Source organism: Streptomyces sp. RLB3-17 (assembly GCF_007113425.2).
Classification (GTDB): Bacteria; Actinomycetota; Actinomycetes; order Streptomycetales; family Streptomycetaceae; genus Streptomyces; species Streptomyces mirabilis_D.
Genome location: NZ_CP041610.2, coordinates 11031875 through 11144158, shown reverse-complemented (window position 1 = coordinate 11144158; position 112284 = coordinate 11031875). Strand labels below are relative to the sequence as shown.

Annotated in this window: 111 protein-coding genes and 6 pseudogenes (2 of these 117 only partly in view); 66 read left to right on the top strand and 51 right to left on the bottom strand. The window is 69.8% G+C overall.

Annotated elements, in window-relative coordinates; genetic code table 11:
- On the top strand, positions 1–464 hold the 3' end of the coding sequence (locus tag FNV62_RS50225) for a DUF4037 domain-containing protein (RefSeq protein WP_225900693.1). It extends 649 nt beyond the left edge of the window; the window shows 464 of its 1113 coding nt (coding positions 650–1113); its start codon lies beyond the left edge, outside the window; it ends in the stop codon at positions 462–464.
- A 325-nt stretch (positions 465–789) separates the two neighbouring features.
- Complete coding sequence (locus tag FNV62_RS50220) at positions 790–1050, top strand: hypothetical protein (RefSeq protein WP_097288299.1); 261 nt, start codon at positions 790–792, stop codon at positions 1048–1050.
- A 171-nt stretch (positions 1051–1221) separates the two neighbouring features.
- On the opposite strand, the gene FNV62_RS58250 is transcribed toward FNV62_RS50220, so the two are convergent.
- The 5 genes and pseudogenes from FNV62_RS58250 to map all read right to left on the bottom strand — a co-directional run bounded on the left by FNV62_RS58250 (position 1222) and on the right by map (position 5177).
- Positions 1222–1596: a zf-HC2 domain-containing protein gene (locus tag FNV62_RS58250; protein ID WP_143604615.1), complete on the bottom strand. Its 375-nt coding sequence runs from the start codon at positions 1594–1596 to the stop codon at positions 1222–1224.
- Positions 1597–1743: 147 nt separating this feature from the next.
- Positions 1744–2439, bottom strand: coding sequence for a response regulator transcription factor (locus FNV62_RS50210; protein ID WP_060896883.1), 696 nt, complete (start codon positions 2437–2439; stop codon positions 1744–1746).
- Entirely contained in the window at positions 2411–3640 is a 1230-nt protein-coding gene (locus tag FNV62_RS50205) for a sensor histidine kinase (protein ID WP_143630048.1), read from the bottom strand. Before FNV62_RS50205 ends, FNV62_RS50210 begins: the two co-directional genes overlap by 29 nt.
- A gap of 113 nt (positions 3641–3753) precedes the next feature.
- Positions 3754–3936: pseudogene (locus FNV62_RS56460) on the bottom strand (serine hydrolase); the annotation flags it as partial.
- Between the two features lie 473 nt (positions 3937–4409).
- Positions 4410–5177 carry a type I methionyl aminopeptidase gene (gene map / locus FNV62_RS50200; RefSeq protein WP_060896907.1) on the bottom strand — a complete coding sequence of 256 codons (768 nt, stop codon included), beginning with the start codon at positions 5175–5177 and terminating at the stop codon, positions 4410–4412.
- A 62-nt stretch (positions 5178–5239) separates the two neighbouring features.
- On the opposite strand from map, the gene FNV62_RS50195 reads away from it, so the two are divergent.
- The 5 genes from FNV62_RS50195 to FNV62_RS50180 all read left to right on the top strand — a co-directional run bounded on the left by FNV62_RS50195 (position 5240) and on the right by FNV62_RS50180 (position 9727).
- Complete coding sequence (locus tag FNV62_RS50195) at positions 5240–5515, top strand: helix-turn-helix domain-containing protein (RefSeq protein ID WP_054234905.1); 276 nt, start codon at positions 5240–5242, stop codon at positions 5513–5515.
- Between the two features lie 612 nt (positions 5516–6127).
- A complete protein-coding gene (locus FNV62_RS56455; protein WP_313905097.1) occupies positions 6128–6640 on the top strand; it encodes a DUF1259 domain-containing protein in 513 nt (170 codons plus the stop codon).
- A gap of 7 nt (positions 6641–6647) precedes the next feature.
- Positions 6648–6857 (top strand): DUF1259 domain-containing protein, encoded by a 210-nt coding sequence (locus FNV62_RS56450; RefSeq protein ID WP_060896910.1) that lies wholly within the window; start codon positions 6648–6650, stop codon positions 6855–6857.
- Positions 6857–8062 carry a cytochrome P450 gene (locus tag FNV62_RS50185; protein ID WP_097288296.1) on the top strand — a complete coding sequence of 402 codons (1206 nt, stop codon included), beginning with the start codon at positions 6857–6859 and terminating at the stop codon, positions 8060–8062. Before FNV62_RS56450 ends, FNV62_RS50185 begins: the two co-directional genes overlap by 1 nt.
- A 642-nt stretch (positions 8063–8704) precedes the next feature.
- Positions 8705–9727 carry a GNAT family N-acetyltransferase gene (locus FNV62_RS50180; RefSeq protein ID WP_143630046.1) on the top strand — a complete coding sequence of 341 codons (1023 nt, stop codon included), beginning with the start codon at positions 8705–8707 and terminating at the stop codon, positions 9725–9727.
- On the opposite strand, the pseudogene FNV62_RS50175 reads toward FNV62_RS50180, so the two are convergent.
- Positions 9696–9908, bottom strand: a pseudogene (locus FNV62_RS50175) (hypothetical protein); the annotation flags it as partial. The gene FNV62_RS50180 and the pseudogene FNV62_RS50175 sit on opposite strands and share 32 nt — an antisense overlap.
- On the opposite strand from FNV62_RS50175, the gene FNV62_RS56445 reads away from it, so the two are divergent.
- Positions 9840–10253: a hypothetical protein gene (locus FNV62_RS56445; protein ID WP_225900691.1), complete on the top strand. Its 414-nt coding sequence runs from the start codon at positions 9840–9842 to the stop codon at positions 10251–10253. The pseudogene FNV62_RS50175 and the gene FNV62_RS56445 sit on opposite strands and share 69 nt — an antisense overlap.
- 624 nt (positions 10254–10877) lie before the next feature.
- Here the strand turns inward: FNV62_RS56445 and FNV62_RS56440 are convergent.
- The 4 genes from FNV62_RS56440 to FNV62_RS50155 all read right to left on the bottom strand — a co-directional run bounded on the left by FNV62_RS56440 (position 10878) and on the right by FNV62_RS50155 (position 13259).
- Entirely contained in the window at positions 10878–11018 is a 141-nt protein-coding gene (locus FNV62_RS56440; RefSeq protein ID WP_225900690.1) for a hypothetical protein, read from the bottom strand.
- Positions 11003–11563, bottom strand: coding sequence for a transposase (locus tag FNV62_RS50165; protein ID WP_225900689.1), 561 nt, complete (start codon positions 11561–11563; stop codon positions 11003–11005). Before FNV62_RS50165 ends, FNV62_RS56440 begins: the two co-directional genes overlap by 16 nt.
- A 160-nt stretch (positions 11564–11723) precedes the next feature.
- The gene (locus FNV62_RS50160; protein ID WP_143604611.1) at positions 11724–12359 is read right to left on the bottom strand and encodes an NAD(P)-dependent oxidoreductase; all 636 of its coding nucleotides are present in this window, start codon (positions 12357–12359) and stop codon (positions 11724–11726) included.
- A 51-nt stretch (positions 12360–12410) separates the two neighbouring features.
- The gene (locus FNV62_RS50155; protein WP_143630045.1) at positions 12411–13259 is read right to left on the bottom strand and encodes an oxidoreductase; all 849 of its coding nucleotides are present in this window, start codon (positions 13257–13259) and stop codon (positions 12411–12413) included.
- Positions 13260–13482: 223 nt separating this feature from the next.
- Between FNV62_RS50155 and FNV62_RS50150 the strand changes: the two genes are divergently transcribed.
- Positions 13483–14064 (top strand): TetR/AcrR family transcriptional regulator, encoded by a 582-nt coding sequence (locus FNV62_RS50150; RefSeq protein WP_060896915.1) that lies wholly within the window; start codon positions 13483–13485, stop codon positions 14062–14064.
- A 365-nt stretch (positions 14065–14429) separates the two neighbouring features.
- Here the strand turns inward: FNV62_RS50150 and FNV62_RS50145 are convergent, their stop codons facing one another.
- Together FNV62_RS50145 and FNV62_RS50140 are read right to left on the bottom strand one after the other, a co-directional pair.
- Complete coding sequence (locus tag FNV62_RS50145) at positions 14430–15476, bottom strand: CU044_5270 family protein (protein ID WP_143630043.1); 1047 nt, start codon at positions 15474–15476, stop codon at positions 14430–14432.
- Positions 15473–16228: an RNA polymerase sigma factor gene (locus FNV62_RS50140; protein ID WP_143630041.1), complete on the bottom strand. Its 756-nt coding sequence runs from the start codon at positions 16226–16228 to the stop codon at positions 15473–15475. Before FNV62_RS50140 ends, FNV62_RS50145 begins: the two co-directional genes overlap by 4 nt.
- Before the next feature lie 286 nt (positions 16229–16514).
- Here FNV62_RS50140 and FNV62_RS50135 point away from each other — a divergent pair, with 286 nt between their 5' ends.
- The 4 genes from FNV62_RS50135 to FNV62_RS50120 all read left to right on the top strand — a co-directional run bounded on the left by FNV62_RS50135 (position 16515) and on the right by FNV62_RS50120 (position 19223).
- On the top strand, positions 16515–17234 hold the full coding sequence (locus tag FNV62_RS50135; protein WP_143630039.1) for a DinB family protein: 720 nt from the start codon (positions 16515–16517) through the stop codon (positions 17232–17234).
- 348 nt (positions 17235–17582) lie between these two features.
- Positions 17583–18062: a winged helix-turn-helix domain-containing protein gene (locus FNV62_RS50130; protein ID WP_313905096.1), complete on the top strand. Its 480-nt coding sequence runs from the start codon at positions 17583–17585 to the stop codon at positions 18060–18062.
- 58 nt (positions 18063–18120) lie between these two features.
- Positions 18121–18654, top strand: a complete 534-nt coding sequence (locus FNV62_RS50125; RefSeq protein ID WP_240361424.1) for a transposase — start codon at positions 18121–18123, stop codon at positions 18652–18654.
- A 98-nt stretch (positions 18655–18752) separates the two neighbouring features.
- A complete protein-coding gene (locus FNV62_RS50120; RefSeq protein ID WP_097288289.1) occupies positions 18753–19223 on the top strand; it encodes a DUF5959 family protein in 471 nt (156 codons plus the stop codon).
- Positions 19224–19703: 480 nt separating this feature from the next.
- On the opposite strand, the gene FNV62_RS50115 is transcribed toward FNV62_RS50120, so the two are convergent.
- Entirely contained in the window at positions 19704–20312 is a 609-nt protein-coding gene (locus FNV62_RS50115; protein WP_143610668.1) for a DJ-1/PfpI family protein, read from the bottom strand.
- 131 nt (positions 20313–20443) lie between these two features.
- Between FNV62_RS50115 and FNV62_RS50110 the strand changes: the two genes are divergently transcribed.
- The 4 genes and pseudogenes from FNV62_RS50110 to FNV62_RS57740 form a co-directional block, all read left to right on the top strand.
- The gene (locus FNV62_RS50110; RefSeq protein ID WP_143630037.1) at positions 20444–21034 is read left to right on the top strand and encodes a hypothetical protein; all 591 of its coding nucleotides are present in this window, start codon (positions 20444–20446) and stop codon (positions 21032–21034) included.
- Positions 21035–21293: 259 nt separating this feature from the next.
- The gene (locus FNV62_RS50105) at positions 21294–21701 is read left to right on the top strand and encodes a YciI family protein (RefSeq protein ID WP_097288287.1); all 408 of its coding nucleotides are present in this window, start codon (positions 21294–21296) and stop codon (positions 21699–21701) included.
- A gap of 8 nt (positions 21702–21709) precedes the next feature.
- Positions 21710–22855 carry an RNA polymerase sigma factor gene (locus FNV62_RS50100; protein WP_143652456.1) on the top strand — a complete coding sequence of 382 codons (1146 nt, stop codon included), beginning with the start codon at positions 21710–21712 and terminating at the stop codon, positions 22853–22855.
- Between the two features lie 128 nt (positions 22856–22983).
- Positions 22984–23472: pseudogene (locus FNV62_RS57740) on the top strand (SDR family NAD(P)-dependent oxidoreductase); the annotation flags it as partial.
- On the opposite strand, the gene FNV62_RS58245 reads toward FNV62_RS57740, so the two are convergent.
- Positions 23367–23957 carry a hypothetical protein gene (locus FNV62_RS58245; protein ID WP_399223762.1) on the bottom strand — a complete coding sequence of 197 codons (591 nt, stop codon included), beginning with the start codon at positions 23955–23957 and terminating at the stop codon, positions 23367–23369. The pseudogene FNV62_RS57740 and the gene FNV62_RS58245 sit on opposite strands and share 106 nt — an antisense overlap.
- A gap of 150 nt (positions 23958–24107) precedes the next feature.
- Positions 24108–25064: a helix-turn-helix domain-containing protein gene (locus tag FNV62_RS50085; RefSeq protein ID WP_143630035.1), complete on the bottom strand. Its 957-nt coding sequence runs from the start codon at positions 25062–25064 to the stop codon at positions 24108–24110.
- Positions 25065–25307: 243 nt separating this feature from the next.
- Between FNV62_RS50085 and FNV62_RS50080 the strand changes: the two genes are divergently transcribed.
- The 7 genes and pseudogenes from FNV62_RS50080 (at position 25308) to FNV62_RS50055 (ending at position 31042) form a co-directional block, all read left to right on the top strand.
- Entirely contained in the window at positions 25308–25895 is a 588-nt protein-coding gene (locus FNV62_RS50080) for an ester cyclase (protein ID WP_205522486.1), read from the top strand.
- Between the two features lie 212 nt (positions 25896–26107).
- Complete coding sequence (locus FNV62_RS50075) at positions 26108–26872, top strand: SDR family NAD(P)-dependent oxidoreductase (protein WP_143630033.1); 765 nt, start codon at positions 26108–26110, stop codon at positions 26870–26872.
- Between the two features lie 89 nt (positions 26873–26961).
- Positions 26962–27807 (top strand): SDR family oxidoreductase, encoded by an 846-nt coding sequence (locus FNV62_RS50070; protein WP_143630031.1) that lies wholly within the window; start codon positions 26962–26964, stop codon positions 27805–27807.
- Positions 27808–28102: 295 nt separating this feature from the next.
- On the top strand, positions 28103–28321 hold the full coding sequence (locus tag FNV62_RS58240) for an L-histidine N(alpha)-methyltransferase (RefSeq protein ID WP_143630029.1): 219 nt from the start codon (positions 28103–28105) through the stop codon (positions 28319–28321).
- A gap of 165 nt (positions 28322–28486) precedes the next feature.
- Positions 28487–30010 (top strand): APC family permease, encoded by a 1524-nt coding sequence (locus tag FNV62_RS50060; RefSeq protein ID WP_225900688.1) that lies wholly within the window; start codon positions 28487–28489, stop codon positions 30008–30010.
- Between the two features lie 151 nt (positions 30011–30161).
- Positions 30162–30484, top strand: a pseudogene (locus tag FNV62_RS56425) (IS5/IS1182 family transposase); the annotation flags it as partial.
- Between the two features lie 207 nt (positions 30485–30691).
- Positions 30692–31042 (top strand): VOC family protein, encoded by a 351-nt coding sequence (locus tag FNV62_RS50055; RefSeq protein ID WP_097288281.1) that lies wholly within the window; start codon positions 30692–30694, stop codon positions 31040–31042.
- Positions 31043–31295: 253 nt separating this feature from the next.
- Here the strand turns inward: FNV62_RS50055 and FNV62_RS50050 are convergent, their stop codons facing one another.
- Positions 31296–31886 carry a TetR/AcrR family transcriptional regulator gene (locus FNV62_RS50050; RefSeq protein WP_097288280.1) on the bottom strand — a complete coding sequence of 197 codons (591 nt, stop codon included), beginning with the start codon at positions 31884–31886 and terminating at the stop codon, positions 31296–31298.
- A 284-nt stretch (positions 31887–32170) separates the two neighbouring features.
- On the opposite strand from FNV62_RS50050, the gene FNV62_RS50045 reads away from it, so the two are divergent.
- The 3 genes from FNV62_RS50045 to FNV62_RS50035 all read left to right on the top strand — a co-directional run bounded on the left by FNV62_RS50045 (position 32171) and on the right by FNV62_RS50035 (position 35605).
- Positions 32171–33133, top strand: coding sequence for an alpha/beta fold hydrolase (locus tag FNV62_RS50045; protein WP_143630026.1), 963 nt, complete (start codon positions 32171–32173; stop codon positions 33131–33133).
- 139 nt (positions 33134–33272) lie between these two features.
- Positions 33273–34256, top strand: coding sequence for an aldo/keto reductase (locus tag FNV62_RS50040; protein WP_143630024.1), 984 nt, complete (start codon positions 33273–33275; stop codon positions 34254–34256).
- A 353-nt stretch (positions 34257–34609) separates the two neighbouring features.
- Positions 34610–35605 (top strand): quinone oxidoreductase family protein, encoded by a 996-nt coding sequence (locus FNV62_RS50035; RefSeq protein WP_143630023.1) that lies wholly within the window; start codon positions 34610–34612, stop codon positions 35603–35605.
- Positions 35606–35760: 155 nt separating this feature from the next.
- On the opposite strand, the gene FNV62_RS50025 is transcribed toward FNV62_RS50035, so the two are convergent.
- Entirely contained in the window at positions 35761–37296 is a 1536-nt protein-coding gene (locus FNV62_RS50025) for an AMP-binding protein (RefSeq protein ID WP_060896932.1), read from the bottom strand.
- 379 nt (positions 37297–37675) lie between these two features.
- Between FNV62_RS50025 and FNV62_RS50020 the strand changes: the two genes are divergently transcribed.
- A complete protein-coding gene (locus FNV62_RS50020) occupies positions 37676–38197 on the top strand; it encodes an HAD domain-containing protein (protein WP_143610660.1) in 522 nt (173 codons plus the stop codon).
- Positions 38198–38550: 353 nt separating this feature from the next.
- A complete protein-coding gene (locus tag FNV62_RS50015) occupies positions 38551–39057 on the top strand; it encodes a SigE family RNA polymerase sigma factor (RefSeq protein WP_054233906.1) in 507 nt (168 codons plus the stop codon).
- Between the two features lie 13 nt (positions 39058–39070).
- Here FNV62_RS50015 and FNV62_RS50010 read toward each other — a convergent pair whose 3' ends face one another.
- Positions 39071–39706, bottom strand: a complete 636-nt coding sequence (locus FNV62_RS50010) for a hypothetical protein (protein ID WP_143630019.1) — start codon at positions 39704–39706, stop codon at positions 39071–39073.
- A gap of 74 nt (positions 39707–39780) precedes the next feature.
- Here FNV62_RS50010 and FNV62_RS50005 point away from each other — a divergent pair, with 74 nt between their 5' ends.
- On the top strand, positions 39781–41007 hold the full coding sequence (locus FNV62_RS50005) for a bifunctional glycosyltransferase family 2/GtrA family protein (protein WP_143652453.1): 1227 nt from the start codon (positions 39781–39783) through the stop codon (positions 41005–41007).
- Positions 41004–42392, top strand: coding sequence for a hypothetical protein (locus FNV62_RS50000; protein WP_225900687.1), 1389 nt, complete (start codon positions 41004–41006; stop codon positions 42390–42392). The genes FNV62_RS50005 and FNV62_RS50000 overlap by 4 nt, the downstream gene beginning before the upstream one ends.
- 13 nt (positions 42393–42405) lie before the next feature.
- Here FNV62_RS50000 and FNV62_RS49995 read toward each other — a convergent pair whose 3' ends face one another.
- Both FNV62_RS49995 and FNV62_RS49990 read right to left on the bottom strand, forming a co-directional pair.
- Entirely contained in the window at positions 42406–42795 is a 390-nt protein-coding gene (locus FNV62_RS49995; protein WP_164331888.1) for an aldo/keto reductase, read from the bottom strand.
- Between the two features lie 146 nt (positions 42796–42941).
- A complete protein-coding gene (locus FNV62_RS49990) occupies positions 42942–43424 on the bottom strand; it encodes a carboxymuconolactone decarboxylase family protein (protein ID WP_054233903.1) in 483 nt (160 codons plus the stop codon).
- Positions 43425–43501: 77 nt separating this feature from the next.
- Between FNV62_RS49990 and FNV62_RS49985 the strand changes: the two genes are divergently transcribed.
- Complete coding sequence (locus FNV62_RS49985; RefSeq protein ID WP_225900686.1) at positions 43502–44782, top strand: bifunctional pirin family protein/GNAT family N-acetyltransferase; 1281 nt, start codon at positions 43502–43504, stop codon at positions 44780–44782.
- 586 nt (positions 44783–45368) lie between these two features.
- Here FNV62_RS49985 and FNV62_RS49980 read toward each other — a convergent pair.
- Positions 45369–46979, bottom strand: a complete 1611-nt coding sequence (locus FNV62_RS49980) for an FAD-dependent monooxygenase (protein WP_399223759.1) — start codon at positions 46977–46979, stop codon at positions 45369–45371.
- Positions 46980–47035: 56 nt separating this feature from the next.
- Between FNV62_RS49980 and FNV62_RS49975 the strand changes: the two genes are divergently transcribed.
- Entirely contained in the window at positions 47036–47758 is a 723-nt protein-coding gene (locus tag FNV62_RS49975) for a TetR/AcrR family transcriptional regulator (protein ID WP_097288270.1), read from the top strand.
- Positions 47759–47786: 28 nt separating this feature from the next.
- Here the strand turns inward: FNV62_RS49975 and FNV62_RS49970 are convergent, their stop codons facing one another.
- The 4 genes and pseudogenes from FNV62_RS49970 to FNV62_RS49955 form a co-directional block, all read right to left on the bottom strand.
- On the bottom strand, positions 47787–48992 hold the full coding sequence (locus FNV62_RS49970) for an NAD(P)/FAD-dependent oxidoreductase (protein ID WP_144316255.1): 1206 nt from the start codon (positions 48990–48992) through the stop codon (positions 47787–47789).
- A 71-nt stretch (positions 48993–49063) separates the two neighbouring features.
- A pseudogene (locus tag FNV62_RS49965) lies at positions 49064–49255 on the bottom strand (ferredoxin); the annotation flags it as partial.
- A gap of 35 nt (positions 49256–49290) precedes the next feature.
- Positions 49291–50529: a cytochrome P450 gene (locus tag FNV62_RS49960; RefSeq protein ID WP_143630013.1), complete on the bottom strand. Its 1239-nt coding sequence runs from the start codon at positions 50527–50529 to the stop codon at positions 49291–49293.
- A gap of 134 nt (positions 50530–50663) precedes the next feature.
- The gene (locus tag FNV62_RS49955) at positions 50664–51146 is read right to left on the bottom strand and encodes a MarR family winged helix-turn-helix transcriptional regulator (protein ID WP_054233898.1); all 483 of its coding nucleotides are present in this window, start codon (positions 51144–51146) and stop codon (positions 50664–50666) included.
- Positions 51147–51272: 126 nt separating this feature from the next.
- Here FNV62_RS49955 and FNV62_RS49950 point away from each other — a divergent pair, with 126 nt between their 5' ends.
- Together FNV62_RS49950 and FNV62_RS49945 are read left to right on the top strand one after the other, a co-directional pair.
- Positions 51273–51722, top strand: a complete 450-nt coding sequence (locus FNV62_RS49950; protein WP_225900684.1) for an ATP-binding protein — start codon at positions 51273–51275, stop codon at positions 51720–51722.
- Positions 51723–52185: 463 nt separating this feature from the next.
- Positions 52186–52335, top strand: coding sequence for a hypothetical protein (locus tag FNV62_RS49945; protein WP_164331887.1), 150 nt, complete (start codon positions 52186–52188; stop codon positions 52333–52335).
- Between the two features lie 75 nt (positions 52336–52410).
- On the opposite strand, the gene FNV62_RS49940 is transcribed toward FNV62_RS49945, so the two are convergent.
- Positions 52411–52863, bottom strand: a complete 453-nt coding sequence (locus FNV62_RS49940; protein WP_054233896.1) for an Lrp/AsnC family transcriptional regulator — start codon at positions 52861–52863, stop codon at positions 52411–52413.
- A 111-nt stretch (positions 52864–52974) separates the two neighbouring features.
- Here FNV62_RS49940 and FNV62_RS49935 point away from each other — a divergent pair, with 111 nt between their 5' ends.
- Genes FNV62_RS49935 through FNV62_RS49925 form a run of 3 tightly spaced genes read left to right on the top strand, consistent with a single transcriptional unit; the run spans position 52975 to position 55070 of the window.
- The gene (locus FNV62_RS49935) at positions 52975–53592 is read left to right on the top strand and encodes a LysE family translocator (RefSeq protein ID WP_143604585.1); all 618 of its coding nucleotides are present in this window, start codon (positions 52975–52977) and stop codon (positions 53590–53592) included.
- Between the two features lie 51 nt (positions 53593–53643).
- Complete coding sequence (locus tag FNV62_RS49930; RefSeq protein ID WP_143630011.1) at positions 53644–54099, top strand: PaaI family thioesterase; 456 nt, start codon at positions 53644–53646, stop codon at positions 54097–54099.
- A 23-nt stretch (positions 54100–54122) separates the two neighbouring features.
- The gene (locus FNV62_RS49925; protein ID WP_225900683.1) at positions 54123–55070 is read left to right on the top strand and encodes an MBL fold metallo-hydrolase; all 948 of its coding nucleotides are present in this window, start codon (positions 54123–54125) and stop codon (positions 55068–55070) included.
- 90 nt (positions 55071–55160) lie between these two features.
- Here FNV62_RS49925 and FNV62_RS49920 read toward each other — a convergent pair whose 3' ends face one another.
- Both FNV62_RS49920 and FNV62_RS49915 read right to left on the bottom strand, forming a co-directional pair.
- A complete protein-coding gene (locus FNV62_RS49920) occupies positions 55161–56057 on the bottom strand; it encodes a polysaccharide deacetylase family protein (RefSeq protein ID WP_143610653.1) in 897 nt (298 codons plus the stop codon).
- A gap of 636 nt (positions 56058–56693) precedes the next feature.
- Positions 56694–57614 (bottom strand): annotated as a pseudogene (locus FNV62_RS49915) (ADP-ribosylglycohydrolase family protein); the annotation flags it as partial.
- Positions 57615–57841: 227 nt separating this feature from the next.
- Between FNV62_RS49915 and FNV62_RS49910 the strand changes: the two are divergent.
- From FNV62_RS49910 to FNV62_RS49900, 3 genes are all read left to right on the top strand, one after another.
- Entirely contained in the window at positions 57842–58306 is a 465-nt protein-coding gene (locus tag FNV62_RS49910) for a DUF5709 domain-containing protein (protein ID WP_060899273.1), read from the top strand.
- A gap of 26 nt (positions 58307–58332) precedes the next feature.
- A complete protein-coding gene (locus FNV62_RS49905; protein WP_143610651.1) occupies positions 58333–58776 on the top strand; it encodes a hypothetical protein in 444 nt (147 codons plus the stop codon).
- Between the two features lie 80 nt (positions 58777–58856).
- On the top strand, positions 58857–60596 hold the full coding sequence (locus tag FNV62_RS49900; RefSeq protein WP_225900682.1) for a hypothetical protein: 1740 nt from the start codon (positions 58857–58859) through the stop codon (positions 60594–60596).
- 21 nt (positions 60597–60617) lie between these two features.
- Here the strand turns inward: FNV62_RS49900 and FNV62_RS49895 are convergent, their stop codons facing one another.
- The 3 genes from FNV62_RS49895 to FNV62_RS49885 all read right to left on the bottom strand — a co-directional run bounded on the left by FNV62_RS49895 (position 60618) and on the right by FNV62_RS49885 (position 63323).
- A complete protein-coding gene (locus tag FNV62_RS49895) occupies positions 60618–61382 on the bottom strand; it encodes an SDR family NAD(P)-dependent oxidoreductase (protein WP_143610650.1) in 765 nt (254 codons plus the stop codon).
- 51 nt (positions 61383–61433) lie between these two features.
- Positions 61434–62324, bottom strand: coding sequence for an SDR family oxidoreductase (locus tag FNV62_RS49890; RefSeq protein ID WP_313905094.1), 891 nt, complete (start codon positions 62322–62324; stop codon positions 61434–61436).
- A 99-nt stretch (positions 62325–62423) separates the two neighbouring features.
- Entirely contained in the window at positions 62424–63323 is a 900-nt protein-coding gene (locus FNV62_RS49885; protein ID WP_225900681.1) for a LysR family transcriptional regulator, read from the bottom strand.
- 166 nt (positions 63324–63489) lie between these two features.
- Between FNV62_RS49885 and FNV62_RS49880 the strand changes: the two genes are divergently transcribed.
- The 8 genes from FNV62_RS49880 to FNV62_RS49845 all read left to right on the top strand — a co-directional run bounded on the left by FNV62_RS49880 (position 63490) and on the right by FNV62_RS49845 (position 73731).
- The gene (locus FNV62_RS49880; protein WP_054233888.1) at positions 63490–64266 is read left to right on the top strand and encodes an enoyl-CoA hydratase/isomerase family protein; all 777 of its coding nucleotides are present in this window, start codon (positions 63490–63492) and stop codon (positions 64264–64266) included.
- The gene (locus FNV62_RS49875) at positions 64263–65045 is read left to right on the top strand and encodes a maleylpyruvate isomerase family mycothiol-dependent enzyme (protein WP_143630008.1); all 783 of its coding nucleotides are present in this window, start codon (positions 64263–64265) and stop codon (positions 65043–65045) included. The genes FNV62_RS49880 and FNV62_RS49875 overlap by 4 nt, the downstream gene beginning before the upstream one ends.
- A 111-nt stretch (positions 65046–65156) precedes the next feature.
- Positions 65157–66629 carry a dihydrolipoyl dehydrogenase family protein gene (locus FNV62_RS49870; protein ID WP_143630006.1) on the top strand — a complete coding sequence of 491 codons (1473 nt, stop codon included), beginning with the start codon at positions 65157–65159 and terminating at the stop codon, positions 66627–66629.
- A gap of 299 nt (positions 66630–66928) precedes the next feature.
- Entirely contained in the window at positions 66929–68230 is a 1302-nt protein-coding gene (locus tag FNV62_RS49865) for an extracellular solute-binding protein (RefSeq protein ID WP_164331886.1), read from the top strand.
- A 65-nt stretch (positions 68231–68295) separates the two neighbouring features.
- Positions 68296–69147, top strand: coding sequence for a carbohydrate ABC transporter permease (locus FNV62_RS49860; protein ID WP_143611694.1), 852 nt, complete (start codon positions 68296–68298; stop codon positions 69145–69147).
- Entirely contained in the window at positions 69144–70073 is a 930-nt protein-coding gene (locus tag FNV62_RS49855; RefSeq protein WP_225900680.1) for a carbohydrate ABC transporter permease, read from the top strand. The genes FNV62_RS49860 and FNV62_RS49855 overlap by 4 nt, the downstream gene beginning before the upstream one ends.
- Positions 70074–70188: 115 nt before the next feature.
- A complete protein-coding gene (locus FNV62_RS49850; protein WP_143604577.1) occupies positions 70189–72555 on the top strand; it encodes a glycoside hydrolase family 3 N-terminal domain-containing protein in 2367 nt (788 codons plus the stop codon).
- A gap of 132 nt (positions 72556–72687) precedes the next feature.
- Positions 72688–73731, top strand: a complete 1044-nt coding sequence (locus FNV62_RS49845) for a LacI family DNA-binding transcriptional regulator (RefSeq protein ID WP_097288250.1) — start codon at positions 72688–72690, stop codon at positions 73729–73731.
- Positions 73732–73774: 43 nt separating this feature from the next.
- Here the strand turns inward: FNV62_RS49845 and FNV62_RS49840 are convergent, their stop codons facing one another.
- Together FNV62_RS49840 and FNV62_RS49835 are read right to left on the bottom strand one after the other, a co-directional pair.
- Complete coding sequence (locus tag FNV62_RS49840) at positions 73775–75961, bottom strand: RICIN domain-containing protein (protein ID WP_143630004.1); 2187 nt, start codon at positions 75959–75961, stop codon at positions 73775–73777.
- A 263-nt stretch (positions 75962–76224) separates the two neighbouring features.
- The gene (locus tag FNV62_RS49835; RefSeq protein WP_143630001.1) at positions 76225–76938 is read right to left on the bottom strand and encodes an SDR family NAD(P)-dependent oxidoreductase; all 714 of its coding nucleotides are present in this window, start codon (positions 76936–76938) and stop codon (positions 76225–76227) included.
- Positions 76939–77316: 378 nt separating this feature from the next.
- On the opposite strand from FNV62_RS49835, the gene FNV62_RS49830 reads away from it, so the two are divergent.
- The 4 genes from FNV62_RS49830 to FNV62_RS49815 all read left to right on the top strand — a co-directional run bounded on the left by FNV62_RS49830 (position 77317) and on the right by FNV62_RS49815 (position 84268).
- Positions 77317–80154 carry a SpoIIE family protein phosphatase gene (locus tag FNV62_RS49830; RefSeq protein ID WP_186003184.1) on the top strand — a complete coding sequence of 946 codons (2838 nt, stop codon included), beginning with the start codon at positions 77317–77319 and terminating at the stop codon, positions 80152–80154.
- 199 nt (positions 80155–80353) lie between these two features.
- Entirely contained in the window at positions 80354–81901 is a 1548-nt protein-coding gene (locus tag FNV62_RS49825) for a sugar ABC transporter ATP-binding protein (RefSeq protein WP_143605827.1), read from the top strand.
- Positions 81898–83034, top strand: a complete 1137-nt coding sequence (locus tag FNV62_RS49820; RefSeq protein ID WP_143604574.1) for an ABC transporter permease — start codon at positions 81898–81900, stop codon at positions 83032–83034. Before FNV62_RS49825 ends, FNV62_RS49820 begins: the two co-directional genes overlap by 4 nt.
- A gap of 70 nt (positions 83035–83104) precedes the next feature.
- Positions 83105–84268 carry a substrate-binding domain-containing protein gene (locus tag FNV62_RS49815; RefSeq protein WP_225900679.1) on the top strand — a complete coding sequence of 388 codons (1164 nt, stop codon included), beginning with the start codon at positions 83105–83107 and terminating at the stop codon, positions 84266–84268.
- Between the two features lie 13 nt (positions 84269–84281).
- Here the strand turns inward: FNV62_RS49815 and FNV62_RS49810 are convergent, their stop codons facing one another.
- Both FNV62_RS49810 and FNV62_RS49805 read right to left on the bottom strand, forming a co-directional pair.
- Positions 84282–86372, bottom strand: coding sequence for a SpoIIE family protein phosphatase (locus tag FNV62_RS49810; protein ID WP_097288245.1), 2091 nt, complete (start codon positions 86370–86372; stop codon positions 84282–84284).
- Between the two features lie 177 nt (positions 86373–86549).
- Entirely contained in the window at positions 86550–87596 is a 1047-nt protein-coding gene (locus FNV62_RS49805) for an NAD(P)-dependent alcohol dehydrogenase (protein ID WP_143604573.1), read from the bottom strand.
- A 96-nt stretch (positions 87597–87692) separates the two neighbouring features.
- On the opposite strand from FNV62_RS49805, the gene FNV62_RS49800 reads away from it, so the two are divergent.
- On the top strand, positions 87693–88292 hold the full coding sequence (locus FNV62_RS49800) for a TetR family transcriptional regulator (protein WP_097288243.1): 600 nt from the start codon (positions 87693–87695) through the stop codon (positions 88290–88292).
- A gap of 33 nt (positions 88293–88325) precedes the next feature.
- Here FNV62_RS49800 and FNV62_RS49795 read toward each other — a convergent pair whose 3' ends face one another.
- Both FNV62_RS49795 and FNV62_RS49790 read right to left on the bottom strand, forming a co-directional pair.
- Positions 88326–89642 carry a hypothetical protein gene (locus FNV62_RS49795; protein WP_164331976.1) on the bottom strand — a complete coding sequence of 439 codons (1317 nt, stop codon included), beginning with the start codon at positions 89640–89642 and terminating at the stop codon, positions 88326–88328.
- Positions 89643–89755: 113 nt separating this feature from the next.
- Positions 89756–90334, bottom strand: coding sequence for a TetR/AcrR family transcriptional regulator (locus tag FNV62_RS49790; RefSeq protein WP_143629997.1), 579 nt, complete (start codon positions 90332–90334; stop codon positions 89756–89758).
- A 145-nt stretch (positions 90335–90479) separates the two neighbouring features.
- Between FNV62_RS49790 and FNV62_RS49785 the strand changes: the two genes are divergently transcribed.
- The gene (locus tag FNV62_RS49785; protein ID WP_143629994.1) at positions 90480–91691 is read left to right on the top strand and encodes an FAD-dependent oxidoreductase; all 1212 of its coding nucleotides are present in this window, start codon (positions 90480–90482) and stop codon (positions 91689–91691) included.
- A 101-nt stretch (positions 91692–91792) separates the two neighbouring features.
- On the opposite strand, the gene pgm is transcribed toward FNV62_RS49785, so the two are convergent.
- Positions 91793–93433: a phosphoglucomutase (alpha-D-glucose-1,6-bisphosphate-dependent) gene (gene pgm / locus FNV62_RS49780; protein WP_143610640.1), complete on the bottom strand. Its 1641-nt coding sequence runs from the start codon at positions 93431–93433 to the stop codon at positions 91793–91795.
- 232 nt (positions 93434–93665) lie between these two features.
- On the opposite strand from pgm, the gene FNV62_RS49775 reads away from it, so the two are divergent.
- Positions 93666–94484 carry an SAM-dependent methyltransferase gene (locus tag FNV62_RS49775; protein WP_097288239.1) on the top strand — a complete coding sequence of 273 codons (819 nt, stop codon included), beginning with the start codon at positions 93666–93668 and terminating at the stop codon, positions 94482–94484.
- Positions 94485–94565: 81 nt separating this feature from the next.
- Here FNV62_RS49775 and FNV62_RS49770 read toward each other — a convergent pair whose 3' ends face one another.
- Both FNV62_RS49770 and FNV62_RS49765 read right to left on the bottom strand, forming a co-directional pair.
- The gene (locus FNV62_RS49770; RefSeq protein WP_143610639.1) at positions 94566–95486 is read right to left on the bottom strand and encodes a helix-turn-helix domain-containing protein; all 921 of its coding nucleotides are present in this window, start codon (positions 95484–95486) and stop codon (positions 94566–94568) included.
- Between the two features lie 98 nt (positions 95487–95584).
- Positions 95585–95794, bottom strand: a complete 210-nt coding sequence (locus tag FNV62_RS49765) for a DUF397 domain-containing protein (RefSeq protein ID WP_054233872.1) — start codon at positions 95792–95794, stop codon at positions 95585–95587.
- A 309-nt stretch (positions 95795–96103) separates the two neighbouring features.
- On the opposite strand from FNV62_RS49765, the gene FNV62_RS49760 reads away from it, so the two are divergent.
- The 5 genes from FNV62_RS49760 to FNV62_RS49740 all read left to right on the top strand — a co-directional run bounded on the left by FNV62_RS49760 (position 96104) and on the right by FNV62_RS49740 (position 98652).
- Positions 96104–96607, top strand: coding sequence for an ATP-binding protein (locus FNV62_RS49760; RefSeq protein WP_097288237.1), 504 nt, complete (start codon positions 96104–96106; stop codon positions 96605–96607).
- The gene (locus tag FNV62_RS49755; protein ID WP_399223496.1) at positions 96604–97146 is read left to right on the top strand and encodes a hypothetical protein; all 543 of its coding nucleotides are present in this window, start codon (positions 96604–96606) and stop codon (positions 97144–97146) included. The genes FNV62_RS49760 and FNV62_RS49755 overlap by 4 nt, the downstream gene beginning before the upstream one ends.
- A gap of 120 nt (positions 97147–97266) precedes the next feature.
- On the top strand, positions 97267–97902 hold the full coding sequence (locus FNV62_RS49750) for a ParA family protein (RefSeq protein ID WP_225900935.1): 636 nt from the start codon (positions 97267–97269) through the stop codon (positions 97900–97902).
- Positions 97899–98123, top strand: coding sequence for a hypothetical protein (locus FNV62_RS49745; RefSeq protein WP_143629990.1), 225 nt, complete (start codon positions 97899–97901; stop codon positions 98121–98123). Before FNV62_RS49750 ends, FNV62_RS49745 begins: the two co-directional genes overlap by 4 nt.
- An 88-nt stretch (positions 98124–98211) precedes the next feature.
- Complete coding sequence (locus FNV62_RS49740) at positions 98212–98652, top strand: OsmC family protein (RefSeq protein WP_054233870.1); 441 nt, start codon at positions 98212–98214, stop codon at positions 98650–98652.
- Between the two features lie 30 nt (positions 98653–98682).
- On the opposite strand, the gene FNV62_RS49735 is transcribed toward FNV62_RS49740, so the two are convergent.
- From FNV62_RS49735 to FNV62_RS49710, 6 genes are all read right to left on the bottom strand, one after another.
- Positions 98683–99171 carry a (2Fe-2S)-binding protein gene (locus FNV62_RS49735; RefSeq protein WP_097288235.1) on the bottom strand — a complete coding sequence of 163 codons (489 nt, stop codon included), beginning with the start codon at positions 99169–99171 and terminating at the stop codon, positions 98683–98685.
- A gap of 21 nt (positions 99172–99192) precedes the next feature.
- Positions 99193–101298, bottom strand: coding sequence for a xanthine dehydrogenase family protein molybdopterin-binding subunit (locus tag FNV62_RS49730; protein WP_143652442.1), 2106 nt, complete (start codon positions 101296–101298; stop codon positions 99193–99195).
- A gap of 115 nt (positions 101299–101413) precedes the next feature.
- Positions 101414–102382, bottom strand: a complete 969-nt coding sequence (locus FNV62_RS49725) for a LysR family transcriptional regulator (protein ID WP_143629986.1) — start codon at positions 102380–102382, stop codon at positions 101414–101416.
- Positions 102375–103304: a DMT family transporter gene (locus tag FNV62_RS49720; RefSeq protein WP_143629985.1), complete on the bottom strand. Its 930-nt coding sequence runs from the start codon at positions 103302–103304 to the stop codon at positions 102375–102377. The genes FNV62_RS49725 and FNV62_RS49720 overlap by 8 nt, the downstream gene beginning before the upstream one ends.
- A gap of 139 nt (positions 103305–103443) precedes the next feature.
- Complete coding sequence (locus FNV62_RS49715; protein WP_097288232.1) at positions 103444–103929, bottom strand: hypothetical protein; 486 nt, start codon at positions 103927–103929, stop codon at positions 103444–103446.
- 62 nt (positions 103930–103991) lie between these two features.
- Entirely contained in the window at positions 103992–104780 is a 789-nt protein-coding gene (locus FNV62_RS49710) for an ArsR/SmtB family transcription factor (RefSeq protein ID WP_054233866.1), read from the bottom strand.
- A gap of 258 nt (positions 104781–105038) precedes the next feature.
- On the opposite strand from FNV62_RS49710, the gene FNV62_RS49705 reads away from it, so the two are divergent.
- Positions 105039–105524 (top strand): VOC family protein, encoded by a 486-nt coding sequence (locus FNV62_RS49705; RefSeq protein ID WP_240361423.1) that lies wholly within the window; start codon positions 105039–105041, stop codon positions 105522–105524.
- Positions 105525–105555: 31 nt separating this feature from the next.
- A complete protein-coding gene (locus FNV62_RS49700) occupies positions 105556–105744 on the top strand; it encodes a hypothetical protein (protein WP_060898602.1) in 189 nt (62 codons plus the stop codon).
- 54 nt (positions 105745–105798) lie between these two features.
- On the opposite strand, the gene FNV62_RS49695 is transcribed toward FNV62_RS49700, so the two are convergent.
- The 3 genes from FNV62_RS49695 to FNV62_RS49685 are packed head-to-tail and all read right to left on the bottom strand — an operon-like array spanning position 105799 to position 108577.
- Entirely contained in the window at positions 105799–106329 is a 531-nt protein-coding gene (locus tag FNV62_RS49695) for a hypothetical protein (RefSeq protein WP_097288231.1), read from the bottom strand.
- Positions 106326–107882 carry a sensor histidine kinase gene (locus tag FNV62_RS49690; RefSeq protein WP_144316254.1) on the bottom strand — a complete coding sequence of 519 codons (1557 nt, stop codon included), beginning with the start codon at positions 107880–107882 and terminating at the stop codon, positions 106326–106328. The genes FNV62_RS49695 and FNV62_RS49690 overlap by 4 nt, the downstream gene beginning before the upstream one ends.
- Complete coding sequence (locus FNV62_RS49685; protein ID WP_143629979.1) at positions 107879–108577, bottom strand: response regulator transcription factor; 699 nt, start codon at positions 108575–108577, stop codon at positions 107879–107881. The genes FNV62_RS49690 and FNV62_RS49685 overlap by 4 nt, the downstream gene beginning before the upstream one ends.
- Before the next feature lie 167 nt (positions 108578–108744).
- Between FNV62_RS49685 and FNV62_RS49680 the strand changes: the two genes are divergently transcribed.
- On the top strand, positions 108745–109701 hold the full coding sequence (locus FNV62_RS49680) for a DUF3152 domain-containing protein (protein ID WP_143652440.1): 957 nt from the start codon (positions 108745–108747) through the stop codon (positions 109699–109701).
- 10 nt (positions 109702–109711) lie between these two features.
- On the opposite strand, the gene FNV62_RS57310 is transcribed toward FNV62_RS49680, so the two are convergent.
- Positions 109712–109837, bottom strand: a complete 126-nt coding sequence (locus tag FNV62_RS57310; RefSeq protein ID WP_260691700.1) for a hypothetical protein — start codon at positions 109835–109837, stop codon at positions 109712–109714.
- A gap of 36 nt (positions 109838–109873) precedes the next feature.
- Complete coding sequence (locus FNV62_RS49675; protein WP_143629977.1) at positions 109874–110779, bottom strand: AraC family transcriptional regulator; 906 nt, start codon at positions 110777–110779, stop codon at positions 109874–109876.
- A gap of 197 nt (positions 110780–110976) precedes the next feature.
- Here FNV62_RS49675 and FNV62_RS49670 point away from each other — a divergent pair, with 197 nt between their 5' ends.
- On the top strand, positions 110977–111294 hold the full coding sequence (locus tag FNV62_RS49670; RefSeq protein WP_054233861.1) for a putative quinol monooxygenase: 318 nt from the start codon (positions 110977–110979) through the stop codon (positions 111292–111294).
- Between the two features lie 93 nt (positions 111295–111387).
- On the top strand, positions 111388–112284 hold the 5' portion of the coding sequence (locus FNV62_RS49665; RefSeq protein ID WP_143629975.1) for an alpha/beta hydrolase. It continues 72 nt past the right edge of the window; only the first 897 of its 969 coding nucleotides appear in the window; its start codon is at positions 111388–111390; its stop codon lies beyond the right edge, outside the window.

Genomic DNA, 112284 nt, shown 5'->3' with positions numbered 1-112284 from the left:
CCGCCGTGGTCGCCGCCCGCCTCGTGCGCGACCTGATGCGCCTGTGCCTCCTGATGGACCGCCGCTATCCGCCCTACAGCAAGTGGCTCGGCAGCGCGTTCGCTCGCACCCCCATGGGCCCTCGTCTCACCCCCGACCTCACCGCCGCCCTCGCCGCAACCGACTGGCGCGAGCGCGAGCAGCATCTGGCGCACGCCTACGAGACGGTCGCGGGCCTGCACAACCAACTGGGCCTGACCGACCGCGTCGACCCCGCCACTCGCCCCTACCACTCCCGCCCCTTCCAGGTCCTGCGCGCCGACCGTTTCTCCAAGGCCCTCACGGCCCGCATCACGGACCCGACGCTTCGCGATCTGCTGCCCGTGGGCTCCGTGGACCAGTTCCTCGACAGCACCGACGTCCTGAGCCGCCCGAAACTGACCCGCGCGGCAGGCCACGCCGTGCGCAAATCCAGGTCAGAGTGAACCTGCCCTGGGCTTCCGAGCCAGCGGCGTGCCACCGACCCGGGGAGTCGACGAGGAAGTTCTGGAGCATGATCCGGCCGGCGCTCAGACGGCCCAGCCGCGGCGTGCCGAAGAATTTCCCCGGACTTCGATGTGCTCGTGGGCACCGCGTCCATAGGGTGGAATCTCGTACTGTCGCTCTCGCCGCCTGCGCAAGGAGCGTCGAGCCCCGGACGATCGGCCGGCCGGGGGTCTGGTGTCCGTCTCCCGACTGTCGGTCCGACCATGACCAAACGAGTCGCTCCGCGGCTCGCAACGGTGGGAGTCCGGGCCGTTCGGCACCAAGGTGGAGCCGTTCGTCCTCGCCGCCGCTGTCCCCGAGGTCGACGACGCCTCGATGGCCGAGTCCACCGGGTGGGCCATCGACCACGTGAAAAGCTTCCGCAGCGGTCTGCCCGGCGCCCGCAACGCGACGATGATCCTGCCCGCCCTGGCCGGCGGCAGCGTCCAGCCGTGCGCGAGGAACTGGGCTGCCGAAGACGCACGGATCCTCGGGACGTCCCTGATCGCCCGATCCGTCACGGTGGAGACGTCGGCCTCGAGCTGAGGCGATCGTGAGGCCCAAGAATCAGACTGTCAGACCGACGGCGGTGGACCCCTCCGCCGTCCGTCTCTCCATCGACCGTACGAGTGCTCTTCGCCGGTCGCCGGTGAGACGCCGCAGAAGGGTCCCCTTCCCGTTCCGCCCCAGGCACCTCGTCGCATCCGCGAGATCTGCTCACCTGATGTGCGACGTGGTCCTGCTGACCCATTGGGGCAGCGTGAGCTGCATGGTCAGGCTCGCTCGGTGTGGCCTGTGGTGACGGGGCGACGAGTGGCCGCGATCGGGCCGGGTACCCGCGTGCGTCCGCGTACTTCGGCCTTTGCCACAGGCCAGAGCGTCGCGCAGAAGAGACAGATGTGCGGGCACGGCTGCGAGGCGGTCGTACTCGCCCCGGCATGTGTGGCAGGTCGCCAGGTGAGCCCGGACCGCGCCCGTCTCATCGGGGGCGAGGGCCTTGCGTTCGCTTCCGGCCAGAAGCTCACGGATCGTGCGGCATTCCTTGCGGGCCGTCTTCTCGTCGGACTTCGTCAGGCACTGGGTTGCGGTCATGGTGAAACCTCCGTTCAGGGTTTCACCTTGGCCCACGAGCGGCCCTCAGCGCGTCGTCCCCACGCAGCGACTTCCGGCTACCACGGCTGCAGTACGCGGTACGTCGGTCTGCGGCTGGGGCAGAAGGCGGACACACCGAGCCGGCGACTATGCGGGTTGCTGGGATTGATCTGGTTCCGTGGCCGGACTGACGAGCCCGCACTGGTAGGCGATGACGACGAGCTGGGCCCGGTCACGAGCCGCCAGCTTGGTCATGGCCCGGTTGATGTGGGTCTTGGCGGTCAGCGGGCTGACGAACAGGCGCTCGGCGATCTCGTCGTTGGACAGGCCCAGTGCCGCGAGGCTCGTGACGTCGCGTTCCCGCGGCGTCAAGCTCTCCAGCCGCTCGTGTACGGCGGCCGGGCATGGGTCCGGCTGGGCCAGAAACCGAGTGATCAATGCTCGCGTCGCTGACGGGGACAGCAGCGCCTCGCCGTCTGCGACCGTGCGGACGGCGTCGAGGAGTTCCTCGGGTCGCGCGCCCTTGCCGAGAAAGCCGCTCGCACCCGCACGCAGTGCGTCGGCGACGTGCTCGTCGTCTTCGAAGGTGGTCAGGATGAGCACCTTCACACTTGCGAGATCCTCGGACTCGGTGATGAGCCGTGTCGCCTCGAGGCCGTCCATCTCCGGCATGCGGATGTCCATCAGCACCACGTCCGGGCGCTGTGAGCCCGCCAGCTCGACCGCCTCACGGCCATTGGACGCCTCAGCGACGGTCTCCATGTCATCCGTGGCGTCGAACAGCATGCGGAAGGTGCCCCGCAGCAGGGCCTGGTCATCGGCAAGCAGTACGCGAATCGTCATGCTCATGTCTCCGATTCCCTGCCGGACCGGGGCGTAGCGGGAGTTCCGCGGTCACAGTGAAACCGCCTTCTGGGCGCGGTCCCGCATACAGCGTGCCCCCTATCGTGGTAGCCCGCTCACGCATCCCGATCAGCCCGTGACCGGCCCCCGGGTGAGCATGGTGCGCTCCGGCGCACCCGTCGTCCTCGACGGTGATCGTCAGCCGTTCACCGCGGTAATGCAGGAACAGTCGGGCATGGTCGGCACCGGCGTGCTTGCGCACATTGGTCAAGGACTCCTGCACGATGCGGTACGCGGCCAGGTCGACCGCCGGTTCCAGGGGTTCGGTGATGCCCAGCCACGTGTGGCTCACGGCCAGCCCGGCGCGTTCGAACGACGCCAGCAGTGCTGGCACTTGCGCAAGGCCCGGCATCGGGTCGCGGAGCGCCACCGGCTCGTCGGACTGCCGCAGCAGGCCTACGGTCACCCGTAATTCGTCCAGCGCGGAGCGGCTGGTGTCCCGGATGTTCTCCAGAGCCCTCAGGATTTGTTCCGGGCGCTGGTCCACCAGGTGGACGGCGACGCCTGCCTGAGCGTTGATCAAGGCGATGTGGTGCGCGACGATGTCGTGCAGTTCGCGTGCGATCCGAACGCGTTCGGCGGCCACTCGCTGTTGTGCTTCTTGCTCGCGGGTGCGCTCGGCGTGCTCCGCTCTCTCCTCCACGGCCGCCACGTAGGCGCGCCGTGAGCGGAGCCCATCCCCGACGGCGGCCGGTAGGGCCGTCCAGGCCACCATCGCGGCCTTGTCCGGGTCCAGCCACGAATTCGAGGTCCACACCGCGTCGGCGCCCACCAGGACGGCAGCCGAGACAGCTGCCGCGGTCCAGGCGGTACGCCGGTCGGTCCGCAGGGCCACGTTGTAGATGGACGCCAGAACCGGGCTTGTCACCAGCGGGCTCTCCCGAAAGCCGAGCATCTGAAAGATCACCCCGCAGCCGATGGTGACGGCCAGTACTCCGAACGGGTGACGGCGCCGCCAGAGCAACGCGGAGCAGCCGACGGCAGCCAGCACCACGGCGGGCCAGCGCAGCACGAACTCGTGCTCGTGCGGGTCGACCGAGGCAGCCACCACCGACAGCACGCACAGCACAGCCACGCCCAAGACGTCGAGCGTGCGGCTCGGGGCTCGCCCTCGCCGCCTCCAACCGTTGAGCACCGTCATGACATCACCGTAGGGTCGGTGGCCGGATCGGGCATCGTTTCACCACGGCCCGATGCGGAGTGACGTACTCACGAGTCACAGCCCGTAACGGGCACCGGCGGGAAAGGGGCCAACACCTTCGCTCCGGTGGCCAGGTCACCGACCCCTGCGATGTAGGTGCGCGTGCGGCCGCCACGGTCTTTGACGCTCGCCAGCGCAGGGGGCACGCCGTCGGTGTGCACCAGCGCGTTCGGGCCCCTTTGGACAGTGTGCTGCCTGGCAGCGGAAGACGCCGCGGGCGGGGCCAGGGCGCCCATCGTCGTGACGCCGACGGCCACCGCGACCGCGGCCGGCGCGGCTCTGCGCCGACCACTCCGTCACCCGGACGAACGAAACCTCTGCCATGCCTGCTCACACACGTGCCAACTCCCATGGAATCATTGGGTAACCACCGGCTTACGGCCCCAACATCTCGGAAGCGACCGCGTGGGACGATCGTGATACCCGCCCACCTCTGGGTAGGGCTAACCCCCGGCCGCTTGGTTGGCGGGGGACGTCCTGCACGCGCGGAGATCACGTACCCGTCCTCGCCCAGCGCGGTGCCGTCGAAATTACGGGTGTACGGGTCCAGCACCCACGCGGCCTTGGGCCGGAAGCGGGTCGCGTACGAAGATCCAGGACTGGTACTACCAGGACCTGAGCGCGTCCTGCTTGAGCCGGCGCCGCATGGTGGAAGGGGAGTTCGACCCCGGCCGATATGTCTGGCGGCCGGCTGGGAGCGGATTCGAGGTCAGGGCAGGGTGAGGATACGGGGGCCGTCCTCGGTGATGGCGATGGTGTGTTCGATGTGGGCGGCTCGGCTGCCGTCTATGGTGCGCAGGGTCCATCCGTCGGGGTCGGTGTGGTAGTCATTGCGTCCTCCGGCCATGAGCATGGGTTCGATGGCGAGGGCGAGGCCGTGGCGCAGGGGGAAGCCGCGGCCGGGTCGTCCGTGGTTGGGAACGTGGGGGTCTTCGTGCATCTGGCGGCCGATGCCGTGGCCGCCGAAGTCGGCCGGCATGCCGCAGTCGGCCTTGCGGGCGACGGTGCTGATGGCGTGGGAGATGTCGCCGATCCGGTGCCCGACGGTGGCGGCGGCGATGCCGGCGTCCAGGGCCTGCTGGGTGGCGGCGATGAGTTCGAGGTCGGCGGGGCGAGGAGTACCGACGGTGAAGCTGATCGCGGCGTCGCCGGTCCAGCCGTCGAGTTCGGCTCCGCAGTCGATGCTGACCAGGTCGCCGTCGCGCAGGCGGTAGTCGTCGGGGATGCCGTGCGAGACGGCGTCGTTGACGGAAGCGCAGATCACGGCGGGGAAGGGGGTTGGGGCGAAGGAGGGCTGGTAGCCCAGGAACGGAGAACGTGCTCCGGCCTTGGTGAGAACGGCGCGGGCGGCTTCGTCGAGCTCGCGCAGGCGAACTCGCACAGCTGCCGCCGCACGGGCGGCTGCGAGTGCATGGGCCACGACGCGTCCGGCTTCTCGCATCGCCTCCAGTGCCGTGTCGGTCTTGATCTCCACCATGTGCCGTGACTCCCTGCCATGCGATGCTGCCCAATACTTATACCGGTATTAGTATCACGGGTATGGTGAGAGTTCCTTTGAGTCCGCAAGAGCGGCAACGCGGAGAGCGCTTCGGGATCCTGCTCCGCCGGGCCCGCGGTGACCGCAGCATGGTCGACGTGGCAGCAGCCGCCGGAGTGTCCGCCGAAACGCTCCGCAAGATCGAGACCGGCCGGGCCCCGACCCCGGCCTTCTTCACCGTGGCAGCCCTGGCCCACGCCCTGCACCTGTCCCTGGACGACCTGGCCGCCGCCTGCGCGGAAGGCGCCGAAGGCGGCGAGCAGCCCATGTCGGCGTGACCGTCAGGCGCGCCATCCGGCTGAGGATCCGATGTTCCTGACGCAGCACGACGGCTGTGGCGGGTTGGACGGCCCGGCTGTGCCGCTTCCCGCTGAAGCGGCGCAGCGCGGCAGCGACAGGCCCGCACGTGTAGGCCAAATGGGTGACGCGTGTCGCCGAAGAAGGCCGACGACACCTGCACACCCGCCCGGGGCGACCTCGTCGTAGAAGTCGTGGCGGGCAGCACTCGGAGTGCGGTCGTCAGCGTGGCTCAGCGGCGCCCGGTCCACCCCTCGACGGGGCGACACAGCGACCACTGTGCCGGATTGGGCTGGCTGACACCTGCGGGCAGCACGGACAGCCTGGACGCGGGCAGACAGGCGTCTTCCGCCACGATCCTGGGCGGAGCCGCGCGGTCCGCGTCACCACACCACTAGGCGTCGCGTCACTTCCGCCGCCACGGCATCTCCGGCAGACGCTGAGCGGGATGGCCTCGATGGCTCGCGCGGCGAGCTGCTGTGCAGACGCGGGCCAAAGGCGGCAGCCGGTTAGCCCACCTGGCGGGGTGTGGCTGTGCCGATCAGCGTTCCACGAGGTCGACTGTGCTTCCATCGCGCCAGGAGGCACATGACATGGCTGACAAGCGACAGCAGGACACCCACGCTCGGCTCCCCCCGTCCCGGCGCCGTGTGCCGGCCCCGGCCGCCCCTGCGCCCGTACTCACCGGTGTGCCTGCCAGGGCCCGCGCCCTGCCCGCCGGACCGGAGGACCGCTCCCCGGCCGAGCCGGTAATGACCAAGCCGGCGGACTGGGCGGGCGTGGGCAACGCTCTCGGCCCGACCGGTGATCTGAGGCGGTTCACGTACCACTCGGGCTTGCCGCGCCGGGCTCTCACGGCCTTCTCTCGCGGCATCCGGATCAACCGCGCGCTCGTTCTGGGCACGCGCGTGTCCTACGTCCGTCACTCACACCACAGCACGCTTTTGCTGGGCGCCGCCGTGGTCACCGAGCGCGAACTGCAGATTTTCAGATGTTTGCCGCGAGACCGTCGCCGACGGCCCTGCGATCCTGCCCCCGAGACCGGTCGCCACCACCTCCGTCAGCTTCCAGCCGCACGGCGGCGGAAAGGCCGCCCTCCGCGGTGACCTGGTAGTGATCGCCAAGGAAGTCCAACCCGTCCTCGTGGCCCTGCCGCGCGGTGGCGTCAATCTCGTCGAGGCGCGCCACCACAACCTCACCGACGATCCACACCTGTTCTTCGTCCACTACTGGGCTGTCGGCGATGCCGTCAGCCTCGCCAAGGCCATTCGCCGGGCCGTGGACACCACCAACGTCGTACGCATGCCCGGAGGAGCCGCCTGATGACCGCGGACAACGAGACAAACATCTGCCCGTTCGACTTCAGCGAAGCCCTGGAGTTCGACCCTGAGCTCGCGGACCTGATGGACCGCGATTCCCCCACTCGCATCCGGCTTCCCTACGGTGATGCGGACGCCTGGCTGATCACCGGATTCGATGCCGTCAAGCAGGTGACCACCGATCACCGGCTCAGCCGGGCGGCCATCATCGGCCACGACTACCCCCGGCTGACCCCGGAGCCCATCGTCTCGCCCGAATCGATCAACGTGATGGACCCGCCGCACAGCAGCCGAGTCCGCCAGCTGGCCTCGCAGGCCTTCACCCAGCAGCAGGTCGACGGAATGCGGAGCCGGATCATCTGGCTCGCGGACGTCCTGCTGGACAGGATGGAGGAGGACGGCTCGCCGGCGGACCTGGTTCAGTACCTCTCCGACCCGCTTCCCCAGCACACCATCCTGGACCTCCTCGGCGTCGAACAGGAGGACTGGCCCCAGATGCAGGAGTCCGTGCGCCAGTTGCTCGTCGTCGGCGCGGGCAACAAGGAGGCCGCGGCGAGCGCCAAGGCCGATCTGACGGACTACTTCGCCAAACTCGTCGAGCAGCGCCGGAGCTCACCCGGCAAGGACCTCATCAGCGCGATGGCCGCAGCGCGAGACGGCGAGGATCAGCTTGACGACAGGGAACTGGCGGTCATGGCGCTGACGCTGACACTCAGCGGCCAGGACACGGCGACGTGCCAGATCAGCGACATCGCCTACTTGCTCCTGACGCGTCCCGAGCTGATGGAACACCTCAGGCGTCGGCCGGAGTCCCTGACTGACGTCCTGCAGGAGATGCTCCGCCACATCCCGTTCCGCAAGGGGGTCGGTATCCCCCGGGTGGCCCTTGAGGACGTGGAGCTGGACGGCGTACAAATCCGGGCGGGCGAATTCGTCCACGTGTCGTACCTGACGGCCAACCGGGACCCGAAGCGCTTCCCGGACTCGCACGTCCTCGACCCCGACCGGCCCTACCAGCCGCACATGACGTTCGGCTGGGGCGGTCACCGATGCATCGCGGTGCCCTTGGCCATGGCGGAGATGGAAGTGGCGATCGGGCGCCTCTTGAAGCGCTTCCCCGGGCTGCGGCTTGCGGTGCCACCGGAGGAAGTGCGGTGGGACACGGAGACGATCCGGCGCTTCCCGCTGGAGCTGCCGGTGGCTTGGTAGGAACGCCGGAATCGCGCCGGACCTGATGGGCTAGTGCATCGGCTCGCTCGGTCGATGCGAGCCCTTCAGGTGGGGGCACGGTGTACGGCGTGACCGGCAGGGACGCACCGTAGTCGCAGCAGCATCCTCGTCCACCCCTCGTACGAGCCCCGGCGCCGGGCCCAACGGTGGGTGGACGAGTAGTTGGGCGAGGAGTCCGGGCGGCCGCTGACGCTCGTTCAAAGTGCCCTGTCCAAGTGGGTCGCCCCGTACGGCAATTCGCGGAACGTGCGGGGCCCCATGATGCGCGATGGCTTCCTGTCCAGAGGACCCGCGCCGCATCACCGTGACACAAGACTCAGAGCAGCGACTGAAGCAACCGACCGGCAGATACGGTGCGGTCCGGCCGGCGCTGCACTCGCTGCTCTCCGTACCGAAACGACCTGAACGGCCTGTGGCGCCGCCCGTCGTGGGGCCTGGACGACGTCGGCGCAGCCTTCGCCTTCTTCGACGATGCCATGACCGGATGGGTTCACCGGTTGCCTCCCGATCGCTTCAAAGAGTCGCCGGATACGCTCCTTCAGTCCTTGGTCAGTCCTTGGTCGAGGGAGTTGCCGAGTGGTCCGGTCAAGTGGCCCCGTTCTGCGCACCCAGAGGCTTGTGATGGAGCCGATCCGCCGCGGGGACAGCGACGATCTCTTTGAGGCCGTGGTCGGTCAGGACAGCGTCATGCGATGGCTGGCGACCGGCCGGGCGGACAGTCGGTCTGCGGCCAGGGCCATGTGCGACGACCACGTCGCCCACTGGACCAGACACGGCTACGGCGACTTTGCGGTCAGGGATGCCGCAACGGACGCGTTTCTCGGCCGGGTGGGACTGCGTAATCGGGCCGAGTACGGAGTTGACCTCGGTTTCGCCGTGCACCCACGGGCCCAAGGTCGCGGGATTGCCGGGGAGGCGGGCCGTGCGTGCCTGGACCTGGCGTTTCGCCGCCTTTCGCTCCCTGCCGTCTTCGCCTTCGTCCTGCCCGGCAACACGGCCTCGATCTCGGTACTGCGCCGCCTGGGTGCCCAGGCGGACGGGACCGTCCAGTCCAGCGGACTGCATTGTCTGCGCTACCGGTTTGACCCCGCCGGCACGGCCACCTCGGAATATGTGGTGGACGACGGTGGTGCGGACCTTCGATTGATCCATGTGCTGGGTCCCGGTTCTCCGGGTGATGGAGCCGCACTCCGCGCTGGCCTGTCCGACCCTTTCGGGGTGAACGGGCTCGCTCTGGTGTGGGACGACAAGCAGCACACCTTCATCGCTGTCTCCGAAGGCCGGCCGGTGACTTCCGCGGGATGGCTGCTGCGGAACATGGCCTTCGACGGATCTCCGCGCCGGGCCGCGGGATTGGGCGATGTGCTGGTGCACCCCGCTCATCGAAGCCAGGGCATCGCCCGGACGGTGATCAGCGTGGCGGTCGAACACGCACGAGCGGCCGGCGCCGAGACGATGATCCTGCTCTGCCGCCCGGACCTGGTCCCGCTCTACACACAGCTGGGATGGAGCCGACTCTCCGTACCCGTCACCTTCCAGCAGCCCGACGGCGCTCGGACCTCGCCACTGACCACCATGATCTACGACCTGGCCGACCTACCTCATCCGACCATCAGCGTGGACTTGCGAGGCCTGCCCTTCTGATGCGCTGGGCAGGATTCGCACGGTCAAGCAGTTCGCCAACTCCCAGAAATGACAAACGCACCTCGCCACGGCCGGTGACCGCCCGAGCGCCTTCGCCGCGAGCCGTCGCCAAATGGATGGCATCGATCGTCCGGATGAGGACACCTCGGATCAGGGTTTCGCATGCCTCTGGTTCGGCGTCATCGAGAGCGTTGGCGAAGTCCGCAGCGGTGTCGTTGTCGAAAGGGCCGGTTCCCCAGCCCAGGTGCCCATCTCGATCTCGTTGCACAGCTTCGCCGGGATCCTCGCACCAGGCACCGACAAAGCGACTGCGGGGCGAGCAGAACTCGTTCGCGTAGCGTTTCCCACTGACGTTCGGCTGCTTGCTGACGAAGCCCTCGCCCGCATAGCCGGTAACGAGGCGGGATCGGTCTCAAATTGGGGCGACCAGGAGGACTCGAAGCAATGGCGGGCGATGCTCGGCCGCCTTCGCGCAGTACTCGCCCCGCCGCCACCTTCCTTCGCTCTCTTCGACGTCCAGCCTTGACGGAGCGTCACTCGGCACAGAAGTCGAGCCAGCACCCGGCCGCCGGCGCTGCTGTCGGGCAGGGGGCGGGAGCGGCACTACTTGGCTTGGCACCGCAAGGGTCGGGCCGTCGGGTTGTGTCACCGGTGGAGGTGCCGGGGTGGCGTCGATGGTGGGCCTGCTTGAGGCGCGGGAGCTGGCCGCGCGGGAGCCCGTGGAGAGGCTGACTGGGAGGGCTGGGTGATCGCCCGGCAGCGGGTCGGCGGGGTGCTTGCCGTGCCGTCGGTCCAAGAGACGGCATCGGCCGTTGCTGTTCCGGCTGCGGACGAGTCGGCCGAGCCCCGGGCGGGGTCGGTGCCGCCCCGGCATGCGGTGGCGTCCCCGGTGAAGGCGGCCCGTGTAGGTTCAATCGCTCCGGTGTAGCGGCCCGGTCTCGAGGCGGGGGAGCTGGCGGTGGGGTACCAGCGGATTCTCCAGGTGCTGACGGAGCGGCGGCCAGCCGGCGCGGGCGGGGCGATGGCCTGTCAGGAGATCGCGGCGGCACTCGGACTGGAGGAGACTGCGGCGAAGGTTGAGCGTGCGGTGCGTTCGCGGGCCAAGCGGCTGGCAGACAGGGGCGGGTCGGCGAGCTCACGCCGGGCAGGTTCACGCTCGCGGCCGGGCCAGCCGCCGGCTCATGAGCATGGTCATCGACCACGGCACCATCGCCTCGTGGACCTCGGGCAGGGTCTCGTAGTCGCGCACCAGCCGCCGCGAGCGCATCAGCCAGCTCAGCGTCCTCTCCACGATCCAACGTGTCTCAGAACCACGAACCCTGACGCATCGTCACTGCGTTTGACGATCTCAAGGGTGAGCTGCAGCTTCTCGGCGGCCCAGACCACCAGGCGGCCCGCGTAGCCGCCGTCGGCCCGCACCAGCTGGATCTTCCGGAAACAGGCACGGAGCCGTGCCGGCACAGGCCCTGCCGCATCCCGGTCCTGCACGCTCGCCGCAGTGACCATCACGACCAGCAGCAGTCCCAGGGAGTCCACCATGACGTGCCGCTTGCGCCCGCCCACCTCCTTCCCGCCGTCCCATCCGGACGTGGAGCGCGGGATGGTCGGCGCGGCCCGCAGTGACCGCGTGTCGATGGCTGCGGAGAGGGCGGCTCCGGATCCCCGGCCGGCGTCCTCACGGACCAAGCCGCGCAGCCGGTCGTGCAGGTCGGCGAGCAGAGCCGCCACCCGTCGGCGGCGGAAGAAGGCGTAGCCCTCGGGTTGCCCGCCGCGGCCCTTCAACCAGGGCGGGACCGGCACCGCGTCGCGTAAGCCTGACCACTCCACGTCCGTCATGTTGAAGGACTTCAGCAATCCCGAACTGAGCCGGAGGCCCCGCCTTCATACGCATCCCAGCCGCACACCACCGGAACGAGCTGTCCTCTGGAACCGATCCGCACCGTGATCCGTACGGCAGCGGCGTCTGAAAGATCGACCTGGAACGGGATGGAGGGCGTCAGTCGCTGATCACGGGGCTGCGGTGGATCCACTCGCTGCCGTGGACCGCCTTGTGCATGAATGCTGCCACGTCGGCACGACTGATCGTCGGGTTGCCCTTCATCGGCAGTCTGTCACCCATGCTGTATGTGCCCTTGGCGGGGTCATTGGTCAGCCGGGTCGGGAGGACGATGGTCCAGTCCAGCCCGCTGGAGCGGATACTCTCGTCGGCGGTCGCCTTGTTCGCATAGATGTTCCGCAGGAGCGTGCGGTAGATCATCTTCTGCGGGATGCTCGACCAGGCGAGGGTGTGGCCCACGCCGAACGACGACAGCCAGACCAGGCGGGAGACATCCGTTTCCTTGGCCGCGGCGACAAGGGCCGTGGAGGAGCGCGTGAAGAGGTCGTCGGCGCGTATCGAAGTCAAGGAGTTGCCTGCACCGAGGGCGGAGATGACTGCGTCATGACCAGGCAGGGTGGCGGAGAGATCCTGGAGTGATGTGGCGTCTCCGGTGGCGAGCGTGACCCGGTCGGCCAGATCAGCCAGTGCCGCCGGGTTGCGGACGAATGCCGTGACCGAGTCGCCGGACCGTAGGGCCGCGTCGACAACATGGCGACCGGTGAGCCCGGTCGCTCCAAGGACGAGCAGCTTCATAGCAGAGGGACCTTTCGTGCTGCGTGATCGGCACGCTGGGCGCCGTGATGGTCAGGCAAGGTCGGCGAGGTCCTCGTCCGAGAGCACGACCGATTCGGTGGCCATGTTCTCCTCCAGATGACGGACCGAGCCGGTGCCGGGGATGGCGAGAGTGACCGGCGAGGAGGCCAGCAGCCAGGCCAGTCCGATCTGGGCGACCGAGGCCCTGTGCCGGGCGGCGACCTTGGCCAGGCGGTCGTCGTCGAGCTCACGTCCGCCGCCGAGAGGGAAGAAGGGCGCGAAGGCGATGCCCGCCTCCTCGCAGGCTGCCAGCATCTCCACGTCGGCGCGGTGCGCGGCGTGGTACTGGTTCTGGACAGCCGTGACCGGGGCGATGGCGCGGGCCTCGTCGAGGTGTCCTGTGTCGACGTTGCTCAGCCCGAGGTGCCGGATGAGGCCCTCTTCGCGCAGTTCGGCGAGCGCCTCGAAACGGGCGGCGATGGACTCGCCGTGCGGGGGCTCCATGTGTCCCACGCGCAGGTACACCAGGTCGAGACGCTCCATGCCGAGACCGGTGAGGTTCTCTTCCACCAGGGCACGCATGTCGCTGGGCGCGCCGGCGGAATAGCCGTCGGGCCTGATGAGCGGGCCGACCTTGGTCGCGATGACCAGGCCGTCCGGGTAGGGGTGAAGGGCCTCGCGGATGAGCGTGTTGGCGTGAGCCGTATGGTCGCCGCTGCGGTAGAAGTCGGCGGTGTCGATGTGGTTGACGCCGAGTTCAAGGGCACGGCGGAGCACCGCGCGGCCGGTTTCGAGGTCGCGGGGCTTGCCGCCCATGCCGCTCTGGGACGGCAGGCGCATCGCACCGAACCCCAGACGGTTGATGGTGAGGTCGCCGCCGAGGCGGAATTCGCTGGTCATGTAACCCCTTCGATTCCATACAGGGGGATGGTTTCGGACGGCCGAGCCGCCGGCGCGGCCACCGGCGCATCAGGTGATCCGCATGCTCGCGGTTGGAGCCTGACAACGTGCGCCGCCGCAATGGCAGAGGTCGCCCCTCATTCACATAAGATGCACGTGTGCACTCTACGTGGAGAGAGTGCCTCGGTCAATTAGATGCAGCAGTGGATCGTATGGAGGGATCGTGACCGACCGGCAGACCCGTCGCCGCGGAGCAGCACTCGAAAGTGCGCTGCTCACGGCCGCGTGGGACGAGTTGATGGACAACGGCTACGAAAGGCTGACCATGGAAGCGGTGGCCGAACGCGCCCAGACCAGCCGCCCCGTGATCGCCCGGCGCTGGGGAAGCCGCCAGGAGCTGTTCACCGCGGCCGTCCTGCACTGGATCGACCACAACAGGCCGCCCGTCCCTGACACTGGCACGCTGCGGGGAGACCTCCTGGCCTCCCTGGCGAGCAAGTCCGACAGGCGAGCGGAGATCAGGGCCGTCTTCGGGGCGCGATTCGGCGGGCCGGCCGAGGAGAACCAGGACCTCGCGCAGCAGTTGCGACAGCGGATCTACCAGGCCCTGGGCACCGAGGAGATCTGGGACCGCGCCGCCGCACGGGGAGAAGTCGACCCGGCCGCCCTCACGCCGCGCATCCGGGACCTGCCGCTCGATCTCGTCAGCCTCGAACTCACGCAGACCCATGAGGCGCTGCCCCTCAGCGTGATCGAGGAGATCCTGGACACCATCGTCCTACCTCTCGTCGCCCCACGCGACTGAGGCGTCGTTGTCGTACCGAACTTCATCAGCGTGTTTTCGCGAACGAGCTGTCCACCTCGAACCGATGCTCACCGTCATCGGTACGACAACGGCGCTGTGGAGAAGACGTTCCGTCGGCACCCTGCATGTCTGCGCCCACCTGCCCCCACGGACGCCGGACCGCCCCCGGCTGCTCCGGTACCTCCTCTCATTGACCGTGTGCGTCAACGCCACAGAGACGTCAACGAATTGGCCGCCAAGGGGGCTGTCCCTCCGCGCCGCCAGCTGCCGCCTGCAATCGGACCGCAAGACGGTACGGCGCTGTCGACACAGCGACCTCCGCCGGAGCGGACGCCCTCTGGGCGCGCGACGGCGGTGAGGCTGCCTCAGGATGAGCTGACCGGAACCTCACCCGTTTTGTCCGCGACGCCAATTCCCAGGAGCGCGCTCTTGGTTGTGCCGAGGTAGACGAGGCTTGACGAGTCGAAGACCCAGGCGTAGCCCTTCGGGGCGCCGTCGAACGTGAGGCCGATACCTTCCCGTCCCGCGGCGTCCTTGATGTGGTCCACAACGCGCACACCCGGGAGCTTGGCGGTGGCACGGTAGAGCGCGGCACTGAGGTCGGGCAGCAGGGTGGCGTCGTCGAGTATCGCTCCGAGATTCTCGACGACCACTCCCGTGACGCGGCTCGCTTCCACATTCTTGGCGTCACCGGAGAGCTTCTTCAGCAGCGCGTCGGGATCGGTGGGCAGAGCCTGAAGCTGCCTGAAGGTCAGATATCCGGTGCCGACCATGTCCATGACCATCTTCTTGGAAGGGTCGGTGAGCGCGACGGCCTTCCTCAAACCGTCCCGCTTGCCTTTCACCGAATCCCATTGCTCTTGCCGGACGGTCCCCTTGTACTCCTCCACCTTGAAGGCCCCCTTGCGCTTCGCGAGCTCTTCGGGACTGCTGAAATCGACGCCCAACTCAACTGCTGATCCTTGGGACTTGGTGTAGATGAACTGGTCGTCGCGTACCTTGATCGTCGGGCGGTCGGTCGCCGCCAGGGCGATCCGGTCCAGCAGCTGCGTGGCCTTCCGGTGGTCGTCGGCCGTGACACCTGCGGCAGCTGTGTCGCGCTTGCCGTCCTGTGCACTGTCGACCGCAACCACGCCCAGGCCCACGACGGTGGCCAGTGCCAGTGGCGCCGCGACGAGAACCAGACGCCGGCCGGGGCTCCGACGAGCGGGGATCACAGGTGAGGCGTTCGGTGAGGTGGTCGTCGCACCCGACTGCTCACGGGTGGTCTCGTGGGTGATGTGCTCCATCAGGTGTTCCCTCAGTACGCGGTGGCGGTCCTGCGCGAGCACCGGACGGCCCGGCGCGGGCAGCAACTCGGCCAGATCCTGGTAGTCGACCGGCTGATCACGTCGTCGCGGGTTGGTGTTCATCGCTTCTTCTCCTGCGTGGACCGAGCCGCCTGATGGCGGCTACCCAGTGACTGTCCGACCGCGGCCGGGCGTTGCACTCCGCTCTGCCCGAGGCCGCCTTCCGTGCCGCGGCTGCCTCTCCTACCGTTCATCCTGTCGGTGCCGTCCGTGCTGTCCGTGCTGTCCGTGCTGTCCGTGCGGCTTGTACGGCCCACGCCGCCCGCGCCGCCGTCGAGTTCGAGCTCGGTGAGCTTGCGCAGGCGCTTTCTCGCGCGTGAGAGCCGGGCCCGTACGGTGCCGACGGCCACGCCCAGGGCCTCGGCCGCCGTGGCGGCGTCCAGGCCCTCCCACACGCAGAGCGTGAACACCTCGCGCTCCCCGCGGCGCATCTTGCTCAACGCCTTCTGCGCGGCGGCCAGTTCCTCGGTGTCGGCCAGGCGTTGCGTCACCTCGTCGGCGAAGTCCGGCACAGGGTCGGGGGGTGGGACTCTGGTGAGCGCGGCCTGGTGTCTTCGCGCCGCCCGCGCGGTGTTGCGCGTGACGTTCGTGGCGATCCCCAGCAGCCACGGGCGCAGGCTGTCGGCACCCGGAAACACCCGCTCACGCAGCCGCCACGCCTCCAGGAAAGTCAGCGACACGATGTCATCGGCCATCACCCAGTTGCCGGTCATCCGGACGGCATGCCGGTGGACCACCGCAGCGTGCTCGTCGAAGAGCTGCCTGAACGCATCCGGATCCCCGGCCCGCACGCGGGCCCGCAGTGAAATCTCCACACTCCTCCCTGTCCTCTGCGCGGACCACGCTGCGGTGATCCGCGTCACACCAGGGCCGGACCAACCCTGCACAGCACATCACCGGACCGCTGCAACCATTCCGGCTTCTCGGACCATTCGCCACCAACGCTGCGAACCTGTGTGGTGTGTGGTCACGGCATCAGACAGACGTCTCGGCTCACCGGAGATGCCTGGCCAGGAAATCGGTGGCGGCTCGTGTGGTGAGCCGTTAACTTCCGCCTGAGCGTGGTGAGGTACGAGACGCGACGGCGAAGGGAACCAATGCATGGAGACCGAAGGCGTGCGGACCGACCGTTTGGGCTTGCTGCTCAGCCAGTTCGACCAGGCCAGGGAGATGGCCCAGGTGCGGCTGACGGGGCTCGGCGACGAGGAGTACCTGTGGGAGCCGACGCCTGATTGCTGGTCGATCCGGCGTCGGGGCGAGGCGGCGACGCCCAGAGCGTTCGGGCCGGGCGAGTGGGTGCTCGACTTGGGCAAGGCGGACATCCCGGCGAGCGAGTACGCCGAGGTCGCCCGGCAGGCCGCCGGCGGCATGACCGTCGCCAAGATCGCCGACGACTGGAGTGTGAGCGTCGAGCGGGTCGAGCAGATCCTCGCCCACATCGGTACGCCGGAGCCCGACACGACGCCGATCACGACCATCGCGTGGCGGCTGGGGCACCTGCACTTCCACTTCGCGGGGGGATGGGAGTGGACCTTCGGTGAACGTCGGCAGGAGCCGAAAACGCTGGTCGACTTCACTCCCTCCGCCGCCGTGGCACTCGAGCGGTTCTGGGCGCTGATCGACCGCTGGCGCGACGACGTCGCCGCCCTCACCGACGAGCAACTCGACATGGTCGGCTTCTCGCAGTACCCATACGCCTCCGACCCCGACGACCCATACATTGCCGTGCTGTCGGGGACCAACCTCGAATTCATCCATCACATGGCCGAGATCGCGTTGCTCCGCGACCTGTGGCGGGCCCGCGTCACCACTCCCGGGTAGGCCCGGACGCGCCGCGAGGGTGTTCAATGGCCTTTCCGGCCCACGCGACGGCTTGCGGTTCGTAACCCCTCAAGCGTGAGTGGCCCGAGCAGTCTCTCGCCCAACACCATGGCGGCCCCCGGAGTCGTCATACCTAACTCGGCTGTCAGCGCATCGAGTTGTTCGATCACCGCGGTGCGGTGGGGCCCGGGGGCGCGAAGGCCACGACGACGAGCCGTTCGGCCCGCGCGGCGAGTGCTCGCCGGAACATGTTCTCGTCAGACCTGCACACGAGCTACTGAACTTGATCGGGCGATGTCGGGGCCGTTCGGCTGAGCGGTAAGCCTGGGGCGCTGCAATGCTTTCGCTGTGAGGTATGCGCAGGGCGGTGGATTGACCGACGCTGAAAGGGACGCCCGGGAGCGGGTGCGCCTGGATGCGGTGCCCCGGCTCGAGGCCGGGGCGACGGACCGCGCTGTCGCCACCGCGCTGCGCGTGTCAGAGCGATCGGTGGAGCGGTGGAGACGGCAGTGGCGCGAAGGCGGTGCGGCTGGTGTCGTCTCGGAGGGTTCACCCGGGCGCCCCAGGCTCTCTGACAAGCAGATCACCCGGCTGGAGCGGGAGTTGGAGCGCGGCCCGCTCGCACATGGCTGGGTTGACCAGCGATGGATTCTCGGGCGCGTCAAGAACTTGATCGGGCGGCTGTTCCACGTCTCCTACACGGTGGAGGGCACGTGGCGACAGTTGATGCGGCATGGGTGGTCCTGGCAGCAGCCCACTCACCGCGCGATCGAGCGTGACGACGACGCGGTAGAGCTCTGGAAAAAAGGGAGGTCTGGCCGCGGGTAAGAGCATCGCGGCGGCGTGCGGCGGCTGGATCGTCTTTGAGGACGAGGCCGGCCAGTCGATGACGCCGCCGCGCGCCAGGACCTGGGGCCGGATCGGACAGACCCCGGTAGTGCGGGTGCGGGGCCGGGGCTCGCGACGAATGTCGATGGCGGGCATGCCCTGCTACAAGCCGGGCGAGCGGTCCCGACTGATCTCCTCGGTCCGCGAGTACAACGGGCGCAAGGACCAACCGAAGGGCTTCGGCTCGCGGGACTTCCGCGACCTGCTGGTCCGTGCCCACATCCAGCTCGGCGGACCGATCGTGCAGGTCTGGGACAACGTCCGCATCCACCTGACCGCTCCGCTGCGCGAGTTCATCGCCGCGAGCGCCGACTGGCTCACCGTGTTCCAACTGCCCACCAACGCAACCGACCTGAACCCGCAAGAAGGCGTAGGGTCCCTGGTCAAGCGCGACATCGGCAACCTCGCCGCCGCCGACCTGAGCCAGATCACCCGCGCTGTGAAGCGCAAGCTCAAGATGCTGCAGTACCGACCCCGCGTGATCGACGGTTGTCTCACCGCCACCGGCACCGGCCTGGTCCTGGACCGCTGATCGCGTCGAACGTTTGTTGGGGGTCTCCTACGTCCGCACGCACCCCCTGAGAGAGGATGCACGCTACTCACACCAGCTAGGCCAAGCGGAGGCACACTGTGGGAGAGCCGGAACCAGTCGACCTGATTCACCTGGCGGACGCAGACGGCGACCGGTGCATCGTTCGCGTCACTGGGCGCTATCAGCCCGGCATTCTGACCGGCCATGACACCCTGCGCGCCGATGTCCTGGTGTCCACCAGCTTCCTCGACGCACGCCTCGAGCTCTACCTCTTGCAGCGGGATCTCTCCGCCTGGGAGCACGAGCTCGAAGGGCTGGTGCCCGGTGGCAACGCGGGAATCGGCGGCGGCCGGGGTCTGGAGCTTGGCCTTCGACTCAACGAGGATCAGTCCGTGTGCGTGACGATCAACGATCCCGACCGGCTCTCCACATTCTTCTGGATCCGGCCACAAGACGACTGGATCCAGGATCACCGGGTCCGACTGGACCGACTTCAGCAGGTCTGGCCAAGCGAAGTCATCGAGACCGCCCCCATGGTCTACGAGTGGAGTCCAGACCGTAGGCACTGAATACTTCAGGCACGGCCATCGGGGACCAAGCCGCTGCCTTCGTCGTCGAGGGCGGCCGCACACCCATAAGCCAGACAGACCAACTGGGCTGGCCGACATCTCGAGTTCAAGTTCAGTAGGTCATTCTCGTAAGACGGTGCAATCGCGGCTCAGGGTCTTGAGTGTTGCTGAGGTTGAGCTTGCAGTGTGTTTGCCCTGACGGCTTGGTTCCAAGCGTCAGTAGGCCGCCGGTCCGGCCAGGACGAGTCAGGCGCTGGGATCGGCCGCGGCTACTGTCGTAGCTGTCGGCGTACGCGAGCGGTCCTCCCACGTACGCAGCCGCAGACCGGCTCGTGTAGTGCAGCTCGGTCGGCACCTGATGCGGCAACTGGAAGCGCAGCACGACGAGTGTCACGACTGCTCGGTCAACGCCACGCCCTCAATGCGCTCAGGAGTCGTCGCCATGACCGCAGGCGGCCTCGCAGGACTGCTTGCGGGGCATCAGCCCAGTACGACCTCTCCCGCGTGGAAGGCACGCATGGCGCGCGCGACAGTCTCCTGGTTTTCGCCGACCGGAGCCACGTACCCGATGACGTCGCGCGCGGCGTCCTCCCCGAGCATCCGGGTGATCACCCACGTGGCGAGATACTGGGACGCCAGACAGCCTCCCGCTGTAGCGACGTTCCCCTCCGCGTGGAACGGCGCGTCCAGCACGGTGACGTCGCAGGCCTCGACAAAGGGCCGGCTCGTCATGTCCGTGCAAGCCGGCATGCCACCCAGCAGACCGAGCCGCGCAAGGACCAGTGCGCCGGAGCACTGTGAACCGATCAGTTGTCGAGAAGGGTCGAGCGGCAGCCTGGAGATCAGTCGGTCGTCGGCGACCACGTCTCGCGTCTTCACTCCGCTGCCGATCAGCACGGCGTCGGCTTCGGTCACGAACTCCATCGGGCGCTGCCCGGTCACCTCGACTCCGTTCATCGACGTGACCACCGGCGTCGGCGTCGTGATGAAGGCTTCCAAGCCGTCCTTACGGCACCGGTTGATCAGCGCGGAAGCGATGAAGCTGTCGAGCTCGTTGAACCCGTCGAAGGTGACCACGGCTACCTGCATCACAACTCCTTCAAGCACGGCAACAGATCTCAAGTTTCCCTGGCTCGCCGTTCCGGAGCACGGGCCAATCCTCGGACGGTGGCATGCCTACCGCCGCGCGGCACTTCAAGCTCCGAGCCTGAGCACCGTACGTGCTTGTCCCGCTGACCCGCCGGCCCGCCGACGTCCCGAGGCTCTCCAGACTCAGTTCATTCCAGCTCAGCGAGAGCACAACCGTGCTCGCCCTCCGTCAGTGGGCGCGCACGCGACTGTCCGTCGGCGTCTTTCCAGAAGTCGACGATTGCCTCCGCGAGGTTCTCGCGCAGTTCTGTCTGATCCAACACTTCGGCCGGTACCGGCACACCCGAGACCAGGTCCGGTGTAACACCGGCGTCGTCCGCGATCTCCTGAAGGGCTACCAGTGTCCTGAGCCGGAGATTCGTCGGCAGTCGATGAACAAGGGGTCCTCGACAGCTTCAACGTCTCGGCCCGGTGCGGCTGCAACGGCGAATGGCCGCCAGATCCGTGAGAGCGCCGACTGCGACATCCCGGTCGCCGCGGCCATCGACCTCGTCGACCAGCCAGTGACGTCCTTCGGGGTCTCCTCCAGCGTCTTCGCAATGACCGGTTCGACGTCGGCGTCGGTCATCCTTCGTGAGACACCGGGCCATGGCCGTCGCACAGGCCGTCGAACCGACGCCCCAGTAAGCGCCGACCCCAGACACGAACGGTGTCCGCGGTGATGCCCAGCCGCCGGACGACCTCCGCAAACGCCTGCCCGTCCGCACTCTCCGGGACGATCCTCGGCATCAGACAGCACCACCGGCGCAATCTTCGGCCCAGGACGACTCGCACCAGACCAACGACGAACGCATCTGGCCCCAGGCTCATCTACAAGAGCCAAAAAAGAATTCGTACGGCGATGTCGAGAACCCGTGGCCGGCTCCGTCCCCGTAATGAACGCGACCACAATGGGTCGGACCAGCATCGAGGAGAAACACGATGGCCAAGTACTTGCTGCTCAAGCACTACCGCGGCGCTCCGGCTGCGGTCAACGACGTGCCCATGGACCAGTGGGCGCCGGAGGAGATCTCGGCCCACGTGCAGTACATGAACGACTTCGCGGCCCGGCTCGAGAAGACCGGCGAGTTCGTCGACGGTCAGGCGCTCGCGCCCGAGGGGACGTGGGTCCGGTACGACGGCGAGGGGCGCCCGCCGGTCACCGACGGCCCGTTCGCCGAGACCAAGGACCTCATCGCCGGCTGGATGGTGATCGACGTCGACACCTACGAGCGCGCCGTCGAGCTGGCCGGGGAACTGTCGGCCGCTCCTGGGGCGGGCGGGAAGCCGATCCACGAGTGGCTGGAGCTGCGTCCGTTCCTGGGCGTGAAGCCCACCATTACGGAATGATCGCCGACGTGAACGAGGTCCTCCTCCGGAGCCTCACGCCGAGCGTGCTCGGGATCCTCGTCCGCCGCGGAGCCGACTTCGCGGCGGCCGAGGACGCCGTGCAGGACGCGCTGGTCGAGGCGGTCCGCGTCTGGTCGGCCGACCCGCCGCGGGACCCGAAGGGCTGGCTGGTCACCGTGGCCTGGCGCCGGTTTCTCGACGCGACCCGGGCGGACGCCGCCCGCCGCCGGCGCGAGGACCGCGTCGATGAGGAGCCGGCGCCCGGGCCCGCGACCGCGGTCGACGACACGCTCCAGCTGTACTTCCTGTGCGCCCACCCGTCGCTGACGCCGTTGTCCGCGGTCGCGCTCACGCTGCGAGCGGTCGGCGGGCTGACCACCCGCCAGATCGCCCAGGCCTACCTTGTGCCCGAGGCGACCATGGCGCAGCGCATCAGTCGGGCCAAGCGCACTGTCTCCGGCGTGCGGTTCGACCAGCCCGGCGATGTCGCCACCGTGCTGCGCGTCCTCTACTTGGTCTTCAACGAGGGCTACTCCGGCGACGTCGACCTCGCCGCCGAGGCCATCCGGCTCACCCGGCAGCTCGCGGCCGCGATCGACCACCCAGGGGTGGCGGGGCTGCTTGCCCTCATGCTGCTCCACCACGCCCGGCGCGCCGCCCGGACCGCGCCCGACGACAGCCTGGTGCCGCTCGCCGAACAGGACCGCGGCCGCTGGGACACCGAGTCGATCGCCGAGGGCGTCGAGATCCTCCAGGCGGCCCTCGCCCGCGACCGGCTGGGCGAGTTCCAGGCCCAGGCCGCCATCGCGGCACTCCACGCCGACGCGCGCGCCGCCGAGGAGACTGACTGGGTGCAGATCGTCGAGTGGTACGACGAGCTCGCACGCCTGACCGACACCCCGGTCGTCCGACTCAACCGCGCGGTGGCCGTCGGCGAGGCCGACGGACCGCGCGCCGGCCTGGCCGCACTCGCGGCGCTGGACGACACACTGCCCCGCCACACCGCGGTGGCGGCCTACCTCCACGAGCGGGACGGCGACCTGACAACGGCGGCACAGCTGTACACCGAGGCGGCCCAAAAGGCCCCCAACCTCGCCGAACGCGACCACCTGACGCGCCAGGCCGCCCGGCTCAACGCCCGCGGGGGTCGTTGACGGTCGCTTTCGGATTTGCCCGCAGCACTCGGCGCGGCCCCGTGGCCAGAGCGGGCGCCTCGATGTGAGCCAGATCGGGCGCCTCCACGTGAGTAGGCGGTCGCGAACAGCTGCACGATGCGTTGCCGGTGGGGAAGCCAAGGTTGAGGCTGCCGGGGTGTCCGAGGGCGCCGGCACACACCCGACCCGCTCTGGCTCGTCGCCATCGTCCCCACCCACCGTTGCCGGGCGGGCGGGTGCCGCGCACGAACTCGGCGGTGACTCAACGCCTTCCGCGCGAAATCGACGCCGAGTACCACAGGGTCGGGTTGTCGGGGATCGCCGCTACCGAGCTTCAGCCCACGCCAGAGAGTCCTGTAACCACGACTTCCATCCCGTCCGACCGCGAGATCGTCCTCGTGTCATGGGCGTCCAAGAGGCTGAGCGCAGCCGGGCACAGCGCCGAGTACGCCGAACTGGACGTCACCCACCCGTCCGGCGTCCATGCCTCCGCCGAGGGAGCGCTGGCCTGTCATCGCCGCATCGACGTGCTGGTCAACAACGCGGGAGTGATGCCGCTGGTACCGCTGGCAGCCCTACGCGTCGCGGAGTGGCACCAGATGATCGACGTGAACCTGTGGGGTGTGCTCCACGGCATCGCGGCCGTGCTGCCGTCGATGCTGGAGCTCCGGTCTGGGCACTCGTCACCATCGCGTCCACCGCCGCCCAGCGGGTCGACCCCACGGCCGCGGTGTACTGCGCGACCAAGTACGCGCTGCGGGCCCTGTCCGAGGGGTTGCACTTTGTAGGCGCGGGTGGGGGACCCCGACGGTCTGGTCGTTCCACAGGGTCCGGAACTCATCTGACACCTCCAGCAGTTCCTGGGCCAGGTCGCTGATCTCGGGGGCGTCGCTGAACCGGCCGCATTGAGGTGCAGTGCGTACACGGTCGCGCTGGTGACCAACTTCCAGTCGCGGAAGACGTTGCGGGCCCGCGGGTGGGTGAACAGGATCCGCGGCACATCGGCGCTCAGGCGCAGTGCCCTGCCGAGCCCGTCGACGACCTGAGGTGAGGGGTTGGTTTCGCGGCTCTGTTCCAGGCGGATGTAGTAGTCGGCGCTCACGCCCGCCGGCACGGCGACCTCCTCCCGGCGCAGGCCCTTCACGCGGCGGGTGCCGCCGCCGACGGGCAGCCCGACGTCGGACGGGATCCAGGCTGCGCGAGCGGCCGAAGGCGTTGACGGCTCCCGCGGACCGACACACCCGCCCGGCGATCAATCAGGTGTCTCGGCCGACTCGGTCGGCTCGGAGTCGTTGGTCGGCGCGGACCGCTCGATGTCGTCGTCGGCCGTGGCCCAGCTGGCCAGGAGGTTCAGGGCCTCTTGCGAAGGTGACCCGGGCTCGGCGGTGTACGTGAGAAGGCTCTGGCCGGCGTCGGTCCCCAGTGGGAAGGCCTCGAAGGGCAGGTCGAGGTCGCCGACGACCGGGTGATGGAGGAGCTTCATGCCCGAGGTGTGGATCCGGACGTTGTGGGCGGCCCAGCGGCGACGGAACTCCTCACTGCGGGTGGACAGCTCCCCGATCAGGTCCGACAGTCGCCGGTCGTAGGGATCGCGGCCCACCTCGGCGCGCAGCATGGCCACCGTGTCGCCTGCGACCTTGTCCCAGTCGCGGAAGAACTCGGTCGCGCCGGGGTCGAGGAAGACGAACCTGGCGTTGTTGGGCGGCCGCACCGGGTCTGCGTAGACCGGCGAGAACAGCGCGCGCCCGAGAAGGTTGGCGGCCAGGATGTCCAGGCGTCCGCTGAGTACGAACGCGGGCGTGCCGAGCATGGAGTCGAGGACACGCTGCACCGTGGGGCGGACGCGCTGCTGGGCCGGGCGGCGGCGCGGCGGACGGGTCGTGTTGGCGCCGCGCAGGAGGTCCAGCAGGTGGGTTCGCTCGGCCTCGTCGAGCCGCAGCACTCGCGCGATGCCGTCGATGACACTCTCGGAGACGCCGGTGGCGTTGCCGCGCTCCAGGCGTGTGTAGTACTCGCTCGAGATGCCCGCGAGGAGGGCGACCTCCTCGCGGCGCAGCCCGGTGACCCGTCGGCGGTCTCCGTACACGGGCAGTCCGACCTGCTCCGGGGTGACCCTCGCCCGCCGCGTGCCCAGGAATTCCCGGATCTCCGCACGGAAATCGCCACGGATATCACGGTCGGTGTCGTAAGGGACGTTTCTGCCTGCCATGGGCTCCACTCTACGAGCGCTTCCGCACGGCTGGGGGTCCCTCTCAGTACCCCCTCTCATCAGGGTCTCCCGCCGCCCCGTGACAACCGGTTCCGTAGATGGTGCACCGCCCACGGTGGTGTGAATCGCCCGGATGCGGCGGCACATCTGCCGCTCGTTGCCGGCCTCGCAGCGGAGCCGTCCGCGCCGCGATTCTCCGCAACAGCAACACGATCCTCCGGAACAGCATCAGAAGGACGAACAATGCGTCGACACACCAAACCGGCCGTCGTACTCACGACGCTGGCAGCGCTCACCCTCTCGGCCTTCGGAGCGGGTGCTGCGGACGCGGCCGGCACGGCGGGAGGCACCACCGACTCCGGGTCGACGTCACGCGCCGCCGCGGACTCCTTCTCGTGGAACCAGTGGAACCAGGGGACCGCCCGGGTGAACAAACGCATCATGGAGCGCTTCACCAGTGAGTTCCTGCCCACCGGTGACCCGGCACTGGCGAGGAAGTTCATCAGCCCGGACATCGTCATGCACTTCGGCGGCCGGACGCAGCAGGGTCGGGACACCTATCTCGGCATCGTCGCCGCGAACATGAAGGCATTCCCCGACCTCAGGTGGACGGTGGAGGACATGCGCGCCGAGGGCGACACCGTGGCCATCCGCTACACCATGACGGGCACCCACAAGGGACCGTTCGCCGGCGTCGAGGCAACGGGCAGGGCCATCCGCGCGGAGAGCATGGCGTTCTACCGCCTGGCCCACGGCAAGATCGTCGAGGAGCGCGCCCAGCTCGACATGCTGAGCATCCTCCAGCAGATGGGCGCCATACCGGCCGCGTAGCAGCGCCCCAATTCCCCGGCATCCCCTGCGCCCGCTCCCCCTCCCCCGCCGCACCCGCCCCCACGCCCATGCGGTGACCGGCGTTCGCCTCGCCCATGCGGTGACCCGCGCGCCTCGCCCCTCGGCACGGACGGGTCCGCCCCGCCGCCCCCGCACCTCGCAGCCGCGCACGGCGCATCCAGAGAACCAAAGAAAGAGAACAGGACACCCCCATGCCATCGAAACTGACCGGCACCGTCGCGCTCGTCACCGGCGCGAGCAGCGGTATCGGCGCGGCCACCGCCCGCCGACTCGCCGAGGACGCCGCCTCCGTCGCCCTTGTCGCCCGCCGCAAGGCCCGTCTGGACGGCATCGCCGCCGAGATCGAGAAGGCGGGCGGCACCGCCCTGGTGGTGGAAGCCGACATCACCGACCGCACCCAGGCCGAGGCGGCCGTACAGCAGGCTGTCGAGCACTTCGGACGCCTCGACACCCTGGTCAACAACGCCGGCCTGATGCTCCTGGGCCCCGTCGTCGGCGCGGACGTCGACGAGTGGGAGCGCATGCTCGCCGTCAACGTCCAGGGCCTGCTCCACACCACCCACGCCGCTCTCCCACACCTGCTCAAGGCCGCCGAGACCGGCCCCCGCAAGGTCGCCGACATCGTCAACATCAGCTCGATCGCCGGCCGCGTCGCCTGGAACGGCTACGGCGTCTACAACCTCACCAAGTTCGGCGTGAACGGCTTCACCGAGTCCCTGCGCCAGGAAGTCACCCAACGGCACGTCCGCGTCGGCGTCCTGGAGCCGGGCGGCGTGGACACCGAACTGGGCTCGCACAACAACCCCGAGATCCAGGGCGCGATGATCGCCCCCTTCTACGAGACGACCGAGGTCCTCACCCCCGACGACATCGCCGACGGTGTCGCCTACATGGTCACCCGGCCCCGCCACGCCTCCATCGGCGAACTGTGGATCATGCCCACCGACCAAGCCTGACCCCGCCCGGCCGACCACCGGGACGGGCACCACGCGTCATCACCGCACGACACCGAGTGCCGCGCCACGGCACCTGGAAGGAACCCCTCATGAGCAAGGTCATTCTCGTCACCGGCGCCGGACGCGGGCTGGGCACGGACATCGTCCGCGAAGCCCTCGCCGCCGGCCACCAGGTCGTCGCCACCGGCCGCCGCCCCGAAGAAGTCGAGAAGAGCTTGGGCGGACCGCAGGACAACCTGCTGGTCACCAAGCTGGACGTCACCAGCCTGGAGGACGCCGAGGCCGCCGCCCAGGCCGCCGTCGACCGCTTCGGCCGCATAGACGTCCTGGTCAACAACGCCGGCAACTTCTTCGCCGGCTACTTCGAGGAGATCACGCCCGCGCAGATGCGCCGGCAGATCGAGACCAACCTCTTCGGTCCGATGAACGTCACCCGCGCTGTCCTGCCCGTTCTGCGGAAGCAGCGCGCCGGCCACATCATCACGCTCTCCTCCTCCGCCGGTCTGATCGGTCAGGAGTTCTGCGTCGCGTATGCCGCCTCCAAGTTCGGCGTGGAGGGCTGGATGGAGTCGCTGCGCTACGACGTGGAGCCCTACGGCATCCGCACCACGGTCGTGGAACCCGGCTTCTTCCGCACCGAGCTGCTCGTGGACGCCTCCACCACCTGGCCCGAGCCGACCATCGACGACTACGCCGAGCGCACCACCGCCACCGTCGCGGCCTGGAAGAACATGAACGGCCGACAGACCGGCGACCCCGCCAAGCTCGCCCGCGCCCTGCTCGCCATCGCCGACCAGGACAAGCCGCTGCTGCGTTTCGTCGCCGGCGCGGACGCCATCGAAGGCGTCGAGGCCAAGGCCAAGGAACTCCTCGCCCAGGCCCAGGCTTCGCGCGAACTGGGCGGCAACCTGGCATACGACGACGCCAGCGCCTGAAAGTGGACACGGTTGGTGCCGCCGACGCCTCGCTGGTCTCGGCCGTCCGGACCGGTCAGGCGGGCTCACTGGGATCGCCGTGCGGACCGTGCACACCGGCGAGTTGATCAGGACGTCGATCACGCCTCCGTCGCCGCTGCGGCGACGGAGGCGTCGCCTCATGGCAGGTGTTCGCACACAGCAGTGACGGCATTCGCAGCGCACCGCCGCTTCGGCGTCACCGAACCGGTGTCGACGGACGAGCCGATGACGTCGCGCTCGGGGGCCGCCAGCAAGAATAGGTCGAAATGTCGAAATGCGAATGAAAGCCCGTTCCGCCCTAAAAGCCCAAAACCCGGCGTCCGATCCGGCTGTCGACTTCGCCCTGGTCGAGGCGCTGCGCACCGAGATCTCCGGGAAATTCCGCCAGGGCGGCATCCGCGTGGAGTCGGCAGCGGCCGGGTTCGCACTCGGCCGTCGTTGGAACGATTCGGGCGGTCGCTTCACACGGTCACTAACTTTCCCCGCAACGTAGCGAGTACATTTCGCCGGTGTTTCCGGCGGTGCGCCGAACTTGGGATTTGGTCAAGAATGGGATTCAACCCTTGTCGCCTGTCGGATCACCGACACACCATGTGCCGAACATAACGACGCTTGTCAGCAGGAGGCCCGGGTGTCCGCTGGTCTGTCCAAAATAGAGGTGGATACCACCACTCTCGCGGCGGAGTCCGAGCGGAACAAACTCCGCAAACACTTCGGCCGCTTCGACATCCTGTTCTTCCTGGTCTGCACCCTCGTCGGCCTCGACACCATCGGTACGGTGGCCGCTTCCGGAGCGGAGGCGTTCACCTGGCTGATCGTGCTGGCCGTCATCTTTTTCGTCCCGTCAGCGCTGCTCACCGCGGAACTCGGCACGGCCTTCGCCGAGGAGGGCGGCCCATACATCTGGACCAGCCGGGCCTTCGGACGGCTGGCCGGAGCGGTCAACAACTTCCTCTACTGGGTGACCAATCCGGTCTGGCTCGGCGGCACGCTCTCCGTCTCAGCGGTCGCCGCGTTCACCACCTTCTTCAATGACGGCAAGGATCTGAGCACCCCCGCCTTCTACGTCTTCACCCTGCTCTTCATCTGGGTGGGCGTGCTCGCGGCGATCCTCTCCTTCGATGTCGGCAAGTGGATCCCCACCGCCGGGGCGTGGTCCCGCTTCGTGCTGCTCGGCCTGTTCACGCTCACCGTGGTCATCTACGCCTTCAAGCACGGCCTGCACGGTTTCGGCTTCGGCGACTTCTCCCCGACGTATGCCGGCTTCGTCGGTCTGGTCCCGGTCCTGATGTTCAACTACGTCGGCTTCGAATTGCCCAACACCGCGGGCGACGAGATGACCGACGCGCAGAAGGACGTCCCGTACGGCATCTTCCGCGCCGCCGGGCTCGGCGTGCTGCTGTACGGCCTGCCGATTCTCGGCATCCTGCTGGTCCTCCCGGTCAAGGCCATCACCGGTCTCGGCGGCTTCCTCGACGCCATCCGCCAGGTTTTCACCGTCTACGGCGGCCACGTCGCCTCCGACGGCACGGTCACCCTCAGCGGGGCCGGGACCGTGCTGGGCGATCTGGCCGCGGTGATGTTCATCCTGACTGTGCTCTCCTCGGGCGTCACCTGGATCATGGGATCGGACCGTGCGCTGGCGGTCTCCGGGTACGACGGCGCCGCGCCGCGCGCCCTGGGTGTGATCTCCGAGCGGTTCGGCACGCCGGTCCGGGTCAACCTGCTCAGCGGAGTGCTCTCCACCGGCGTACTGATCCTCGCCCACCAGCTCACCGGCGGTGACGCGGGCAAGCTCTTCGGCGCCGTGCTCGGGCTCGCCGTCTCCACGACCCTCATCAGCTACCTCGGCATCTTCCCGGCGCTGCCGGTGCTCCGCCGCAAGTACCCGCAGGTGGAGCGTGCCTACCGGGCTCCCGCTGCCTGGCCGATCGCGATCGTGCTGACGTTGCTGATCCTGTTCGCGTCGGTGCAACTGCTGGTCCCGGGCGCGCCCTTCGACTGGTTCAGCTCGGACTTCCGACCGGACGGCTGGAGTTACAGCGAGCGCTGGACCTATCTGCTGACGGAGGCGGTGCCGCTGGCCGTCTTCATTGTCACGGGCGTGATCTTCTGGGCACTCGGCGCCCCGACCCGTGCCAAGACCGAGAAGACGACCGCCACAGGAGTGACCCAGGGGTGAGCGCCTGGCCAGTGGCCGAAGTCTGAGGCCGCGCTCCCCGTGGTGAACCGCGACCCGATGGCAACCCTGTCCGGCCTGCACCCGTGGGAACACAAGAAATGAGCGGAGACGGGGCGGGGCTGGCGGCCGAGTTCGTCGCGGTACTCGAGCTGTGGGCCAGCCATTCTCCGAGCCGACCGAGGCGCAGTTCGGGAAGCTGGTGGCGTTGGTGCGGTGCCGCGGCGGTGATAGGCAGCCGGGCCGGTCGTGCCGGCTGCCACTGGCTGACCGAGTCCTGCTGGTGGCCGCATCCTGGGGTACCAACCTGGCGTCGGGTCAGATGGTGCCCGTGTTCGGGACTTCGAAGTCCGCGACCGACCGCGTCCGCCCCGCGTCGCCGCCTCCAGCAAGAACCATCGGCACTCGCTCCAACCCGCAGGTCGTCATCACGCCGCTGGTCGGCTGGTGGTGGCTACAGGAGCGCCGATCTACGGGCATCTGGCCTGGTAGGTTCCGGGCGGGCGAGCTGACGGCTGTTGAGGGTCCGGTGTGCTCCGGCCCGCGGTCGCCTTGACACACCGTTGACCACTTGCCGGGGATCCCGCCACCGGCTCTGCTCGGGCGGTTGACCGGCAATGAACCGCAACACCCTGTGCGGCGACGCAGCACCGCGCTGTCCGTGTCAGGACCTACCCTGGGCGCATGATCAATGGTGGGCACATCATCGTCTACAGCCGTGACGCGGAAGCGGACCGGGTCTTCTTCAGGGATGTTCTGGAGTATCCGCATGTCGACGTGGGAGGTGGGTGGCTGATCTTCAAGCTTCCGCCGACCGAGATCGCCGTGCATCCCACGGACGGCCCGGAGACACAGGAGCTCTATCTGATGTGCGACGACGTCGACGCGACCGTGCAGAGTCTGACCGCGAAGGGGGTGGAGTTCACGCAGCCCGTCACCGACGCGCGCTGGGGGCGGCTGACCAGGTTCCGTCTGCCGGGCGGCGGCGAGGTGGGCCTGTACGAGCCCCGCCACGAGCGGGCCACCGAACTGTGAGGCATCCCGGCACTCGGGATTCGTTCCCGACCTCACCCACGAGCAGGGGGCGCGGATCGACGCGACCGCCGTCGCACTCCTCGGTCAGGGGAACCACTTGGGGTCGGCGAGTCTCTTGCCCGATGAGCAACGATCCGTAGGGGGAGGGGTCGCTGGCCGGCGGTGACGATCATGTCCGGTACCAAGGAAATCTCGCGCTTCGCGCCGATCCCGACTGGAGCGGGGCAGCCTGCGTCGGATGCCCTGCCGATCGTCACTGCGGCTGGCGCAGTCCGGCGATGAGGAGGCCGACCAGTCGGCGTGCGTCGTAGCGCGGATCGCTGTCCGCACCGACGCAGAGGTTGCCCACGCCTCGCATCAGCTCAAGGCCCTCGAGACCGGAGCGGATCTCGCCGCGACCGGCCGCGGCGTCGAGCAGTTGGTTGCACACGGGCACGAGCCGGTCGAGGAAGTAGGCGTGCAGCGTGTCGAAACCGGCGTTGTCGGGCTGCAGCACGGCAGCGAGTCCGTGCTTGGTGACCAGGAAGTCGACGAACAGGTCGATCCACTGCCCCAGCGCGGCGTATGGACTGGCGCAGCTCGCCAGAAGAACCGGACCGGCCTCGGCGCAGGCGTCGACCTGGTGACGGTAGACCGCGATGATGAGGTCCGCCCGTGTCGGGAAGTGCCGGTAGATCGTGCCCATCCCGACACCGGCCTTGGCCGCGATGTCGCGCACCGGCGCCTCTACGCCCGAGGTGACGAAGACTGCGGCGGCCGCATCCAGCAAGCTCTGTCGATTACGCCGGGCGTCCTTGCGCTGCGATCCCGCTGCACTGCCCGCGCCCTGACCGCTGTCGTTCACCGCGGCGATCCTTCCATGAGACTTGCGAAACAGAACAGTGCCTCGTATCTCCTACGGAGCAAAGTTCCGTTTTCGTGCATTGTGGCAGACCCGGGACCGGCACCCAAGCCGTCTGCCGCCGACAGGCTCCGCCCGGACGAAAGACGCGCACTCGCCGACCGGCCTGTGCGCCGACCTGACCCCGTTCGCCGTTGCGCCAGTCGCTTCGCCGGCTCGCTTCGACACGAGTGAGGCGGGCTGCCGGTGAGCCCAGCCCGAAGATCACGACACGTACCCTGACGCACATGGTTGAGCATCGAATGGTTGACGTGAACGGCGTTCGGCTGCACATCGCCGAACAAGGCGACGGCCCCTTGGTAATCCTCCTGCACGGCTTCCCCGAGTCATGGCACTCCTGGCACCACCAGTTCGGCCCTCTGGCCGATGCGGGCTTCCGCGTGGTCGCCCCCGACCAGCGGGGATACGGACGCAGCGACCATCCCGACGACGTCGACGCGTACACCATCCTCCACCTGGTCGGCGACGTCGTCGGACTGATCCACGCCCTGGGCGAGGAGAAGGCGTACGTCGTCGGGCACGACTGGGGCGCGCCGGTCGCCTGGCACACCGCGCTGCTGCGACCGGACATGGTGCTCGGGGTGGCGGGTCTGAGCGTGCCGCCCCCGTTCCGGGGGACGGAGCCTCCGCTGGCCGCCATGGAGAAGAGGTTCGAAGGCCGCTTCTACTGGAACTACTTCAACCGCCCCGGTGTCGCCGACGCCGAGTTCGCCAAGGACACCCGCACCGCGTTGCGGAAGTTCTTCTATTCGGCCTCCGGCGACGCTCCGGGCGCCCGCGAGGGCAAGCAGCCGCTGGTCGACCCCGAGCGGGGCTGGCTCGCGACCATGCCGGACCCCGAGGTGCTGCCGGACTGGTTCACCGAGGACGATCTCGACGCGCTCACCGAGAGTTTCTCCAAGGGCTTCACCGGGGCCCTCAACTGGTACCGCAACCTCGACCGCAACTGGGAACTGACCGCTCCCTGGCACGGCGCCGTCGTCACCAGGCCCGCCCTGTACATCTACGGCGACCGCGACTTGGTCCCGGCATTCCCCGGCACTCCCGAACTCATCGAGCGCCTTCCCGACCTCATGCCCAACCTCTGGCGCAAGCCCCTCAAACTGGCCGGCTGTGGACACTGGACTCAGCAGGAACGCCCGGACGAGGTGAGCGCGGCGCTCATCGAATTCCTCAGGGCCTGTGCCTGAGCCCAGCCTGAGGTGGCTCTTCGGAGATGCGGATCGGCGCCGTGCGCCAGTAGTTCGCGCACCTCGAAATTTCCCTTGGGAACGTGGCACGGGGCGCGGCAGGATGGTCGCGTCACCAGCCGCACGAGGGGAACGGTGGATGAGGCGAAACCGGCTTGGGAAGAGCAAGGTGCAGGTCACGGAACTGGGCTTCGGTGGCGGACCACTCGGGGGACTCTTCGCTCCGCTGGACGACGAGACCGCCGCGGGAGCCCTTGAGGCAGCCTGGGACAGCGGGATCCGCTACTTCGACACCTCTCCGCACTACGGCATCGGACACTCCGAGCGCCGCACCGGTGGGCTGTTGCGCGGAAAGCCGCGTGAGGAGGTGACGCTGTCGACGAAGGTCGGTCGGCTGCTGGTCCCGCAGGACCCGGCGGGCCGGATGGACGAGAGCTTCATGGTGCCCGCCACACATCGTCGAGTGTGGGACTTCACGCGGGACGGCATTCTGCGCAGCGTGGAGGACTCGCTCGAGCGCATCGGCGTCGACCGCATCGACGTGCTGTTCCTGCACGACGCGGAGCAGCATTTCGAGGATGCGTTGCGCGAGGGCTGTCCGGCGCTCGCCGAACTGCGCGGCCAGGGAGTGGTGGGCGCGATCGGCGCGGGGATGTACCACCCCGGCAAACTGACCAGGCTGGTCAAGGAGTCGGACGTCGATGTGGTCATGCTCTCCGGCCGCTACACGCTTCTGGACCAGAGCGCCCTCGACGAACTGCTGCCCGCCTGCACGGACCGGGGGGTCTCGGTACTCGCGGCATCGGTCTTCAACTCCGGGCTGCTCGCCACGGCGCGACCTGCCGAGGGTGCCACCTTCGACTACGCGCCCGCCGCGCCGCGGACGCTGGAGCGCGCGCATCGCATCGCCGATGTCTGCGAAACACACGGTGTGACGCTCCCGGAACTGGCCATGGCCTTTCCGCTCCGTCACCCCGCCGTCTCGGGCATCGTGGTCGGCATGCGTACCGCCGACGAAGTACGCCGCAACATGGCGGCGTTCGGCGTGGAGGTCCCGGCTCAGGTCTGGGACGATCTGCGAAGCGAAGGCCTCTTGGACGAGCGGGCACCGGTGCACGTCTGACGATCAAGCGGGCACCAGTGCACGTCAGACGATCACCGGAACCACGATGCGCCGAGCAACCCTCAGGCCCTGTCCGGCATGTCTCCCTGGCCCGGCGGTTCGCGGCCGAGCGGTGTGACTTGACGCAGGGCTGAGGGCCCCATGCAGCCCATCGCGCCCGGAGCCGGAGCCGGATCGCCGTGACAGCGACGGTGCCGTGAAATTCCGGGATGCTGAGCTTGATCCGGCGTCGGCCACGGGGGCGCCGTCGTGGACGGAGGCTTGGGCCGCGCGGGAATACGAAGATCATCACCCGGGTTGCCGACCTCGTACGGCCCACTCCGGAAGGGTCGTGACGATGAGGGGAGCGTCGCATGCGGGCGGTCGGGTTCCGAGTCAACGGAGGCGTCGAGGTACTGGAGACGTTGGATCTGCCCGATCCCGTGCCGACTGCCGGCCAGGTCACTGTGCGGGTCGCCTTCGCGGGCGTCAATTTCGCGGAGATCCAGCACCGCCGGGGCGAGTTCGGCACTCCGGACGGGCCTGGTGGAGTGGACGTTCCCGGCCTGGAAGTGGCTGGGACTGTTGCCGCGCTCGGTGCGGGGGTGAGCGGGCTGGAGGTCGGTGAGCCCATTGCGGCGTACCTACCGGCTTTCGGTGGCTACTCCGAGGTGGTGACCGCGGACACACGGTTCGTCAGGTCTCTGCGCACCGGGGCGGGAGAGGCAGACCTGGCCGAGGCAGCGGGACTGCCGTGCGTCTTTCCGACGGCCTTCGGTGTGCTCAAGGACGCCGGTCGGCTGAGGGAGGGGGAAGATGTGCTGATCCACTCCGCGGCGGGGGGTGTGGGCTCTGCGGCCGCGCAGCTGGCCCGGGAGCTGGGAGCCGCCCGGGTATACGGCACGGTCGGCTCGGTGGAGAAGATTCCGTACGCCGCCGAGTTGGGCTACGACGGAGTGTTTCTGCGTGAAGGCTTCGCGGAGCGGTTGGCCGCGGTGACCGGTGGCCGGGGCGTGGACCTGGTCCTCGATCCCGTCGGCGGGCCGATACGTGAGCAAAGCCTGACCGTGCTGGCGCCGTTCGGCCGCCTGGTGGCCTACGGAGACCTCGGTCGACACGAGCAGTGGACGGCCTCGGTGTGGGACTTGTGGAAGGGCAACCGGACCATCGCCGGGTTCAACATCGGCGACCTCGCTCGTCGGGCTCCCGAGCGGATAGGCGACTACCTCGGCGAAGCACTCCGGTTGCTCGCGGCGGGGCGGATCCGTCCCGGGGTGACGCGGACCCTGCCCCTGGCCGAGGCGGCGAAGGCACACCACCTCCTGGAAGCCGGTACAGGACGAGGCAAAATCCTTCTCTCGCTCACCTGACCCCACGTCAATCTGCCCGACGGGGCGCCTCACTTCCAGGAACGATCGACGACCAGCGCCGATGTCTCGCGTACGCAGTTCTCCCCTTGCCGAAACGCGCAGGCAGTTCTCGCCACGGCACCCCCGTGCGATGCCGGTGCGCCCTGTGAGACAGCTCAGCCGACGCCCCGCTCGTGGCCCTCCCAATACGGCTCCCGCAACTTGTACTTCTGGAGCTTGCCGGTCGTCGTACGCGCCAACTCCTCCCGGAACTCGACCGAAGTAGGCGCCTTGAAGCCGGCAAGACGCTCCTTGCAGAACCGGATCAGCTCGTCCTGCGTCACCCGCGCGCCGGGAGCAAGAACCACCAGCGCCTTCACGGTCTCGCCCCACTTCTCGTCAGGCACCCCGATCACCGCGACCTCGGCAACCGCCGGATGGCTGAAGAGGACGTCCTCGACCTCGATCGACGACACGTTCTCCCCGCCCGTGATGATCACGTCCTTCTTGCGATCACTGATCGTCAGATGGCCGTACTCGCCGATCGACCCCCCGTCCCCCGTGTGGAACCAGCCCCCGGACAACGCCCGCGCACTCTCCTGCGGCTGCTCCCAATACCCCTCCAGAACCACGTTCGAGCGCGCGAGAACCTCACCCTCGGCGTCCGTCCTGAGCGTCACGCCCAGCGCGGGAGCACCGGCCCGCACCAGCTTCTCCGCCCGCTCCGCCGCGGCGAGGCCGTCCCACTCGGCGCGGGCACGGTTGACGGTCAGCAGTGGCGAGGTCTCGGTCAGGCCGTAGATCTGAATGAACTCCCACCCCAGCTCCGACTCCACGCGCGCGACCGTCTGGGTCGGCGGCGGAGCGCCCGCGACGATGATCCGCACCCGATCCCGGCCGGGGATCTCCCCCTCCCAGGACTCGGCGGCCGCCAGCACCGCCCCCACGACCGCGGGCGCCGCGCACATCACCGTCACACCGTGCTCGGCCACCCGACGCAGGATCTCGGCCCCGTCCACCTTGCGCAGCACGATCTGTGGCACGCCCAGCGCCGACATCGCGAACGGCATGCCCCAGCCGTTGGCATGGAACATCGGCAGCGTGTGCAGATACACGTCCCGGTCCGTCACCCCGGCGTGCAACGCGAAGGTGATCGCGTTCACCCAGATGTTGCGATGGGTGATCTGCACCCCCTTGGGGCGGGCCGTCGTACCACTGGTGTAGTTGATGGTCGCGGTGGCGTTCTCGTCCGGCTCCCAGGCCTGCGGGGCAGTGCCGAAGCGGTACAGCTCGGCATCGGCTGCGGCGCCGAGCGTGAAACGGTGCCTGCAGCTGACATCGGCCAGACGCTCCGTCAACTCCGGATCGACAAGGAGTACATCGGCCCCCGAGTGACCGACGATGTAGCTCACCTCGTCCGCCGTCAGGCGGAAGTTGACCGGGACCAGCACCCGCCCGTAACCGCTGACACCGAAGAACGACGTCAGAAGCCGCGCGCTGTTCGGCGAGACCACCGCCACGCGAGCGCCCAGCGGCACACCCAGCGCATCCAGTCCGGCGGCCTGAGCCCGTGCCAGCTCCCCCACCCGTCCGTACGTCAGCCCCTCCCAGACCTCGGCCGGTTGGTCAGGCTCGTCCACCACACCCACCCGGTCGGCATACACGGTGACGGCACGGTCCAGAAAGTCGCGGACCCCGAACGGGACGATCATCACAGCCTCCGAAGGTTGAACGACACAGAGCCTCTATCCCGCCACGCCCTCGCGTATCCCGACAAGCCATCCGACACCCTGCGAACAACTCTGTACCACCCGACCGTGTCGGCCGAAGCGGCGACCACCGCGACGCCCCCGAAACCGCCTCCGATCCGGTCGTCGCGGACCGTACGCGAACCGTCCTGCAGGGCCATGCCGACGGTACTCCGCGTGACGTGCCCGACCACGCCGGCCGCGAACCCGATCCCATCGGTCGCCAGTCGCCGGGGCCCCGCGACGGTGCTGGCGACGATCGTGGCGCTCGACCCTGACGGCGAGCGGTGCCGGCGCGGTGCACGGTCCGGTCCCCGTTGCGCTCCGCGGCTATCGTGCCGGCGTGACTGGCTCTCCGCAGCGTCCGCTGCTGTTTCTCGATGTCGACGGACCGCTCATCCCGTTCGGTGTGGCGGCGGAGCAGTATCCGGCCCATGCCGGCTGCCCCGAACCGCTCGATGCCGATGCGAATCCGCTCCTGGCCCGACTCGATCCCGGGCACGGGCCTCGGCTGGCGGCGCTCCCGTGTGAGGTGGTCTGGGCCACGACGTGGATGGCTGACGCGAACGAGTGCATCGCCCCGCGCATCGGTCTGCCGCAGTTGCCTGTGGTGGTCTGGCCGGAACCGTCCGACATCGATGAGCAGGACGAGCGGAACGGACTGCACTGGAAGACCCGCACCCTTGTCGAATGGGCGGCGGGGCGCCCGTTCGTCTGGGTCGACGACGAGATCACCGACACCGATCGGGCGTGGGTCGCCGCTCACCATCCAGCGAACGCCCTGCTCCACCGGGTCGACCCCCGCCGTGGTCTGACTGATCACGACTATGCGGCGATCGGCTCCTGGCTGCGGCGGTTGTTCTGACTCCCTCGTGGAGCAGGTGAGGTAGCCGTCGGCCCATCGCCGGGCCCCAACTCGGTAGGGGCCTGTCCAGCCTGTGTCATGGTCCGATTCGCTCGGCAGAACCGCGGATCACCGATGGTCGTCCTTCAAGTACGCGTCCCACTCAGGCCCGTTGGCACCTCCCGCGAGCCGAGCGATGGGCAACCGCGCCGCATCCGTGCCCTGTTGGTCGGATCGCCGGGAAGCCGGGGCGGGCCCGCCCCGCGGTCTCCGCGCCGGACGTGACCCGCATCACGCGTCGGAAGTGCATAGCGAGGTGCTCACCAACGTCTTTCTCCAGGTGTACGAAGTTGGCAAGTGCGGGGACGGTGCGGATGGAACGGGCTCAGGCCGAGAGTTTCGACGGGTTCGTTGCGGCCCGTTGGTCGGCGTTGTTCCACCTCGCCCGTCTGCTCTGCGGAGGTGACCGGCACCGTGCCGAGGACCTGCTCCAGGAAGCCCTGGTCAAGCTCTGGTTCGTCTGGCCGAAGGTCGCGGACGAGGCGCCCGAGGCGTACGTACGCAAGGTCCTGGCCCGCGCGGCCGCCCGTTCCGCCCGTCGGCGGTGGTGGGGTGAGCGGCCCGTGGAGCAGCTGCCCGACCTGGCACAGACGGGGGACGAGTCCGCCGCCGTGGTGGAGCGGACGCGGCTGGAAGCGGCCCTCGCCCAGCTGCCGCCGCGGCAGCGGGCCGCCGTCGTGCTGCGTTACTACCAGGACCTGCCCGAGAAACAGGTCGCGGAGGTTCTGGGATGCCCGCTGGGCACCGCCCGGTCCCACGCGTCACGCGGTGTGGCGCGACTGCGTCAGATCCTGGCCGATGTCATCGAGCCGGTGGGGTGAAGGGAAGCATGGATCACTTCGAGCGGGAGTTGGCGCGGATGATGCGCGACACCCAGGAGTACACCCCTTTTGAGCCCGCACAGCAGGACCGGCTCAGGACGGGAGTACTCGTCCGCCGCCGGGTCCGCGCGGCGCAGAAGGCCGTGGGCTCCGTACTGGTGGCCGCCGGGCTCGGCGTAGGCCTGGTCCTGCTGCCACACGCGCCGGACCGCGACCAGCCCCAGGCCCCGGTGCCGCGGCCCTCGAGCGGCTCCTCCTCCGCGACCATCACGCCGTCTCCGACCCTACCCCCCAGCACCAGTCCTACCGGGTCGGTGCCCACCACGCCCACGGCACCGATCACGACCCAGAGTGCGACAGAGAGTTCGAGCTCGGTCGGCACCGCGCCCTCCGGGACCGCCACTCCCGGTCCGCCGGCCACCGTCCCGGCCACGCCGAGCGGAAGCATCACGCCGTCGTCCCCGCCGACGACGACAGTCGAGCCCTCGTCGTTCGTCAGCGCGACCGGCACCGGGTAGCCGCCGAGCGCACGGCCGGCCGTCCCGGCCGCTCCCCCACTGAATTTCCGCGCCGCCCCCTGTCCCCGCTCCGCCCCGGCGTTGGTCCCCGATCGCTGCTCCGCCGTGAGCGCCTTCGGTATGCCCTTCAACAGCACAGAAACCTGGACGAACCATGACCAAGACCGCACGGTCCTCCCCGATGAACCTCGCGACGGGACTGCCCATGGACCGACTGCCGCTCCGCCTGCCGCTGCCGGCCAACCACCCGGAACCCGTACTGGACGTGGTCGTCCCCGTGTTCAACGAGGAGACGGATCTGGAGCCGAGCGTGCGGCGGCTGCACGCACATCTGCGTGAGACGTTCCCCTACCCGTTCCGCATCACCGTCGCCGACAACGCCAGCACCGACGACACCCCACGGATCGCGGCCCGGCTGGCCGCCGAACTGCCGGAGGCCGAGTGGATACGGCTGGCCGAGAAGGGGCGTGGCCGTGCCCTGCGCGTCGCCTGGTCGCGCTCGCGGGCCCCGGTACTGGCCTACCTGGACGTGGACCTGTCCACCGAACTGAACGCGCTGCTCCCGCTGGTCGCCCCGCTGATCTCCGGACACTCCGACATAGCCATCGGCACCCGTCTGGCCCGTGGCTCCCGGGTGATACGCGGTCCCAAACGGGAGATCATCTCCCGTTGCTACAACGTCCTGCTGCGTTCCACTCTCGCCGTCGGCTTCTCCGACGCGCAGTGCGGCTTCAAAGCGGTCCGGCGTGACGTCGCCGAGCGGCTGCTGCCCCTGGTGGAGGACTCGGAGTGGTTCTTCGACACCGAACTGCTGGTGATCGCCGAGCGGGCCGGGCTACGCATCCACGAGGTGCCCGTCGACTGGGTGGACGACCCCGACAGCCGCGTCGATCTGGTCTCGACGGCCATGGCCGACCTGCGCGGCATCGCCAGGATCGGCAGGGCGCTCGCCCGTGGCACGCTCCCGACGGCGGGGCTGCGGCGTGCCACCGAAGGTGATCCACCGGGCCCACTGGCCGCCCAGTTGCTGCGCTTCGGCGCCGTCGGCGTGGTGAGCACGGTCGGGTACGTCCTCCTCTACTCGGTCCTACGCCCGGTGGCGGGGCCCCAGAGCGCCAACGCGTGGGCGCTGCTGATCTGCGCCGTCGCGAACACCGCCGCGAACCGGCGGCTCACCTTCGGGCTGCGCGGGCGGGGCGGAGCGGTGCGGCAACAGGCCAAGGGTCTGGTGGTCTTCGGCCTCGGTCTGGCGCTCACCAGCGGCTCGCTCGCCGCGCTGCACCGCTGGGCACCGGGGCCCGCGCGGCCCACGGAAGTCGCGGTGCTCGTCATCGCCAACCTGGTCGCGACACTGCTGCGCTTCCTGCTCCTGCGGGCCTGGGTGTTCACCGCCGCCCCCCGCGGCAACGGAACAGGAGCCGAGCCCCGATGAACGACCCGAGCCTCGCGAACGCTCCGTCGTACGAGGGCAACGGGCTCCACGCCGAAGGCCGTTCGCCCGCCACGGAACCGCCGTACACCACCGGCGTGCCCCCGGCCCCGTCTCCCTCCCTCACCTCCGCCGCCCGCCGGCGGTGGGCGCGAGTGTGCCGGGCGGCCGAGCAGCACGGTCCGGTGCTCGCGCTGTACGGTGCGCTGAAGCTCATCGGCTTCTGCGTCTTCATGTACCTGCTGGACTCCTCCGGAGACTTCCGCAAGAAGGACCCCCGCTTCGGCGGCGGCGCCCACGCCTGGGACGTCCTGGCCACCTGGGACGGCTGGTGGTACCAGCAGATCGCCGCGCACGGCTACCACCCCGCGCTCGTCCCGGTACCCGGGGCGGGCGGCCTGATCACCATCGAGGGCAACTCCGCGGCGTTCTTCCCGCTGTACCCCGCCCTGATGCGGTTGGTCTCCTCCTGTACCGGCCTGGGTCTGTTCGGCGCCGGCTTGCTGGTCTCGGTCGCCGCCTCGTTCGTCGCCGCCCTGGCGATCCACGCCGTCACCGCACGGATCGGCGGACGGCGGGCCGGGCTCGCCGCAGCTGGCCTCTGGGCCGTGTGGCCCGGATCCGGCATGGAGTGGACGGGCTACTCGGAGTCCCTCTACGTCGCCCTCGCAGCCTGGGCCTGCTACGCCGTCATGCGCCACCACTGGATCACCGCCGGCATCCTGACCTGCGCCACGGGTCTCACTCGTCCGACGGCCACCGCGCTGATCGCGGCGCTCACCGTCGCGGCGCTGCTGGCCGTACATCGGCAACGGCGGGAGGTCCGCCGCTGGGGAGACGCTCCCGGCCCGGACGGGAAGAGGCGTCGGGTCACGGCGCTGCGCCCGCTGGTCGCCGTGGCGATCGCCCCCCTCGGCCTGTTCGGCTACCTCGGCTGGGTGGGATACCGGATGGGCGACTACAGCGGGTACTTCAAGCTCCAGGAAGGCGCCTGGGCCCACACGTTCGACTACGGCAAGCACACCCTCGACGTGTTCACATCCCTCCCGGTGGGCCACTTCGACTACCTCTTCGCCTACCCCTACGAAGACCTCATCGGCGTAGGCACGGTCCTGCTGGCCCTGATCGTCCTGCCTCTGCTGTTCCGGCTCCGCCCGCCGGCGGTCCTCGTCGTCCACACCCTCCTGACGATCGCGCTCGTTCTGGGAAGCCAGCAGATCTTCGGCAACATCTCCCGCTACCTTCTCCCGGCCTTCCCCCTGTTCATCCCGTGCGCCGTCGCCATGCGGCGGCTCAGCACGCCGGTGCTGTGCACCGTCCTCGGAATCGCCGCGCTCGCCTCCGGCTCATATGCGGGGTACGCCCTGTTCGAACTCGGCGTTCCATAACCGCCAACCGTGTTCAGCGATCGCGATCCCCCAGTTCCGGTTCCGGTGGCGCGAGCGCGGTGCGGCGGTCGTACAGGAAGTCGTACGGGTACTCGCGGCGGACCCGGGTGGCGGCGTCGAGCCGTGCGAGCTGCTTGCCGTCGAGCCGTACGGCGAGTGCGCCGAGGTTGTCGTGCACCTGGGCGAGGGTGCGGGTGCCGAGCACCGGCAGGAGCCCTTGGCGCAGCACCCTGGCGAGGGCGACCCGCGCGGGCGTCAGACCGGTCTCGGCCGCGATCTCCGTGACGGCGTCCAGGGCCTGTCGGCGGGAGGCGGGGAGCCGGGAAGGAGGGCGCTTGCCGACGAGCAGGCCGCGCGCGAGGGGGCTCCACGCGGTCACGGTGAGTCCGAGCGCCCGTGCCATGGGGGCTCCGCCGAACGGTGGCTGTCCGTCGGCGCCGGAGATCGGTCCACCACCGTCCGCGAAACTCATCGAGCTGCTGCCGCACGGCATCCTGACGGACTGACCGGTGACGCCGCCCCGGAGCCGTCCGCGCCTCCCCTGCGGGGTCAGCGCTCCGTACGCACCGGATGCTTGCTCATGATCGAGACCCGGTTGAACGCGTTGATGGTGATCGCCACCCAGATCACCGCGGAGATCTGGTCGTCGGTGAGGACGTCACGGGCGCCCGTCCAGGCGGTTTCCTGCGCGGCGGCGTCGGTCGGCTCGGTCGTCGCCTCCGCCAGCGCGAGGGCCGCGCGTTCCGCGGGAGTGAACAGCTCGGTGTCCCGCCAGGCGGCCAGCACGCCGAGCCGCTGCGCCGTCTCGCCCGCACGCAGGGCGGCCCGGGTGTGCACGTTGAGGCAATAGGCGCAGCCGTTGATCTGCGACACCCGGAGGTTGATCAGCTCCACCACGGTCCGGTCGAGCCCCGCGTCGGCGGCAGTCGCGCGCACCGCTTCCGACGTCTGGACCAGTGCGTGGTAGGCCTTCGGGCTCTGCTTGTCGATGAAGATCCGCTGCGTCGCGGTTCCTGTCGCGTGGCTGCTCAACCCCGGACTCCTTCCTACTATGCTACGAGTATCATTGTTGAATCTGAAACTATCATGGTGACGGAAGGCGGTCCCCGGTGAGCGATGTCGACGTTCTCTCCCCACGTGACGTACCCCTGGGCGGCCCGCGCGCGATGACCGTGCGGCGCACACTGCCGCAGCGCGCGCGGACCCTGATCGGAGCATGGTGCTTCGCCGACCACTACGGTCCCGACGACATCGCCGAGACGGGCGGCATGGACGTCGCCCCGCATCCGCACACCGGACTGCAGACGGTGAGCTGGCTGTTCAGCGGGGAGATCGAGCACCGCGACAGCCTCGGGAGCCACGCGTACGTACGGCCCGGCGAGCTGAACCTCATGACGGGCGGGCACGGCATCAGCCACTCGGAGGTGTCCACCCCGGGCACCACGGTCCTGCACGGCGTCCAACTGTGGGTGGCGCTGCCCGAGGAGCACCGGCACGCCGAGCGGGACTTCCAGCACTACGTCCCCGCGCCCCTGCGGATCGACGGGGCCGAGATCAGGGTCTTCCTGGGCTCCCTCGCCGGTCAGGAGTCCCCGGTACGCACCTTCACGCCCCTGCTCGGCGCCGAGGTCGTCCTCGAGCCGCGTGCGACGGTCACGCTCGCCGTGGACCCCGACTTCGAGCACGGGCTGCTCGTCGACCACGGAGACGTCCGCATGGCCGACACCCTGCTGCGTCCGGCGGAGCTGGGCTATGCCCAGGCCGGAACCGCAGCTCTGACGTTGGTGAACGAGTCGGACGACCCGGCTCGCACCGTACTGCTCGGCGGAACCCCGTTCGAGGAGGAGATCGTCATGTGGTGGAACTTCATCGGCCGCAGCCACGAGGACATCGTCCGCGCCCGGGAGGACTGGGCGAACGCCTCCGATCGCTTCGGCGCCGTCGAGGGGTACCCGGGGGACCCCCTTCCCGCTCCCGTTCTTCCGCATGCCACCATCTCGCCGCGCGGCAACCCGCCGCGTCGCCGACCCGCATCCGAAAGGCACACCATGACCGAGTCGTCTCCCGCCGCTCCGACCGTGGAGCGGAACGACGCCAGGCATCGCTACGAAATCCTGGTCGACGGCAAGCGCGCCGGCCTCACCGCCTACCGCGACCGCGGTGAACAGCGCGTCTTCTTCCACACGGAAGTCGACGACGCCTTCGCCGGGCAGGGCCTGGCCGCGCGGTTGGTCGAGTACGCGCTCACGGACGTGCGCGCCCTCGGTATGCGGATAGTGCCCGTGTGCCCCTACGTCGCGAAGTTCCTGAAGAAGCATGACGAGTTCGCCGACATCACCGACCCCGTGACCCCCGACGTCCAGGCGTGGCTGGACACGCAACTGGGCTGACCCACACCCTCTGCCACCGCTCCCCGGCCGAGCCGCCAGCGCGCAGGCGCCGGCGTGAGGCCGGGGGCGGAAGCCGGGCCGGAGGGTGAGCCACGGGATGTCGTCGGGGTCACGGTGGAGGACCAACTCGGGGAAGTCGCCGCTGTGAAGACGCAGCCGTAGCCGGTACGACCGGGGCGCAGCCGGTGTCCGACGTGGCCACATCCAGCTCGTCGTCCAGAACCCGTACGCCTCCCTCGACGCACGCCAGACCGTCGGCGACGCTTTCGTACCGACCTCGCCGGAGCACCCGTGGCTTAACCGCCATTCCGGCACCGCACGACGTTGCCGGTGTGGATCTCTTCTCGTTTTCGTGGGGAGCGTTGCGCACGGCGGTGGCCGCACTCGCGGACGAGGATTTCACCCAGCCGTCTTCGGCCCTGCCGCGGGACCGCTGGAGCGGCCGAAGTTCAGCCGACGTGCTCGTGGTTGGTGATGAGGCCGATGAGGCTGGTGGGGCGGCGTCGCGGAGCAGGGTCACGCCGGGCGCGCGGTCCCACCGGTGTCCGATCAACACCGCCGTAACCTCCCCCCCACCCCGCGAGGTTCAGCCCATCGGCGCGTGCTCGGGTGAGGGCGACGGCGCGCCGGCCCATCCGTGCAGGGCGGCTTCGAGGCCGGTGGCGGCGGCGACGTCGGTGGTGCCGGAGGCCCAGGCGACCACCCCGTCCGGGCGTACCAACACCCCGGTCGGCGTCGCGTGGTCGTCGGTCACGATGCGCACTCGCCCGGCCCAGGCCGCGGCAAGGCGGGCGAAGGTGCCGTCCGGAGTGCGGTCGAGCAGCAGGAACCCGCCGCCGTGACCGTGGTCGGACAGACGGGAGCCGTCCGTCAGCCACAGGTCGGGGACGTAGCGGCCGACCAGCGGGTGGTCGCCGGGAAGGTCGATGCGCTGCGTGACGCCGGAGATCTTCTTGACCGCGTAGGTCGTGCCGTCCCGGGTGCTCAGCAGATCGGCGACGACCTCCCGGAGCGCGGCCGACTTGGCGTCCCCGCGCATCACCCCGATCTGGGCCCGCGTCCAGTCCAGCACCCAGGCGCCCAGGGGACGGCGCTCGGCGTCGTAGGTGTCGAGGAGCCCTTCGGGTGCCCACCCGGCGACCACGGCACCGAGCTTCCAACCGAGGTTCATCGCGTCGCCGACCCCGAGATTGAGCCCCTGCCCGCCGAACGGCGAGTGCACGTGCGCGGCGTCGCCGGCCAGAAGCACCCGTCCCGACCGGTAGGTCGCGGCCTGGCGGGCGTTGTCCGTCCAGCGGGTCGCGGCGCCGCGCAGCGCGGTCAGTGTGACGTCGGTGCCCGAGACCCGGCGCAGACTGGTCTGCAACTCCTCAAGGGTGACCGGCGCCATGGGGGTCCCCCCGCGCGAGCGAAGCCGAGCGTGGGGGAGGTCGGCGAGAGCGCCGCCGAACTCCACGGTGACCACCCGTCCGGGCTGTGGCCCGTAGCGGTACGCCCCCCGGGTCGACCACACCCATCCGTTCGCGAGCTTCTCCGGGTCGGCGATGTCGGCGACCGCCAGGTGTCCGGTGAGTTCGGGGTCGGTGCCGGGGAAGTCGATGCCCGCGAGGCGGCGTACGGTGCTGCGCCCGCCGTCGCACCCGACCAGCCACCCGGTGCGCACCGTGCCAGCCGTGGTGCCGACGAGCACGCCGTCGCCGGTGTCTTCGAGCGCGGTGACCTCCACCCCGCGACGCACCGGTACGCCGAGTCGCGCGACATGCTCGGCCAGTAGCTCCTCCAGCTCACGCTGCGGCACCATCCTCGCTCCGTCGACCGCGGCGTGCGCGGCGAGGTCGGCGTCGGACCAGTCCACGAGGCCGGAGTCGAGGACCATCCCCGCGAAATGCCCGGTGAACCGCGACTCGTGCGCTCGCCGACCACCGCCGGGCCGCTGGTCGTCGGCCATGGGAACGAACGACCCCACCCGCTCGAGCATCTCTCGCTGCACGCTCTCGGCGGCAGGCAGCAGGCCGCGGCGGTCGAGCGCCTCGGCCGTCGGCACGTTGATCGACCCCGCCTTCATCGCCTCGGACGGCTCGGCCAGTCGCTCGAGCACCTGCACCGTCGCCCCGGAGAGCGCCAGCTCCGCCGCGAGCACGAGGCCCACCGGCCCGGCTCCGACCACGGTCACGTCCACATCCTGGATCACATCGATATTCACGAACAGCGTTCTATATACGAACGCTGTTCGTGTCAAGTTATAGTGGTCGGGTGAACCCGAGAGAACGACGCGCGGCGCGCCACCAACTGCCGAATCCCGAGGTCGAAGCCGCCCCCAGGCAGCGGCGCCGCAAGGCCCCGATCACCGTGGAACAGGTCGTCGACACCGCGTTGGGCGTGATCGCCACAGAGGGCTACGAGGCCCTGACCATGCGCCGACTGGCCGGCGCGCTCGACACCGGACCCGCCTCGCTCTACGCCCACGTGGTCAACAAGGCCGACCTCGACGAACTGCTCATCGCGCGGCTGTGCGCCGAGCTCGTACCACCCCAGCCCGACCCCGCAGCCTGGCGGGAGCAGATCCGCAGCGTGTGCACACAGTTGCGCGACCAGTACCTGGAATACCCCGGAATCTCCCGCGCCGCGCTCGCCATGGCCCCCACCGACCTCGAGACCCTGCGCGTCAGCGAAGGAATGCTGGCGATCCTGATCGCCGGCGGCGTCGCCCCGCAGGCCGCCGCCTGGGCCATCGACGCCCTCTTGCTGTACGTGGCCGCGTACTGCCTGGAGATCTCCATCCTGGATCAGCGCAAGGTCCACAACGAGGCGGACTGGGTGGTCGACACCGACGAACTCCAGCGCCGACTGACCGCACTGCCCGCCGAGGTCTTCCCTCACACCACCCGCTACGCGGCCGAGCTCACCGCCGGCGCGGGCCATGACCGGTTCGACTTCACGCTCGCCCTGATGATCGACGGGCTCTCCCACCGTTAGCCAGACGTCACCCTGGTGTGACTGGAGGTCAGTTCACGGTTGCCGGGCGCAGCGCGGGTACGACCGTGAAGGCCGTCCACGACGCGCGTTCGGCGACCAGGCGACGCAGCGTGCGTATCTGGCGGGGGGTGTTCCAGCCGAGTACACCGACCACCCTCCCGTGGTGACCGTAGGCGGCCGCGAAGCAGCCGTCGACCGGGTCGCCGTGGACGATCCGCACATCCGCGTCGGGCGGGAAGACGCCGTACGCCTGGATCCTGGTGTCGTACTGGTCCGTCCAGAAGTAGGGCACGGGGGCGAACGGTTTGGCATCGCCGAGCAGGTTGCCGGCCGCGGCCATGGCCTGTTCGGTGGCGTTCATGCGGTGTTCCAGCCGCATGCGGGTGCCGAAGTGCGGGTTGTGCCAGGAGGCGACGTCTCCGGCGGCGTAGATGCCGGGTGCGGCCTGGCACAGCGCGTCGCACTCCACCCCGTCCCGCAGTCGCAGGCTCGACCCGGTCAGCCAGCGGGTCGCGGGCGTGGAGCCGAGGGCCAGGACGACGACGTCGGCCGACAGCGTGGTGCCGTCGCCGAGTTCCACCCCGGTCACCCGGCCGCCCGCTCCGCGCAGCCGGCGCACCGGTGTCCCGCAGCGCAGGCGCGTGCCGTGGTCGCGGTACAGGTCGGCGACGAGCGCGCCGATACGGTCGCCGAACGGGCGCCGTACGGGGACGGGCTCCGGCTCGACCACGGTCACCTCCAAGCCCATGGTCCGGGCTGCCGCGGCGACTTCGGTGCCGAGGAATCCGGCGCCGACCACGACCACCCGGGGCCCGGTGAGCAGCGCGGCGCGTAGGCCGAGAGCGTCGTCGAGCGTGCGCAGGACGTGGACTCCGTCGAGATCACTGTCGGGAAGGTGCCGGGGGGTCACACCGGTAGCGATGATCAGACCGTCGAAGCCGATGCTCTCGTCGTTGCCGAGGCGCACTTGGCCGCCCTGCACGTCGAGGGCGGTGGCGCGCTGTCCGAATCGCAGGTCGGCCTCGAGCCGTGCCAGGTCCTGCCGGGAGCGCAGGGTGGCCCGTTCGGGCTTCCAGGCGCCGGTGAGGATCTGCTTGGACAGCGGCGGCCGGTCGTACGGCGGATGTGGCTCCTCGCCGATCAGGGTGAGGTCGCCGCCCCAGCCTCGGCGGCGGAGGGCTTCGGCCGCGGTCAGGCCTGCGGCCGATGCTCCGACGACGACGATCCGCTTCACTGCTTGTCCCCCTTTTCTTCCACCGCCCCCTGTTCATCCACCGTCCCCTCTCCTTCCGCCTTGTCCCCCTCTTCTTCCACCCAGATCGCCTGGGCCGGGCAGAGGGCGACGGCCTGCCGGACGTCGTCCGCCAGGTCCTCGGGCGGGGTCTCGGTGAGCAGGACGACGATGCCGTCCTCCTCGCGCTGGTCGAACACCCCCGGTGTGGCCAGCACGCACTGGCCGGAAGCGACACACTTGTTCTGGTCGACGATGACCTTCATCGGTTCCTCCATTCCCGCGCGGCACTTGGCCGCGGTCACCAGGTGATGGGCAGTTCGTAGACGCCGTAGGCCAGCCCGTCGTGCTTGAAGGGGATCTGGTCCAGGTCCGTGGCCAACCGCAGGGTCGGGATGCGGCGATACAGGGTGCCGTAGACGACCTGCAGTTCCACGCGGGCCAGCGGCTGGCCCAGGCACTGGTGCACACCGAAACCGAAGGCCACGTGATGGCGGGCGTTGCGGGCGACGTCCAGCCGGTCGGGGTCGGGGAAGGCGGCGGGATCGCGATTGCCGATGTCGTTGGCCACGACGACGCCTTCGCCGGCGCGGATGGTCACCCCGCTGATCTCGATGTCCTCCAGGGCCACGCGGCGCCGTCCGCTGTGCACGATGTTCAGGTAGCGCAGGAGTTCCTCGACCGCCGAGGCGATCACCTTCGGATCGTCGCTCTGGCGCAGCCGGGCCAGCTGGTCCGGGTGCTGCAGCAGGGCCAGGGTGCCCAGCGCGATCATGTTCACGGTGGTCTCGTGACCGGCGACCAGCAGCAGCAACCCCATGTCGGCCGCTTCACGTCGGGAGAGCTCGCCGGCCCTGACCCGCGCGGCCAGCGTGGACAGCAGGTCGTCCGCCGGGTGAGCGAGCTTGTCGCCGATCAGCCGGTCCAGGTAGTCGACCAGCCGCTCGGTGGCCGCCCGCCCCTGCTCCGGCGTGCTGGTGCGCTTGATCAGCACCTTGCTGTTGGCCTGGAAGAAGTCGTGGTCGGCATACGGGACGCCGAGCAGCTCGCAGATCACCAGCGACGGCACGGGCAGCGCGAACGCCTGGACCAGGTCCACCGGCTTGGGCCCGGCCAGCAGCTCGTCGATCAGATGGTCCACGATCTTCTGGATGGCCGGCCGCAGCGCCTCCACGTGCTTGATGGAGAAGGCCCCGGTGGCCATGCGGCGCTGCCGGGCGTGCTCCGGATCGTCCATCGCGATGAAGCTCCGCGACTGCCTCCGGCGCTCCTTCTGGCCCGCGCCCGCGTGCGGGTAGTGCGGGAGAGTGCTGTCCGCGCTGATCCGCGGATCGCCCAGCAGCGCCCGCTGGTCCTCGTAGCGGGTGACCAGCCACGGGGTGCTGCCGTCCCACAGCCGGACCCGGCTGATCGGGGCCTCGGTCTGCAGGGTGTGCAGGGTCGGCGGCGGGTTGAACGGGCAGCCGGCCGCCCGGGTCATCGGGTAGTCCGGTGTCTCCGCCGACGGCGCGTCAGTGCCGGGTGTCGAGAGAGTGCTCATGGTTCTCCGCCCTTTCCGGAAGTCCGCTATAGGGCAGGCGCCAGGACCGGGGCCCGGCGCGCGCGGGGCGCGACGGGGCAGCGGAGCAGGTCCCGCCTGCAAGGAGAGGACACCCAAGAGCGCCGCCCGGAGGATCAGGGGGCTGACCCGCCCCCGGGAACGCCGGGTTGCGGGACGGCTTGGACCATGCGCTGGACGATGGGCAGGGCCGTGCGCAGGGCTTCACCCAGCGCTTGCACATCCTGCTCGGGCAACGCGGCCAGCAGGCCGGCCACCCGGGCGCTCTGCGCCCGCCGGCGCTCGACCATCAGCTCGCGCCCGGCATCCGTGATGGCGACGAGGCGCACCCGCCCGTCTTCGGGATGGCCCACTCGCGTTGCCAGACCCTGGGCTTCCAGCCGCTGCACCAGCACGGTCATCGACGGCTGAGCGATGCCCTCCGCCGCTGCCAGCGCGGTCAGCCGGACCGGACCTTCCCGCTCCATCCTGCTGAGCGCCCCGGCGGTGGTCAGACTCATGTCCTGCCGGTCCGACAGGAGGTACCTGGCCATCCCGATGGTCAGCTGGTTCAGCGCCGCCGCCACCTCCTGGGGACCCTCTTCAGGTGTCTCATCCATACCTTCATTCATATCACCCATCTATATAGACAGTCTATATAGATGGGTGATATATCTGGTGGTGGACCGTCAGGGGTTCTGGTCACGACCAAGGCGCCATCGCGGCGTCGGAAGAAGGTGATGACCGTGACCTGCGTATACGCCCCGAACATCGCCCCGCGGCACGCCACCGCCCGGCGTCCACGGGCATCGGGCGGCGCCTGGCCCCTGGCACACCGCCCGGAAGCCGCAGGAGAAGCCCGCAGGATCACCAAAAGGGTCCTCACCCAGTGGAGGGTCGCCGATGAGGCGGCCGACTCGGTGCTGCTGACCGTCTCCGAACTCGTCACCAACGCCGTGGAGCACGCACAGCCCCCACTGAACCTCGACCTGAGCCGCGACCCGGGCACCCGGTGCGTGCACATCGAAATCTCCGACGGCGGGCCGGCCGCCAGCGACGGCGACTGGGCAGCCAGTTGCACCCGCGGCGAGCACGGCCGCGGGCTGGACATCATCGACCAGCTCACCGCCGCGCATGGCGACCGCCAGGAGCCCGGACACGTCATCCACTGGGCCGACGTGGATGCGCGCGCCTGACCGGGCTCACGGCACAGGGCATCTTGCGCCGAGGAGTTGTACGGGCGCACTCACTTCAGCGCGGCGACCAACTGTCCGTTCTCGGCGACGAGCTGGGCGATCCCGCTGCCGGCGAAGAACCTCTGTGCCGCCCACGGCCCGGACATCGGGCATACCCTCCGAGCCGTTCGGCATCGACGGCTGCCGCGATCGTTCAGCCTGTGGGCATGCCGACACGTGCGTCCTCGCGGGTCCCCCGCCGCCGGGCGAGGGTGGTCGCCAGCTGTTCAAGTGACCGCGCGGTCAACGGGTCGGCGAGCCATGTGCGCAACTCGTTCTCGAAGGCCGGCGTGGCGGCGTCCAGGAGCCTCCGGCCCGCCTCCGTCGCAGCCGCTCGCCGACGACGTCGTAGAGCCTCGTCCGTGAACGACCTCGCCCACGAGGTCGCCATCACCGTGGCCGCGACCAGCTCCTCCGTATCGAGATGAGTGCGGGATCATGGCCCGCTGGGCAGGCCCGGCAGTCCTCACGGCCACCGATGACGGCCGGCTCGCTCGACGAGGCGGACGCGGCGCTGGACCGGGCCGGTCGCTTCATGCTCGACCGGCCGGCGACCTCCCCAGCCGCGCTCTGACGGCCGGCCTTGCCGGAACACTGCGAAGACTTGTCGGACACTGCGAAGAGAAGTTGTGGCTTACGAAGAACTGGCCTACTCGGGCAGCGGGCGGTCGTCGACGACGTGCTTCATGACAAGGGTGGAGGTCAGGCGCTGCACCCCCGGCAGCGTGGCCAGCCGCTGGTCGTACAACTGCTGGAAGGCGGACAGGTCGGCGGTGGCGACGCGCAGAAGGTAGTCGGGCTCACCGAACAGACGCTGGGCCTGGATCACGTGCGGGACGGCGGCCACGGCCTCCTCGAACGCGGAGACGGTGTCACGGTCCTCCCAGCCCAGGGTGACGAAGACCAGGGCTTCGAAGTCGAGACCGACGGCGGCCGGGTCGACGACCGCGCGGTAGCCGCGAATCGCACCCTCTCGTTCGAGGTCACGCAGGCGGCGATGGCAGGGCGAGATGCTCAGCTTCACGCGGGCGGCCAGCTCGGTCACCGTCAGACGGCCATCCAACTGCAGCTCGGTAAGAATCTTCCGGTCCAGGGCATCCATGAGGAAGATTCTCCCCCACCAGGCGCGATCATGGAGAAAAGACAGAAACATTTGCGGGCAATATGCGCCTAATCTTCCCTCTCAGGGCAAGGAACGTGAGAGGGAAGATCGATGGACACGACGACGGTGGCGGCTTTCCTGGCGGTGGATCTGCTGCTGGTGTTCACCCCGGGCGCGGACTGGGCCTACGCGATCACGGCGGGGCTGCGCGACCGGTCCGTCGTCCCGGCGGTCGCCGGGCTGATAGCCGGATACGCGGGATACACGGCGCTCGCCGTGGCCGGCCTGGTGGTGATCGTGGCGAACTCGGCCACCGTTCTCACCGCACTGACCGTCGCAGGGGCCGCCTACCTGATGTGGCTGGGCTGGGGTGTCCTGTCGCGCCCGTCGGTGCTGGGCGCATCCACGAAGGCCATGCCCTCCTCGCGTCGGCAGATCATGCTCAAGGGAGCCGGGATCAGCGGCCTGAACCCGAAGGCGCTGCTTCTGTACTTCTCGCTGTTCCCACAGTTCATCCACCCCGGGGCGGGCTGGCCGGTCGCCGCGCAGACCGGGCTGCTCGGCGCGCTCCACATGACCGCCTGTGCCTTGGTCTACCTCGCCGTCGGCGTGCTGGCCCGCACCGTGCTGAAGACCCGGCCTTCGGCGGCCCGGGCAGTCACCCGCGCCTCCGGTGCCATGATGATCGTCATCGGAGGGTTCCTGCTGGTGGAACGCCTGGCCGGCTGACGGACCCGTCCGAACCCGTTCAACACCGTGATGTCCGCCGAAGGAGACCACATGGAAGAGCAGGCGCAGCGCGAACAGGCGAGCCCCGAGGTGCAGGCGCGCATCCGGACGAGTTTCGACCGGCAGGGGCTGATGGGCCTCCTCGGGGCACGGATCACGCGGATCGCGCCGGGCCGCGTGCACATCGTCCTCCCGAGCCGGCCCGAAGTGACGCAGCATCATGGCTACTTCCACGCCGGCGCCACCAGCGCGATCGCGGACACCTCGGGCGGCTACGCGGCGTTCACGCTCTTCCCGGAGAACACCGACGTACTCACGGTCGAGTACAAGATCAATCTCCTGGCACCTGCCGTCGGCGACCACATCGAGGCCGTCGGAACGGTCCTGAAATCCGGACGCACCCTGACCGTGTGCCAGCTGGAAGTGTTCGGGGTCCAGGACGGCCGGCGGTCGCTCGTCGCCAACGGCCAGCAGACGCTGATCCGCGTGAACAGGCCCGAACACTGAGCCCGCAGCCGCTGCCGTCCTGGGTGACCTGGCAGCAGAGGCCGTTTCCCGACGCCAACCTTCTGCTGCTCCACGGAAGCCAACCGGCCCTGGTCGACAGCGGTTTCGTCGGCCACGCCGAGGACACGGCCGCCTGGGCCCGCGCCCACGCCGGAGACGTCGGCCTGGTCGTCAACACCCATTGGCACGCCGACCACGTCGGTGGCAATGCCCTCCTGCACACGGGCGGCGCCGGCATCGCGGCCGGTGCCCCGGAGGCGGACGCCGTCGCCCGCCGGGACCCGGGCTGCTGCGCCGCGGAATACCTCGACCAGCCCGTAAGCCCGTACAGCATCGACATGGCGCTCGACGACGGTCAGGTCCTCCGCCTCGGTGAAGCCGACTGGGAAGTGGTCCGCACCCCCGGGCACACGCCCGGGCACCTCGCGCTGTGGCAGCCGGAAGAGCGGCTCCTCGTGGTCGGGGACGCGCTGTCGGACTACGACGTCGGCTGGGTCAACCTGGCCCTCGACGGGCCCGACGCGGCCGCCACCGCTCTCGCCTCCCTGAAGCGGATGGCCGACCTCGCCCCACGCGTCCTGCTCCCCTCGCACGGGCCGATCCCCGCCGACCCCGGTGCGGCCTTCGTCACCGCGCTGCGCCGCGCGCGACGTCTCGTCGACGACCCCGACGGAGCCATCTGGTACGGGGCCCGGCGGATCTTCGCCTTCGCCCTCATGATCCGCGGAGGGATCGCCACCGACGAGGTCGAGCCGTACCTGCACGCACGGGCCTGGCTGACCGACGCCGCGCGCCTTCTGGGCCTCACGCCCGAAGCACTCGCCGCCGAGCTCATCGCCCTCATGCTCCGCAGCGGCGCCGTCGTTCTTCGGGACGGGCGCCTGCACGCCGCCGCCGAGCACACCCCGGTCGAGGCGGAGACGCTGCGCGTGCCGTACCCGCGTGCGTGGCCGACGCCGGAGCCGCGCTGACCCCCGGGCGAGCGCGTCACGTCGACCGAGTCGACCGCTGCCTGAACCGGGCCGCCTCTCGACAGTCTCCGCCCCAGCCCGGACGCGCCGTCAGTGGAGCGCGTCCGAGAGACGGGTGAAGCTGTGGCCGGTGGCCAGTAGTTGAGGGACGGCGGCGGTGATGCCTCGGGCGGTGCCGCCCCGGGGGTGGTTCATGTGGCAGATGACGATGGATCCGCCGGGGGCGGCGGCGACCGTCGTACGGACCTGTTCGGGGGTGAAGGTGGCGCCGCCGTCGCCGTTGACCGAGAAGCTGACGAAGCGTTCTCCCAGGGCGGTGACGATCCGTGCCGCGACGTCGTCGCAGTAGGCGGTGCCGGAGCGGAAGAAGCGTGGCGGCGTGCCCAGCAGCCGGGTGAGCTTGGTTTGGTTGCCGGAGATCTCGTCGTACACCTCGGCGGCGCTGCGGGTGCCGGGGATGCCGTAGGCGGAGCGGCCGGTGACCGAGAGCGGGCGGTGACGGGTGCCGTGGTTGGCGATCTCGAACAGCGGCTCGGCGGCCAGCCGACGGAAGATGGCGGGGTTGGCGTCGATCCAGCGGGAGTTGATGAACAAGGTCGCCGGTATGTCCCGTCGACGCAGGAAGTCGATCAACGCACGGTCGTAGCCGCTGCCGCCCGGGCCGCCGCATGCGTCGAAGGTCAGCGCGATCACGCGTCCGGTGGTCGGCAGCGCGTGGACCACGGCGGGCGCGTCGAAGCCCCAGGTATGCGGCACCGCGTGCCCGTAGCGGGCCACGATGTCCGCGCGGGTGACGGCGCGGGACGCGCTGGGCGCGGTGGCCGACGGGCTGGAGCCCGGGGTGCCTCTGCCGGTTGCGATCGCCGCGGGTGCGGAAGGGGAGCCGGTGACGGAAGCGCTGCGGTTGACCGTGCTCTGGGGGCCCGCGCAGCCGGCGAGCGCGCCTCCCGCCATGGCCGCCAGCACTGCCCGGCGACTGGGTGTCATCCGTTCCCCTTGTTCGAAGATCCTCGACGGGACACCCCGCTACGGGAACCGTACGCGGCGGAAGAGACATGATCAGTAAGAGGGCGGCAAGGGTTCGCCAACAATCCCTTGTGCATCGTTTGCCGCGCTCGCCCGCCACGGGGCCGGGCGTACTCATGCGGCGGGACTGCGCCCGCTCGCCGCTCAGGTGGTCCTCTCGGCCTTGGCCGCCGCCTCCTCGGCGCGGCGCAGCTCCTGGTAGCGATTCCACAGTTCGGGCCGGGAGTCGTCCATGTACCAGGCGCGCAGGAAGAGTTCGAGGAAGGCGCTCTCCGTCTCGTCGCCGCCACGGCGGTACAGCTCCAGGTCCGACTCGACCAGCGCGGCCACCGGTCGCCAGCCGGCCGGGTTCTCGGCCACGGTCACTTGGAAGATGGCACGACCGGTCCAACTGCGATGCAGCGTCAGCTGGTCGCCCTCCAGGTAGGCGTCCCACTTCTCGTCCATGCTCAGCGCCCGCACACCGTGCCGGACACGCTGCCACTGTCCCGGAGTCCACACCAGCTCAGGCACCGGAACCGGCTCGGGGCGGCGCAGCGGCGTCACGTCGCGGCCCAGCCCGGCGCGGCTGAGATCCTCGCCCGGTTCGCCCTCGCGCACCCACTCCGGCAGCGCCTCCGACGCGGCCCGCCACGCGGCAGGTATCCCCGCCGTGCCCACCCGGGCGGCGACAATTCCGCCGACGATGGCGCAGGTGGTGTCGACGTCCCCGCCCACCGACGAGCACGCCCACAACGCCTCCGCGAAGTCCTCCAGGTGCCGGGCCGCGCACCACAGGGCGAAGGGAACCGTGTCCGCCGCGCTCACCCGCCGGCCGTTGCCCAACCGGTGCGCCGCGTACTCGGCGTGCGGCTGGCCCAGCAACTCCCGCGCCTCGGCCACCCCCGAACGGACCCGTCCCTCCGGTGTCAGCTCCTCCACCGCCGCCAGCAACTGGGCTCCGGTCACCGGCCGAACGCGCCCGCGTGCGGCGCACGCGGCTCCCACCGCCACGGCGACCGCCCCGGCCACCGCCTCCGGGTGGGTGTGCGTCACCCGCGCCGACCGCCCGGCCTGCGCGGCTGCCTCGGCCGGATCCACGGCGAACCAAGCGCCCAAAGGCGCCACCCGCATCGCGGCCCCATTGCCCCACGACCCCTGGCCGTCGAACAGTTCCGCGGCCAGCTCCTGCCATCTGCCGCCCTCGCGTACCAGGCGCAGCAGCCGGTTCATCGCCGGACCGTAGCCTCGGTCGAAGTCGTGCCGGTGAGCGAAGCCGTGCGCCAGTTCGTGCTGGTCCACGCTGCCGCGTCGGCGCAACACGTCGAAGACCGAGCAGGCCATCTCCGTGTCGTCCGTCCATGGCCATTCCGCGGCGGGCAATCGCCGCTCCCGCAGGCCGGGGAGATTGTCCGGTACGAAGAACTGGGCGCCGAAGGCGTCACCCACCGCCAGACCGCGCAGGGCGTCGCGGGCGGCGGAGCGGTGATCGAAGGAAGGGCAGGCGGAAGGATCGAGGAAGGGGAACTCGGCGGGCATCTCCCCCATCCTGCCAAGCCGACCTGCCGCAGCGCCACGGCAATTGCGGGGACAGAGTTCTGGGCATGGTGCGTTGGGGGTACAGACCCGGTGCGCGGAGAGTCAGACTTGCCTCGGCCTCTGGTCCTAAGCTGTTTTTCCCACTCCGCCCAGGAGAGTTCCCTCCGGTCCGGACAATCGTGGTCCCGTCAGATGCCTGGCAGGGAGCACCCAACAATGGAGCGTGCATGGCCTACGAGGCGATGGGTGATGACGTCTACCAGCCGGACGGGTCGGAGGTGCAGGACGACGCCGGACTGTTGGACGTCTCGGACACCCTCGACGATCGCGGTATCGACGAGGCTCTCGACGAGGGCTACTCGCCCCCGGAGAAGCCTTGGGGCGTGGAGCACAACGGTGTCACGGCGGCGGAGCGGCAACGAGGGGAGAGCCTGGACGAGCGGCTTGCCGAGGAGGTCCCCGATGTCGCCGACCAGGATGGCGACGGTATCGGGGACCTTTGGGACGGCGACGGCGAACTCATCGACGACGAGGTGGGAGACGTGCGAGCGGGCCGCCTCATCGCGCCGGACGAGGGCGCTCACGAGGACACCGAAAAGGACCTGATTGCCTACGACGTCGGCGTCGACGGGGCGGGCGCATCGGCCGAGGAGGCCGCGATGCACGTGATCCCCGACTCCGAGTCCTTTTAGCCTGCCCGGTTCGCCGTCTTTCCGGCGTGCCTGGTTCGACGTCCTCCTGGCGTGCCTGGTTCGACGCCCTCCTGGCCTGGTGGCGTGCGGACGCCGGTGCGCCGCGAGGCGGCCGTCAGCGGTGGAAGGCGGCGCCGAAGCGTGCGCCGGACACGGGAGCGGCCAGGGGGCGCGGTCCGGAGCTCGCCGACTTGGTCGCGGTGACACCGGAGACGGTGCCGGGGCAGACCCACACGGCTCCCGTGCCGCTGTTCTCCTCCGCCGCCGAGACGGCGACGTGCCCGCCGACGAACGCGGTACGGCTGCCGAACCGGTCACCGTTCTCGGCCGTACCGGGGACTCCAGGGGTGTTCTGGCCGATCAGCGTGGCTCTCGCCGCGAACCCGTTCGCCCCTTCACCCTGGATTCACCCCGAACAGTCCGCGCGTATCCCGGGCCGTTTCCATCTCCAGGATCTCCGGCGGAAATAGACTCGAGGGGACTGTTTGCGCCCGTTGTATGCAGGAAGAAGCCGGTGTCGTCGAGCCGCATCCCTCTGCAGGAGATCCTCATGGACTACTTCGACCTCGGGACCTTGACCCGGCCCGTGTCGACCCGTTCGCCGGAAGCGCAGTGCTGGTTCGACCGCGGTCTGGTGTGGAGTTACGCGTTCAACCACGAAGAGGCGGTCACCTGCTTCGAATCGGCGGCCGCCGCGGATCCCGACTGCGCCATGGCGTACTGGGGTGTCGCATACGCGCTGGGCCCCAACTACAACAAGCCCTGGGAGTTCTTCGACGACGTCGATCTGCGGCACACGGTGGAACGGACGCACGCCGCCGTCGAACGGGCTCACGCGCTGGGCGGCACGGCCACACCGACCGAGCGCGCGCTCATCGAGGCGCTGCGCGAGCGCTATCCCGCCTCGCGCGCCGTCGAGGACTGCTCCGTCTGGAACGAGCCGTACGCCGAGGCCATGCGTGCCGTGTACGAACGCGAGCCCGACGACCCTGATGTCGCCACGCTCTACGCGGACGCGCTGATGAACCTCACGCCGTGGCAGTTGTGGGACCTGCGCACCGGCGAGCCCGCCCCCGGTGCGCGCACGCTGGAGGCGAAGGCCGTCCTCGACCGCGCGTTGCTGACCGAGACCGGCGCCGGTCACCCGGGCATCCTGCACATGTACATCCATCTGATGGAGATGTCGCCGACGCCGGAGGAGGCCCTCACCGTCGCCGACCGGCTGCCGGGACTGGTCCCGGACGCGGGGCACCTGCAGCACATGCCCTCCCACCTCGACGTGCTGTGTGGCGACTACCGGCGGGTCGTGTCGGCCAACAGTGCCGCGATCAGGGCCGACGAGAAGTACCTGCGACGGGCCGGCGCGATGAACTTCTACACGCTGTACCGCTCGCACGACTATCACTTCAAGATCTACGGCGCGATGTTCCTCGGCCGGTCCAGGACGGCGCTGGAGACGGCCGCACAGCTGGAGGCGTCCATCCCCGAGGATCTGCTCCGTGTGGAGAGCCCGCCCATGGCCGACTGGCTGGAGGGGTTCCTCGCCATGCGGGTGCACGTACTGATCCGGTTCGGCCGGTGGGAGGAGATCCTCGCGCTGCCGATGCCCTCCGACCCGCTGTTGTACTGCGTCACCACGGCGATGCTGCACTACGCGCGCGCAGTGGCGTACTCCGCCACCGGGGCGACCGCCGAGGCCGAGGCCGAACGCGAACTTTTCCGCCGCGCGGTCGCACGGGTTCCCGAGACGCGGACCCTGTTCAACAACACCTGCCGGGACATCCTGGCCATCGCCGCCGCCATGCTCGACGGCGAACTCGAGTACCGCAGGGGCGAGTATGACCTCGCATTCGCCTCCCTGCGGCGCTCCATCGAACTCGACGACCACCTGCCCTATGACGAGCCGTGGGGCTGGATGCAGCCGACCCGTCACGCCTACGGCGCGCTCCTGCTCGAACAGGGCCGAGTCGAGGAGGCCGAGGCCGTCTACCGGGCCGACCTCGGACTCGACGACACGCTGCCCAGGTCCTCACAACATCCGGGAAACGTCTGGGCACTCCACGGCTTCCACGAATGCCTCGTGCGGCTCGGCAAGACGGGGGAAGCCCGCATCATCGCCCAGCAACTCACCGTGGCCACCGCGCTCGCGGACGTCCCCATCGAGGCGTCGTGCTTCTGCCGACTCGACACCGCGGGCCCGACGAGCCTTTGCTGCTCCGAACAGCCGAGTGGGAACGGCTCAGTGACGAGCCGCGGGGACCAGACTCTTCGATTCCGGTCCCCGCGCTGAGGAAACAGTGTTGTGGTCGGCTCAGTTGACGCTTTGCCCGCCGTCGACCATCAGTGTCTGACCAGTGATGTAGGAGGAGAGGTCCGACAGCAGGAAGAGGGTCGCGTTGGCCACTTCCTCGGGCTCACCGAGCCTGCCCAGCGGGATCTTCTCGCCATGCGGGTGGTACTCGGTGCCGTCCTCGTTCCTGGTGATTGCGCTTTCGGTGAGTGGGGTGCGGATCACCGTCGGGTTGACGCTGTTGACGCGGATCCCGTCGGGGCCGAGTTCGACGGCGGCGGCGCGGGCGAGCGCGGTGACGCCGCCCTTGCTGGCGCTGTAGATCGAGATGCCCTCGATCCCCAACTCGGCGAAGACGGACCCGTTCAGCACGATCGAGCCGCCTTCCTTCTGGCGCTTCATCTGCGCCGCTTCCGCCTGAAGGTAGAAGAACGTGCTCTTGAGATTGCCGTCCACCAGGACGTCCCAGGTCTTCTCGTCCAGCTCGGTCAGCGGACCGACCATGGCGGTACCGGCGTTGTTGAACGCCGCATCCAGTCGGCCGAAGTGCTCGACGGTCCGACGCACCACGTCCCCGGCGCCGGCGATGTCGGTTGCGTCGGCCCGGATGAACAGCGCCTCACCTCCCGCCTTGGAGATCTCGTCGACCACCTGTTCGCCGGGCTCGGCGCGACGCCCGGTGATGGCCACCTTGGCGCCTTCCTCGGCGAACAGGACGGCGGCGGCGCGGCCGATGCCCGAAGTTCCACCGGTGACCAGCACTACTTTGTCCTTCAGAAGTCCCATGATTGTTCCTCTGGGGTGTCGATGCGTTGTCCGCCTTCGTGGACAAGGGGGTCAGGTGAGGGCCACCGCTCCGCCGTCCACGGTGAGGACGGTTCCGGTGACGTAACTGGCCCGCGGAGAGGCCAGGAAAAGGATCGTCTCGGCGATCTCCTCGGGGTCGGCGAGCCTGCCGAGCGGCACCTCGGCGCCGATGCGTTCGAAACTCTCCTCGCCGATCATGGTGGAGACGTTCTGGGTGCGTGTGTGACCGGGCGCGACGGCATTCACCCGGACCCCGAGGCTGCCGAACTCGACCGCCCAGGTGCGGGTCAGGGACTCGACCGCGGCCTTCGTCGAGCCGTAGGCGGCGGTGCCGGGAATGCCGCGCTGTGCGGCGATCGTCGTGACGTTGACGATGCTGCCGCCGCCCCGGGCCGCCATCTTCTGCGCGAGCGCCGCGGTGAGGAAGAACGGTCCCTGCACATTCGTCTCGAAGAGCTGCTGGAACGCGTCCAGGCCCTGCTCGACCGTGGGAGCGAACGGGAACGCTCCGGCGTTGTTCACCAGGACGTCCACGTCATTCGCCTCCTCGACAAGCCTGCGCACCGACTCCGGATCCCGCAGGTCGGCCTGGCGGAAACGTGCCCGCCCGCCGTGCTCCCCGAGCAGGGCCGCAGCCTTGACGCCGGCTTCCTCACTCCGGCCGGCGATCACGACCTCGGCTCCCTCGCGGGCGAGCAACCGTGCGGTCGCGAAGCCGATGCCGGTTGCGCCCCCGGTCACGAGCGCCTTCCGGTCGCGGAACTCCATGATCTTGCCCTTTCCATCGGTGACATCGGGTGACATCGGGTGACATCGCGGCGTGTTGACCACCGCGATGTCGTAGAACCACTCGATGTCGCAGAACCAATGGAGCTGCCGGCGCCATGCCCTCCGGCCATTCGTCCTCGCGGGCCCGGCCATCAGGAATGTTTATGGCCCGAGGGACGCTGCGGGTCGCCACGCTCCGACCCACCCGATGCTCGCCCGTCGGGCGGCAGTGTCACCGGACGCGGCAGCGGGTCAGTCGCCCGTGTCGTCCCCCAGCGCCACCACGAAATGCCCGAGGTCCTGTCGGTGCGACCTGGCCTGCCACACCGCCCAGGTCCGACGCACGAGAGGGCTGCCCGCCAGCGGTTGCCACACGACGTTCTCGGGCAAGGGGTGGAACCAGTGGGGCGGGGCCAGCGCGAAGGCCGTCCCGTCGCTCACCGCCGCCAGCTTCACTTCGGCAAGCAGCGTCTGACCTCCCACGGCGGAGGCCTCGATGTCGATGCCGTGTCCACGCAGTACGGCCGTGACCTCGTCGTACCAGACGGGGCTTCCGGAGCGGGGGAAGCCGACCCAGTGGAGCCCGGCGAGGGAGTCGAGCCGTACACCCTCCGGGCCGGACAGTTCGGCGGCCCGGTCGGCCGCGAGCAGCACGCCCAGCCGCTCCTCCATGACCCTGATCGCGTCCAGGTCACCCCCGGGCGGGCGCTCGCGCAGCAGGCCGATGTCGAGTTCCCCGGTGCGCAGGGCCGCCGTCTGGTCCGCCGTGGACATGTGCCGGGGTTCCACCCGAGTCTCGGGACACGCGTCCGCGAGTGCGGCCAGCGGGCGGGTCAGGAACCCGGGGGGCAGTTCGAGCGGGATTCCGAGCCGCAGGACGGAGCCACCCGGTGCGGCGTGCCGGGCCACGACGGCGACGGCCTGGTCGTACCGGGCGAGCACCGCACGGGACTCGGCCAGCAGGGTCGTGCCGGCCTCGGTCGGCTGGACCCCGGTCGAACTGCGCACCAACAGGCCGACTCCGAACTCCCGCTCCAGTGCGAGCACCATCTGGGAGAGCCGGGGCTGGCTCATGTGGAGCCGGCGGGCCGCGGCGGACAGGGCGCCCTCCTCCACCACCGCCACGAAGGCCCGCATGTCCCGGAGATCCATGGTTCCCATCGCACCACATGGACGGATCGCGGCACGACCGGATGCCATAAACATCCCTGATGGAGGGTGGTCCCGGAGCGACTGGGCGAACGCTACGGACCGGCCTGCCCAGGTGGTTGTGTGGAAGAGCGGCGCACGACGGCGCCGCACCACCGTAGGAGCGACCATGACCGGCGCAACACCCGAATACTTCACCGCCTTCAAGAACATCGCCTTGAGCCGTACCGACTCCGGAGTGCTGACCCTGCGCTTCCACACGGACGGCGGCCCGGCCACCTTCAGCGGGCAGTTGCACACCGACTTTCCCCGCGCCCTGTTCGAGATCGGCGAGGACCGGGACAACCGGGTCCTGGTGCTGACCGGCACCGGGGACCGCTTCATGACCGAGATCGACGGCGCGAGCCTCGGGGACATCACCAAGCCCGCCCAGTGGGACCGCACCGTCGCCGAGGGCCGCCGGGTGATGCAGCGCCTGGTCGACCTGGAGATGCCGATCGTCGCCGCCGTCAACGGCCCGGCCTCCGTACACAGCGAGTACGCGCTGCTGGCCGACATCGTCGTGGCCGCGGACACCACCGTCTTCTCCGACTTTCCCCACCTGACCTTCGGCATCGTGCCCGGCGACGGCATCCAGATCGCCTGGGAAGAGGCCATCGGCGTCAACCGCACCCGCTACCTGACCCTCACCCAGGGCTCGTTCACCGCCGACCAGGCCGAACGGTGGGGCGCCGTCGCCGAGGTGCTGCCGCTGGAGCGGGTGCTGCCCCGGGCCCAGGAACTCGCGGAGCGGCTCGCCGCCAAGCCGCAACTGCTCACCCGCTATCTGGCCGTCACCCTGCGACAGCGGATCAGCCGCCGCATGGCCGAAGGCACCCAACTGGGCATGGCGCTCGAGGGCCTCACCGCCGCCGACCTCGCGTACGGAAGCGGGGACGCGGCGTGACCGCCGCCGACCGCTGGATCGGTGCGCTGCACGAGTCGTCCGAGCGGCTGGGGCGCGCTGTCGCCGACCTGCCGGGCGACCGTCTCGCCGAGCCCTCGTACGCCGAGGGCTGGACCATCGGCCAGGTGCTGTCCCACCTGGGCAGCGGCGCGGAGATCTCCACGGCGCTCGTGGAACGGGGTCTCAAGGGGGACGAGCGGAGCCCGGTCCGCGAGGAGCTCCTGCCGGTGTGGGAGCGGTGGGACGCGCTGTCCCCCGTCGCACAGCGCGCCGCGTGGCGGGACGCCGACGAACGCCATCTGGCGCTCCTGGACGCGGTCGGCCCCGGGCAGCGCACGTCCGTGCGCGTCCCGTACTTCGCCGGACTGCTCGACCTGGCGTCGTACGCCGGCTACCGGCTGTCCGAGCAGGCCGTACACGCCTGGGACGTCATGGTCGCGCTGGACGAGCGGGCGGTGCTCACCGCACCCGACGTGGCCCTGCTCTGGGAGCGGATCGACCTGGTGGCCACCCGCTTCCGCGACGCCGACGCCCTGACCCGCCTCGCACCGCAGCGCGTACGAGTGGAGCTCACCGACCCCGGCCAAACGCTGCTCCTCGACATCGACACCGAGCTCCACCTCTACCCGACCCCGCCCACCGACCCCACCGCCCTCCTGACCGGCCCCGCGGAGTCGGCACTGCGGCTCGTCTACGGCCGCAATCGCCCCCAGGACCCCCTGGCCGCCACCGGCTCGATCTCCCTCGACGACCTGCGGACGCTCTTCCCCGGTTTCTGACCGGCCTGCGATCCGCCACAGCCGTCACCGCCCACAGCGGAGCTCGCGATCCGTCACGCCCCGCCGACCGTGAGCCGAGCGGATCGCCACGTCCCGAGGAACGATGGAATCATGAACACTTCACCCGAAATCACTCCAGAAGCCGCCGCGAGAGACACCGCGGAAGACACCTATGACGTGATCGTGCTCGGGGCCGGCCCGGTCGGCCAGAACGTCGCCGACCACGCCCGCGCGGCCGGGCTGACCGTCGCCGTCGTCGAGCGTGAACTGGTCGGCGGTGAGTGCTCGTACTGGGCCTGTGTACCCAGCAAGGCACTGCTGCGGCCGGTCATCGCCGTCTCGGACGCACGCAGGGTCGACGGTGCCCGCCAGGCGGTCACCGGACGGCTCGACACCGCCAGGGTCTTCGCCCGGCGCGATCACTACGTCACCGACTGGGACGATTCCGGGCAGGCCAACTGGGTCAAGTCCATCGGCGCCGATCTGTTCCGCGGACAGGGCCGGATCGACGGACCGCGCCGGGCGACCGTCACCGCCGCCGACGGCGGGCGCCGCACTCTCAACGCCCGCCACGCGGTCGCCATCGCCACCGGCAGCCGCCCTGTACTGCCCGACGTACCAGGCATCGAGGAAGCCCGCCCGTGGACCAACCGCGAGGGCACCGACTCCAGCCAGGTGCCGGGCCGGCTCGCCATCGTCGGCGGTGGAGGGGTGGGCGTGGAAATGGCCACCCTTTGGCAGGGCCTCGGCACCCAGGTCACCCTGCTGGCCCGCCGCCCGCTGCTGCCCCGGATGGAGAGCTTCGTCGGCGACGTGGTCACCCAAGGGCTCACCGAGGCGGGCGCGGACGTACGCATCGGCGTCTCGGTGACCGGGCTGAGCCGCCCCGACCCGGCGGGCCCGGTCACCCTGAGCCTCGACGACGGGAGCCGGCTGGAGGCCGACGAGGTCATGTTCGCCACCGGTCGGGCGCCGCGCACCGACGACATCGGCCTGGAGACCGTGGGCCTGGCTCCCGGATCCTGGCTCGATGTCGACGAGACCTGTCTGGTCCGTGGAATGGAGGGCACCTGGCTCTACGCCCTCGGTGACGTCAACCACCGCGCCCTGCTCACCCATCAGGGCAAGTACCAGGCGCGGACGGCGGGCGACGCGATCGGCGCCCGCGCCAAGGGGCTGCCGCTCGACAACGGGCCCTGGGGCGACCACGCCACCACCGCCGACCAGCACGCCGTGCCGCAGGTCTTCTTCTCCGACCCCGAGGCCGCTGCCGTGGGCCTGTCCGCCGAACAGGCCACCGGAGCCGGCCACCGCGTCTCCGTCGTCGACGTGGACTTCGCTCAGGCCCAGGGGGCGAACCTGTATGCCGACGGCTACCGGGGCCAAGCCCGCATGGTCGTCGACCTCGACCGTGAAGTCCTCCTCGGGGTCACCTTCGTCGGCCCCGGCGTCAGTGAACTGCTGCACTCCGCAACCGTCGCCGTCGCGGGCGAGATCCCCCTCAAGCGACTGCGGCACGCCGTCGCCTGCTTCCCCACCGTCAGCGAAGTCTGGCTGTTCATGCTCAAGGCCTACAAGGGCTAGCACGCACCGCCGACGGCCTGTCGGCGGTGCCGCGCACGACCACGAGCGTGTGCGCACGCTGCGCGAGCAGGAAGTCATCCGCGCATGCGATACCGGACCCCGCCCGTCTCCACGGGCGGGGTCCGCGTCACGAAAGTCTTTCGTAACTGAGGCATTTCCCCTCCTTGTCCCGCGTGTGAAGGACATGTCAGTCTCCCGATCCAGCAGGCAGGCCGCCTCGGCGGACCATCCGAAAGCCTTTCGTAATGCTTTCCGATCTGCCTGACGCACCCATGGCGTGCAGAGAGATGAGGCAGAACATGCGCGGATTCCGGAACATCAGAGCCCGACGCGTCGTCGCGTCCGCCGTCACCGTCGCGGCGGCCTTCGGCCTCGCCGCGTGCGGGACTTCGGGACCGTCCACGACGACGTCGGCGAAGGGCCTGACGATGTGGGCGCTGAACGACCAGACGATCCTCAAGGAGTCCGTCGACGCCTACAACAAGGACCACCCCGACGAGAAGATCACGCTGCAGCTGTACGCGAACGACGACTACAAGCAGAAGCTGCGGGTGGCCTTCGGCGCGAACCAGGCGCCTGACCTCTTCTTCAACTGGGGCGGCGGAGCGCTGGACGACTACGTCAAGGCGGGCAAGGTCGACGCGCTGACGGCTGCACAGGTGAAGACGGACCGGTTCACGCCGAGCGTGATGCAGAGCGCCACCTTCGACGGCAAGGTCTACGGCGTTCCCGCCAACGGCCTTGCCCCGGTCGTCCTCTACTACAACAAGAAGGTGCTCAAGAGCGCGGGCGTGGAACCGCCGAAGACGTACGACGAACTCATGACGGCCGTGGGGAAGCTGAAGGGCGACGGAGCGATTCCGATGTCCCTCGCGGCGAACTCCAAGTGGCCCACGCTGATGTACCTGGAGTACCTGCTCGACCGCACGGGCGGGTCCCGGGCGTTCTCGAAGATCGCTTCCGGTGACGCCACGGCGTGGACGGATCCGACGGTCACCAAGGCCAATCAGTACCTCCAGGACCTGGCCAAGGCCGGCGCGTTCGGGAACAACGCCTCCTCCGTGAACTACGACCAGGGCGCTTCCACGGCCCTGCTCTACACCGGCAAGGCGGGCATGGAGGTGATGGGCACCTGGGAGTACGCCAACCTCGTCAAGGCCGCACCGGACTTCGTCAAGAAGGACCTGGGCTATGTCGCCTTCCCGGCGCTGACCGGAGGCGCGGACAACGCGAAGAGCATCGTCGGCAACCCCTCGAACTTCCTGTCGCTGAACGCGTCGAGCGGGCACAAGTCCGCGGCCATCGCCTACCTGAAGAACTACGTCCTCGACGACTCCCAGATCGACGCCTACCTCGCGGCGGGCAGCGTGCCGCCGGTCAACGGCCTGGAGTCGAAGCTGGCGTCGACGAAGTCGTCCGACAAGGCGTGGCTGACGTTCGTCTACGACCTGGTGCAGAACGCCCCGAGCTTCCAGCTCTCCTGGGACCAGGCCCTGCCCTCGGACCAGGCCGACCCGCTGCTGACCAACGTCGACAAGTCGTTCCTGCGGCAGATCAAGCCCGAGCAGTTCGGCGCGAACATGAGCAAGGCGGGCTCGTAGTGGCCACCACGCTCCGCACCCCCCGTACGACCGGCCGTGGGGGGCGCCGCTTCAGTGGCGCTCTCATGGCGGCCCCCGCCCTGATCCTCTTCGGTCTGTTCGGTCTGGTCCCTCTCGTGGGCGTGGTGGCGCTCGGCTTCGCCCGCTGGGACGGCCTGGGCTCCATCGGCTGGGCCGGCGGCGCCAACTGGAGTTCCGTCCTGACGGACGGTGCCACCTGGCAGGCGCTGTGGCTCACTGTCAAGGTGATGGTGATCAGCTGGCTGGTCCAGACGCCGCTTGCTCTCGCCCTCGGTGTCTTCCAGGCGCCGCACGGGCGCCTGCGCTCCCTCTTCGCGGTGCTCTGGTTCCTGCCCCTGCTGCTGTCCGCCGTGGCGATCGGACTGACCTGGCAGGCCCTGCTCGACCCGTCGTTCGGCATCGGTGCCACGCCCGGACTGCACTGGCTGGCGCGGCCGTTGCTGGGCTCTCCGGACCTGGCGCTGTACACGGTGGTCTTCGTGATCGCCTGGCAGTTCGTGCCGTTCCACGCACTGCTCTACCAGGCCGGCATACGGCAGATCCCGACCGCGCTGTATGAGGCCGCCGCGATCGACGGCGCCGGTCCCGCGACCCGGTTCCTGCGCATCACGCTGCCGCAGTTGAAGTACACGATGGTCACGTCCAGCACGCTCATGCTGGTGGGCTCGCTGACGTACTTCGACCTGATCTTCGTGCTGTCCGGCGGCACCGGCGGTCCCGGCACCGCCACCCGCGTGCTGCCGCTGGCCATGTACATCACGGGTTTCCAGGCGCACGACATGGGTCGGGCCAGCGCGGTCGCCACTCTGCTGGTGGCGTTCGGCCTCGGTCTGTCGCTGCTGACCACCCGCATGTCCGGGTTCACCCGGATGGACAGCCAACAGGAGGGCCTGTGAGCACCACCCTGACACGGACGCGCGCGGGTGTCGGCAAGGACGACGGGGCGGACGCCGCCGGGCGTCCGGCGACGGCGCGGCGGGCCCCCTGGCCGTACCGGGCGGCGACGGCCCTGCGCCGTGTCGTCACCGGCGGCGCCGCGCTGCTGTGGACGGCGCTGGTCGTCGTGCCCGTCTACTGGCTCGTCGTGACCAGCCTGCGCAGCGGTACGGACTTCACCACCGCGAGTCCGCTGGCCCCGCCCGGACACCCCACCCTGGCGAACTACCGAACCGTCCTGGACGGCGACTTCGCGACCTATCTGCTCAACAGCGCCGTCGTCACCGTGGCGACGGTCGTGTTCACCGTCGTCGCGGCCCTGATGGCGGCGTTCGCGATCGTCCGCAACTCCGGCAGCCGCTGGTCGCGGGTGACGTTCCGGCTGTTCCTGCTGGGCCTGGCGATCCCGTTGCAGGCGGTCATCATCCCGGTGTACCTGCTGATCATCCGGATGCGGTTGTACGACAGCCTCGCGGCCATCGTGCTCCCGTCGGTGGCGTTCGCGCTGCCCATCACCGTGATGATCCTGGTGAGCTTCCTGCGGGACGTGCCCCGTTCCCTGTTCGAGGCGATGGTCGTCGACGGCGCGGGCGACTGGCGCATGCTGGTCTCGCTCGCGGCGCCGCTGGCCCGCCCGGCGCTGGTGACGGTCGCCGTGTACGACGGCCTCCAGGTCTGGAACGGCTTCCTCTTCCCGCTGATTCTCACCCAGAGCGGCGACAAGGCGGTGCTGCCGCTCGCCCTGACGCTCTATCGAGGGCAGTTCGGCATCGACGTTCCGGCGACCATGGCCGCGGTGGTGCTCTCCACGCTGCCCGTGTTCGTGGTGTTCGTGCTCGCGCGGCGCCAGCTCGTCGCCGGCCTCACCGCCGGATTCTCCAAGTAGCGGGCCCTCGCCCGCCTCCCCACCTTCGTCTCAGCAACGCGTCCCGCGACGGCGGCCGGGTTGGCATGCCCGGCCGCCGCGACGCGTTCCCCCATACCTCCCCGAGGAGTCGTGAATGACGACCACCATGCCGGACCACGGCGGCCTCCCGCACCCGGGAGACAGCGCCGGGCCCGATCGCCCCTGGACCGACCCCGCACTGCCGGTCGACGAGCGCGTCGAGGCCCTGCTCGCCCGGCTCACCCTGCCCGAGAAGGTCGCGCAACTGAGCAGCACCTGGGAGGACATCGAGGCCGACGGCCCCGAAGTCGCCCCGGGCAGCAACCACTTCGGCCGGGTCGGGGACCTCGACGAGACCGCCCGGCACGGCCTGGGCCAGCTCACCCGCCCCTACGGCACCCTCCCCCGGCCCGCGTCGGAACACGCCCGGCTGCTGGCCGGGCACCAGCGACAGGTCATGAGCCAGAGCCGGTTCGGCATCCCGGCCATGGCGCACGACGAGTGCCTGACCGGCTTCACCGCCTACGGCGCCACGATCTACCCGACCTCCCTGGGCATGGCGGCCACCTTCGACCCCGCCCTCATCCGCCGGGTCGGCGAGGCCATCGGCTCCGACATGGCCGAGGCCGGTGTCCACCAGGGTCTGGCCCCCGTCGTCGACGTGATCCGCGACTACCGCTGGGGCCGCTGCGAGGAGACCTTCGGTGAGGACCCGTATCTCGTCGGCGAGATGGCCGAGGCATATGTCCTGGGCGTGCAGAGCGCGGGGGTGGTCGCCACCCTCAAGCACTTCGCGGGGTACTCCGCCTCGATGGGCGGCCGCAACCATGCCCCCGCACGGCTCGGCCGCCGGGAGCTGTTCGACGTCATCCTGCCGCCCTTCGAACGGCTCGTCGCCGCGGGTGTGGGGTCGGTCATGAACTCGTACGCCGAGATCGACGGCGAGGCCCCCGCCGCGAGCGAGTGGCTGCTGACGTCCGTGCTCCGCGACCGGTGGGGCTTCGAGGGCACCGTCGTCTCCGACTACTGGTCGCTGCCGTTCCTGGTGAACGCGCACCGGGTGGCGGCCGACCTGCCCGCGGCCGGGGCGCTCGCCCTGCGGGCCGGGATGGATGTCGAACTGCCCGACCAACGCGGCTTCGGCGAGGCGCTGGTGAGCGCCGTGGAGAAGGGGCAGGTGGCCGAGAGCGCGGTCGACCGGGCGGTACGCCGGGTGCTGCGCCAGAAGATCGAGCTGGGGCTGCTCGACCCCGGCTGGGACCCGCGCCCACCCGCCCTGCGCGCCGGGGCGCTCGACCTCGACAAACCGGAGCACCGTCGGCTTGCCCACGCGGTCGCCCGGTCGAGCGCCGTGCTGCTGACGAACGACGGAACGCTGCCCCTCCCCCCGGCCGGCCGGATCGCTCTGATCGGCCCGTGCGCCGACGACGTCCGCACCATGTTCGGCTGCTACAGCTTCCCCAACCACGTCCTCGCCGACCGCGACGACCTCGGCAACGGGGTGGAGGCGGTGTCCCTGCGGACCGCGCTGACCGCCGAACTGCCGGGTGTGGAATGGCAGTTCGCCCAGGGCTGCCCGATCCGTGACGAGGACCGCAGCGGCATCCCGGCCGCCGTGGAGGCCTGCTCCACCGCCGACGTGACCGTCCTGGTCGTCGGGGACAAGGCCGGCATGTTCGGCGTCGGCACCTCCGGCGAAGGCTGCGACGTCGAGGATCTGCGACTGCCGGGCGTGCAGGAGGAGTTGGTGGAGGCGGTCCTCGCAACCAAGAGGCCGGTCGTCCTGGTGGTCAGCAGTGGACGTCCCTACGCCGTGGGCCGGTTCGCCGCCGACGCCGCCGCGATGGTGCAGGTCTTCCTGCCCGGCGAGGAGGGCGGCCGGTCGGTGGCCGAACTCCTCGCCGGCACGGGGAACTTCAGCGGGAAACTGCCGGTGCAACTCCCCATGTCCCCCGGCGGTCAGCCCCACACCTACCTCCACCCGCCGCTGGGCGACCGGCAGAGCTGGCTGTCCAACCTCGATCCGACCCCCGCGTTCCCCTTCGGGCACGGCCTTTCGTACACCACCTTCGAGATCGACGGGATGGCCGTCGACCGTGAACAGGTGCCCACGGACGGGGAGTTCACCGTCTCCGCGCAGGTACGGAACACGGGTGACCTGCCCGGCGCCGAGACGGTCCAGCTCTACGCCGTCGACCCGGTCGCCCAGGTCACCCGGCCGGTTCGCGCGCTGCTGGCCTTCGCCAAGGTCGACCTCGCCCCCGGCGAGAGCGCCACGGTCCGCTTCGCCGTGCACACCGACCGGCTGGCCTTCACCGGCCTGGCGGGGCACCGTGTCGTCGAGCCCGGCGAGATCCTGCTGTACGCGGGATCGTCGAGTCTGGACACCCCGGCGCGCGGCGCGGTCCGGCTCATCGGCGAGGAACGGGACGCGACGGTCGTACGACACCACACCGTGCGGGTGACCGTCGAGCGGGCGTAGCCGGGCAGTCACGGCAGCGGCGGCACCGGTCTTGCCCCTGGGCACACGGTCCCGTTAGCTTGCGGCGGAGGTTCTGACCAGGGATTCGATGCGTTTTCGGCGCATCGGTGTCGGCAATGGGGCGGGCATCGGGTGGCAGCTCAGGGCAAGGCTCAACTGGAGACGCAGTACGGGCTGCTGACGGGCATCGCCGCCGAGGCGGGGGTGTCTCTCAGCACCGTGTCCAAGGTCGTGCACCGGCGCCGTGACGTCGGTGCGGCGACCCGGGCCCGCGTGGAGGAGCTGCTGGCGCGCAACGGGTACGTCCGCCCGTGGGAGCCGGAGCCCGCCCGACCCCGGCAGATCATCGCGGTGTTCCGGGACATGTCCGGGCCCTACACACTGGAGGTCGCCCGCGGAATCGTGGACGCGGCCGGCGAACTCGGCATCAACGTGGTGACCGGGACGACGAGTCGGCGGCCCATCTCACGGTGGCTGGAGGAGTGCGTGGCGCTCGGTGCCGCCGGGCTGATCATCGTGATCTCGATGCTGGCCGAGGAGGACCAGCGTCGCATCGTCGAACAACGCCTCCCGGTGGTGCTGATCGACCCGCTCAGCGCGCCGTCCCTGGACATCCCGAGCATCGGGGTGACCAACTGGAACGGCGCCAGGGACGCGATGCAGCACCTCCTCGGGCTCGGGCACACCCGGATCGGCATGGTCGCGGGCCGCTCGCACTCCCTGGCCGGGGCGGCTCGCCTGCACGGCTACCGGGCGGCCCTGGAGGAAGCGGGGATCGGCTACGACCCGTCGATCGTCCGCTCCACCGACTTCGACTACGACGAGGCGCTGACCGCCAGCCTCCAGATCCTCCGCTCCGGCGAGCCGCCCACGGCCGTTTTCGCGGCCAGCGACGCGCAGGCCCTCGGCGTGCTGGAGGCCGCACGCCAGGAGGGGTTCGGCGTACCGGACGATCTGGCCGTCATGTCCTTCGACGACACCCTGGTCGCGGCCATGGCCTGTCCACCCCTGAGTGCGGTACGCCAGCCGTTCGAGGAGCTGGGGCACGAGGCGACTCGGGTCCTCATGCAACTCGCCGAGGGCCGACCGCCGGTGTCCCCGCGGATCGAGCTGGCGACCGAGCTGGTGCTGCGGACGTCGACGTCCGTTCCCCGGCACACGGACGGGTCCCGCTGACGGCCGTTCGGGCGGGGTGCGGCACGCACCCCGCCCGAACCGATTATCCCCGGCTCCACCTCTGGGTGGCGTTGCCGAGGGCCGTCCAGAGTGCCACGGGCGAGCCGTTGGCCGTCGCCCAGTTGGTCACGTCGATGGCGAGACCGTTGGAGCGGTTGACGACGGAACCGTCGAGCCGGAACCACCACTTCTGGCTGGACTTCCCGTTGCAGGCCCAGAGGATGAGCTTGGTACCCGCGGTGGTGCCGTCACCGTTCGCGGCGAGGCACTTGCCGGAGACGCGGAGTTCGCCGACCGCGGTCTGGGTGATGGTCTGGTTGGCGTTGCCCGAGCAGTCGTAGATCTGGACCTGGACGCCCGTCTGGCCGTTCGGGACGTCGAGGCAGCGGCCGGAGTTGGCGCCCTTCAGGGTGAAGGTCGCGTCCGTGGGCAGGGGGTCCTGAACCAGCTGCCAGTCCTGTGAGCCGTCGTCGGCCGACGCCGCCAGGGTGACGGAGCCCCCCGCGGTCGCTCCGCTCATGTACAGGCTGGTGTTCTTGACCGAGCGGAGCTTGTAGTACCCGCTGGTCGACGAGGAGACCAGGGTCCACTGCTTGTCGGTGGCGCCGTCGTCGACCCACTGGGCCAGCTTCTGCCCGGCCGTCGCGGTGCCGGTCCAGATGGCGACCGAGCGGCCGCCGGTCTTGTTGAGCAGGGTCACGTTGGCGCCCTTCGCCGTGAGGTGCCAGCGCTGCGCGTCGTCCGAGGTGTTCCGGGCCTTGAGGACGAGGTCGGGGACGTTTCCGGTGAGGTTCGCGTCCTGCGTCTTGCCGGTGTCGGGGCTGAGGACCTGGCCGGTCAGGCGGTTGACGAGGGTGTCGTAGGTCCCGTCGGACCGGCCGAGGTCGACCTCGGCGTAGCGCACGGGCCCGACGCTTCCGCCGCTCCAGGATGCCTGGAGGACGAGGACGCGTCCCGTGCCCGTCACGTACTGGAGATTGCGGCTGTATCCGGCGGCGATCGGTGTCTGGTACTCCTTCCAGGACCCGTTGCTGAGACCGGACTCGTTCACCCAGACGCTGCCGCTGCCCGACGCGTTGTAGACGATCCGTCCGTCCGGCATCGGGAGGAGCACCGGGCTGCCGCCCGTGGACAGCGCGTGTCCGCCGGTGGGCACGGGCAGGTTGGTGATCGGGGCGTCGGCGGCCGCGTAGAACTTCAGGGGATCGTCCGCGATCTTGTATCGGACGTTCGTTCCGCCGCCCCAGTACTCGTAGGTGAGGAGCCATTTGCCGTCGGTGGTCGGGGCGATCGTCGTCATGCCCGGACGGCCGCCGCCGATCTCCGTCTTGCCGTTGCCGCGGTCCACGGTGGAACCCGGGACGTCGACGACCGGTCCGCTCCAGGAGGTGCTGCCGCCGTCCCAGGTTCTGTGCACGAGGACCTGGCCACCCGAGTCCGGCGCGGTGTCGTTGTCCGGGTCGAGGACCGGCACGCCGGTGCCGGCGTCGTAGCCGAGGTAGTCGTTCTCGTCCGAGTAGTAGGCGACGAGTTGGCCGTTCCGGGCGACGAGGTGCGGCTCCCAGACCGGGTCGACCTGCGCGTGGGTGTTGGCGGTCGAGACGCGCCCGAGGCTTCCCGCGCTGCCGCCCTGCCAGCCGCCGGTGGCGATGATGTTGACGATGTTCCAGTTCGCGCCGTCGTCGGTGCTGGAGTACAGCGCGAGCGCCACGTCCTTTCGGTCGCCGTCACTGGACGGCGTCCAACTGGAATTGGCGGCCTTCTGCTCCTCGTAGTAAGAGTCGTCCCCTGAGACCACACTCGCGAGAAGCAGGGTGCCGGCGCTCAGGTTTCCGACGTTCTGCGGGAGCACATAGAGATACGGGTTCGTCCAATTGCTCGTGTACTTCGCGTACTTGGCGTCACTCGAGAGGTAGGCCGGTGCTTTGACATCGGCCAGCTTCTGCCACGTCGTCCCCTCGTCGTCGCTCTTGTAGACGGGCATCGTCTGGCCCACCGGGGCGGTCTGATCGTTCTCGAACGCCGCCACGATCCGGCCGCTCGGAAGCTGGGCCGACTTCGGGTACAGAACGCAGGGGTTCTTGTTGCACGCGGCGGGGTTGTCCGCCACATACAAGTTCGACGGGCTCGGCTGATATGCCGACGCGCTCACCGCGGAGGCTATGCCGAACGCCAGGCCGACGCCGACGGCTGTCGCCGACGCGAGAGCCTTCCGTACCAATTTATTCATCAATGCAATTCCCCTGGGAGGATCGGCACGAAGTCCCTGTCGAGAAACGCCGATTGACGGAGTGTGAGGCCGACAGCCCCAATTGCTCACGGCTGCACATTCCACTCAATGAGGCGTGAGCCGGATGGAGACAGTATTGGGACGCGACGCCGCTGTGTCACCGGCACGTTTCCGAAAGTATTTCGCGAACCGGCCGTCACCGGTTGTTGACGTGGCGGCAATCGAGGGCACATGTGCCGGCAGGGGGCCCGGCGCACCGCCGTTCAGCGCCCCGCGCTCTGGCCCCCGTCGACGTGCAGGATCTCTCCGGTGACGAACGAGGCGCTCTCGAGGTACAGGATCGCGTCGACCACGTCGTCGATCTCGCCCACCCGGCCGATCGGCTGCAACGCGGCGAGAGCCTCGTACTCCGCGGTCGCGTGCATCGGGGTACGGACGGTGCCGAGCGCGACGGTGTTGACCCGGATGCCGCGGGACGCGTACTCGATCGCCAGCGCCTTGGTGACCGCGTTCAGCCCACCTTTGGTCAGCGACGCGAGCGCTGCGGGCACCCTCGAGTCGGCGTGGTCGACCAGGGTGGTCGAGACGTTCACCAGGTGGCCCCCACCGGTCCCGGAGAGCATGGCGGCGACGGCGCTGCGGGAGACCTCGAAGAAGCCGCGCAAGTTCACCCCGGCCACGGCGTCGTAGTCCTCGTCGGTGTATTCGGTGAATGGCTTGGCGATGAAGATTCCGGCGTTGTTGATCAGCGTGTCGATCCGGCCGAACCGCCCGAGAGCCGCCTCGACGACGCGAGCGCCGACGCCCCGCTCGGTCACATCGGCCCGCACGGCCAGCGTCTCGGGGTCGCTGAAGTCACCGATGGAGCGGGAGATCGCCACGACCCCGTAGCCGAGCTCGCGGTAGGCGGTGACAAGGGCGGCGCCGATGCCCTGCGAAGCGCCGGTGATGAGGACGACCTTCTGCACGGAGTTCACGATGCGAGGAGCACCTCCTTCATCGCGCTGACTGTTCGCCTTCGGAGGACGGCGGGATGTACGTCAGCCTGCACCGGCTGCGCCGCACGCGCGCTCACGGAAAAGCAGACGAGTGATGCACCTGGCCCACTCGGGTGCCGTCGGCGTGTAGGACACGGCGTCCAGATCCTCGGTGTCCTGGTCCACGATGGACACCATCCCGTCCACGCCTCCGGTAGAACCCCGTACGGTCATGGCGCGTGCGAGTGACCATAAACCATGACCAATATCCCCAATAAGGGCATTCTCGGTATTCTAGTGTATAGCAGGTGATTTTCGGCGAATGGACTGTCGAAAACGCGAGTGAGGCGAAGCGTGGTTCTGACCGGCGGGAAACCGATGCCGACGGGGCACGCGACAGGCGGCACAGGGCCTGCCCGTTCCCGTGAGCGGTTTCTTCAGGGTGAGCCCGTCGAGGCGGGCGTGCGCACATCGATCCTGAGTTCGTGGCAGCGCAGCCGCTCCCTCGGCCTCTCGCCGGACCAGGCCGACCTGCCCTTCCGGGATGATTTCGACCGCGACGCCCGGATCGTCCGCGCGGCCGTCCCCGTGCTCGACCGGCTGCAGGCCAGGTTCGCCGGCAGCAAGATGAACATCTCCGTAGCCGATGCGAGCGGCACGGTCCTCCTGCGCCGTTTCGGAGAGGCGTCGCTGGCCAGGAGCCTTCCGGCGTTTCAGCGCGTTCCGGGATTCGTGTTCGCCGAACGGGTCGCGGGTACCAACGGAATCGGTCTCGCACTGGCGGAGCGGCAACTCATCCGGGTTCACGGTGCCGAGCACTTCGCCGAGCGCTCCCAGCGAAGCGCCTGCCGCGCGCTTCCCGTCCGCGATCCACTCAGCGGTCGTATCGAGGGCGTGCTGTGCTTCGGCTATCCGAGCAGCACCGAAGACCCGGAGTTGGCGATCACGCTACGCAAGGCGGCCCAGGCCATCGAGCGGCGGCTGCTGAGGCAGAGTTCCGCGCGTGAGCGCGCTCTGTTGCGGGCGTACCTGGACACCGGAGCCGCGACCTCCGCCGGCCTTCACCACACCGTCGGCGTGGACGAATTGGCCCTCGAACTGCATCCCCGCGACCGGGCGGTCCTCACGGAGAAGGCCGCCGAGCTGATCTCGCGCGGGCAGCGGGCCGCCGCCGTCGTGTCCCTGTTCGACGGTCGGCGGGTCACTCTCGTGAGCCGTCCGATGAGAAGTGGCTCAGGGGTGGAAGGCGTTGCCATCGAGGCCGTCCTGCCCGGCCCCGCACCGCGAGAGCCCCTCGCCGTCCCGACCCAGGTCGACGTAACCCCGGGCGGTTCCGGTCGGCTCGCCGTGGTCACCGCCGTCCCGCCGCCCCGGTTCGTTGCGGCCGCGGCGGCCCCCGGGCGTCTGCCCGTCGCCACGCTCGCCAGGCACCTTCCCGACATCGCCCACGGCCCGTTCGGCACCGTCGGCAGGGGTGGCGTGGCGGACGATCACCCCGACGCCCCGCCCCGGGCAAGAGGGCTCGTGATGGTGGGGGAACCGCGCGTAGGGACGTACGCCCTGGCCGCGCGCCGCCGCCTGGAGCTGCTGTCCGAGGCCAGCGCCCGCATAGGTACCACCCTGGACGTGCGCCGTACCGCCCAGGAACTCGCCGAGACGGCGGTCCCACGACTGGCCGACTTCGTCACCATCGACCTCCCTGAGGCCGTACTGCGCGGCGAGGAGTCCGCCGACCCCCGCACCGACCTGCACCGCACGGTGGTGCACGGGATCAGCGACGACCTTCCCTTCAGCCCGGTCGGCAAGCAGGTCGACTTCGGCCCGACCACTCCGCAGATACGCTGTCTGACCAGCGGGCAGGCAGTGCTGGAACCGGATCTGAAGGCCGCTGCGGGCTGGCTCGCCCAGGACCCCGAGCACACCGAACGGCTGCTCACCCAGGTCCACTCCCTCATCGCGGTCCCCCTGGTGGCCCGCGGCGTGATCCTGGGCATCGCCAGCTTCTACCGTGCGCAGGACCCGGCCCCCTTCGGTGACGACGACCGCTCGCTGGGCCTGGAACTCGCCAGCCGTGCCGCCCTGTCCATCGACAATGCCCGGCGCTACACGCGCGAACGCACCATGGTCCTGACCCTCCAGCGCAGCCTGCTGCCGCACGATCTGCCAGTCCAGGACGCCGTGGAGATCGCTCACCGCTATCTGCCCGCCGAATCCGACGTCGGCGGAGACTGGTACGACGTCATCCCGCTCTCCGGCACCCGTATCGGCCTCTTCGTCGGGGACGTCGTCGGCCACGGCATGCTCTCCGCCGCCACCATGGGCCAGCTGCGCACCGCCGCGCGCAGCTTCGCCGAACTCGACTTCCCCCCGGACGAAGTCCTCACCCACCTCGACAACCTCGTGGGACGCCTGGACCGGGAGGAACCCGCCGCCGGTGCCGGTGTCATCGGCGCGACCTGCCTGTACGCCGTCTACGATCCGACCTCGCAGCAGTGCACCATGGCCCGGGCCGGCCACCCTCCGCCCGCGCTGGTGCGGCCCGACGGCACGGTGTCGTTCCCCGACCTGCCGGCCGGGCCCCCTCTCGGCCTGGGTGGCCTGCCCTTCGAATCCGCCGAGATCCACCTCCCCGAGGGCAGCCGGCTGCTCCTCTACACGGACGGACTCATCGAGGACCGGCAACGCGACGTCGACGTGGTCCTCGACCAGCTGCGCGGCGCCCTGGCCCACCCCGAACAGACACCGGAGCAGACCTGTCAGACAGTCCTGGAAACAGTCGCGCCCGCCCACCCCTGCGACGACATCGCCCTGCTCGTCGCCCGCACCCACGCGATGGACCCTCGCCGGATCGCCGCCTGGGACCTGCCCGCCGATCCGGCCCGGGTCAGTGAAGTCCGTGCCTCCGCCCTGCGGCAACTGGCCGACTGGGGACTCGACGAGGCCGCGTTCGCCGCCGAGCTGATGCTTAGCGAGCTGGTGACCAACGCGATCCGCCATGGGGCCGGGCCCATCCGGGTACGGCTGTTGCACGGCCGCACCCTGATCTGCGAGGTTTCCGACGCCAGCAACACCGCCCCGCACCTGCGCCGGGCGGCCAGCACCGACGAGGGTGGCCGTGGCCTGTTCCTCGTGGCGCAGCTGGCACAGAGCTGGGGTACGCGCTATCTGCCCGAGGGCAAGGTCATCTGGGCCGAATGCGGGCTCGACGCCGCCTGAAGGACCACGTCCGCGGTCCAGCGGACGCGACCGTCGGACAAGGGAGAAGCGAGCGCGGGACACGCGGATCGCCCGGGCGGCCCACTGACCCGCTGGAGTCACCGCAGCGGGCAGGATGTCTGAAATACTCAGATTCGCCCCACTGATGACGACGATGAAGGTCGGGAAGAACTCGCCAGACGACCCCTCGGAGGTGTCCGTGCATGACGCTCCCGACACTTCCCCGAAGGACGTCCCGCCCTTGGGGGCGACGCCGCTGGTCCGCATCCGCGGGCTCGGCAAGCGGTTCGGCGGGACCCTCGCACTGGCCGGGGTCGATCTCGATGTCCACGCTGGCAGCGTCCTCGCCCTTCTGGGGCCCAACGGTGCCGGGAAGTCCACGCTCATCAAGGTGCTCGCCGGCGTCCATCAGGCCGATGCGGGAAAGATCACGGTGGACGGGCACCCGCTCGGAAGTCATGCCGCCTCAGCCAGCATGTCCTTCGTCCACCAGGACCTCGGTCTCGTGGAGTGGATGACGGTCGCCGAGAGCATCGCCCTGAGCATCGGGTATCCCCGCCGCGGCGGCCTGATTTCCTGGAGGCGGACCCGGGAGCGCTGCGCCGACGCCCTGAAAATCGTCGCCGGACATCTCGACCCCGACGCGCCGATCTCCCTGCTCTCCCCCGCCGAGCGCTCGCTGGTCGCCATCGCCCGTGGCTTGGCGGCACACGCGAAGCTCATCGTCCTGGACGAGCCCACCGCCCGACTCCCCGCCGCGGACTGCGCCCGGCTCTTCCGCGTGCTCCAGGCCCTGCGCGACCAGGGGCACGGCATTCTCTACGTCAGCCACCGGCTGGACGAGGTGTACAAGGTCGCCGACACCTTCGCCGTGCTGCGCGACGGCCACCTCGTCAGCCACGGCCCGCTGGCGGGCCGGGGCCCCGCCCGTCTGGTGCACGACATCGTCGGCGAGGAACTGGCCAGCCACCGGCCCGCCACGGTTCCGGCCGACGGACCGGCCGTCCTGACCCTCGACGGCGTTCGGACCGCCGGCGCGGGACCCGTCAGCCTGGACCTCGGGCCCGGGGAAGTCCTGGGCCTGGTCGGACTCTCGGGCGCCGGGCACATGGACCTGGGCCGAGCCCTCGCCGGCTCCCGGGCCGTCCTCGACGGCCGCGTCCTGCTCGGCGGTCAGCCGTACAGCCCGCGCACGGTCGCCGACGCCGTCCGCCTCAGGGTGGGCTTCGTGAGCGGCGACAGACAGCGGGAGGGCTGCGCCGCGGAGCTGACGGTGCGCGAGAACCTCCTGGCCAACCCCGCCGCGGGCGGCCTGTCGGCGCTGAGCTGGATCAGCCCCCGCCGCGAACGTGCCGAGGCGGCCGACTTGATCGAGCGGCTCTCGGTACGGCCCCACGACGGCGAGGCCCCCCTCGCCACCCTGTCCGGTGGGAACCAGCAAAAGGTCGTGATCGGCCGGTGGCTCCGGGTCGGCCTGCGCCTGCTGATCCTCGAGGAGCCGACCGCGAGCGTGGACATCGGCGCCAAGGCCGCGGTCTACCGCCTGCTCGACGACGGGCTGGCCGCCGGCCTCGCGGTCCTGCTGATCTCCACCGACTTCGAGGAGGTCGCGGGCGTGTGCCGACGCGCCCTGGTCTTCGTCCGCGGGTCCGTGACGGCCGAGCTAAGCGGTCCGGACCTCACCGTCGCCGGGCTCACCCGGGCGGCGTCGGCCATGCCCCTCTCCGGAACCGCGACCCACCCATGACGGACTCCTCCCCACCCCGACCGCGGCCGCAGCGACCGAGGCCGCTGCGCCACCTCGGCCGACCGGGCGGGCCACGGCGACCACACGGACCGGGCGCGCACCTCATCGGCAGGTACGGCCTCCTGGCGCTCACCGCCTTGCTCTTCCTGATCTTCTCCCTCGCCCTGCCGCGCACCTTCCCCACGCTGGACACCGTCGACGCGATCCTGTCCACCCAGTCGATCCCGGCCGTCCTCGCGCTCGCCGCCATGGTCCCCATCGTGACGGGCAGTTTCGACCTCTCCCTCGGCTACGGCCTCGGTCTGGCGCACGTGATGGTGATGCAACTCGTCGTCAACAACGGGTGGCCCTGGCCCCTCGCCTGCCTCGCGGTGATCCTGGGTGGGGCGGTCGTGGGCGTCCTCAACGGTGTCATCGTCGAGTTCGGCCGGATCAACTCCTTCATCGCCACGCTCGGGACCGGCAGCATGCTGTACGCCGTGACCGGCTGGGTCACCGACGGTGGTCGGATCGTCCCCGGCCCGCAGGGCCTCCCCATCGCCTTCACCGACCTCTACGACTCGATGTTCCTCGGCCTTCCCGTCCCCACCTACTACGTACTCGGTCTCGCCGTCGTGCTCTGGCTGGTGCTGGAACGGCTGCCGCTCGGCCGCTACTTGTACGTCATCGGTGCGAACCGGCGCGCCGCCGACCTCATCGGCATTCCGACACGCAGGTACTCCGTCTACGCCTTCACCGCGTCGGGACTGATCGTCGGCCTCGCCGGCGTCCTGCTCGCGGCCCAGCAGCAGATCGGCAACCCCAGCGTCGGCCTCGACTACCTGCTGCCCGCCTTCGCCGCCGCCCTCCTCGGCTCCACCGCGATCAGACCCGGCCGCCCCAACGCCATGGGAACCGTCGTCGCCGTCGCCGTCCTGGCCGTCGGCCTCACGGGCATCGGTCAGATGGGCGCGGGCTTCTGGACGATTCCGCTGTTCTACGGCGGCACCCTGCTCGTGGCCGTCGGTCTGTCCGGCTACTCCGCCCGCCGCCTTCGCACCGGCGCCGCGGCGGCCCGCGACTCGCCCGACGCGCCGCCTCCGCCACCCTCCTCCCCGACGCGGGGCGGTGGTGCGGCGGGCACCGCTCCATGACCCGCGCCACGGGTACCACCTGTGTGTTCCCGGCCGTATCATCCCGCCCCTTCCTCCGCGAGGAGCTCCCGTGCACGGCAACCGCAACGCCACTCCCGGCGTCATGAGGGCGCGGTCCGTCGCCACCGCAGTGGTCATCGCGGCAATGGTTCTCGCGGGCTGCGAACGCGGCTCGTCGCACGGACCTGGAGACTCCCCCACGGGCTCTGGCGGCTGCCCCGCGATCCAGGACCGTGCCAAGACCGGCGTCAGACAGGCGGAAAGGACCGACGTCCCCTGGGGCGGGCCGACCAGCGGCCCCACGGCAGTCCCCGGCAAGACCATCGTCTACGTCGCCCAGACCATGACCAATCCCGGCGTCGCGGGCGCCGCGAACGGGGTGCGGGAAGCCGCACGGGTCATCGGCTGGAACGTCAGGGTGATCGACGGCGGGGGCACACCCGTGGGCGTCCAGGCGGCGATGAGCGAAGCCTTGGCGCTCAGACCCTCGGGCATCGTCATCGGCGGCTTCGACCCCAACTCGACGTCGCAGCAGGTCTCCCAGGCCGACAAGGCAGGCATCCCGCTCATCGGCTGGCACGCGGTCGCCGCCCCCGGACCCAGCCGAAGGCCCCGGCTCTTCACCAACGTCACCACCCGGGTCGAGGCCGTGGCCGGAATCAGCGCCCAGTGGATCATCGCGCACTCGGACGGCCGCGCCGGGGTCGTGCTCATCACCGACGCCTCGATCCCCTTCGCCAGGAACAAGTCCGAGCTGATCAGGAGGGACCTTGCCAGCTGCTCGGGCGTGCGGCTCCTGTCGTACGAGAACATCCCGATCTCGGACGCGAGCAGCCGCATCCCCCGGGAGATCTCCTCTCTCCTCTCCCGCCTCGGGAGCACGTGGACCCACTCCGTCGCCATCAACGATCTGTACTTCGCCGACGCCGCCCCCGCCTTCCGTGCCGCCGGCAAGAACGGCGCCGGGCCGCCCTTCAACATTGGCGCGGGTGACGGTGACCCCTCCGCCTTCCAGCGCATCAACAGCGAGCAGTACCAGGCCGCCACCGTCCCCGAGCCGCTGTCCCTGCAGGGCTGGCAGATCGTCGACGAGTTCAACCGCGCCTTCTCCGGTCGGCCCGCCGGCGGATATGTGGCCCCCGTCCACATCACCACGGCCGACAACAGCCGCGGGGCCACGACCTGGGATCCGTCGGGCTATCGGGAGGCGTACCGGAAGATCTGGGGCAAGTAACCCCGCGTCCTCGTCACGGGGAACGTACCGCGCGGGCGATCAGCAGAGCGACGTCGTCGCGGTCGCGCGGATGTCGCAGACCCTCGAGAAGGCGGTCGCACGTCTCCTCCAAGGGGCAGTCGGCCACTTCCAGGGCGTGGACCAGGACGGCGAGGCGTTCGTCGATGGAGTCATGGCGGGTCTCGACCAGACCGTCCGTGTACAGGACCAGCTTGTCGCCCAGGCCGAATTCGACGGCGGTCACCTCGAACGGGACGCCGCCGACTCCGAGCGGGATACCGGCGGGCAGGTCGAGCAGCCGGGGGCGCTCGCCACTGCGCACGAGGACAGGAGGCAGGTGGCCGGCGTTGGCGATGCGGCACTCGCCGCGGTGGGGATCGTAGGCCGCGTAGAGGCAGGTGGCGATGTACTGCTCCAGACCGGATGTGATCGAGTCGAGCTGCTCGAGCACCCGGGCCGGCTCCAGGTCGAGGCTGGCGAAGGCGGCCGTGGCGGTGCGCAGGCGCCCCATGGCCGCGGCGGCGTCGATGCCGCTGCCCATGACGTCGCCCACGACGAGGGCCGTCTTGTCGCCGCCGAGCGGGAGGACGTCGTACCAGTCGCCGCCGATCTCGTAGGCGGCCTGTGCCGGGACGTAGCGGGAGGAGACCTGCAGGCCGGGAAGGCGGGACGGGTGGTCGGGGAGCAGGCTGCGCTGGAGGGTCTCGGCGGCGGTGCGCACGCTCTGATGCGTGCGGGCGTTGTCGATGCACACCGCGGCGCGGAACGCGAGCTCGGTGGCGATGGCGAGGTCGTCCTCGTCGAAGGGCCTTGGATCTCGGGCGCGGGAAAGCCCCAGGAAGCCCAGGACGGCGCCGCGTGCGGTCAGCGGGACGGCCATGTAGGAGTGCACCCCGGCCCGCGCCAGCAACGTGGCGGCGCGGTCGTCGCGGGCGATGCGACTCAGGTCGTTCCCATCGGCGTGTGCGATCAGGATGGGGCGGCCGGTGCGCACACATTGGGTGGCCACGCGATCGGCCTCGTAGGTGGTGATGTTGCCCGGCGGATCGGAGGCCAGCACGGCTTCGGTGGGGTAGGCGGCCTTCACGGCGAGGGCGCGGAAGAGCGCGGGGCCGTTGTCGGAGGCGGAGCGGTGCTCGTCGAGGACGGAGTCGAGCACGTCGACGGCGACCATGTCGGCGAAATCGGGAACGGTCACCTCGGCCAGCTCCCGGGCCGTCTCCTCGACCTCCAGGGTGGTGCCGATACGAGCGGAGCCATCGGCGATCAGGGCCAGGCGCCGCCGGGTCTCGGTGGCCTCCATGGCCGACCGGTACCGCTCGCTGACGTCCACCACGAGTTCGGCCACCCCGAGAACACGGCCCTGGGTGTCCTCCAGCCGGTACACCGAGATCGACCACGCGTGCCGTTGCTCCGGGTCGGCCGGGGTGAAGCCGACGACGGTGGACTCGTCGACCAGGGGGACCCCGCTCTCCAGGACCCTCCTCATCGCGACCTCGATCACCTCGAACTTGTCGGGGCTCATGATCTCGCGGTAGTGACGGCCGAGGTGCTCTTTCGCGGGGAGGCCGTGCATCCGCTCCAGCGCGGGGTTGACGGCCAGGTACCTGAGGTCGGTGTCGAGGATCGCCAGCCCGAAGGGGGACTGCGAGATCAACCGGGTGGACAGGGCGACATCCCGCTCCACCTCGCGAAGCGTGGGTGAGTCGGTGCCGAGCCCGAGGGCGTAGAAGTCGCCGCGGTCGTCCAGCAGCCGAGTGTTGCGCAGCTCCACCAGACGGGTGCTCCCGTCCTTGCACCGGATGGGAAACGTGCCGCCCCAGCCCCGGCCGGTCTCCATGACCTCGGCGAACTTCTTGATCACCCAGTCCCAGTCCTCCTCACGGACGAGCAGCAGTGCGGCGTACTGCCCGAGCGCCTCCTCCGCGGTGTAGCCGTACAGCTCCTCTGCCTGGGGACTCCACAGGACGATCCGTCCGTCCGCGTCCAGCAGTGTCGCCGCGACGCCGAGAAGGTCCATCAGCCCGCTCGGCTGCGACGGCTCGCTGTCCTGGCGGGGGCGAGCCCAGTCGATGCCCGACGGACGCCATTCGGCTTCGCTCATCACAGGCACTCCTTCCGCGGCCGGCGGCACGCGAGGCCATCCGCCGTCCTGGAGCGCGGCCTGCCCGTCTCCACAGGCGCGTCGCCTTCCATGGTCCCCCACGACCGCCGGACTACACACCCCGACCGTATGACGCGGCCCGCCAGGGATGAGCGGGACGGCCGGTCGGAACCTCCTTCAGGCCGCGAGGTCGGACATGTCGAGGACGAAGCGGTAGCGGACGTCGTTGCGGCCGAGGCGTTCGAGGGCCTCGTTCACGCGCGCCGAGGGGAGGAGCTCGATGTCGGCGGTGATGCCGTGCTCGGCGCAGAAGTCGAGCATGGCCGTGGTCGCGGGCCTGCCGCCGCTGCCTGCAGAGCTGAGCTTCTTGCGGCCCACGAGGAGGTCGATGGTCTCCACGGTGACGGGTCCGAGGTGCCCGAGGTGGCTGAGTGTCCCGTCCATGGCGACCAGGCGCAGGTAGGGGCCGAGGTCGTGCGGGGCGGAGATGGTGTCGATGACGACGTCGAACCGGTCACGGGCGTCGGCCATCTGTTCCTGGTCCGTCGAGACGACGAGAGCGTGGGCGCCGAGACGACGAGCGTCGTCGGCCTTGTCGGGTGAGCGGCTGATGACCGAGGTGTCGGCCCCGAGCGCCACGGCGATCTTGACCGCGAGATGGCCCAGGCCGCCGAGACCCGCCACGGCGACGCGACTGTGCGGCCCCACACCCAAGGTGTGCAGCGGTTCCCAGACGGTGATCCCGGCGCACAGCAGAGGAGCGGCAGCGGCCGGGTCCAGACCGGCGGGAAGAGGGTGGGCGAATCGGTCGCGGACGACGTACTCGCGGGAGTAGCCCCCCAGGGTGGTCGATCCGTCGTGCCGGTCGACGCCGCCGTAGGTCAGGGTCGGGAAGGCGTGGCAGAAGTTCTCCTGGCCGACCCGGCACATCGAGCACTCCCCGCAGGAATCCACGATGTTGCCGACCGCGACAGGGTCGCCGACGGAGAAGCGGGTGACGGCGGGCCCGGTTTCGGCCACCACGCCCGTGAACTCGTGTCCCGGCACTAGAGGGCGGCCCCCTTCGCCGTCGTGGCTGCGGACGGCGTGCAGATCGGTGTGGCAGACGCCGCAGTAGTCCACTCGGATCGCAAGGTCGTCCGGACGCAGGTCGCGCCGCTGCAGCGACGTCCGTCGCAGCGGCGCCGTCGGGCCGTGCGCCTGCCAGCCAGTTGTTGTCCGCACCGCGCATCTCCTTAAACAGACTGTTCGGTCTATCTCAGCATAGACGCGCCTGCGGTGCCAGGCAAACAAACTGTTCTGTTTGGTACCCTGACGGGCATGACGGACCGGCCCCTGACCTCGCGCGGAGCGGCTACGTACCAGCGCATCCTCGATGTGGCGACCCAGGAGTTCGCCGAGCACGGGATCGCCGGCGCGCGCATCGAGCGGATCGTGGCCGCCGCGCGCACGAACAAGGCACAGCTCTACGCCTACTTCGGCAACAAGGAAGGGCTCTTCGACGCCATCTTCTTCGGCTCGCTGGAGCGGATCGTGAACGTCGTCCCGATCGACGCCACCGACCTCGCGGACTGGGCCGTACGGCTCTACGACGAGTACCTCCGCCGTCCCGACCTGATCCGGCTGGCCACCTGGGCACGCCTGGAGCGCCGCCCGACCGGGCACCTGGTGGACGACCCCGACCGCCTCGACGACCGCAAGTTGCGGGCGATCGCCGAGGCCCAGGCCGCCGGACTGGTGCGCCAGGGAGACCCGTTCGACGTGATGGCCATGGTCATCGCCATGTCCATGGCCTGGTCACCGGTCAGCAACGTCTACGCGGCAACCGCCCAGGAGCCCCCCGAAGTTCACGAACAGCGTCGTTCCCTGCTCCGCGAGAGCGTCCACCGCGCCGTGGCAGCCGACCGAAAGGGAAGCTAGACACCGGCACCGTTGACTGCATCGGCCGCGTGATCACCGCGTCCTCGGCGGGCTGTCCGGCCGGTCCGTGACGTCGTGGTCCGGCAGGTCGATGACCAGGCGGCTCGGTCCGTTGCGGCCCGTGGTTGTCGGATCGGCGTGGCGGCCGGCGGGGCGCAGGAAGACGTTGTCCGGATAGAGCCGCCCGAGCAGTCCCAGCACGACGAACTCGTCCTGACCGGTGGCATCCAGGGTGACGTCGCCGCCCTCCGTCCACACCAACCCGGTCGCGCGCAGCACGGCCCAGAGGTCGGCGGTTCGGGCGTCGCCGACGGTCGCGTCACCTGCGGTGGGGGCCCGGTGGGCGAAGCGGTGGCCGCGCAGGGCCTGGCCGAGGTCGATGTGTGCGGTGGTGCCGTCGTGGGTCACTTCGATGCGGGTGGTGCGGCTCCCGTCGACGACCGGCCCGGTGACGATACGACCCCTGACCGGCCCCGGTGTTCCGGTGGCGGGCGGCAGGTGCTCGACGAGCGTGCGGGGCGCGGCGTAGTAGTCCCGCGCCTCGGCGACATACGTGGCCGTTTCGTCGACGGCCGGGTCGGGGCGCCAGGTCAGCAGGTACCTGGGGGCGGTGAGGGGTGGCGTGTCGAGGACGGCGGGCAGTACGGTTCCGCCGTCGTGGTCGAAGCCGTACCCGGCCGGGCCCGAGGTGCCGGTGACGACGTGGCGGGCGAAGTCCACCACGCTCGTATGCCGGATCTGGCGGACCAGGACCTCGGTGAGGAAACCGTCGCGGGCCGGCTCGATGTGCCGCAGTCCGGTCGGGGTGACCAGGAGCGGGACATCCTGCCAGTTGGTGAAGGGCAGCAGGGCGTCGCGCAGCAGGACCATCTGGTGCAACCACTCGTTGTAGAGCTGCATCGTGACGGGGCCACCGCGGCGGCCGAGGAGCAGGTCGGCCGCGGCGTGGGTGAGCAGGTGGCCGTAGCAGTGGCTGCGTACGACCAGCGGGCCCGCGGGCAGCGGTATCCGGTGGGTGAGCAGCCGGTCCAGGGCCGCCGTCGCCCAGGAGGCGATCTCCCGGCCGATGGCCTCGGCCTGCGCGCCCAGTTCGCGGGTTGCCGAGGCACTGTCGGGGCCGAACGCCAGCGGCAAGGAGGTCTCCCGGGTGCCGAGGCCGAGCGTCGCGTGGATCTGGGCCTCCAACACCTCACCGTCCACGCTCTGCAGGGCGTTGTCATCGATGACGCCCTGCAGCAGCGGCTCGGCACCGGCGAAGAACTGACGGGCGGTCATGGTGCCGGCCGCCGGGAAGGTGTTCCAACGGGAGCCGCCGAGGGCGGGTGCGGTCGAGGTCTGCGCGGGGGGCATGGATCCTCCGGTGTCGTGGATCAAAAAGCGAGCGGTGTCGCCGACGCCTGCGCCGACGTGGACGTCGGTCATTTATCTGGATCGACCGATACAGATTCCGGGCATGAAAAAAATCAGTCGAGGGCGGCCAGCGCGACCTCCACGAGGGGTTCGAGGGCACGGACGTCGGGTGTGATCTTCGAGGAGACGAGCAGCCCGTTGAGGAAGGTGACGAGGAAGGCGGCCAGGGTGTGCGGGTCGCGACCCGTCGAGATCTCGCCCCGCTCCACCGCCACGCGCAGCACATCGGCGAGCGCGTCGCGACTGGCGTCCTGCACGTCCCGCACGGTGCGCCGGGTCACCGCGTCCTCCGGCAGGCGTTCACAGGCGGCATTGACCATCAGGCAGCCGCGGCCGCCGCGTTCGACCGCGATCCGGACCCGCTCGACCAGCATCGTACGGATGGCGGACCGGACGTCCGCCCCCTCTTCGAGGCTCCGCAGGGCGGCCGCCGCGAGAGTAGTGCGGTAGTGCTCCAGCGCGGCCCGGTACAGGCCGTCCTTGTCACCGAACGCCGCGTACAAGGACCCCTGCCCGATTCCCAGATGCCCGGTCAGGTCGCGTACCGAGGTCGCCTCGTATCCGCGCGTCCAGAACAGCTCCATCGCGCGGCTCACCGCCGCCTCGGTATCGAATTCCCGGGTCCTTGCCATGCGCCGACATTAACCTATCTGGATCGATCGCTCAAGAAAGTGGGGACGACGACACCGTCGTGTCGGGAACCCCTCGCAGTCGCCCGCGCGTTGGGCACTGCGCAGGTACATCGCGCGAGAGGCCTACGGTGCCAGGGGATACGACATGACGGAGATCATTGTCATCGGAGGCGGTATCGCCGGTACGGCGACGGCCTTGGCCCTGCACAAGGCAGGCTTCGACGTCACCGTGTACGAGGCGCACCCCGAATCGGCCGAGGACATCGGTGCCTTCCTCACCCTCGCGAGCAACGGCATGCGTGCCCTCGCCCAGATCGACGCCTCCGCCGCGGTCACCGAGGTCGGCTTCCCGCTTCGTGCCATGAGCGTGCTCGACGCAGCGGGCACCGAGGTCGCACAGATGCCGCTCGGAGAGGCCCACGACCCGCTTCTCGCCTACCGCTGCCTCCGCCGTGGCGAGTTCAACGCCGCCCTGCAGGCGGAGGCCGCACGCCGGGGCATCGGCCTCCGGCGCGGCACCCGGCTCGCCTCCGTCGAGAACGGTCGGGACGGCGTCACCGCTCGTTTCACCGACGGCTCCACCGCGACCGCTGACCTGCTGATCGGGGCCGACGGGCTGAACTCCACCGTCCGGGAGTCGATCGCCCCTCGGACGCGGCCCTGCTTCGCGGGCGAGAGCGTCTTCTACGGCTACGCCGGTGAGGCGCCCCCGGTCGCGGAGACCGGGCGTATCACCATGGTGAGGGGCGGCGCTGCCGCCTTCGGCTGTGCGGTGTCGCCCGGCGGAGAGACGTACTGGTTCGCGCGTGTGGCCGGTGAGCCGCTGTCCGCCGACGACATCGCGCACGGCACGCCCGGCCACTGGCGTGAGCTGCTCCTGCCGTTGCTGCGCGGGGACGCCACTCCCGCCGCGGACGTGGTGGCGGCCACCACCGACCGCATCATGGTCACCAACGCGACCGAGATGTCGACCGGCACACCATGGCGCCACGGGCGGACCCTGATCATCGGCGACGCCGCCCACGCGGCCTCCCCCGCGACCGGGCAAGGCGCGTCGATGGCGCTCGAGGACGCCGTCGTGCTCGCGAAGTCACTGCGGGACGCGTCCGACACCGAGTCCGCGCTCTCCCTTTACGAGGCCCTCCGCCGCCCGCGGGTGGAGCACAACATCACGACCAGCGGCAAGATCTCCCGTGGCTTCCCTACACCGTCACGCACCGGGCGAAGTGCGTCCGCTCCCCGCCCCGGGGACAGCGACCTCCTCCGACACCTGGAGTGGGACATCGACATCTCGACCGTGACCGAAGGCAGCAGTTCGGTGGCAGCAGCAGGTGAGGGTGGTAGGGACGCCGGTTGACGGGCTGAAGGAGGGGTGCGGACAAGAGCCGTGGCGGACAAGGGCCGTGGCGGGAACAACCCTTGTCCGCATCCGCTCGCGCTCGGGTCACACGCGTGGCGTCAGGCGCTCAATGCCGCCGAGACCACGGCCTTGGCCTCCTCCTGCACCTGACGGAGGTGATCGGCTCCGAGGAACGACTCGGCGTAGATCTTGTAGACGTCCTCGGTGCCCGACGGACGGGCCGCGAACCAGGCGTTGGCCGTGGTCACCTTGATGCCGCCGATGGGCGCGTCGTTGCCCGGAGCATGGGTGAGCACCGCGGTGACCGCTTCTCCGGCGAGGGTGTGCGTGCTGACCTGTGCGGGCGAGAGCTTCGCGAGGAGCGCCTTCTCCTCGCGGGAGGCCGGGGCGTCGATGCGCTCGTACGCGGGGGCACCGAAGCGTGCGGTCAGCGCGGTGTAGTGCTCCGAGGGGGTCTTCCCGGTCACCGCCGTGATCTCGGAGGCGAGCAGGGCCAGGATGATGCCGTCCTTGTCGGTGGTCCACACCGAACCGTCGCGGCGCAGGAAGGACGCGCCGGCCGACTCCTCCCCGCCGAACCCGAGCGAGCCGCCGACCAGCCCGTCCACGAACCACTTGAATCCCACGGGCACTTCGACGAGTTGACGGCCCAGGTCGGCGGCGACCCTGTCGATCATGCCGGACGACACCAGTGTCTTGCCGATCCCCGTGTCCGCGGGCCACTGGTCCCGGTGGGAGTACAGGTAGGAGATGGCGGCGCTGAGGTAGTGATTGGGGTTCATGAGCCCGGCGTCCGGTGTGACGATCCCGTGGCGGTCGGCGTCGGCGTCGTTGCCCGTGGCGATCCGGAAACGGTCGCGCTGCTCGATCAGCGAGGCCATGGCGTAGGGCGACGAACAGTCCATACGAATCTTGCCGTCCCAGTCCAGCGTCATGAATCGCCAGGTCGGGTCGGTGAGCGGGTTCACCACCGTCAGGTCGAGCGTGTGCTGTTCGGCGATGCGTCCCCAGTAGGCGACCGACGCCCCGCCCAGGGGGTCCGCGCCGATGCGCACGCCGGCCGCGCGGATCGCGTCCAGGTCCAGCACGTGCGGCAGGTCGGCCACATAGGTGCCGAGGAAGTCGTAGCGACCGGTGCCGGGGGCGGCCAGCGCCCTCGTGCAGGGGATGCGCCGTACGCCCTTCAACCCGCCCTCGATGAGTTCGTTGGCCCGGTCCTGGATCCAGGAAGTCGCCTCGGAGCCGGCCGGGCCGCCGTTCGGCGGGTTGTACTTGAAGCCACCGTCCGCGGGCGGGTTGTGGGAGGGGGTGACGACGACACCGTCCGCGAGACCCGAGGACCGTCCGCGGTTGTGGGTCAGAATGGCGTGCGAGACCGCGGGTGTGGGCGTGTAGCCGTCCGCGCTGTCGAGGAGCACCGACACTTCGTTGGCCGCGAACACCTCCAGCGCGGTGACCTTCGCGGGCTCCGACAGGGCGTGGGTGTCGGCGCCCAGGAAGAGGGGACCGTCGATGCCCTGGCCCTCGCGGTACTCGCAGATGGCCTGACTCGTCGCGGCGATGTGGTCCTCGTTGAACGCCGTCGCCAGTGACGACCCTCGATGGCCGGACGTACCGAAGGCCACGCGCTGGCCGGGTTCCGCCGGGTCGGGGTGCAGTGCGTAATACGCCGTGACCAGCCGGGCCACGTCGACGAGGTCCTCGGGACCGGCCGGAGTGCCCGCTCGTTCGTGCTGCATGTACCCGCACCTCCACCTCGGTTTTTCAACGCTTGCGGTCCCATGTTTCCTCACCGGGCGGCACGGCCGCACGGTGCCACGGCGAGGACTGGACACGCGCCGGGCCAGAGGGGCTCGCGGGTGCTTTCCCGGAGATCCTCGGTCAACAGGCTGGTCTCCCCAATTGCCCATTGCCTAGGATGTATTGTCTGTCAAGCCAAGCCACTAGAAGCAGCTTGGAGCTGGGGGAACGATGCAGGCTGGAAAGCAGTTGTCCACGAAGATCGACGCCACCGTACCCACGGCCGCTCGCATGTACGACCACTACCTGGGCGGCAAGGACAACTACGCAGCCGATCGGGCAGCCTGCGCCGAGCTGGACAAGGTCGTGCCCAGCACGCGCGCCTTGGCGCTGAACAACCGGCGCTTCCTGCAGCGGGTCGTCGGGACCCTCGCAGCCGAGTACGGCATCAGGCAGTTCCTCGACCACGGGTCCGGCCTGCCCACCCAGGAGAACGTCCACCAGGTCGCGCAACGCGTCGATCCCTCGTCGCGCGTGGTGTACGTCGACAACGATCCGATGGTGCTGGTGCACGGACGGGCGCTGTTGGACCAGAATGACCGCACCACGGTCATCCACGCCGATCTGCGTGACACGGAGAAGATCTTCTCCCACCCGGACACCCAGCGCCTGCTCGACTTCTCGCAGCCGGTGGCCGTGCTGTTCAACTCGGTCTTCCACTGCATTCCGGACGGGGAGACCGACGGTCCGCTCGCCGTGGCCCACCGGGTGGCCGAGCGGCTCGTGCCCGGCAGCTGCATGGTGATGTGCCAGCTGGTCAGCGAGGACGAGAAGGTCCGGGAGTTCGTCACCGACTTCATGGATCAGGCGACCCAGGGGCATTGGGGCAGGGTCCGTCAGGAGAAGGACGTGGCCGAGTGGTTCGAGGGCCTCGACGTCCTGGAGCCCGGTCTGGTGGAGGTGTCCACCTGGCGGCCCGACAGCGAGGTGGCACCCCGTCAGCTCACCCAGGAATGGGTCGAGTTCGGCGGCGTAGGCCGGATCCGATAGGACCGTAAGACCACGGGACTCCTCCGCGCGGGACTGCTCCCGTCGGCTCCACCGGGATCCGGCCGGTGGAGCCGGAGGCAGTCACGCGGTCGAATAGCGCCCCGCGGCCGTGTCCCGCAACAGCATCAGGGAATCGCGCGGGGTGAGGGCTTCGTCTCCCAGACGGTCCAGAGCCAGTCGGTACTCTTCGGTCTCGTCCCGGTCCTCCAGGAAGTTCGCGCTCCTGATGTGCTCCAGGTAGACGATGTCGGGTAGATCGAGGCCGCCGAAGCGTAGGTAAGTGATGGGGATGGCGGGCGCGGAGGCGTGCGTCACGTCCAGGGGCACGATCTGCAACGTCACCTGGGGATGCTGAGCCATCTCCACGAGGTACTCGAGCTGCTCACGCATCACCTCGCGACTGCCCAGCACACGCAACAGGACCGACTCGTCGATGATCGCCCACAGTTGAGGGCCGTCCTCACGACGCAGCAGTTCACGTCGGCGCATGCGCAGTTCGACACGGCGCTGCACCTCAGCGGCCGGTGCCGTGGGCAGGCCGCGCTCCACGACCGCCCTGGTGTAGGCCGGAGTCTGCAGCAGACCGGGGACGTACTGGATCTCGAAGGTACGGATGGCGGCAGCGGCCTCCTGCAGCCCCACCAGCCGATCGAACCACTCGGGCATCAGCCGCTTGTCGTAGCGCTGCCACCATCCCGGCTCACCGGCACGCCGCAGCAACTGGAGCAGAACCGACGCCTCATGCTCATCGGTTTTGTAGAGCTCCAACAGCGCGCGGACGTCCCCTTCCGTGGGCGGCCGACGGCCCTTGCCGGCTTCTATGCGCGACAGCTTCGCCGGGCTGAACCCGATGGCGCGGGCGGCCTGTTCCTGCGCGAGGCCGGCGTCTTCGCGGATGCCCGCGAGCTGGACACCGACCAGCATCTTCAGCAAGGTCGGAGCGGGCTCGGTCCGCGTCAGATACGGTTCGAGGCGGGAGACACGAGGTGACTCGGCGGACATCCTGACTCCCTGTAGAACGGCAGACGACGGAGTCCATCCTCGCATCCCGCGGCCTTCTGTCGCACGCGTCGGCAGAAGTGGAATCGCTCGACTCCGCTTCACACCAGATGGTCGAACTCCCCGTCCTTCGCCCCGGCCAGGAAAGCGGCCACTTCAGCCGCTGTGTAGATGAGGGCCGGCCCGTCGGGGTCGCGCGAGTTGCGCAGCGCCACGCCCCCCTCGGCCAGGGACGCCACCTCGACGCAGTTGCCCTCGGCGTTGCTGTGCCGACTCTTCACCCAGCGAACGCCCAGTGAACTGGCCCGCATTCCGTTTCGCACTGACGGCACCGCACTCTCCTTGTTCACGTTCCACCACGGTGTACAGGTCGGCCGCCCACTGGAGCGGACCGAACCCGTGTGGCCTGCTCCAGCCACCACTCGTGCAATTTCCCGTGAAATTGCACGACGGGCGCTGTCGGGATGGATAATAGCCCGGGAGTCAACCGCACCGTTGCCGCACCGAACCTGACGTCGCATCAGGGAGATGTCGTGTCGTTACCTGCACGCGAAGCACCGAGCCTTGCAAGCGGCAGGGCTGCGCCATCGTCGGGTCGAGCTGCTCCGACCGGCTCACTCATGGAAGAAGCGCGCTCCTCCATCGCGGGGCAAGGGCGGCCCGGGGGAAGCGATCCCGCGTGCAACTCACCCAGATTCGCCAGCCTGTGCATCACCGACACCGGCCAGGGGCTCGCCCAGGCGCGCGCCTTCACCCGCCGCACCCTGGGCCTCTGGGAGTTGGACCACCGCAGTGACGACGCCGTCCTCATCGTCAGCGAACTGGCGACGAACGCGGTGCTTCACGCGGCACCGCACTCCGCCACCGGGCAGAACGGCGTGCGACTGGATCTGACGCTTCGACGCGCCCATCTCGTGTGCGCCGTCACCGATCAGTACGAGAGCCCGCCCGTCTACCCGCGCACGGACGCCCCGCTGGAAGTCCATGGCCGTGGCCTGCGCATCGTCGAAGAACTGTCCGAGCACTGGGGCTGGACCCGCTCGCGTGCGGGCAAGACCGTCTGGGCGATGCTGCCCACTCCCCCGTCTCGGCCGACATCACCGCCCTGGCAGGGTCCGACATGACAGCCGCCGCATCGGCAGAGCCTCCCGGCGCACGGCATCACGCAACGCCTCTCGTGGGAGCGGACATGGAGACAACCCTGAAGAACCTGAGAGACGTCCCGTGGCGCGAGCTCCAGGATTCCACCGGGTCCGCCACGGGCATCCCCTTCCTGCTCGCGGCCATCACCACGGGTGACGAAGCCACCGCCGTGGCCGCGCTCGCGCGTCTACGGCAACGCATCTGCCAGTACGGCTTCGTCGTGGACCAGGCCACCGCCGCCACGGTCCCCTTCCTGTGGGAACTCGCCCAGCTCCCTCAAGTCCCCTGCCGTGTGCAGGTCCTTCAGCTGCTGAAGAGCATCGCCGACGCCCGGCAGTGGGAGACCACGGCCGTCGCCTACCCCAAGCTGCTCAATCGCCGTGAGAACTACGTGGGCTGGGAACGCGAAGCACGCCGAGCCGTGCGCGCCCACCGCGAGTCGATCCAGCGCCTGCTCGACGAACCGGACAAGGAACTCGTGCAAGCCGCGCGGGACCTGGCCTCCGCACTGGCCGACTGACACGCCGCTGACCTCCCGCGTTAGCCCCTATGAATGATTCACGGCGCCGCAGGGTGAAAAGGGAGAGCGTGTGCCGCGCCGACGGCAGTCGGCCGCCCGCGACCGTTAGCGTTGCGTCTCGTGTCGCTGAGCTATGCCTTTGTGAATCTGAAACCCGGAGTCGGAAAGACGACCAGTGCGGTGTGGTTGGCCCATGCCCTGCACGAGTCGGGCCTCTCACCCCTGCTGGTGGACAGTGACCCCGCCTCCTCCGCCTTGCGCTGGAGCGAACTGGCAGGAGGCTTCCCGTTTCCCGTGATCGCCTTTCCGGTGGGCGACGTGCACCGGCGCGTGAACGACTTTCTCGGCAACCGAGAGGCCGTGGTGTTCGACGCCCCGCAGCTGGAGGACCATGCCCACATCGCCCGGAGCATCATGAGATACGCGAGCGAGTGGATCGTGCCGCTGACCCCGGCCCCCATCGAGCTGGATCGCATGGCACCCATCGGCAGCGAGATGAGCGACGTGCAGTCGCTGCGGGCGCAGCCGGCCCGCGCCGCTGTCCTGCTGAACCGCACCAATCGTCCCGACGCCACGCGCACCGGCCCCGACGCCGACGCTCGCGAAGCCCTCACCGAGCGGGGCTTCGACGTGTTGTCCACCCACATTCCCCGCCTCGACCTGTACGCCCAGTCGTTCGGCAGCCCGGTCGAGGTCAAAGGCTCGGCGTACATGGACCTCGCAGACGAACTCATCAAACGTCAGGACACAGCGTGAACCAGCGCAAGGACACCTACCGAGCGGCATTGCTGCGCGAACCGGACGGCGCCGCACCCCGCCCCGCCAAGGTCACTCACCTGCACACCCGATACGTGCGGGTGACCATCGAGCTCGACCCCGCCCTGCAACGCGAACTGACCCGCTGGGTCGAACCACCCCTGTCCGCGCTCCTGCGGGTCGGCGCCGCCGTACTGCAGCCCCTGAGAAGCACCCCGTAGGCCGGGACGGGCATGCGCGGGCGCCGTTTCCTCGCGTCGCACCGTCGGCAGGGCCAGGCCCCGCAACCTGCGCGTTAGTGTCGTCGGCATGACCGAAAACACCCTGCGCTCCGTCACCGTCGAGCGGACCGGCACCGGCCACTTCACCGCGACGAACCCTCGCGGCGGCACGATCAGCTTCGGCACCAGCTCCGATCCCCACGGCGGCACCGACTTCACCCCGGTCGAGCTGTTGCTCGCCGCGATCGGGGGCTGCACCGCGGCCGACGTCGATGTCGCCACCGCCCGCCACGCGGAGCCCACCGGGTTCACCGTGTCCGTCACGGGCGACAAGATCAGTGACGAGTTCGGAAACCGGATGACCGACCTCATGGTCACCTTCTCCGTCACCTTCCCGGACGGCGAACTCGGCGACCGCGCCCGCGCGATCCTCCCCCGGGCGGTCAAGACCTCCCACGCCCGGCTCTGCACGGTCAGCCGTACGGTCGAGATCGGCACGCCCGTCACGGCAACGGTCGCGGACGCCTGACCCCACCGGGACCAAAGGCCACCACGTGCCTCAAGGGTGGCTCCGACCAGGGCGGGTGACCTGGTCGTCGGCGTCGGCGGCTTTCTTGATCGCCTCGCGGATCCGGGAGTACGTGCCGCAGCGGCAGACGTTCTCGATACGGTCGATGTCGTCGTCGGTGGGCCGGGACGTCTTCTTGAGCAGGGCCGCGGCGGCCATGATCTGTCCCGGCTGACAGAAGCCGCACTGAGCGACATCGCAGTCGAGCCACGCCTGTTGCACGGGGTGCAGGGTGTCGCCGTCGGCGAGGCCCTCGATGGTGGTGACCCCGCGGCCCACGCAGTCGGCGACCGGGACGACACAGGGCTGGATCTCCGCCCCGTCAAGGTGGCTGGTGCAGGCACGGCAAACGCCCACACCACAGCCGTACTTGGGCCCGGTGACGTGCAGCAGGTCGCGCAGTACCCACAGGAGTGGCATGTCGGCGGGGGCCTCGACGGTGACCGGCTTTCCGTTGAGGACGAAGGAATAGGAGGGCATCAGCACCTTCTCGGACAGCGATCAGAAGTTGATCGGGAAGCGGCGGGGCCTGGTACGGGTCGCACGGGCGTAGGCGTTCGCCACGGCACCGGCCGCCGCCGGCACACCGAGTTCGCCTGCCCCGCCGGGCTCGCGCCGTGACGGCATGATGTGCGCCTCGAAGCGCAACGGAGAGTGCTGCTGGCGGGCGTAGCGGAAGTCGGCGAAGCTCCCCTCCCGCACCGCACCCCGGTCGATGTGCAGTCCGGCCCGCAGCACGGTGGAGATGCCGTCGACGGCGGTTCCCATGAGCTGGGCCTCGAGTCCACGCGGGTTGACGGCCGTTCCGACATCGGCCGCCATCACCACCTTGGTCACCCGCGGGTTCTTCGGGTCGGTGGCGTCGATCTCGACCAGGCAGGCCACGCAGGAGCCGTATTCCTCGTGGACGGCCACACCCTGCGCCTGGCCGGACGGCAGGGGCCGACCCCAGTTTCCGGCCGCCACGACCTTGTCGAGTACGGCTTTGACGGCCTTGTTCCTGAGCGTGCCGCGCCGGAAGGCCACCGGGTCCTTGCCCAGCTCGGCGGCGACCTCGTCGACGACGATCTCCTCCGCGGTGCGCATGGTCCCGGAGTCCACCGACCGCCAGGCTCCGAGCGGCATCGCCAGCTCGACCGAGCCCGAACTACCCGAAACGCGCCCGAAGTTGTAGAGGCCGCTGTCGCTGGGCAGCGGGCCCGCGGCCACCGTGGTCACACCACCGCGAACGGCCACGCCGCCCTGAGCGGCCAGTCCCTGCCCCTCGTACGACTCGCTCACCGAGGCCATCGCATGACTGAAGGCCACCACCCTGCCCCACGCATGGCTGGCCCGGATCCGGTGATGCGAGGCCCCGCGCATCCGGCCGTGCCGGATGTCGTCCCCGCGGCTCCACATCAGCTTCACCGGTCGCCGTGCCGCCTTCGAGATCAGGGCGGCCTCGATCGCGGCATCGTGGTTCAGCCGCCGTCCGAACGAGCCGCCGCCGCGCACGACATGGACGCGGACCTTCGACTTCGGCAGCCCGATCGCCGAGGCGATGCTCTCGCGCGCGTCCATCGGTGTCTGGGAGGAGAACCAGATCTCGGCCCGGTCGGCGCGTACGTCCGCCACCGCGGTCAGCACCTCCATCGGGGCATGGCTGACGAAGGCGAACTCGAACTCGCCCTCGACCTGCGCCGATCCGCGCGGCGGCGCGCCGACCGAGGGAACGGCGGCCCGTAACCGGGACCGGATGGCGGCGTCGGACAGCGACGCCAGCGGCCCCGGCCGCCAGGTGATGCGCAGGGCGTCGCGGGCTTTGAAAGCGTGGTGGAAGGACTCCGCCACCACGGCGACGCCGCCGGCGACCTTGACCACCGCGTGGACGCCAGGCATCGCGCGGGCCGCACGGTCGTCGACCGAGACGAGGCGCCCGCCGAGCGTCGGCGGCCGGGCCACCACGGTCGGCTTCGCCCCGGCCACCTCCAGGTCCCCGGCGTACTTCGCCTTGCCCGTGACGATGTCCCGCGCGTCGATCCGGCCCGTCGGCCGTCCGATCACCTTGTGCTCGGACGCGGGCTTGGGCCTGCTCGACACGTCGGGCCGATGGATCCCGGCGGCGGCCGCCGTCAGCGATCCGAAGGTGGCCGTACGGCCGTCGGGGGCGACCACCATCGTGTCCCGGGTACGCAGCCTCCGGGCGGGCAGGTGCCAGCGCCGCGCGGCCGCGGTCACCAGTCGGGCCCGGGCGGTGGCGGCGAGCGCGCGGGCGGGACCGTACAGGGAACGGACGGAACTCGAGCCGCCGGTGTACTGGTTCCCCTTGGTGCGCGCCTCGGCGAGGGGGATGTCGACGTCCACGAGCCGGGCGTCCAGTTCCTCGGCGATCATCATGGCGACCGCGGTCGTGATGCCCTGCCCGACCTCGACGCGCGGCAGTCGTAGGACCACCTTGTTGGCCGCGGTGACCTCCAGGACCAGCATCTCCTCGTCCGCGCCGGTCACCAGGACGCGGGAGGGCCCGTGCGCCTCCGCCGCGGTGGGCTCGGCACCCTCCGCCGACGACGTGTCGCAGCCGACGGGCGCCGCGAGGGTCAGTGTGGACGCCGCGAGCGAGTAGACCATGAACTTCCGGCGGGACAGCTGACGGGCCAACAGGCGCTCCTCTCCGAGTACCCGGGTGGGTTCCCCTGGTAGGAGGGGACAGCGCTCTTCGAGGTTGCGTGGGAGGTCGTCGCGATCACCGGGGCCGGCCGGCGGTCCTGTCGTCGAGCGCCGTGGCCGTCTCGTGCAGGAGGTCCAGTACGGCCCGCAGGTCGGGGTGTTTGCCGGTGCCCGCGCGACTGACCGTGAAGACGGTCCGGGACACGGGACGGACCAGGGGGTGGAGGCTGAGGGGCGCGGTGTGGTCCGGCAGAGCCATGCGGGGCACCAGGACGGCACCGGCGTCGGCGGCGGCCAGAGCCGTCAGCACGGAGAAATCGCTGCTGGAGGCCCGAATGTCCGGGACGAAGCCAGCCGCGCCGCAGGCCCGCTGGATCATCTCGTAGCAGGAGGTCTCCGGGCCGGGGGTCAGCCACGGCAGATGCGCCAGACGGGACAGGTCCGCGGGCTGCCCGGCGGTGAGGCCCTCCCGACCGGCCCGGTCGGGGTGCAGGGCGAGGAGGACCGGTTCTTCCATCAGGACCGTCTGCTCCCATGCCGCGGGGACACTGCGCGGCAGCACGGTGTAGCTGTGCACCAGGGCGAGGTCGGTCGAGCGTTTGTGGAGTTCGTCGAGGGCTTCGTCGGGCTCCTGGACGGAGAGCCGCAGCGAGAGATCCCGGGCGGCACCGGTGCCGTTGTCGGGGACGGGATCGGTGCCGTTGAGACGTTCGAACAAGGGCGGAACGAGCGTGCGGGCTGCGGACGCGAAGGCGCTGATCCGTACCGTCCCGCGGCGGCCGCCTTTCATCGCGGCCAGGCCGGACTCGGCCGCCGCGAGCTCTGCCAGGATGACCTCGGTGTGGGCCACCAGCAGTTCCCCGGCGGCGGTCAGACGCAGCGTGCGGCCGTGTTTCTCGACGACGGGCGTGCCGGCCTCCTTCTGCAGGGCGGCGAGGTGCTGGGAGACGGCCGGTGCGGTCAGGTGCAGCGCGTCCGCCGTGGCCGCGACGGTTCCGTAGGCGGCCAGGTGCTGGAGGATGCGCAGGCGGCGTACGTCAAGCACAAGCGGCTCCTTGCGGCTCGGACGCGTCCACGACGGGGACGTCGGTGGGGTGGTGGTTCCGCTGGTGTCGGCTGATCAGGATCACTCCCGCGACACTGATCGCGCCACCGGCCAGCGCGATGGGGCGGGGCACCTCCGCCAGCCAGACGAAGGAGACGATCAGGGCCACCGGCGGCACCAGGTACAGGGCCGCGGTGGAGACGGCGAGCGGCAGCCGGGCAACGGCGTAGGCCCAGATGACGAAGCCGAGCGCGGAGGGCAGGAGGCCCAGGTAGGCGGCGGAAGCGAGTGCGGCGGCCGGGGCGTGGACGGCCGCGTGCCAGGTGGCGGGGATCAGGGGCAGCGCGAGGACCGTACCCGCGACCATCGCGTAGGTGGCGACCTCCAGACCGGTGCAGTGGCGCAGCAGGGGCTTGCTCGCGAAGTGGTAGACCCCTTGGACCACGGCGGCCGCCAGGATGACGAGGGCCGAGACGGAGAACCCGCTGGCGCCCTCGGCCAGGCTGACGACGGCCGCGCCCGCGAGCGCGACGACGCTGCCGACGACGATGGTGCGGGTGAGCCGCTCGCCGAGGAACAGGCTTCCCAGCAGCACACTGAAGACGGGGGCGATCGCGATGAGCAGGCTCGCGGTCCCGGCCTCCACATGCACTTCACCCCAGTTGAGCAGAACCTGGTACGCGGTCATGCCGGTGGCCCCGCACAGGGTGATCAGCGGCAGGTCGCCGCGTCGCGGCAGCCGCACCTTGGCGAAGGGCGCCACGGCCAGCAGCGCGACGGCGGCGATCAGGAGCCGCAGGAACGACAGGGCCGCCACTCCCAGGCCGTCGATGCCGACCCGGATGGCGGGAAAGGCCGACGCCCACAGCACGACGGTGCCGACCAGGGCGAGGAAGCGGGGCGAGGCGATGGGTGCGGACATGACTCCACCATCGCCGACCAGAATGAGAAGTTCCAGTTAGCTTTTGTTTCAGAAAGCTTCAGTTCTCCTTACTGGTCGCCGAGGCGGATCTGCTTACTGGCCGCCCGGCGGACCGGGCCCCGGGAGAACCCGGGGGCGCTCAGCCCAGGAGGGCCAGGAGCTGTTTGGTGTGGCCGGGCAGCTCCACTTCCGCGAGGCCGGTGATGAGGTCTCTCAGCGGCATGGGCTGATCTACCAGGACGGTGTCGTTGGACAGGAGACGGGTCGGCACCGGTGTGTCGAGTTCGGCGTCGCTCAGCATCGGTCCGCCGAGTGCGCACAGGGCGTCCCCTTGGAGCCGGATGCGGTCTCGAAGCCCCGCGTTGCCGCCGGCGAGCGCGATGAGGCGTTCGATGGTCCAGGTGTCGAGCGCCATGCGGTTGTCGTACGTCGTGTTCGATCCCGCGGCGACACAGGAGACCGTGGCGAGGGTGGCGGCGTTGACGAGGGCGACGTGCGCCAGAATCTGCTCGGCGTTCCATTCGCCGGTCGGCGGGGCGGGGCTCGTGTCGCCTGAGCCGGCCACGGTGGCAGCGGCGTCCAGCAGCGCGCGGTAGGCGTCCCGCAGCGGGGTGGCGTCCATCATGTCGACTTCTTTCTGCGGACCTGCGCGAGGGTGGGTACGGCACGGTGGTGGCGGGTGCCGGCTCAGACGTGCCCGGGAGACATCTCCCATGGCGCCTGCGGGAGGACATCGCCGGTCTCGAGCAGCGACTTGAGGTTCGCCAACACGGCCGGCCATCCGCGCGAGATGCCGTTGAGCATCTCCTGGTTGGGGAGATTCTCGTGGGTCACGGTGAGGCGGACGATGTCCTCGTGCGGTTCGACGAGGAACGTGACGACCGACGGCTCCCTCGGCGTTTCGGCGTCGGGGGTGTCCTCGAAGGTGATGACCAAGCGTGTCGGAGGCTCGGTCTTGATCACTTGACCGACGACATCGACGGCGCCTGAGCCGTCGACGCGTCGATGCTCCCAGGTCGAACCGGGTTGCCAGTCCGAGATGTTGGCGTGTCCCCAGTATCGCGCTGTCAGGTCCGCGTCCGTCAGGGCTTGCCACACCTGCTCCGCGCTCGCGCGGATGTAGGTGACATAGACGTAGGTCGGTACGGACGTGGGTCCGTCGGTCATGGCGTACTCCTCTGCCTGGTTCTTGATGGCACTGATCGCTTGCAGGCGGGGCTTGTCGAACCCCGATATCCAGCGCTCCTCCAGCTCGTGGATCGGTGTCGGGTTGAGGTAGTGAAGCCGCTCCCGTCCCCGTCGCACGACGGTCACGAGGTTGGCCTGCCCCAGGATGTCGAGATGCTGTGTCGCCGACTGGCGGGTCATGTCCAACCGCTCGCACAGCTCGCTCAGCGTCTGGCCGTTGTGCTCGCGCAGACGGTCGAGCAGAAGTCGCCGCGTGGGGTCGGCCAGCGCTTTGAAGACCAAGTCCATCGCTCTAGCTTCGTGGCTCACACTCTATTATGCAGGTACTTACCTGCATAACGTCAAGGGCGGTTCCTCGGCAGCCTTCATTCACCCGGGGAACGATCAGCTCGGCGCGCCGTCGGGCGTCATCGCCAATATCATCGGTCGTACGACAACTACCGCGTAGTCGGTCCATGGGTGACCCGGAGCCGGTGCTCGGGTTCCCGCCGGTGGAGGCCTATCAGGGGCCACAGCCGAACCGGGCGGCCGTCATGGGAGATCGCCATGAGCACCCAGCAGAGAGAGCAGGACGACGCTACGGACGTCGTCAAGGAGCCGACCATGAGCATGAGGCTCGAGGTCGCCGTCATCCCGGTCACCGACGTCAGTCGCGCCCTGTACTTCTACCGAAGCCTGGGGTGGCGGCTCGACGCGGACTTCGAGGCCAGTCCGAGATTCCGGCTCGTGCAGCTCACGCCACCGGGGTCGGAATGCTCGATTCACTTCGGCCGCGGGATCACCCCTGCGGCGCCGGGCTCCGCCCACAACTACCTTGTGGTCTCCGACTTGGAGCAGGCCTGTGCCGACCTGATCAGCAGAGGCGTCGAGGTGAGCGACATCTACCACAACGTCTACGACGCGGGCGTGCAGGATCACGCGGACGGCCCCGATCCAGAGGGCCGCAGCTACGCCTCATTCGCCTCGTTCAGCGATCCGGACGGCAACGGGTGGGTGCTGCAAGAGGTCCAGGTGCGACTACCGGGGCGGTGACGAGTGACGCCCCGACCGAGGAGGCTTCGCCATGGACATCCCCACGCTGGCAGAACTCCTGCGTGAGACCGAGGAGCACCACGGCCCGTACGAGGCGAGCGCCCCCAAGCACCACTGGTCGGATTGGTACGCCGCGTACATCGTCGCCCGTGAGAACGGCCGGGCTCCCGACGAGGCGGCCGACGACGCCGCGCTCCACATGGAATCACTGGGGCGGTGAAGGCCGGCTGTGGCGTCATCGTACGGTGAGGCGTAGGGGGTGGGCCTCGCGGGATCAGCCGGTCCCCGTCATGGATGGGCACGTCGTGCTGGAACCATCGGCCCGCCAGCCGCCGGGGCCCGTCACGGGAACGGTCACTGTCACGTGCGTCGACGCGGTGTCGGCGTCCGGGGTCTCGACGAGGCGGGCGTCGGCGGCTGTGCAGATCAGCTGGGCGAGTGCTGTCTCGGTCAGTGGCGCAGTCCCGTCCGGCAGTTCGATCGACAGCCGTCCGCCGTCCGTCCGGACCGTCGGGGCGTCCCTCATCGACGGAAGCTCGGTGGTCATGCCCTTACCGCGTTCCTGGGCGTCCGGGCCCTGGAACAGCATCGCCACGGCCGTCTCGATGCCGCCCGGGCCGAGGACATGGCGGCGCACGGCAAGCAGGGTTCCCTCACCGACGAAGTAGAGGACGTAGGTCGGCCGGATGCCGGTGGCGGGCTCTCCGGCCTCCACGACGCCGGTCTCGGGAATGCCGCACGAGGAGAGCAGAAAGGCGGTCGTGAGCAGCAGCGCGATCCGCGACGGCCGGCGCGTGCGGCTCATGAACCCTCCCGTTCCGCAGGCCGTCCAAGAGGCCTCTGGAACGGAGACTGTGTCAAAGGCCCTTCCGGGGGCTGTTCCAGAAGCTGATTCCTGGGCCCTTGCGGGGGCCGTGTCAGGGGGATCCCGACCGTGAACACGGCACCGCCGTCCGCGCGGTTCGCGGCCCGGACCGTGCCACCGTGCAGATGGACGTTCTCGGCCGTGATCGAGAGCCCGAGTCCACTGCCCTCCGTTCTGGTCCGGGCGGTGTCCGACTTGTAGAAGCGGTCGAATACGTGCGGCAGGACGTCGGCGGGGATGCCCGGCCCGCTGTCCCGCACCTCGATGACCGCCCACCCCGTGTCGTCCGCGTCCGGAGACTCCCGTGCGTACAGGAGCAGTTGTACGGGGCGTGCGCCGTGGCGGAGCGCGTTGCCGACCAGGTTCGCGACGACCACGTCGAGGCGGCGCGGGTCGACCCGGCCGCGCAGTTCGCCGGGCTCGGGGAGCCGGGTGTCCACCGAGTCCAGCCAGGCGCGGGCGGCGAGGGTGCGGCGGAGGGACTCGGCGAGGTCGATGTCGTCCAGTTGCAGGGCCGCCGCGCCCGCGTCGAAGCGGGAGATCTCCATCAGGTCGTCGACCAGGCGGGCCAGCTTCACGGTTTCCTCGCTGATGAGCCGTACGGCCGTGGCGGTGTCCGGGGTCAGCCCGGCCGCGTCCTCGTCGAGGACGTCGGTGACCGCCGACATCGCGGCCAGCGGTGTGCGCAGCTCGTGCGACACATCCGCGACGAAACGGCGGGCACGGGCTTCCATGCGGCGCAGTTCGGCCACGGACCCCTCCAACGCGGCCGCGGTCTCGTTGAAGGTGTGGGAAAGGTCGGCGAGTTCGTCGGAGCAGTTGATGGCGAGCCGGGTGTCCAGGTGGCCCTCGGCGATCCTGCGAGTGGCGCGGCGCAACTCCCGTACGGGACGCAGCACACCCCGGGCGGCCAGCAGGGCGAGCAGGACGGCCAGGCCGAGGGCGGGCAGGACGGCGCGGCCGATGGCGGCGACGAGGGCGTCGACGTAACCCTGTTCACCGGTCTGCGGCACCGTCAGGAAGACCGCGACCCCGGAGGCCGGGTGTTCGCTGGGGGTCTCGAGGGTGACGGGCAGGCCGACAACGAGCGAGGAACCGCCGTGCGTCGACACCCGCTGGAAGACGGCGGCCCGGCGGGAGCTCACGGCCGACCGCATGGCAGGTGTCAGCTCGGTGAACCTGTCCTGTGGTGTGGAGGTGGCCCGCAGTTCGCGATAGGTGGCCAGTACGCGCCAGTTCTGCGCGGGTTCCGCGCGGGCCACCTCAGCGGCGAGCCACTCCAGGTCGGACCGGGTCGGAGGATAACTGACGCCTGCCGCCAGGGCGTTGACGTGATATCGCAGGCGTTTGATCACATTGTCCTGGCTCTGCTGGAGCACCCCGGTGCGGGCCTCACGGAAGGTCAGGGCGCCTGTGGTCAGGGTGGCGACGGCGGCGACGAGCACGAACGCCACGAGCAGTCGGCCGCGCAGGCCGCGCAGCGGTGGTTTCACCTGGACCGGAACCGGTAGCCGAAACCGCGCACGGTCTGGATGTAGCGCGGTTGCCCCGCCGGCTCGCCCATCTTGGTGCGCAGTCGCTTGACGCAGGCGTCCACCAGCCGCGAGTCGCCGTGGTAGCTGTGCTCCCAGACCGCCTCCAGCAACTGCTGCCGGGAGAACACCTGTCCGGGCGAGGCCGAGAGCGTGAGCAGGAGCCGCAGTTCGGAAGGGGCGAGGGAGACCGGCACGCCCTGCCGGGTGACGGCCAACCCGGAGCGGTCGATGGCCAGTTCGCCGTTCTCCCCGTGGGCCTCGATCTTCGGTATGCCACCGTCGGTGGGCGCTCCGCCGACCCGGCGCAGGACAGCACGTATACGGGCCTCCAGGACGCGTGCCTGTACCGGCTTCACGACGTAGTCGTCCGCTCCCGCTTCGAGGCCGACCACGATGTCCGTGTCGTCGCCCCGGGCGGTCGCCATGATGATCGGCACCTGGTCCTCGGTGCGGATCCGGCGACACACCTCCAGACCGCTCAGGCCGGGCAGCATGAGATCGAGCACGACGACATCCGGTCGGAAGGACCGCAGCCGGGCCAGCCCGTCCTCGCCGGTCCCCACGGCGGCGGCGTCGTGTCCCTGGCGGCTCAGCGCGAGCAGGACGCCCTCCCGTACGGCGCGGTCGTCTTCGATGAGCAGAACGCGTGGCATGAACTCAGTATCCGTACGGATCAGGGGACTTGACACGGAGACCACGTCCGGCCAGGGAACTGTTACGGGACGATCACATAGCCTCACCCACGATCGGGCGTTACGGTCTCGTTGTCTTCCGATCCAGGTCCCATCACATCGTGTGCACAGTCTTGACGGCCATGACCATGACCGCCCACCGTGCGACGCCCCCGCCCCCGCCCCCGCGATCCCATCGTCGTCGCAGCGGCCCCGCTCACGCCGGCGGGCGCGGCCGGAAGGGGAAGGGGCCTCTGCTGGGGGGCGTCGTCGCCGCGTTCGCCGTCCTCGTCTCCGTCGCCACGCTCGCCATCAACCGGACGACGCCCACGGCCTCCGGAAGCGACGACCGGCCCGGTGCCGCCGCACGGCCCTCCCGGTCGGCGCCGGACGAGCCCTCGACGACACCGGACGGGTCGGCGAAGCCGAGCAGTACAGCGGTCGGTGCCGAGCACAGCAAGGAACCGGACGCCAGGACCAGCGAGGTGGGTGCGCCGTCCTCGGGCTCGTCCGTACCGGCTTCCTCCCCGGACTCCGTCCCGTCCTCGGGCCCCGGCACGTTCACCACCGCGGGCGGTGGGAGCGGGACCGTGGGGCGGGGCAGCCGGCTGCTGCGCTACGAGGTCGTCGTCGAGGACGGTCTCGAGCAGTCGGCCGCCGACGTCGCCAAGCAGGTGGAGGGCATACTCGCCGGCCCGCGCGGCTGGACGGCCGACGGCGAGAGCGCGTTCCGGCGCGTCACCGGCGGCACGCCCGACTTCGTCGTACGGCTCGCCACGCCGGGAACGGTGGACAGGATCTGCGGCCGGTACGGACTCGACACCGGCGGTGAGGTCAACTGCAGCGTGGGCAAGGACGTCGTGGTCAACCTCAGACGGTGGCTGCTGGCGACTCCGGTGTACGCGCACGACGTGGCCGCCTACCGGGCGCTCATCATCAACCATGAGGTCGGCCACTTCCTCGGCCACAACCACGTGACCTGCCCCGGCGCGGGCAAACCGGCCCCCGTGATGATGCAGCAGATCAAGGGCATGCACGACTGCGTCCCCAACGTCTGGCCGTACGACAGGGAGGGCCGACTCATCACGGGACCTGCCGTGCCCTGACCGGCCACCCTCACCGGCCGCCGAAGCGCTGCGGGAGGTCTTCCTTGAACTGCTCGTCGACGAGCAGCCATTGCGCCGCTTGGGAGTCCTCATCGCCGGTACCGACATCCGCCACTCGCTGCCGCCGGTTCGGCATGACCTGAAGACGGCGGTACCTTGATGTCCCGTCGTGTCAGGGAAAAGCGCCCGCGGTGGTGTGCGCGGTGTGACGCAGGCGGGCGGCGTCCTGGCTCGGGGGTGCGCCGAACTGGCGGCGGTACTCCCTGCTGAACTGTGACGCGCTGTCGTAGCCGACGCGGTGGCCGACCGCGGTGACGTCGTTGGGGTGGGTGGCGAGCAGCAGTCGGGCCTCCTGCAGTCGGATCTGTTTCTGGAACTGGATGGGGCTCATCGCGGTCACCGCCTGGAAGTTGCGGTAGAAGGCGGAGACGCTCATGCCGGCCAACTGCGCCACGTCCTCGACCTTGAACGGCTGCGCGTAGTGCTCGCGGATCCACCGCACCGAGCGCGCGACGTGACTGAGGCTGCTGTCGGCGAGGCCGAGCTGGCGCACGATACCGCCCTGTTCGCCGGTGATCAGCCGCCACAGGATCTCCCGCTTGACGAGCGGCGCGAGCACCGTCCGGTCGCGGGGTTCATCGAGCAGGCGCAGCAGCCGGACCACCGCGTCGAGCAGCGGATCCGGAGCGTCACTGACGGCGATGCCCGGCAACGCGCTGCCGCCGGCGCGAGGGGCATCTCCGGGCCCGGCCTGCAGCAGCAGTTCGGCGACGACGGACGGTTCCAGCGTGAGACCGAAACCCAGTGCCGGGTGCTCCGGGTCGGCGTCGGTGAACTGGCCGGTGACAGGCAGGTCCACCGACGCGACGAGGTACTGCCCAGCGCGGTACTCGTACACCCGGTCGCCCAGCGCGAGGCGTTTGGCGCCCTGTGCGATCACCGCGAGCACCGTGCCGGTCATCGACGGCGCCGGCGGGTCGGACCGCTCGACCTTCGAGATGAGGACGCCGTCGATGGCGGTGGTCCACTCCGGCCGTGCGTGTCGAGCCAGCAAGGTGCGGAGCTCTTCGAGGTACATGCCTTCATTGCAGCACACGCCCTGTCGCCGACTCCTGCACGGAAGAGGATTGTGCAAGGAGCCGACAGCATCGTTCTACCGTTTCCGCAGGTCAGACCGCTTGAATGGAGTCACTGGAGTCCAGCGCAGAGCCAAAGGGTCTTCTGCTCCGGGACCAGCACACCTGCACGATCCGTCCCTCGCGGAAGAAGGTAGTCATGATCGTCAACCACGGATTCAACGCCACCCTGACCGCCAGGCCCGGCATGGGCGACCAGCTGGCCGACCTGCTGCTGACCGGCCTGAGCGACGGCAACCCCGGCACGAGTGAACACTGCCTCGTCTATCTCGTCTGCCGTTCGGCGTCCAACCCCGACGTCGTCCATGTCACCGAGGGCTGGACCAGCGAGGAGGACCACCACCGGGTCTTCGCCGGCGAAGCCGCTCAGGCCATCGTGAAGCGGTTCGACGGGCTGCTGGCGAAGGACCCCGAGTACACCGACTACGTACCGGTTCACGGCAAGGCCGCCTTCTGAGGCCGCTGTTGGATCCCCAGCCCTTCCGCACGCCGATGGGCAGGCGCACTCCACCTCCGACCATCCCGTACGACCCGACGAAAGGTAGTCACCGTGACTCTCGCACGACCCGCCTTGGACCCCGAACTGGGTGCACTGCTCGCCGACATGCCGCTCATGACCCACCTCGGCCCCGAACTGCTCGCGCAGTTGCGTCTGCTCCCGTCGACACCGGTCGAGCCCCTTCTCGAAGGCCGCTCGGTCGACCGGCGCGAGGTCACCGTGTCGGGCGAGGACGGTGCGCGGATTCCCCTGTCGGTCTTCAGCCCCGCCGGGACCGCGCACGCCACGGGGGCACCGTGCGTCTTCTGGATACACGGCGGTGGGATGGTCATGGGAGATCGCTTCTCACAGATCGACATCCCGCTGGAGTGGCTCGACCTGTTCGGTGCCGTCGTGGTCTCCGTGGACTACCGGTTGGCGCCCGAAGTCGGCGGCACGACTCTGGTTGACGACTGCTACCGGGGGCTGCTGTGGATCGCCGAGCACGCCGATGAGTTGGGCATCGACCCCGCCCGCATCGTCGTGGCGGGCGCCAGCGCCGGCGGTGGCCTCGCCGCCGGGGTCACCCTGATGGCACGCGACGCCGGCACCCTGCCGATCGCCGCCCAGGTGCTCATCTGCCCCATGCTCGACCACCGCAATGTCACCATCTCGAGCCGGCAGTATTCCGGCGATCCCGGTGTCTGGACCCGTGAGATGAACGAGTTCGGCTGGCGCTCGGTGCTCGGTCACCTTCGGGACGAGCGGGTGCCCGGCCATGTCTCCCCCGCGGTGGCCGACGACCTCTCGGGCCTGCCGACCACCTACGTCGACGCCGGCTCGGCCGAGGTCTTCCGCGACGAGGATGTCGCCTACGCCACCCGTATCTGGGCGGCCGGCGGCCAGGCGGAACTCCACGTCTGGGCGGGAGGCTTCCACGGGTTCGACGCCCTGTACCCGCAGGCGCGT

Bases quoted from the DNA above. Each gene is read 5' to 3' on its own strand.
- FNV62_RS49910 (WP_060899273.1), top strand. From the start codon at position 57,842: ATGGCCTACGAGGCGATGGGTGATGACGTCTACCAGCCGGACGGGTCG.
- FNV62_RS49675 (WP_143629977.1), bottom strand. From the start codon at position 110,779: ATGTACCTCGAAGAGCTCCGCACCTTGCTGGCTCGACACGCACGGCCG.
- FNV62_RS50160 (WP_143604611.1), bottom strand. From the start codon at position 12,359: ATGAAGCTGCTCGTCCTTGGAGCGACCGGGCTCACCGGTCGCCATGTT.
- FNV62_RS49935 (WP_143604585.1), top strand. From the start codon at position 52,975: ATGGACACGACGACGGTGGCGGCTTTCCTGGCGGTGGATCTGCTGCTG.
- FNV62_RS50145 (WP_143630043.1), bottom strand. From the start codon at position 15,476: ATGAACACCAACCCGCGACGACGTGATCAGCCGGTCGACTACCAGGAT.
- FNV62_RS49920 (WP_143610653.1), bottom strand. From the start codon at position 56,057: ATGACACCCAGTCGCCGGGCAGTGCTGGCGGCCATGGCGGGAGGCGCG.
- FNV62_RS49705 (WP_240361423.1), top strand. From the start codon at position 105,039: ATGAGCACCCAGCAGAGAGAGCAGGACGACGCTACGGACGTCGTCAAG.
- FNV62_RS50045 (WP_143630026.1), top strand. From the start codon at position 32,171: ATGGTTGAGCATCGAATGGTTGACGTGAACGGCGTTCGGCTGCACATC.
- FNV62_RS49900 (WP_225900682.1), top strand. From the start codon at position 58,857: ATGGACTACTTCGACCTCGGGACCTTGACCCGGCCCGTGTCGACCCGT.
- FNV62_RS50015 (WP_054233906.1), top strand. From the start codon at position 38,551: ATGGAACGGGCTCAGGCCGAGAGTTTCGACGGGTTCGTTGCGGCCCGT.
- FNV62_RS49840 (WP_143630004.1), bottom strand. From the start codon at position 75,961: ATGAATAAATTGGTACGGAAGGCTCTCGCGTCGGCGACAGCCGTCGGC.
- FNV62_RS49800 (WP_097288243.1), top strand. From the start codon at position 87,693: ATGACGGACCGGCCCCTGACCTCGCGCGGAGCGGCTACGTACCAGCGC.
- FNV62_RS49850 (WP_143604577.1), top strand. From the start codon at position 70,189: ATGACGACCACCATGCCGGACCACGGCGGCCTCCCGCACCCGGGAGAC.
- FNV62_RS50165 (WP_225900689.1), bottom strand. From the start codon at position 11,563: ATGACGGACGTGGAGTGGTCAGGCTTACGCGACGCGGTGCCGGTCCCG.
- FNV62_RS50185 (WP_097288296.1), top strand. From the start codon at position 6,857: ATGACCGCGGACAACGAGACAAACATCTGCCCGTTCGACTTCAGCGAA.
- FNV62_RS50210 (WP_060896883.1), bottom strand. From the start codon at position 2,439: ATGACGATTCGCGTACTGCTTGCCGATGACCAGGCCCTGCTGCGGGGC.
- FNV62_RS49820 (WP_143604574.1), top strand. From the start codon at position 81,898: ATGACGGACTCCTCCCCACCCCGACCGCGGCCGCAGCGACCGAGGCCG.
- FNV62_RS50055 (WP_097288281.1), top strand. From the start codon at position 30,692: ATGATCAATGGTGGGCACATCATCGTCTACAGCCGTGACGCGGAAGCG.
- FNV62_RS49880 (WP_054233888.1), top strand. From the start codon at position 63,490: ATGACCGGCGCAACACCCGAATACTTCACCGCCTTCAAGAACATCGCC.
- FNV62_RS49770 (WP_143610639.1), bottom strand. From the start codon at position 95,486: ATGTCCGCCGAGTCACCTCGTGTCTCCCGCCTCGAACCGTATCTGACG.
- map (WP_060896907.1), bottom strand. From the start codon at position 5,177: ATGGTGGAGATCAAGACCGACACGGCACTGGAGGCGATGCGAGAAGCC.
- FNV62_RS49955 (WP_054233898.1), bottom strand. From the start codon at position 51,146: ATGGATGAGACACCTGAAGAGGGTCCCCAGGAGGTGGCGGCGGCGCTG.
- FNV62_RS50205 (WP_143630048.1), bottom strand. From the start codon at position 3,640: ATGACGGTGCTCAACGGTTGGAGGCGGCGAGGGCGAGCCCCGAGCCGC.
- FNV62_RS50195 (WP_054234905.1), top strand. From the start codon at position 5,240: ATGGTGAGAGTTCCTTTGAGTCCGCAAGAGCGGCAACGCGGAGAGCGC.
- pgm (WP_143610640.1), bottom strand. From the start codon at position 93,433: ATGCAGCACGAACGAGCGGGCACTCCGGCCGGTCCCGAGGACCTCGTC.
- FNV62_RS50025 (WP_060896932.1), bottom strand. From the start codon at position 37,296: ATGATCGTCCCGTTCGGGGTCCGCGACTTTCTGGACCGTGCCGTCACC.
- FNV62_RS49730 (WP_143652442.1), bottom strand. From the start codon at position 101,298: ATGGTCTACTCGCTCGCGGCGTCCACACTGACCCTCGCGGCGCCCGTC.
- FNV62_RS50125 (WP_240361424.1), top strand. From the start codon at position 18,121: ATGACGCCGCCGCGCGCCAGGACCTGGGGCCGGATCGGACAGACCCCG.
- FNV62_RS50005 (WP_143652453.1), top strand. From the start codon at position 39,781: ATGGACCGACTGCCGCTCCGCCTGCCGCTGCCGGCCAACCACCCGGAA.
- FNV62_RS58250 (WP_143604615.1), bottom strand. From the start codon at position 1,596: ATGACCGCAACCCAGTGCCTGACGAAGTCCGACGAGAAGACGGCCCGC.
- FNV62_RS49760 (WP_097288237.1), top strand. From the start codon at position 96,104: ATGGAAGAAGCGCGCTCCTCCATCGCGGGGCAAGGGCGGCCCGGGGGA.
- FNV62_RS49885 (WP_225900681.1), bottom strand. From the start codon at position 63,323: ATGGATCTCCGGGACATGCGGGCCTTCGTGGCGGTGGTGGAGGAGGGC.
- FNV62_RS49860 (WP_143611694.1), top strand. From the start codon at position 68,296: ATGGCGGCCCCCGCCCTGATCCTCTTCGGTCTGTTCGGTCTGGTCCCT.
- FNV62_RS50155 (WP_143630045.1), bottom strand. From the start codon at position 13,259: ATGACCAGCGAATTCCGCCTCGGCGGCGACCTCACCATCAACCGTCTG.
- FNV62_RS49710 (WP_054233866.1), bottom strand. From the start codon at position 104,780: ATGGACTTGGTCTTCAAAGCGCTGGCCGACCCCACGCGGCGACTTCTG.
- FNV62_RS49790 (WP_143629997.1), bottom strand. From the start codon at position 90,334: ATGGCAAGGACCCGGGAATTCGATACCGAGGCGGCGGTGAGCCGCGCG.
- FNV62_RS50105 (WP_097288287.1), top strand. From the start codon at position 21,294: ATGGCCAAGTACTTGCTGCTCAAGCACTACCGCGGCGCTCCGGCTGCG.
- FNV62_RS56455 (WP_313905097.1), top strand. From the start codon at position 6,128: ATGGCTGACAAGCGACAGCAGGACACCCACGCTCGGCTCCCCCCGTCC.
- FNV62_RS49940 (WP_054233896.1), bottom strand. From the start codon at position 52,863: ATGGATGCCCTGGACCGGAAGATTCTTACCGAGCTGCAGTTGGATGGC.
- FNV62_RS49670 (WP_054233861.1), top strand. From the start codon at position 110,977: ATGATCGTCAACCACGGATTCAACGCCACCCTGACCGCCAGGCCCGGC.
- FNV62_RS50035 (WP_143630023.1), top strand. From the start codon at position 34,610: ATGCGGGCGGTCGGGTTCCGAGTCAACGGAGGCGTCGAGGTACTGGAG.
- FNV62_RS49755 (WP_399223496.1), top strand. From the start codon at position 96,604: ATGACAGCCGCCGCATCGGCAGAGCCTCCCGGCGCACGGCATCACGCA.
- FNV62_RS50040 (WP_143630024.1), top strand. From the start codon at position 33,273: ATGAGGCGAAACCGGCTTGGGAAGAGCAAGGTGCAGGTCACGGAACTG.
- FNV62_RS50115 (WP_143610668.1), bottom strand. From the start codon at position 20,312: ATGCAGGTAGCCGTGGTCACCTTCGACGGGTTCAACGAGCTCGACAGC.
- FNV62_RS49785 (WP_143629994.1), top strand. From the start codon at position 90,480: ATGACGGAGATCATTGTCATCGGAGGCGGTATCGCCGGTACGGCGACG.
- FNV62_RS49720 (WP_143629985.1), bottom strand. From the start codon at position 103,304: ATGTCCGCACCCATCGCCTCGCCCCGCTTCCTCGCCCTGGTCGGCACC.
- FNV62_RS49685 (WP_143629979.1), bottom strand. From the start codon at position 108,577: ATGCCACGCGTTCTGCTCATCGAAGACGACCGCGCCGTACGGGAGGGC.
- FNV62_RS58240 (WP_143630029.1), top strand. From the start codon at position 28,103: ATGCGAATGAAAGCCCGTTCCGCCCTAAAAGCCCAAAACCCGGCGTCC.
- FNV62_RS49765 (WP_054233872.1), bottom strand. From the start codon at position 95,794: ATGCGGGCCAGTTCACTGGGCGTTCGCTGGGTGAAGAGTCGGCACAGC.
- FNV62_RS49795 (WP_164331976.1), bottom strand. From the start codon at position 89,642: ATGCCCCCCGCGCAGACCTCGACCGCACCCGCCCTCGGCGGCTCCCGT.
- FNV62_RS57310 (WP_260691700.1), bottom strand. From the start codon at position 109,837: ATGCCGAACCGGCGGCAGCGAGTGGCGGATGTCGGTACCGGCGATGAG.
- FNV62_RS49740 (WP_054233870.1), top strand. From the start codon at position 98,212: ATGACCGAAAACACCCTGCGCTCCGTCACCGTCGAGCGGACCGGCACC.
- FNV62_RS50135 (WP_143630039.1), top strand. From the start codon at position 16,515: ATGGAGACCGAAGGCGTGCGGACCGACCGTTTGGGCTTGCTGCTCAGC.
- FNV62_RS50085 (WP_143630035.1), bottom strand. From the start codon at position 25,064: ATGGCAGGCAGAAACGTCCCTTACGACACCGACCGTGATATCCGTGGC.
- FNV62_RS50180 (WP_143630046.1), top strand. From the start codon at position 8,705: ATGGAGCCGATCCGCCGCGGGGACAGCGACGATCTCTTTGAGGCCGTG.
- FNV62_RS49775 (WP_097288239.1), top strand. From the start codon at position 93,666: ATGCAGGCTGGAAAGCAGTTGTCCACGAAGATCGACGCCACCGTACCC.
- FNV62_RS49735 (WP_097288235.1), bottom strand. From the start codon at position 99,171: ATGCCCTCCTATTCCTTCGTCCTCAACGGAAAGCCGGTCACCGTCGAG.
- FNV62_RS49865 (WP_164331886.1), top strand. From the start codon at position 66,929: ATGCGCGGATTCCGGAACATCAGAGCCCGACGCGTCGTCGCGTCCGCC.
- FNV62_RS49945 (WP_164331887.1), top strand. From the start codon at position 52,186: ATGAGTGCGGGATCATGGCCCGCTGGGCAGGCCCGGCAGTCCTCACGG.
- FNV62_RS49930 (WP_143630011.1), top strand. From the start codon at position 53,644: ATGGAAGAGCAGGCGCAGCGCGAACAGGCGAGCCCCGAGGTGCAGGCG.
- FNV62_RS49700 (WP_060898602.1), top strand. From the start codon at position 105,556: ATGGACATCCCCACGCTGGCAGAACTCCTGCGTGAGACCGAGGAGCAC.
- FNV62_RS49890 (WP_313905094.1), bottom strand. From the start codon at position 62,324: ATGGCCGGGCCCGCGAGGACGAATGGCCGGAGGGCATGGCGCCGGCAG.
- FNV62_RS50070 (WP_143630031.1), top strand. From the start codon at position 26,962: ATGAGCAAGGTCATTCTCGTCACCGGCGCCGGACGCGGGCTGGGCACG.
- FNV62_RS50080 (WP_205522486.1), top strand. From the start codon at position 25,308: ATGCGTCGACACACCAAACCGGCCGTCGTACTCACGACGCTGGCAGCG.
- FNV62_RS49895 (WP_143610650.1), bottom strand. From the start codon at position 61,382: ATGGGACTTCTGAAGGACAAAGTAGTGCTGGTCACCGGTGGAACTTCG.
- FNV62_RS50075 (WP_143630033.1), top strand. From the start codon at position 26,108: ATGCCATCGAAACTGACCGGCACCGTCGCGCTCGTCACCGGCGCGAGC.
- FNV62_RS56445 (WP_225900691.1), top strand. From the start codon at position 9,840: ATGGATGGCATCGATCGTCCGGATGAGGACACCTCGGATCAGGGTTTC.
- FNV62_RS49715 (WP_097288232.1), bottom strand. From the start codon at position 103,929: ATGATGGACGCCACCCCGCTGCGGGACGCCTACCGCGCGCTGCTGGAC.
- FNV62_RS49830 (WP_186003184.1), top strand. From the start codon at position 77,317: ATGCCGACGGGGCACGCGACAGGCGGCACAGGGCCTGCCCGTTCCCGT.
- FNV62_RS49960 (WP_143630013.1), bottom strand. From the start codon at position 50,529: ATGAGCACTCTCTCGACACCCGGCACTGACGCGCCGTCGGCGGAGACA.
- FNV62_RS49870 (WP_143630006.1), top strand. From the start codon at position 65,157: ATGAACACTTCACCCGAAATCACTCCAGAAGCCGCCGCGAGAGACACC.
- FNV62_RS50000 (WP_225900687.1), top strand. From the start codon at position 41,004: ATGAACGACCCGAGCCTCGCGAACGCTCCGTCGTACGAGGGCAACGGG.
- FNV62_RS49695 (WP_097288231.1), bottom strand. From the start codon at position 106,329: ATGAGCCGCACGCGCCGGCCGTCGCGGATCGCGCTGCTGCTCACGACC.
- FNV62_RS49680 (WP_143652440.1), top strand. From the start codon at position 108,745: ATGACCGCCCACCGTGCGACGCCCCCGCCCCCGCCCCCGCGATCCCAT.
- FNV62_RS49810 (WP_097288245.1), bottom strand. From the start codon at position 86,372: ATGAGCGAAGCCGAATGGCGTCCGTCGGGCATCGACTGGGCTCGCCCC.
- FNV62_RS49995 (WP_164331888.1), bottom strand. From the start codon at position 42,795: ATGGCACGGGCGCTCGGACTCACCGTGACCGCGTGGAGCCCCCTCGCG.